We start from the raw sequence: 111,543 nt of genomic DNA, 5'->3' as shown, positions 1-111,543 counted from the left end.
GGCGGCTGGTCCGCGTCAACGGCGCGGCCCGCGCGGCGGCGGTGCTTGCCGAATGGGTGACCATCCTGTGGCTGACCCCGGCGATGGACCGGCTGTTCGTCGAGGGTCCGAGCGACCGCCGGCGCTTCCTCGACCGGCTGACCCTGGCGCTGAACCCCGGCCATGCCCACCACGCGACGCGCTACGAAGCCGCGATGCGCCAGCGCAACCGCCTGCTCGCCGGAGACGCGCCGCCCGAGCCCGAATGGCTTTCGGCGCTCGAGGCGCGGATGGCGGAGCATGGCGCGATGCTCGACGCCGCTCGCCGCGAGACCGTCGCCCTCCTCGGCGCCCGGCTCGCGGCGCAGCCCGAGGGTCCCTTCGCGCGTGCCGGGCTGGTCCTCGAGGGCTGGACGGGTGACGCTGCCGCGCTTGCCCAGGCGTTGCGGGACGGTCGGCGGCGCGATGTCGCCGCCGGGCGTACGCTTGCCGGCCCGCACCGTGTCGATCTGCTCGTCACGCATCTCGGCAAGGCGCAGCCTGCCCAGCTCTGCTCGACCGGCGAGCAGAAGGCGTTGCTGCTCGGCATCGTCCTCGCCCATGCCGAGCTCGTCGGCGAGCGCACCGGCCGCGCGCCGATCCTGCTGCTCGACGAGGTCGCCGCGCATCTCGACCCCAGCCGCCGCACCGCCTTGTTCGAACGGCTCGCCGGCAAGGGGCAGGTCTGGATGACAGGCACCGAGGCGGCATTGTTCGCAGCGGTGCCGGACGATGCGACACGATATCGGGTGACGCAGGGGCTGATCGAATCAGTCTAGGGACGGATTCGGCGAACGTGAATCTCTCACGCCGTCGAAGGCCGGATTGCGCTCCCGGATGCGTTCGGTCAGCAAGGTGGCGAAGCCCAGCCAGGCCACGAGCGGGACGGCGGTTGCAGCCGCGACACGATCGACCTTCCACGCAGTCACGACATAGGCACCCGTGCCCACCGCCATCGCACCCGCCGCCGCGGTGCTGGCGTTCAGATCGTGGCGGCGGAAGAATATCTCGGTCCAGCCGCCGATCATGCCGGCGTTGGCCAGCCAGAGCCCCGCGGCCACATTCCGCGCCGGGCTCGATGGCGCCCGCAACAAGCGATATCCGCCCACCGCGAAGCTGGTCGACAGGAGCGGCCAGGCACCGCCGAACACCGGGTCGGGCGGGGTATAAGACGGTTTCGCCAGTCGCTTGTACCAGCGCCGGATGCCGGGATGGAACGGCGCGGGCGCGTTGCGCATGCCGAGCAGCATGCTTGCGCCGAGGACGCCGGCCACGATGCCGGCGGCGGCGGTTTTGGAAAGGCCTGTCGAGGGATTGGACTTGGCTGCGGAAGTCATTCTTCGTCCATTTTGTAAGGGCTTCAGGCGTATAACGCCCCGACAAGCCTTGCGGGCCCTGGACCCCGCGGCCCGAGCAGCACCGCGCCCATTTCGCTTTCGTTTCGGTCCCCGCGACCCTATATGCTGGGCATGGCAACGAACGACGATCAGACTCCCGAAAACCTCCCCAACGCAAACGCCTACGGCGCCGACAGTATCAAGGTCCTGAAGGGCCTCGACGCGGTCCGCAAACGCCCGGGCATGTATATCGGCGATACCGACGACGGCTCGGGCCTCCACCACATGGTGTTCGAGGTGTCGGACAATGCGATCGACGAGGCGCTGGCCGGGCATTGCGACCGGATCATCATCCAGCTCAACGCCGACGGATCGGTGAGCGTCGAGGATAATGGCCGCGGCATCCCCACCGGCATCCACAGCGAGGAAGGCGTGTCGGCCGCCGAGGTCATCATGACCCAGCTCCACGCCGGCGGTAAGTTCGAGAATACCTCCGACGACAATGCCTACAAGGTCTCCGGCGGCCTCCACGGCGTCGGCGTTTCGGTGGTCAACGCGCTCAGCGAGTGGCTCGATCTCAACATCTGGCGCGACGGGGAAGAGCATTATATGCGCTTTGCCCATGGCGATGCCGTCGCACCGCTGAAGGTACTGGGGCCAGCGCCCGAGGGCAAGAAGGGCACGCGCGTTACCTTCCTCGCCAGCCCGCAGACCTTCAAGATCACCGAATATGATTTCGAGAAGCTCGAGCATCGCTATCGCGAGCTTGCCTTCCTGAACTCGGGCGTCCGACTGCTGATGCGCGACGCGCGGCACGAGGAGGTCAAGGAAGTCGAGCTCTATTATGAAGGCGGGATCGCCGCGTTCGTCAAATATCTCGATCGCAACAAGGTGCCGTTGATGCCCGAGCCGGTGGCGATTTCGGGCACCCGCGACGACGTGACGATCGACGTCGCGCTCGAGTGGAACGACAGCTATTACGAGAATGTCCTCGCCTTCACCAACAACATCCCCCAGCGCGACGGCGGCACCCATCTCGCCGCGTTCCGCGCCGCGCTGACCCGCACGCTCAACAATTATGCCGAGAAATCGGGCGCGATGAAGAAGGAGAAGGTCAGCCTCACCGGCGACGACATGCGCGAGGGACTTACCGCGATCGTCTCGGTCAAGCTGCCCGATCCCAAGTTCAGCTCGCAGACCAAGGACAAGCTGGTCTCGTCCGAGGTCCGCCAGCCGCTCGAAAGCCTGATGGCCGACAAGCTGGCGGAATGGCTCGAGGAAAATCCGCAGACCGCGCGCCAGATCATCCAGAAGGTGATCGACGCCGCCGCCGCGCGCGAGGCCGCCAAGAAGGCGCGCGAGCTCACCCGGCGCAAGGGGGTGATGGACATCGCCTCGCTCCCCGGCAAGCTCGCCGACTGCCAGGAGCGCGATCCCGCCAAGTCCGAACTGTTCCTGGTCGAGGGCGACTCCGCCGGCGGCTCCGCCAAGCAGGGCCGCGACCGCCATTTCCAGGCGATCCTGCCCTTGCGCGGCAAGATCCTCAACGTCGAGCGCGCGCGCTTCGATCGCATGCTCGGGTCTCGCGAGATCGGCACACTGATCCAGGCGATGGGCACCGGCATCGGCCGCGACGACTTCAACGTCGAGAAGCTGCGCTACCACAAGATCGTCATCATGACCGACGCCGACGTCGACGGCGCGCATATCCGCACGCTGCTGCTGACCTTCTTCTATCGCCAGATGCCCGAGATCATCACCAACGGCCATCTCTACATCGCCCAGCCGCCGCTCTACAAAGCCACCAAGGGCCGCTCGGAAGTCTATCTGAAGGACGATTCGGCGCTCGACCAATATCTGGTCGATGCCGGGGTCGGCGGGAATGTGCTGGAGACCGCCAATGGTGCGCGCAGCGGCGAGGATCTGCGCGAACTGGTCGAGCATGCCCGCCGCATGCGGACGCTGATGCGCTACGTCCCGCGGCGCTACGATCCGATGATCATCGAAGTGCTGGGCTTGGGCGGCGGGCTCGATCCCGCGGCATCGCGCGAAACGCGCGCGGAGAGCCTGACGACCGTGGTCACCCGCCTCGACGCGGCGGACCAGGACGCACGCTGGTCGGCGCGTGTGACCGAAGATGGCGGCTATCATTTCGAGCGGCGCTGGCGCGGCGTCACCGATCATCACATCGTCGAGGCGGCATTCCTGATCTCCGCCGAGGCTCGCAAGCTCCACGCGCTCGCGGTGGAGCAGGCGCCAAGCTATCTGATGCCGTCCAAACTGGTCCCGTCCAAGGCAGTCGCGGCCACCGAAGCGGAGGCAGCCGTGGCTTTGGCCGAAGCCGAAGAAGGCGAGGAGCCTGTCGCGATCGCCAAGGGCCAGACTCTGGTCTCGCGCCCGAGCCAGCTGCTCGACGCGATCCTGGCGGCCGGCCGCAAGGGCCTCGCGATCCAGCGCTACAAGGGCCTCGGCGAGATGAACGCCGAGCAGCTCTGGGAAACCACGCTCGATCCGCAGAACCGCTCGATGCTGGTCGTGCAGGTCGACCAGGCCGACGTCGCCGACGCGATCTTCACGCAGCTGATGGGCGATGTGGTGGAGCCGCGCCGCGACTTCATCCAGCAGAATGCGCTGAGCGTCGCGAATTTGGACGTGTAAATCTCCCGCTCCCGTTGGGAGAGGGAAGGGGCCCGCCGCCGTCAGGCGGTGGGAAGGGCGAGGGCAGCATCTCCGCCTCGACCCTCACCCTTCCGGCGCTACGCGCCTCCCTCCCTCTCCCAACGGGAGAGGGATTCTAGCGAAACGCCCAGCGCAAGGTATTCCGTACCCCCCGCGTGCCGATGCGCAGCGCCGGGGTCGCCAGCCCCGCACTCGGAAGTCCATGCATCCGCCGCGCCCAATCGGGCAGCAGGTCGACTGCCGCCTGGAAGGTGAGCGCCTGAAACGGCCGCACTGCCAGGCTGGGTGCGGGCTGATCGAGCACCAGCCGCGCCACTTCGCGTGTGCGGGCATCGGCGACCAGCTCGCCGCGCATCGACGCGATCAGCGCCTCCGCCTCGGCGCGGCTATGGGGCACCGGCGCGCCCCCAAGTCGTTCGCCGATCACCGCGAACTCATTGAAATAGCGGTCCTGATCGGCCAGGCTCATCCCCGGCTCGGCATAGCGGATCCAGGCATCGAGGAAGCTCACAGCCTCGGTCACATGCACCCAGGCGAGCAGATCCGGATCGCCCGCGGTGTAAGGCCGACCGTCGGGAAGCACGCCGTGGACATGGGTGTGCACCCGGCGCACCTTCTCGATGATCGCATCGGCATCGTCGCGCGATCCATACGTCGTGACGGCGATGAAGCGCGCGGTACGGCGCAGCCGGCCGATCATGTCGGTGCGGAAATTGCTATGGTCCCAGACCCCCGCCAGCACCGCCGGGTGGAGCATCTGCAGCAACAGCGCCGTCACCCCGCCGACCATCATCGTCGTCACGTCGCCATGCACGCGCCACACCACCGAGTGCGGGCCGAACAGGCCGTCGTCGCGGCGTACCACCGGGCGCTCGCCCTTCGCCTTGTCGTTGAACACGGCGCGGACCTGGCCGATTAGGGCGCTCTTGAGCGTATGCGCAGCGTGGGCGGCGGGGTTCATCTCCTACAAGCTAGGGGCTCGCAGCGCCGGGGCAAGTTCCCTCGGCCCCATGTCCCTGCTAACAGGGCATTAACTATCGCCTGGAGTCGCATATCTTGCCGATCCCGAAGCTTGGCCGCGCAGCCTTCGCCGCCGCCGGGTTGCTCGCCACCGCCGGACCCGCACGGATGCAGTCCCCGGGAGGCTCCAGCCAGTCCCCCGAGAGACCGATGCTGGTGGTGATCGATATCGCGACCCAGCGGCTGATCGCCTATCGCGGCGGGGTGCCGATCGCGACATCGGCCGTATCGACGGGCAAGCCGGGGCATCGCACGCCCACCGGGGTGTTCACCATCCTGCAAAAGGCGGCCAAGCACCGCTCGAATATCTACAGCAACGCGCCGATGCCCTTCATGCAGCGGCTGACCTGGCAGGGCATCGCCCTGCACGGCGGAGCGCTGCCCGGCTATCCGGCGTCGCACGGCTGCATCCGCCTGCCCCACGCCTTCGCCAGCCAGTTGTTCCAGCAAACTCGACTCGGCATGACCGTGGTGGTGATCGACCAGCGACAGGGGTCTCGCCCCGCGCGCGGCCCGCAGCGCGGCGAACGCGCTTACTGGCGCCCCGATCTCGCGACCAGCGGCCCGGTTTCGATCGTCGTCAGCGGCGCCGATCGACGGATGATCGTGCTGCGAAACGGAGTCCAGATCGGCTCGGCGCCGGTCGCCTTCGACGGGACGATCGAGCGCGCGCAAGCCTATGTCTTGGAGGACCGCAATCGCTGGTCGCGGATTCCCCTTCCAGGCGACGCGGCGGCAATGCCGGTGGCGGCGCATCCGGCCGGCGATGACTCCGCGGAGGCCGACCCGTTCCGCCAGGCGCTTGCCGAGGTGGTCGGGCCGGGCACGACGATGCTGGTCGTGCCCGACAGCCTGGCCGACGGGATCGGCGCGCTGCCGCCCCCGGTACGGGATTTCGAGGATGACCGGGTGCTCGCGGCGTGGCGCGCCGATGATGAGGTGACCGGAGGGCGTTGACCCCGCGGCTATTGCAGTGCAGCAACCGAGGTCATGGCAAGCCTGGCGATCGCAAACAACCCGGACATCCGCTTCCTGGGTCGGCTCCTCGGTGACGTGATCCGCGCTTATGGCGGCGAGGAGCTGTTCAAGCGCATCGAATATATCCGCGCCACCTCGGTCGATCGCCATCGCGGCGTCGCCGGCGCCGCCGCGATCGATCCGGGCCTCGATCGCCTCACGCTCGACGAGATGCTCGATTTCGTCCGCGGCTTCATGCTCTTCTCGATGCTCGCCAACCTCGCCGAGGATCGCCAGGGCGTCGCGACCGAGAAGGATGCCGACGTCGCGGCGGCGCTCAAGCGCCTCGAGGCCGAGGGGATCGGCCATGACACGGTGATGGCGCTGCTCGATCATGCGCTGATCGTGCCCGTGCTGACCGCGCACCCCACCGAAGTGCGCCGCAAATCGATGATCGACCATAAGAACCGGATCGCCGAGCTGATGGCGCTCAAGGATCTGGGGCGCGACGAGACCGAGGATGGCGACAAGGTCGAGGAAGCGATCCTCCGCCAGATCGCCTTGCTGTGGCAGACCCGCGTACTCCGCCGCGAGAAACTGGGCGTCGCCGACGAAGTCGAGACCGCGCTTTCCTATCTGCGCGACGTGTTCCTGCCCGTGCTCCCAGCGCTGTACGCCCGCTGGGATCGTGCGCTGGGCGAGCGCGCGCCGAGCTTCCTGCGCGCCGGCTCGTGGATCGGCGGCGACCGCGACGGCAATCCCTTCGTCACCGCCGAATCGATGCGACTGGCGCTGGCGCGCTCGGCCGAGACGGTGCTGGTTTACTATATGGACTCGGTCCACGCACTCGGCGCCGAGCTGTCGATCTCGACCGAGCATACACCGGTGAGCGACGCGGTTCTCAAGCTGGCCGAAGCCAGCCACGACAAGGGCAAGAGCCGCCAGGACGAGCCCTATCGCCAGGCGCTGTCGGGAATCTACGCCCGCCTCTCGGCGACCCATGAGAAGCTGACCGGTAAGCGCGCGCCCCGGCCCGCCCCGCTAACCGCCGAAGCCTATGCAGGACCCGGCGACTTTCGCGAAGAACTGGTCGCGATCGCCCGCGGCCTCGCCGCCGAGGAGGGCGGACCGCTGGCAAGCGGCGGCGCGCTCGGCCGATTGATCCGCGCGGTCGAGACCTTCGGCTTCCATCTCGCCACGCTCGACATGCGCCAGAACAGCGCGGTGCATGAGAAGGTAGTAGCCGAATTGCTCAAGGCCGCGGGCGTCTGCGACGACTATCTCGCGCTCGACGAGGATGCGCGCGTCGCGACGCTGCGCCATGAGCTGCAGAGCCCGCGCCTGCTGACCAGCCCCTATGCCGATTATTCGGAAGAGACCGCCTCCGAACTGGCGATCGTCAAGGCCGCCGCCGAGGCGCACGCCCGCTACGGGCGCCAGTGCATCACCCATTATATCGTCTCGATGGCGCAGTCGGTCTCGGACCTGCTCGAAGTCCATATCCTCCTCAAGGAAGCCGGCCTCTATCTACCGGGCGAAAATCCCCAGGCGCATATCATGGCGATCCCCTTGTTCGAGACGATCGCCGATCTCCAGGGCGCGCCGGCGATCATGGGAGCATGGCTCGGCCTCCCCGAAGTCTCGGCCATCGCCGCGGGCCGTGGGCATCAGGAAGTGATGATCGGCTATTCCGATTCGAACAAGGATGGGGGGTATCTCACCTCCACCTGGCAGCTCAGCCGCGGCTCGACCGCGCTGAAACCGGTGTTCGAGAAGGCCAATCTCGGCATGCAGCTGTTCCACGGCCGCGGCGGCGCGGTCGGGCGCGGCGGTGGATCGTCCTTTTCGGCGATCCTCGCCCAGCCGCGCGGCACCGTGCAGGGCCGCATCCGCATCACCGAGCAGGGCGAAGTGATCGCCGCCAAATATGGCACCCGCGCCAGCGCGATGACCAATTTGGAGGCGATGGCATCGGCGACGCTGCTCGCCAGCCTCGAGCCTGAGAAGCTCGCCCCGGCCGATGCCGCCCGCTTCGCCGCGGCGATGGACCAGCTCTCCGAGACGGCGTTCAAGGCCTATCGCGGGCTGGTCTACGAGACCGAGGGCTTCCGCACCTTCTTCCGCCAGGCCACCCCGATCGCCGAGATCGCCGGGCTCAAGATCGGTTCGCGCCCCGCCAGCCGCAAGAAATCCGACGCGATCGAGGATCTGCGCGCGATTCCCTGGGTGTTCAGCTGGTCGCAGGCGCGGATCATGCTGCCCGGTTGGTACGGCGTCGGCGCCGCGCTGGAGGCATTCGAGGACAAGGGGCTGCTGCGCGAAATGGCCGCGGGCTGGCCCTTCTTCGCCTCGGCGCTCGCCAATATGGAGATGGTGCTCGCCAAGTCCGATATGGACGTCGCGCGCCATTATGCCGCCTTGGTCGAGGATGAGGGTCTTCGCGACGGCATCTTCACCCGCATCCGCGACGGATGGCAGGCGACGCACGACGGGCTGCTTAGCGTCACCCGCCAGACCCGGCTGCTGGAAAAGCATCCCGGCCTGGAGACCTCGATCCGCCTGCGCCTGCCCTATATCGAGCCGCTCAACCTGCTCCAGATCGAACTGCTCAAGCGACACCGCGCCGGCGAGGACGATGCGCGGATCGGCGAGGGCATCCTCCTCTCGATCAACGCCATCGCCACGGCGCTCCGCAACTCGGGCTAGGCACGATGTTCGATTGGTTGAAAACATGGTTGGTGGGTGCATCCACGGACGATGGTTTCGGTCAGTCGCTGGCCGACGATCTGCGCTTTCGTCGGCGCTTCGCGCGGCTCGCTCGGCTGCCGTTGCAGTGGCAAGCACCCACTGCCGATGCGCGCGCTGAGATCGAGGCCCACCCGATCCTGGGGCGCTTCGGCGACGACACGATTGCCGTCGTCGAGTGGGAAGGGCGACGCCTGATCGTGCGCGAGCGCATGTGGTTCGGATGGCCGGACCCGCCTGAGTTCATATTCTTCGCTTTGCAGGGTGACGCGATCTGGGCCGGGGCGGATTTTGATTCCTGGCCCCGTGCCTGGTCGAGGCCGAGCGTCGATCCCCCGTCGCAAGGCTAAGCCAGAAACAGCGCCGCCAAATCCGCCGGCACCCGCACCAGCCGCCCGGTCGCCCGGTCCATCACCGCCCAGGTGGTCTTCGCCTCCACCCGCACCTTCCCGTCGGCCCCGGTGAAACGAACATGGCGGTCGAACCGCGCGCCCCGCGGCGGCTCACTCACCCAGGTCTCGGCGGTGACGGTCTCGCCCACCAGCAGGCTCCGCCGATAGTCGATCTCGTGCCGCGTCACGACCCACACATAGGCCGCGTCGTGCGCGGGCGTGGCGATCGCGTGCCAATGCGCCACCGCCACGTCCTGGATCCACTTGACCCACACAGCATTGTTGACGTGGCCGAGGATGTCGATGTCCTCGGGGCCGGCGGTAATCGAAGCGGTATAGGGCGTCATGCAGGCAGCCTAGCTTAACCAGCTTTCGAAGCGCAGCCTTCATTCGCGCGCGGTTATTGCGCGGCGATGCTGCCCGGCCGCCCCTCGCGCATCTTCCGCAGCCGCTGGGCCGCCTTGCTATGGGCGGCGGGCATTCTGTGGACCGCGATCACCGTCATCGGCTTCGGAAGTTCGACGCCGGATGTGCCGCCCGAGACGGCGCTGACCGACGATTCGGGCGCCGAGGTCAGCAACGCCGACCTCGCGGTGCTGCGCAACTTCCTCAGCGAATGACGGCGCAGGCGATTGGCGGCTCGCCGGGCGCGGTGAAGGTCATATCGTTGCCCTTGGCGCGAAGCTCGAAGCCATTTGCGTTGTAACGGCTGCCGGACACCGAGCGCTCGCCCCGCAGCGTCGCCAGCACCTTGCCGCCGCGCGCGACGGTGACGCGATCGTTATCGGGATCGAAATTGGCGACCAGCCGCGATCCGTCGATGCAGCGATAGCGCGCGGTCGAGCGATTATTCTCTGTCGGTTGCGGGGCAGGTGCCGCTACGCCGGGGGTCGGCTTGATCGCGCTGCTGCGGATGCGCCAGCGCCGCCGATCCGGGGTCGCGCCATCCACCTCGACGCGGTGGAGTGTGAGGCTGCCCAGCATGTTGAACGGCCGCGCACCTTCCTTCAGCCGGCCGTAGACCTGAACCGGCACGATCACGAAGCGCTGACCCGCTCCCGCCTCGATCCGACCGGGCGCGCCGATATTGGCACGATAATCGGAATAGCGATCGAAGCTCTCCGCGAACGCGCTTGCGGTCATGCCGGCGGCGCCCGGCTCCCACAGCCGAAAGGCCTGCGCATATTTGCCTTCGGCGATCAGCGCATAATAGGTCTGGACGATATTCGCCGCGCCTTGCGCGCTATCCTCGGTGAAAGGCGCCTCGCTGATCGGGGTGCGATCGTCGGGCAGGCCACCGGGTTCGCCGAGTGCAGGCGGGGTATAGGGCTCCGGCTCACCCGTCGGGCCCGCCGCCGGCAGCGGTGTCGATCCTCCCGCGGTCTCCGCAAGATTGCCCGTCTGAATGGCATCGTCCGCGGGACCGGCGTTGCAGCCGGCCAGGACCAGGACGAGCGGGAAGCACAGGCGCATCGGCAAACCCCAATTCAGCCAAACCGAACGAGCGCCGGCTCGATCCGCGCGTTCCCGCTCACCGTCGATCAGGGCTGCAGCGCCACTTCGTCGCCATCGTCGAGATCGTCTTCATCGACGTCATCGTCGTCGAGATCGTCTTGAATCTCGTCCTCGTCCAGATCGTCCTCGTCGAGTTCCGCGTCGTCATCCTCGCCCGCGATCTCGCCATCGACCATATTGAGCTCATCCTCTGCTTCGACGTCGTCGTCGCCCAGGTCGATCGGGATGTCGGTCAGGATCGTGCCGTTGCTGGGGGCGTCCTGGGTGACTTCGATGATCTCGGCGCGCTGGCTCTCGTCATAGCCTTCTTCGTCGAAGCCGTCGTCATTGGGGCCTTGTGAGGGGATCTGGTAACCGCCCATCGCCTGTCCTTCGTCCGTCCGCGGCGGGAATCGCCGGGTTCATCATCGCGAACGGCGCAAGGACTGCAAGCGTTCCCTCAAGTCGGCCGGAACATCCTGCCCCGTTCCGCAATCGCGACGACTGCAAAGGCGATCACGCCCATCAGCAGGAACCCCGCGTAGAGCGGCACGGTGGTGCCGTCGAACATTTGCCCGATCTGCGCGCCGATCAGGGCGCCGGCCAGCGTGGTCACGAATCCCTGCAGACTGGAAGCGGTGCCGGCGATCTCGCCCATCCGCTCCATCGCCATCGCCGAGAAGTTGGAGGTGGCGAGCCCGAAGCAGCCCATCATCAGCGCCTGCAGGATGGCGAAGCTCCACAGCGTCTCGAGACCCGAGAGTGCAACGAGCAGGTGCACCGCCGAGATCAGCACCAACAGGGCCAGTGCGGTGTGCGAGATCCGTCTCGTCCCGAGCTTCATCACGATCCGCGAATTCAGGAAGGAGCCGACCGCCATCGTGCTCGCCACCGCTGCAAAGATCAGCGTCAGCATTTCAGGACGATGGAAGACCTCTTCCATGATCTGCTGAATCGATCCGATGAAGCCGAACAGGCCGCCCGACAGCAGCGCCGTGGCGATCGTATAGCCGACTGCGCAGCGATCGCGCAGCACCAGGCCATAGTCGCTCAGGATGCGTGCGGGCTGGAGCGACTGGCGCGATCCGCGGCCGAGCGTCTCGGGCATCCGCCACCAGAACCAGACGGCAACCAGCGTCGAGACCGCAGCCACGCCCCAGAAGATCATCCGCCACGATCCGCCCGCCCACAGCACGCCTTGCCCGAAGGCGGGTGCGAAGATCGGCGCGGCCATGAACACCATGAAGGCCAGGCTCATCACCCGCGCCATCGCCCGCCCCGAGAAACAGTCGCGCACCAGCGCCACCGTCACGACGCGCGCGCCCGCCGCCGCTGCGCCCATCGCCGCGCGCGCGATCAGCAGCAGCACGAAGCTTCCCGAGATCGCCGCCACCGCGCTGGTGATCACGAACAGGATCAGCGCGGTGCCCAGCACCGGGCGCCGGCCATAGCGATCGGACAGTGGACCGTAGGCTAGCTGCGCGATCGCGAAGCCGAGCAGATAGGTGGTGATCACGAACTGGCGATGATTCGGCTCGGCCACGCCCAGGCTGTCACCGATCGCAGGCAGCGCCGGCAGCATCGAATCGATGCCGAGCGCAGTCAGCGCCATCATCGCCGCGATCAACGTGACGAACTCGCCGAACGCCAGCGGCGCGCGGTTGGCGGAATCGGTGGAGGGGTGCGGCTCGGCCATGCGCGGGCAATGGCGGATCGCCGCCGATACGTCACCCCTCCTTGACCGTCGAATTGCCCTGGGTTAGTGTGTTGCTCTAATAATACTCCTGTGGAGTCCCTGATGCTTCGCTACGCCCAGTCCCTGCTCGCTCTGTCCCTGCTTCCCCTAGCCGCCTGCGGTGGCCCCGGCACCAGCATCTCCATCAACGCGTCCTCGGACGAGGGCGACAATGCCGTCATCTCCACCGACGCCAACGGCCAGATGGCGATCAAGGCTGATGGGTTCGAGGGTTCGTTCAAGCTGCCCGCGATCAAGATCAACGCCGAGGATTTCGACGTCAACGGCGTCAAACTCTATCCCAAGTCGACGATCGGTGCGTTCAACCTCGATGCACAGGAGAAGGCCGGCGAGCCCGACGAGGGCAAGCTGCGCGTCACCTTCGCCAGCCCCGCTGCCGCCGCGACCGTCCAGGCCTGGTTCCGCGACAATATGACCCGGCGCGGCTTCAAGGTCGAAACCGCCGGCCAGGGCCTGAAAGGAACCACCGACGACGGCGAGCCCTTTGTCCTGACGCTCAGCGACGATGGCGACCAGAAGTCGAAAGGCACGCTGGCGGTCGGCAGCTAAGCATTGTCCCACGGGGGCGTGCGGGTCTAACGGGGAGGCACGACTCCCGGAGACTCGCATGCTCGACACGCTCTCAGAAATCACCCCGGTCTCGCTGGCCGACCAGCGCTCCGATCCCGAAGGCTTCGCGCAGGCGTTCGGCAGCTCGTTCCAGCGCTTCGGCTTCGCCGTGGTCCAGGATCATGGCATTCCCCAGCCGCTGATCGAGCGCGCCTGGGCGATGACGAAGGCCTTCTTCGACCTCCCCGAGGCGCAGAAGCGCGCGCTCGTGCTTGAAGGCGGCGGCGGCGCGCGCGGCTATACCCCGTTCAAGACCGAGATCGCCAAGGGCGCGAGCCATGTCGACCTCAAGGAATTCTGGCACGTCGGCCGCGAGCTGGCCAAGGGCCATCGCTTCGAGTCGAGCATGGCCCCCAATATCTGGCCCGATCGGCCCGAGGGGTTCCGCGAAACCTTCCTCGAACTGTTCCAGGCATTCGACGATGCAGGGGACAAATTGCTCTCGGCGATCGCGCGCTATCTGGGGCTCGCGCCCGACTGGTTCGATCCCGCGGTCAAGGACGGCAATTCGGTCCTGCGCCTGCTGCATTATCCCCCCGTACCCGCCGACGCCCCCGAAGTCCGCGCCGGCGCGCATGAGGATATCAACCTGATCACGCTGCTGCTCGGCGCCGAGGAAGCCGGGCTGGAACTGCTCGATCGCGACGGCAAATGGCTCGCGGTCAAGCCGCCCGCCGACGCGCTGGTGGTCAATGTCGGCGACATGCTCCAGCGGCTCACCAACCATGTCCTCCCCTCGACCACCCACCGCGTGGTCAACCCGCCGCCCGAGCGCCGCGGCCACGCCCGCTATTCGATGCCCTTCTTCCTCCACCCCGCGCCCGATTTCCTGATCCAGACGCTGCCGGGCACGATCAGCGCCGAGCGGCCCAACCGCTACCCGGAGCCGATCACCGCGCACGACTATCTCCACGAGCGGCTCGTCGAGATCGGGCTGATCAAGAAATAAGGCTGGCCCAAGAAAATCCTCCGTCACCCTGAACTTGTTTCAGGGTCCAAGGTGCAGCAAAGGCTTCGGGTGCGGCGCCTGCCGCGCGCTGGATGCTGAAACGAGTTCAGCATGACGGGGATGAGCCGAGAATGACCGAACCGCTTCGCATCGCACTCGCCGGGCTGGGCACCGTCGGCGGCGGCGTCATCCGCCTGCTCGACACCAATGGCGCGCTGATCGAACGGCGCGCCGGGCGTCCGATCGAGATCGTCGCGGTGTCGGCGCGCGACCGGAGCAAGGATCGCGGCGTCGACATCGCCCGCTTCGACTGGGTCGACGATCCCGCCGAGCTTGCGCGACACGCCCGCGCCGACGTCGTGGTCGAGTTGGTCGGCGGATCGGACGGACCCGCGCTCACCCTCGCGCGCAACGCATTGAGCGCAGGCAAGAGCTTCGTCACCGCCAACAAGGCGATGATCGCGCATCACGGCCTCGAACTCGCCCGCGCCGCCGAGCAGGCCGGGCTCGCGCTGAAATTCGAAGCCGCGGTCGCGGGCGGCGTGCCGGTGATCAAGGGGCTCCGAGAAGGCGCCGCCGCCAACGTGATCGGCAGCGTCTATGGCATCCTCAACGGCACCTGCAATTTCATCCTCTCGAAGATGGAGGCCGAAGGCCGCGACTTCGCCGATATCCTCGGCGAAGCCCAGCGGCTCGGCTATGCCGAGGCCGATCCCAGCTTCGACATCGACGGCGTCGACGCCGCGCACAAGCTCTCGATCCTCGCCAGCATCGCCTTCGGCACCCAGCCCGCCTTCGACGACGTCGCCGTCACCGGCGTCCGCCACGTCATCGCCGCCGACATCGCCGAGGCGGCCGCGCTCGGTTACCGGATCCGGCTGGTCGGCGTCGCCGATTCGGGGCCGCACGGACTGTTCCAGCGCGTCCATCCGCACCTCGTGCCGCTCGGCCATCCGCTCGCGCATGTCGTCGGCTCGACCAACGCCGTTGTGGTCGAGAGCAATTTCGCCGGTCGCCTGCTGTTCCAGGGCGCCGGCGCCGGCGACGGCCCCACCGCCAGCGCCGTAGTCGCCGACTTGATCGACATCGCGCGCGGCGAATTCGGCCCCCCATTTGCGATGCCCGCCGACTCGCTGGTCGCGCAGGACGCCGCCGACAGCGGCGAGCGCCGCGCCCGCGCCTATGTCCGCTTCACTGTCGCCGACAAGGTGGGCGTGCTCGCCGAGATTGCCGCGTCGATGCGCGACGCCGGCGTCTCGATCGAAAGCCTGATCCAGCGCGGCGCCCAGCCCGACGGCAGCGTCCTGGTGGCGATCGTCACGCATGAAGGCCCCGAGCGCAGCGTCGCCCAGGCGCTGGAGAAGCTGCGGGGCTCGACCAGCCTCGTCGGTGAGCCGATGTGGATGCACATCCTCGATGATTAAGGCGCCAGCGGCCGTTCCGAAACACGCGCTCCGCCCGTGCTGTCGATCGACACGCCGACGCCGACCGAACCACAGCGTACCAGGAAAGCCCCCTTGCCGCACGGCACGAAGCCCGCGGCGTCGGGGCTAAGAAGATAGCCCAGCCGCACGTCCGCGGCCTCGCGCCCGGCACTCGCGGTCACCAGCGGCACGCGGTAGCGATCGGCATCGCGTCCCGCACAGACGAGAATCTCCTCGTCCTCGGCGCGCGCCCGGCACGCCACATCGCCGCGCGTCTTCTCGCGATAGCGGGACAGGGCCTGTTCAAGCGTCGGCGCCTCCTGGCCCAACAACAGCAAGAGCGGCAGCAGCATCGGAACCTCCGGCGGGAAATCGCCACAAGGTTGCCCCAGGCTTGTGGCAGAATTGCGCCGCGGGCTGACAACGCAAGCAGCCTCGACACTGCAACATCCGCCCCCTATCGACGCGACAGTTTCTTCCAGAGGTGCCCAAAGCCATGCAGACCGCCAGCCATATTCTCGATCGTGTCCTCGTGCTCGAGATGGTGCGCGTGACCGAGGCGGCGGCGATCGCCGCCTCGCTGCTCACGGGACGCGGCGACGAGAAAGCGGCGGATCATGCCGCGGTTGAGGCGATGCGCGAGGCGCTCAATATGCTCGATCTCGACGGCACCGTCGTGATCGGCGAGGGCGAGCGCGACGAGGCGCCGATGCTCTTCATTGGCGAAAAGGTCGGCGCGGCGCAGGGCAAGGGCCCCAAGATCGACATCGCGCTCGATCCGCTGGAGGGCACCACGATCTGCGCCAAGGCCGGGCCCAACGCGCTTGCAGTGCTCGCGGTGTCCGAGGAAGGCGGACTGCTCAACGCCCCCGACGTCTATATGGACAAGATCGCGGTCGGCCCGGGCTATCCCGAAGGCGTGATCGATCTCGCCAAGTCCGCCACCGAGAACGTCCGCGCGGTCGCCGCCGCCAAGGGCGTCGAGCCCAACGAGATCATCGCCTGCGTGCTCGATCGCCCGCGCCACGAAGCCTTGATCGCCGAGCTGCGTGCGATCGGCTGCGGGGTGATGCTGATCGGCGATGGCGACGTTGCCGGCGTGATCGCCACCACCGATCCCAGCACGACGATCGACATCTATATGGGTTCGGGCGGCGCGCCCGAGGGCGTGCTGGCCTGCGCGGCGCTGCGCTGCGTCGGCGGCCAGTTCAAGGGCCGGCTGATCTTCCGAAACGACGACGAGCGCGCCCGCGCGCGCAAATGGGGCATCACCGATCTCGACAAGATCTACGACCTGACCGAGCTGGCCAAGGGCGACTGCATCTTCGCCGCCACCGGCGTGACCGACGGCTCGCTGCTCGCCGGCGTCAAGCGGCTCAAGGGCAAGATGACCACCGAGAGCGTCGTGATGCGCGCCAGCTCGGGCACGGTGCGCTGGGTCAAGGGCGAGCATCGCACCGACTGAGCCGTTCGGCTCCCCACCTCCTTCGTCATCCCGGCGAAAGCCGGGATCCAGGATCACGAGCGACATCCTGCTTGGCTCCGGATCCCGGCATTCGCCGGGATGACGGAATATAGGGAAGGGCATCCCCACTCTGCTTGCCCCGCCAAAATCCCCCGCCTACCCTCGCCGAAACCATCCGGAGGACGCAGTGCGGGCATCGATGAAATTTGTAGCGCTGGCAGCACTCGCCGCGCCCCTCTCCGCGCTCCCCGCCCAGCAAGCGCCGCAAGCCCAGCAAAAGCCTGCCGCGCCTTTCACCTACGAAGAAGTCATGGTCCCGATGCGCGACGGCGCAAAGCTCCAGACGGTGATCCTGCGCCCGACGGCCAAGACCGGCAAGCTGCCGATACTGCTCCAGCGCACGCCCTATGGCGTGCCCGCCGGCGCCCCGCCCGCAATCCCCGCGGCGATGCGCTTCCTGATGGCGGACGGCTATATCCTCGTCTTCCAGAACATGCGCGGCCAGTTCAAATCGGACGGCGATTTCACCATGTCGATGGCGATCGACGCAAAGGGGCCCAAAGGCACCGACGAAGCCACCGACGGCTATGACAGCGTCGACTGGCTGGTGAAGAATGTCGCCGGCAACAATGGCAGGGTCGGGATGATGGGAGTCTCCTATCCCGGTTATGCCGCGGCGATTTCGCTCGCCCGGCCGCATCCCGCGCTCAAGGCAGTCAGCCCGCAGGCGGCGTGGAACGACTGGTGGATCCACGACGATCTCCACCGCTACGGGGCGATGCGGCTGTCCTACGCGACCGATTGGCTGTTCAGCCTCCAGAACAATGATCGGGGCGAGGATTTCGACTATGGCGGCAAGGTGCCCGTCGACACCTATGACTGGTTCTTGAAGCTCGGACCCGTCGAGAATCTCGACAAGCTCTATTTCAAGGGCAGCGTGCCGCGGCTGACCGAGATGATCGAGCATCCCGACTATGACGATTTCTGGAAGCGCCAACGCTGGACCGACAAGCTCGGCCGAACGACAGTACCCACCCTCCACGTCGCCGGCTTCTGGGATCAGGAAGACCCGCTCGGCACCTGGAAAATCTATGAGAAGATGGAGGCGCAGGATCCGAACGGCCTGAACATGATCGTCGCCGGTCCCTGGGCGCACGGCACCTGGCGCGGCCCCGGCAGCGACGTCGGCTATATCAAGTTCGGCAAGGAGAGCGGGATCGATTTCCTGCGTGATATCGAGGCGCCCTTCTTCGCGCACTGGCTGCACGGCAAGGGCGCCAGGCCCGCCTTCGAGGCGCGCATCTTCCAGAGCGGCTCGTGGGAGTGGAAATCCTATCCCAAATGGCCTGCCCCCGCCGCGACCGCGACCAATCTCTACCTCCAGCCCGACGGTTCGCTGTCCTTCACCGCGCCCGCCGACGCTGCCTTGTGCCGCGAATATGTCTCGGACCCTGCCAACCCGGTGCCCTTCCGCGAGCGCCCGATCTCGCGCACCTATCCCTCGCAGGAATGGCGCTGGTGGGAGGCTGCCGACCAGCGTTTCGTCGATCACCGCCCCGACGTGCTCAGCTATGTCAGCGCCCCGCTCGAGGCCGACCTCACCGTCACCGGCGAAGTCACGGCGAAGCTGATGGCCTCGACCTCGGGCACCGACAGCGACATGGTGGTCAAGCTGATCGACGTGCTGCCCGACGATTATGAGCAGCCAAGATCAGGCGCACTCGGCGACTATCCGCGCACGCTCAACGGCTACCAATTCCCGATCGCGATGGACGTCCGCCGTGGCCGCTATCTGCAGAGCTTCGAGAAAGCGACGCCGCTCGTTGCCAACCAGGTCATCGCCTGGGACGTGCCGCTGCGGTCGCACGATCACGTCTTCAAGAAAGGGCATCGGATCATGGTCCAGGTCCAGTCGAGCTGGTTTCCGATGCTCGATCGTAACCCGCAGAAGTTCGTGCCGAACATCTACAAGGCCAAGCCAGAGGATTTCGTGAAGGCGACCCAGCGGGTGTGCGGGGGATCGATGGTGACGCTGCCGGTCATAAGATAAGTCGTCATCCCGGCGAAGGCCGGGATCCAGAGTCAAGCAAGGCAGTCCTCTGTAAGCCTGGATCCCGGCTTCCGCCGGGATGACGGTCAGTTTTTGAGCCGATACCCGGTCTTGAAGATCGCCACGATCAACCCGAGGCACAGCAGCAGGAATAGCCCGGTGAACCCCAGGCTCCACCAGATATCGACATCCCCCTTGCCGAAGAAGCTCCAGCGGAACCCGCTCACCAGATAGACGACCGGGTTGAACAGGCTGATCGTCTGCCACGGCTGGGGCAGCATCGTGATCGAATAGAAAGCCCCGCCCAGGAAGGTCAGCGGCGTCACCAGCAAAGCCGGCACGATGTTCAGCTGCTCGAACCCCTTCGCCCAGATGCCGATGATGAAGCCGAACATGCTGAAGGTGATCGAGGTCAGCACCAGGAAAGCCAGCATCGCCAGCGGATGATCGATCCGCAGCGGGACGAAGAAGGCCGAGGTGGCGAGGATGATCAGCCCGATGATGATCGACTTGGTCGCCGCCGCGCCGACATAGCCAACCACCATTTCGAGCGCGGAAATCGGCGCCGAGAGCAGCTCGAACACCGTGCCGGTGAATTTGGGGAAGTAGATGCCGATCGACGCGTTCGCGATGCTCTGCGTCAATAGCGAGAGCATGATCAGCCCGGGCACCAGGAAGCTGCCGTAATTCACCCCGTCGATCGAATCGATCCGACTGCCGATCGCCCCGCCGAAGACGATGAAATAGAGCGAGGTGGTGATCACCGGGGTGACGATGCTCTGCCACAGGGTGCGCAGCGTGCGCGCCATCTCGAAGCGATATATCGCCCAGATGCCGTAGAAATTGACGCCGGTCATGCCGCGACTTCCTTATGCCCGACCAGGTCGACGAAAATATCCTCGAGGCTCGATTTCGATGTATCGAGATCCTTGAACTGCACGCCCATGTCGGCAAGCTTGCGCAGCAGCGACGGGATTCCGGTGCGCTCCGCCTGCGCGTCGAAGACGTAGCGCAGCATATGCCCCTCATCTTCGAGGCTCAGGTGCCATTCGGCCAGATCCGGGGGGATCGCGGCCAGCGGCTCGACCAGCGAGATATCCATCTGCCGCTTGCCGAGCTTCTTCATCAGCGCGGCCTTCTCCTCGACCAGCAGCAGCTGGCCCCGGTTGATAACCCCCACCCGATCGGCCATTTCCTCGGCCTCCTCGATATAATGGGTGGTCAGGATGATCGTGACGCCGCGCTCGCGCAGCTTGCCGATCATCGTCCACATGTCGCGCCGCAGCGAGACGTCGACCCCCGCGGTGGGTTCGTCGAGGAACAGGATGTCGGGCTCGTGGCTGAGCGCCTTGGCGATCAGCACGCGGCGCTTCATGCCGCCGGACAATTCCATGATCTTCGCATCGCGCTTGTCCCACAAGGACAGGTCCTTGAGCACCTGATCGAGATGCGCCTGGTTGGGCGCCCTGCCGAAAAGCCCGCGGCTGAAGCGCAGCGTCGACATCACCGTCTCGAACATGTCGACCGACAATTCCTGCGGCACCAGCCCGATCCGCGACCGCGCCTCGCGCGCCGAATGGATTGCGTCATGCCCGTCGACCAGGATCGTGCCGGTGCTTGGCGTGACGATCCCGCAGATGATGCTGATCAGCGTCGTCTTGCCCGCGCCATTGGGGCCTAGCAGCGCGAAAATCTCGCCGCGGCGGATTTCGAGATCGACATGGTCGAGCGCCTTGTGTCCGGACGCATAGGTCTTGCTGACCTGGGAAATCGACAGGATGGATTGCATGTATTGGGAGCCCCGAACGGTACGCGCCCGTTACGTAAGAGGCCCCGCGGCACGGGACAAGCGGCCCGCGCTTATTTGCCCGCGCGCGCCTCGGTCACCGCCGCCGCGAGCCCGGCATAATCGCGCGCGCCGTAGAGCAATTTGTCGCCCACCACCCAGCTCGGCGTACCGCTCACCGCCAGCGCCTCGCCCAGCTTATGGTTGTTCGCCACCTCCTGCTCGACCGAAGCCGACTTCGCCGCCGCATCGGCGCGCGCCCGATCGAGCCCGGCCTTCCCCGCTGCGATCGCAATCGTCTCGCTGCTCGGCGAACCCTCGGCATAGAGCGCATCGTGGAACGCACCATATTTGCCCTGCTCGGCCGCTGCCAGCGCCCAGCGCGCCGCGACGCCGCTCTCGGGGCCAAGTACCGGAAACTCGCGATAGACCACGCGTACGTTCGGATCCTTGGCGATCAGCTCGGCGATGCCGGGCAGGCTCGCCCGGCAATAGCCGCAGGCATAGTCCATGAAGGCGACGACGGTGACGTCGCCCTGCGGATTGCCTGCCCAGGCACCGGCATAGGCCTTGCGCACCGCCGGCAGATGCTGCGGCAGCGCCGCCTGCGCAGATTGCTGCACCTTCTCCGCCTTCGCCGCCTCGCGCGCCTGCAATTGCTCCATCGCTTCGGGCAACACTTCGGGGTGCGCGAGCAGATAGCCGCGGATCGACGGTCCGTTGAGCGACGGAATCCGCGACTGGATCAGCGCGAACAGGGCAGCGCCCAGAAAGGCCGAGGCGATGAACGCGCCGAGCAGCATGAAGGGATTGCGCAACAGCCGTTCCATCAATTCGCGATGCGCCGGCCCTTGCGCCGCGCCTCCTCGACTGCGGTCTGCGAGACCATCATGATATCCTGCGCGCGGATCCAATCGGACGAGCCCTGCGGCAGCGCCGCCATCGCCCCGCGCGCACTCATCAGCGCGACTCGCGAATCGCCCATCAGATGCGCGCGCTCGGCGGTGGCGAGTGCAGTGCGCGCCTCGTCGCCCTTCCGCTCATAGACGGTGCCCAATTGCATCCAGGCGAAGGGATTCTCCTTGTCGCGCGCGACTGCCTGGCGAAGCACCGTCTCGGCTTCGACCAGATTGGCGCGGTCCTCGGTCGCGATCAGCGCATGGCCGAAGGTCGCGGCGATCAGCGGCTGGTTGTTCGATCGCAGCGTCGCCTGCCGCAAGGGCTCGATAGCCTCCTTCGGCTTGCCCGATTCGAGCAGGATCTGCCCTTCGAGCTCGAGGAAATAGGGGTCTTCGGGCGCAGCCTTGACCAGCGCCGCGGTCTCCGCCGCCGCCTGATCGGAATAACCCGATTTATGGTAGGCATAGGCCCGCGCATAATGCGCCGGCGCAGACTGATCGCTCTTCGGATAGAGCCGCATCGTCGCCTCCGGCTCGCGGGTATAGCCGCGCAGCTTCGCCTGGACGCGCTTGAAGCGCCGCTCGATATTCGCGTCGAGCGGCTTGTTCCAGTCCGGCGCCTTCTGCAAATCTCCCTTCAGCGTCTCGACACGGTCCGCCGACATCGGGTGGGTCTGCGAAAAGGGATCCATCTCCGGATTGGTCGAATAGAAGCCGTAGCGGTGCTGGAGCGCGGTTAGCTTGTTGAAGAAGGTCAGCATCCCCCTGCCGGTGATGTTGGCCGAGGTGAGGAAGCGCGCGCCGGCCGCGTCCGCCGACGATTCCTGGACGCGGCTGAACGCCAGATATTTGCCGATCGCCGCGCGCTGGCCCATCATCATCAGGCCGGTGCCGGCCTCGGGCGAGCCCGCGGCCATCGCCGCGGCGCCGAGCAACAGGCTCAGGATCGAGATGTTGGTGAAGCCGCCGTCATTCTGGAAGACGGCATGGCCGGCGACGATATGGCCGATCTCGTGCGCGATCACGCCTTGGACTTCGTTGGCGGTGTCCGCCGCGTCGATCAGCCCGGAGTGGATATAGACGATTTGTCCACCCGCGACGAAGGCGTTGATCGACTGGTCCTGCACCAGCACGACCTTGAAATTGGCGGGTGAAAGCCCGGCGGCGATCAGAATCGGCCGCGACATGTCGTTCAGCAGCGCTTCGGTCTCGGCGTCGCGGAGCAGCGATTGCGCAAGCGCCGGGCGCGCCACGAAACAGGTCAGGCACAAGAGGGCCAGCAAGGCGGCAAGGCGCTTCATGCGCGGCATCATCGTCCCAAACTCCACTGGCGGCAACGCTCTCCGGGATGCGCGATGAACATGCCGTGAAGCCGCGGAGGACGGGGAGTGCGCCGCATCGCCGGGCGCACTCCCCGCATCTTCAGGCCCCGAAGGTCCGCTGCCACCAACCGCGGCGCGGGGAAGATTCGTCGGTCCCGTCCGCGTCAGGCGTCAGGTCCTGCAGCGCGGGCTCGGCCTCGGTGGGGGTATCGGCGGAAGCGTCGGCCGTTGCTTCCGCCACCGCTTCGGCCGGCGTTTCCGTCACGTCGACGACGGCCTTGCGGCGGCTGCTCCGGCGCTTGGGCGCGGGCGCCGCCTCGGCAGCAGGCTCGGCTTCGGGCGCGGGCTCGGCGGCATCCGGCGCCACTTCGGCAACGACGTCCGCCTTCTTGCGACGGCTGCGCTTGGGTGCCGGGGTCGGCTCCACGGGAGCTTCCTCGGCAGCGGGCGCTTCTGCGACAGGAGGCTCATCGGCCGCAGCCTCTGCCTCCACGACGGCCTTCTTGCGACGGCTGCGCTTCGGCGCGGGGGCCGCTTCGGCTTCCGGCTCGGGCGCGGCAGGCGCTTCTGCCTCTCCCGCCGACTCGCCTTCGCCCAGAGCGTCTTCGCCCGCTTCGACGGCGGCGTCCTCGCTCGACGATCCGCCACGGCGGCCGCCACGGCGGCCCCGGCGACGACGCTTGCCGCGACCTTCGCCTTCCTCGCCTTCGGGTCGCTCGGACGATACCGCCTCTACCGCGTCGACTGCCTCTTCGCTCTCGATCGGCTCGCCGCGCTCTTCGTCGCGCTCGGCCTCGCCTTCGCCCTCGACACCGGTCTCGCCATCGCGGCGACGACCACGGCCCCGACGACGACGGCGGCGCTTGCCGCGACCCTCGCCGTCACCCTCTTCGCGGCCCTCACGGGCTTCGCGGGGTTCGCGGGCGCGGGGGGCCTCGGCCTCCTCTTCTTCCTCTTCCTCTTCCTCGTCGATCTCCTCGACATAATCGTCTTCGGGCTCTTCGATCAGCCGTTCGATCCGCGGCGCATGCGCCGGCGGCGGGCCCGAGGCCTCGACCGACATGCGCGCACCCTCGACTTCGCCGTCCGAAATCACCTCGACCAGCACGCCGTAGCGATCCTCGATCTCGGCCAGCTCGCCGCGCTTGCGATTGAGCAGGTAGAAGGCCGCTTCCTGGCTGGCGCGCAGCGTGATCTGCGAGCCGCGCCCGCGCGCGGCCTCGTCCTCGATCATGCGCAGCGCCGACAGGCCCGCCGACGATGCGGTACGGACGAGCCCGGTGCCCTCGCAATGCGGGCACTGACGAGTCGATGCTTCGAGCACGCCGGTGCGCAGCCGCTGGCGGCTCATCTCCATGAGGCCGAAGGCGCTGATGCGACCGACCTGGATGCGGGCGCGATCGTTCTTCAGCGCCTCCTTCATCGCCTTCTCGACCTTACGGACGTTCGACGAATGATCCATGTCGATGAAATCGATCACGACCAGCCCGGCCATGTCGCGCAGGCGCAGCTGGCGGGCGATTTCGGCGGCGGCCTCGAGGTTGGTCTGGGTCGCGGTCTGCTCGATCGAATGTTCGCGCGTCGAGCGGCCCGAGTTGATGTCGATCGAGACCAGCGCCTCGGTCGGGTTGATCACCAGATAGCCGCCGGACTTCAGCTGCACCACCGGATGGTACATCGCCGACAATTGCTCTTCGACCCCGGCGCGCTGGAACAGCGGCACCGCGTCGGCATATTGCTTCACCTTCTTGGCGTGGCTCGGCATCAGGAGCTTCATGAACTCCCTGGCCTGGCGATAGCCGTCCTCGCCTTCGACGATCACCTCGTCGATATCCTTGTTGTAGATGTCGCGGATCGCGCGCTTCATCAGGTCGCTGTCGCCATAAACGAGCGCCGGCGCGGTCGACTTCAGCGTCTCCTCGCGAATCCCGTCCCACAGTCGGGCCAGATAATCGAAGTCGCGCTTGATCTCGGTCTTGGTGCGCTGAAGCCCGGCGGTACGGACGATGCAGCCCATCGAGGGCGGCAATGCCATGTCGGACATGATCGACTTGAGACGCTTGCGATCGGCAGCCGAGCTGATCTTGCGCGAAATGCCGCCGCCGTGCGCGGTGTTGGGCATCAGCACGCAGTAACGGCCGGCCAGCGACAGATAGGTCGTCAGCGCCGCACCCTTGTTGCCGCGTTCTTCCTTGACGACCTGGACCAGCAGCACCTGGCGGCGGCGGATCACGTCCTGGATCTTGTAGCGACGGCGCAGGTTCATCCGGCGCTCGCGCAGTGCCTCCGCGGGGCTGTCCTCGCCACCGCGGCGCTTGCCGCCCCGGCCGCGTCCACGCCCGCGACCACCGCCGCGCTCGCCATCGCCCTCCGAAGCCTCTTCGGTCTCGAACGCCTCGTCGTCATGGTCGTGCTCGTCATGCTCGTCGTCGTGCGACCGCTCGAGCACTTCCACGCCGTCTTCAGACTCGAGGGCGTGATCGTCGTCATCTTCCTCGGCACGCAATGCAGCCTCTTCGGCGGCATGCTCGGCCTCTTCACGCAACAGCGCGTCGCGATCCTCCTTGGGGATCTGGTAATAATCGGGATGGATTTCGGAGAAGGCCAGGAAGCCGTGGCGATTGCCGCCATAGTCGATGAACGCCGCCTGCAGCGACGGCTCGACCCGGGTAACCTTGGCTAGATAGATATTTCCTTTGAGCTGCTTTCGCTCGGCGGACTCGAAATCAAATTCCTCGATCCGGTTCCCTTTGACGACAGCCACACGGGTTTCCTCCCGGTGGCGTGCGTCGATCAGCATACGCATGGTCATTTAATGTTCTCCGGGCGCGCCGGCCAGAGACCCCGAGGGGCTGGGGCGCGTGCGCGCGATATGTGAAGCGTTCGCGGCCGGGCATTCCGGCTGCGGTTCCGCAGGTTTCGAAAACTGCTGTTGCTGCACGGGCACGCACGAACCTGCGGTTCGATTGCTCCACCACCATCGCGCGCAAAGCCGGCATGGCCTTGGCGGTCAATCGGTGGGGAAATTGCCTCATGCGAACGTCAACCTGAACTGTCGCGGCGATGTGGCCGCGTGACACGTCCGGCACCAATAGGTCGGACCGTTGCGGTGCTAGCACCCCCCGCGCGACGCGGCAACCACCCGCGCCGCGGGAGCCGGATCGGGCACCGCCATGCCCGCGTTCCGCAAAATTCCTGAGGCTCCAAGCCAGCGAAGTTTTACCGGCCGAAGCCATGTTTTGCCGAGCCGGACGGCAATCGATTGCCGGCCTTGCCGGCAAAAATATGCCGAACGCGTGGTTAACCGTCTCGCTTCACCGCGTTGGAAGAAGCGGGCCGCTACCCACGAACCGTCAGGGCTTTCGAGCCGAGTGAGTGAGTTGAGAATGCTTTTGAACTGGACCCCCCACGGTTCATCACGGCATATCGCGCGGGTGCTTTTCCTGCTTGCCCTTCTCTCCGGTTGGTTGACCGGAGTGCCTAGCTGGGCAGGTGTTGTGCAGGAAGTGCGCGTCCAGGGCGATCGCGTCGTTGTGAAGTTCGACACGCCGGTGACTCAAGCGAGCGCGTTCATGCTCGCGGGGCCGCAACGTATTGCCTTGGACCTGCATGGCGCCGAACCCGGTAGCGATGCGCGGGCAGGCGGTGTCGTTTCTGGCATCCGCCAAGGGTCGCAGGGCCAGAGCGGCATGCGCATCGTCTTCGATCTCGCCCGCCCCGCCATCGTCACCGAAGGCACATTCGGCAAGGACGGCCGCACGCTCACGCTCCAGCTGCGCACCGTCGACGATGCCCGCTTCGCGCGCGCCGCGGCGGAGCGGCGGATGAGCTTCCTGCCCCCGCTCACCTATCTCCAGCCGTCGAGCCGGCACCCCTATAGCGTCGCGATGGCGCTACCGCGCCGTGCGCCCGCGGCGCCACTTCCCAAAGTCTATGGCGACGCGGATCGCCCGCTGGTCGTGATCGATGCCGGTCATGGCGGGCACGATCCCGGCGCGCTCTCGCCGACAGGCGACCTGCGCGAAAAGGATCTGACGCTCAAGGTCGCCTTCGCGATCCGCGATGCATTGCTGAAATCCGGCCGGGTTCGCGTCGCGCTGACACGCGAGGACGACCGCTTCCTGATCCTGCAGGAGCGCTACGGACTTGCACGCAGGCTCAAGGCCGATCTGTTCATCTCCGTCCATTGCGACAGCGCCGGCAACACCGAGGCCTCGGGCGCGACCGTCTACACGCTTTCCGAAGTCGCCTCGGACAAGGAGGCCGCGCGGCTGGCGGGACGCGAGAACAAGGCCGATATCCTCGCCGGAGTCGATCTGGGCGTCGCCAGCCCGGACATCTCGTCGATCCTGATCGACCTGACCCAGCGCGAGACGATGAATACGTCCGCCAGCTTCGCCCGTCTGCTCGGCCGCGAGGCGCAGCCGCTGATCCCGGTCAAGGCCAACTGGCACCGGATGGCGTCGCTGATGGTTCTCAAGGCGCCCGACATGCCTTCGATCCTGTTCGAGACCGGCTATATCTCGAACGCGCGCGATGCCGAATTCCTGGCGTCGCGCGACGGCCAGCAACGGGTTGCGCAGAGCGTCCGCAAGGCCGTCGAAATCCATTTCGCCACACGCCTCGCATCGCGCTGATCTGCTGTCCCGCTGCTTCCGGCGAGGGTCGGTATCGAGGCGAAACGGACGAGTTGGTTTCGAGGACGTTCTGATCGGGTTTCATCCCCCGAGAAAGTTGCTACACCGCGCGGCAAATGGCGGACGGCAGCATTTCCAGCTTCAAGATGCGGATCACGCGCGAGATCGGCGGGGTCCGCGGATTCTTCGCGCGCGTGCGACACCGCTGGTGGTTCCGCTCGCTGGCGCTGCTGGCGCTGCTCGGCGGGATCGGGCTGTTGCTCATCTGGATCTTCATCGCGCGCAATCTGCCCTCGGTGGACACGCTGCGCAGCTATGAGCCGCCATTGCCCACCAATGTCCGCTCGTACGACGGCACCCCGATCCACAGCTATGCGCGCGAGCGCCGCGTCCAGCTGAGCTATCCGGAATATCCCAAGCAGCTGGTCCACGCCTTCCTCTCCGCCGAGGACAAGACCTTCTTCAGCCATCACGGCGTAGACATTCCCGGCGTCATCTCGGCGTTGATCAACAATTTGACCAGCAGCGGCCGCCCGGTCGGCGCGTCGACGATCACGCAGCAGGTCGCCAAGAATCTGCTCGTCGGCAACGAAGCCAGCTATGTCCGCAAGGCCAAGGAGGGCATCCTCGCCTGGCGGATCGAGAATACGCTGTCGAAGGAGCAGATCCTCGAACTCTATCTCAATTCGATCGAACTCGGGCGCAACGCCGGCGGCGTGGCGGCGGCGAGCGAAGCCTATTTCGGCAAGGATCTGGACGCACTCACGCTGCCGCAAATGGCCTATCTCGCGATCCTGCCCAAGGGCCCGGCCAATTACGATCCCGATCGCCACGCCGAACGCGCGATCGAGCGGCGCAACTGGGTGCTCGGGCAGATGGCCGACAATGGCTTCATCAGCCCCGCCGAGCGCGACGCGGCGCGCGCCGCGCCGCTGGGCACCGTGCCGCGTCAGACTCCCAAGTTCGAGCGCGTCGGCGGCTATTTCGTCGAGGAAGTCCGTCGCCAGCTGATGGACAAGTTCGGCGAGACCAACGCGGCGGGACCTTACAGCGTCTATGGCGGCGGGCTGTGGGTGCGCACCTCACTCGATCCGCGGCTTCAGCAATATGCCCAGAAGGCGTTGCGCGACGGCCTGTTGCGGCTCGAGCGCGGCCGCGGCTGGAGCGGCCCGCTGAACGAGAAGCCGCTCGACCTCGCGCGCGGCTGGCTCCAGCCCTTCCTCAACACCAATATCGGCGTCGATTACGAGAATTGGCGCGCCGCCGTGGCGATCGCCCGCGAAGGCGATTCGTGGCAGCTTGGCTTTGATGACGGCACCACCGGCCGGCTTCCCCGCTGGGCGGCGACGATGCCGGTCCGCGGCAAGGGCGGCGAGGCGTTCAACGCGATCGAAGCGGGCGACATATTGGTCGTCGCCCCCGAAAGCGCCGGCACCTTCGCGCTGCGCAGCGTGCCGCGCATCTCGGGCGGGATGGTGGTCGAGGATCCCCGCACCGGCCAGGTGCTGGCGATGCAGGGCGGGTTCGACTCGCGCATCCAGTCGTTCAATCGCGCCACCCAGGCGCAGCGCCAGCCCGGCTCGACGATCAAGCCTCTGGTCTATGCCGCCGCGATGGAACAGGGGCTCAGCCCCTCCACGATCGTCGTCGATGGCCCCTTCTGCGTCTGGCAGGGCGCCAATCTCGGCCAGAAATGCTTCCGCAATTTCGGAAACATGCGCGGCGCGGGCCCCAAGACATTGCGCTGGGGCGTCGAGCAATCGCGCAACCTGATGACGGTCCAGGTCGCCAACCAGATCGGCATGGACAAGGTCGTCGACCTGATCCAGCGCGTCGGCATCTCGAAGCAGAAGTCCCCGCCCTATCTCAGCTACGCGCTGGGCGCGGGCGAGACGACGGTGATGCGGATGGTCAACGCTTATGCGATCCTGGTCAATCACGGTCGCGCGCTGACCCCCTCGCTGATCGATTTCGTCCAGGATCGCCGCGGCGAGGTGATCTGGCCCGAGAACTGGCGCGCCTGTGAGAAGTGCAACGCCCCCGATTGGGATCGCGGCCCGATGCCCCGCCCGGTCACCCGCGCTCGCCAGGTGATCGAGCCGATGAGCGCCTATCAGATCGTCCATATCACCGAAGGCGTGATCCAGCGCGGCACCGCCACCGTGCTGCGCGATCTCGGCCGCCCGATCATGGGCAAGACCGGCACCACGTCGGGCCCTACCGATGTCTGGTTCGTAGGCGGCGTGCCGCAGATGATCGCCGGCCTCTACCTCGGCTATGACACGCCGACCAACCTCGGCGGCTATGTCCAGGGTGGCACCGTTGCGGCACCGATCTTCAAGGATTTCGCCAAGCCCGCCTTCGAAGGCATGGAGAAATTGCCCTTCACTGCGCCCGCGGGAATCCGCATGGCGCGGGTCGATCGGGGGAGTGGCCGACGCGTGTTCGGCGGCTGGCCGACCAGCGATCCGCTCGCCTCGGTGATCTGGGAAGCCTTCAAGCCCGAAAGCGAACCGCGCCGCGGCCGCCGCGACCAGCAGGAAGAGGCCGAGAAAAAGGCCGTCGTCCGCAAGACCGCGCCCAAGGCCGCGAACCAGGGCGAGCGCGATTTCTTGCAACGCGAGGGCGGAATCTACTAGCGCGCGCAATGCACCCTATATCGTCATCCCGGCGAAAGCCGGGATCCAGAGTCCAAGGCGAACCGCTTGTTGCCCTGGATCCCGGCTTCCGCCGGGATGACGGAATGTTCTGAAAGGTTTTACAATGCGCGCCGAAGCGCAGGCCCATATCGACAAGATCAACGCCGCGCTGGCGCTGCTCCGCCGCTTCCTCGACTGGGATCGCGCGCTGCGCCGGCTCGACGAGCTCAACGCGCGCGTCGAGGATCCGACGCTGTGGAACGACGCCAAGGCCGCGCAGGACGTGATGCGCGAGCGTCGCCGCCTCGACGAGGCGATCGGCGCCACGCGCGCAATCGAGAGCGAGCTTTCGGACACCGCCGAGCTGATCGAAATGGCCGACGCCGAGGGCGACGCGCAGATGGCCGACGAAGGCACCGCCGCGCTCGCAGCTCTCGCCGAGCGCGCCGAGCGCGACAAGGTCATGGCGCTGCTCTCGGGCGAGGCCGACGCCAACGACACCTATATCGAGATCAATGCCGGCGCCGGCGGCACCGAGAGCAACGACTGGGCAGGCATGCTCCAGCGCATGTATACCCGCTGGGCCGAGCGCCGCGGCATGAAGGTCGAGCTGATCGACTTCCACGCCGGCGAGCAGGCCGGCATCAAGTCGGCGACGTTGCTGATCAAGGGCGAGAATGCCTATGGCTATGCCAAGACCGAAAGCGGCGTCCACCGCCTGGTCCGCATCTCGCCTTATGACAGCGCCGCGCGGCGCCACACCAGCTTCTCCAGCGTGTGGGTCTATCCGGTGATCGACGACGACATCAACGTCGAATATAATGAGAGCGACCTGCGCATCGACACCTATCGAGCGTCCGGCGCCGGCGGGCAGCATATCAATACCACCGATTCGGCGGTGCGCATCACCCACATCCCCACCGGCATCGTCGTCCAGTGCCAGAATCAGCGCAGCCAGCACAAGAACAAGGCCGAGGCCTATAACCAGTTGCGCGCGCGCCTCTACGAACGCGAGCTGCAGATCCGCGAGCAGGCCGCGAACGCCGAAAACGCCGCCAAGACCGACATCGGCTGGGGACACCAGATCCGCTCCTACGTTCTCCAGCCCTATCAGATGGTCAAGGACCTGCGCACCGGCGTGACCTCGACCGCGCCGGGCGACGTGCTAGACGGTGCACTCGATCCGTTCATGGCCGCGGCATTGTCGCAGCGCGTCACCGGCGAAACGGTCGAAGTGGAGGATGTCGATTGAGGCCACCCCTCGCCTTGCTGACGGCGTTGCTGATCGTCGCGTGCGACGGCAGCCCCGCCTCGACGGGCGAGAATCGCGTCCAGGCCAAGAATACCGGCTTTCCCGCGGCCGATCGTCCGGTCGCGACGATCGTCTCGGCGCGATGGTCGACGGAGGAGGCGCGCGATCGCCTGAACGAGGCTGGCCGGGTGATGAACCTGGCCGGAATCAGGCCCGGCATGACCGTCGCCGATATCGGCGCGGGCGAGGGCTATTATACGATCCGGCTCGGCCAGCGGGTAGGCGCCAAGGGGCGCGTCGTCGCCGAGGATATCGTTCCCGACACGATCGAGAAACTGGGCACCCGTGTCGTGCGCGAACGGCTCAACAATGTTAGCGTCCGCCTCGGTCTCCCCGCCGACCCGCGCCTGCCCGAGGGCAGCTTCCACCGCGTGCTGATGGTGCACATGTATCATGAGATCGAGAGCCCCTACGAATTTCTCTGGCGGCTCCGCCCCTCGCTGACCGCCGACGGACAGGTGATCGTCGTCGATGCCAACCGCCCGACCGAGCATCATGGCACTCCGCCCGAATTGCTCGAATGCGAGTTCGCCGCGGTCGGCTATCGCCTCGTATCACGGCGGCCGATGCCCTCGGCGGGCGGCTATCTCGCGATCTTCAGCCCGCAGGGCGAACGCCCCGAGCCCGGCACGATCAAGGCGTGCAAGAGCGGCGCGATCGCCACCCCCGCCGCGCTCCAGCCGGGCGAGGGCTCAGAGCAGCCCTAGGCTGCGAAAGCTGGTGATCCCGCGGGCCGCTATCACGAGATGATCGACCAGCCGCACCTCGATCGCCTCCAGCGCACGGGCGAGCAGCCGAGTCGCCTCGCGATCCGCCGCGCTCGGGGTCGGATCGCCGCTCGGATGGTTGTGCGCCATCACCACCGCGCGCGCGTCGAACGCCAGCGCATCGGCGGCAACCTCGCGAATCGGCAGGACCAGCCGGTCCACCGAGCAGGAGCGCGCATGGCGGATGCCCAGCACCTCCTGCTCCCCCCCAGATATACGAACGCGGCCACTTCGGTCGGCTCGTTCGCCAGCGGAGCGAATAAGGCGCCGGCCGCGGCGGGATCGGCGAGCCGCCGCGGTCTGGGCAAGAGCTCGGTTGGCAGCATGGCAGCAAGGCTGCCATCCCCGCCTCGCGCGCCGAAGCCCATCCCGATCCGATCCGGCGATAAGTCACTCCATTTCGGAGATAGCCCGCGCCCGGCTTGGCGATCGCCCCCGCCCCGGCTAGGCTACCGCGATGCGTCAATATCTCGATCTGATGGCCCGCGCGCTCCACCATGGCGCCGAGACGATGGACCGCACCGGCACCGGCACCCTATCGGTATTCGGCCACCAGATGCGCTTCGATCTGGCCGAGGGTTTCCCCCTGCTCACCACCAAGAAGCTGCACATCCGCTCGATCATCGTCGAATTGCTCTGGTTCCTGCGCGGCGACACCAATGTCCGCTGGCTGCAGGAGAACAATTGCAAGATCTGGGACGAATGGGCCGACGAGAATGGCGAGCTCGGCCCGGTCTACGGCAAGCAATGGCGCGATTGGGAGGCCGCCGACGGCCGCCACATCGATCAGATCGCCGAACTGCTCGAGACGATCCGCACCAACCCGGGATCGCGCCGCCAGATCGTCTCCGCCTGGAACCCCGGCGAACTCCACGCGATGGCGCTCGCACCCTGCCACTGCCTGTTCCAGACGCATGTCGCGAACGGCAAGCTCTCGCTCCAGCTCTACCAGCGCTCGGCCGACATCTTCCTGGGGGTGCCGTTCAACATCGCCAGCTACGCGCTGCTCACCCATCTGCTCGCGCAGCAAGCCGGGCTCGAAGTCGGCGAGTTCATCTGGACGGGCGGCGATTGCCACCTCTACGCGAACCATCTCGACCAGGCCCGCGAGCAATTGGCGCGCGAACCCGGCCCGCTGCCGCGGCTGGAAATCCTCCGCAGGGCGCCGTCGATCGACGCGTACGAGTATGAAGACTTCGCTATCGTGGGGTATGAGGCGCAAGCGCATATCAAGGCGCCGGTGGCGGTCTGAGTTTGGCGCCGATGCGGCTTGGCGTTGGCAAGGAGACCGGCCGCCGCGCGACTAAACAAAGAGGAGCGCATATGAACAACATCCCCCCCATTATCCTAATCCTGTGGGGCAGCGTCGTCGTCGGCATGCTCTTCTATATCGGCAGCAAGCTCCACGATATCGCGAAGTACCTCCGCGAGCGGCGCTGATTTTCCTATAAGCCGCCAGCCTCCACCACATCACTGGGCACCAGCGCCCGCACTTCCTCCATGAACCGCGCCAGCGAGATCGGCTTCGACACATAGGCGTTCGCCCCCGCGCTGCGGATCCGCTCCTCGTCCTCGCGCCCCGCATAGGCCGTCACCGCCATAACCGGAATCGCGCGCAGCCGGGCGTCGAGCTTCATCTCGCGGATCAGGTCGAGCCCGCTGACATGCGGCATCTGGATGTCCATCACGACCAGATCGGGCTGGAAGGCGCGCGCGCGCGAAACCGCGTCGCGGCCGTCGTTCACCGGCTCCACCAAAAAGGCGTGCGCGCGCAGCAAATCGCAGAACAGCTTCAGATTAAGTTCGTTGTCCTCGACAACGAGCACCCTTTTTGCCACGCGCACCACCCTATGACCTTGGACATATTCTAGGCGATGGCGTCGCGCGAGACAAACGCCGAGGCGTTGGCGCTGCAGGCGCTGGTATGGACGCTGGGCGATTCCGCCCGCGCCGCCCGCTTGCTCGACCTCACCGGGCTCGATCCCGCCGGGCTCCGCGACCGCGCCAGCGAGCCGCAATTGCTCGCCGCCACGCTCGGCTTCCTCGAATCCTACGAGCCCGATCTGCTCGCCTGCGCCGACGCGCTCGACGTCAAACCCGCCGCCCTGGTCGCGGCCCGCATTGCCCTGGAGCAAGCATGAAGCCCCTGCTGATCACCGATTGCGACGAAGTATTGCTCCACATGGTCCGCCATTTCGGCGCCTGGGTCGACGAGGCGCATGATATCGACTTCACCCCCAATGGCGGCGATTTCGCCACCTCGATGCGCCGTCGCGCCGACCAGAGCCTCGTCGAGCAGAAGGAGATGTGGGCGCTGCTCGACGGCTTCTTCCCGCACGAGATGGAGCGCCAGACCTTGGTGCCGCATGCCCGCGAGGCGCTCGCGGCACTGGCCGAGCGCGCCGACATCATCGTCCTCACCAATCTGGGCGATCATTGCCGCCCGCACCGCATCGCCCAGCTCGCCACCCACGGCATCGCTCACCGAGTCGAGTGCAACCAGGGCCCCAAGGGCGCGCCGGTCGCGCGGCTGGTCGCGGAAATGGGCGGGCCGGTGACGGTGTTCGTCGACGATCTCGCGGTCCACCACGCGTCGGTCGCCGAACATGCCCCTTCGGTCCACCGCCTCCACATGATCGCCGAGCCCAGCCTCGCGCCGGACGTTCCTCCCGCCCCGCATGCCCACGCCCGCATCGACGATTGGCGCGAGGCGCAGGCCTGGATCGAGGCGCGCTTCGCGCAGGGCTTGACCGCCGACGCGGCGAATGGTTGATCGCCGGCCATGACAGCCGCAATCGACGCGAAACTGGCCGAGCTCGGCCTCACCCTCCCCGAAGCCGCCGCCCCGGTCGCGGCCTATGTCCCGGCGGTCGAGGCCGGCGGGCTGCTCCATATCTCGGGGCAGCTGCCGTTCAAGGACGGCGCGGTCATGACCGGCCGGCTCGGCGAGGATCGCGATCTGGCTTACGGGGTCGAGGCGGCACAGCGCTGCGGGCTGATGCTCGTCGCGCAGATCAGGAAGGCGCTCGACGGCGACCTGTCCCGAGTCGAGCGGATCGTGAAGCTGGGCGTGTTCGTCAATTCGGCAGCCAGCTTCGCCGATCAGCCCAAGGTCGCCAACGGCGCGTCGGAGCTCATGCAGGCGCTGTTCGGCGAGCCCGGCCGCCATGCCCGCAGCGCGGTGGGCGTGCCCGTGCTTCCGCTCAATGCCGCGGTCGAAGTCGACGCGATCGTCGCGATCCGGACCCGGTAACCATGGAAACAATTCTGTTGCGTAACCGCAACACTCCCTGACCATCCCTGCATGGTGCAGCAAATAATGTTGTGCAGCGCAGCGCAATCCGGCAATGTTGTTAGGTCGACAGACAGCTGCGCATGGCCCGGGGGGCGATAGATGCGGTGCCGTCGGCAGCAGGTGGGAACCCTTCGTTTACATAGAAAGGGTATTTCCATGCGCAACGCACTCATCGCCGCCAGCGGGCTGCTGCTCGCCATAGCCACGCCTGCAATGGCACAGGACGAAACCGATCCGCCCTCGGACATCACGGTTTCCGGTAGCGCGACCATCGCCAGCGACTATCGCTTCCGTGGCGTCTCGCAGACCGACAAGGAACTCGCGGTCCAGGCCGGCGTCACCGTCTCGCACGCAAGCGGCCTCTATGCCGGCGTATGGGGCTCGAACCTGTCCGGGTGGGGCACCTTCCTGGGCTGCAATTGCGAGCTCGATCTTTTCGCCGGCTACAAGCTGCCGGTGGCAGAGGGCGTGACGCTCGATGTCGGCGCCACCTGGTACATGTATCCGGGCGGCCTCGACGAGACCGATTTCGTCGAGCCTTATGTCAAGCTGTCGGGCACGCTTGGGCCGGCTGCGCTGACCGCATCGGTCTTCTACGCGCCGTCGCAGGAAGCCCTGGGCCGCGTCTATTTTACCGGAGCAGCTTCTGCCGCAGGCATCCCCGATGCGCCGGGCGACAAGGAGGATAACCTCTATCTGTCGGGCGACGCGGTGGTGAGCGTTCCCAACTCGCCGATCAGCCTGCGCGCGCATCTCGGCTATTCGGACGGCAATAGCGGCCTTGGCCCGAACGGCACCAGCGTCGCGCCGACCGGCAGCTATCTGGATTGGACCCTCGGCGCCGACCTCACCTACAAGGGGCTCGTGCTCGGCGTTTCCTATATCGATACCGATATCAGCAACGCGGACAGCGCCTATCTGCTGCCCAACTTCCAGAAGACCACCGGCGGCTCGATCGCCGACGGTACGGTCGTGGTGTCGCTCACCGCCGCCTTCTGATCGCACATGCCGGCCCCTCGGGGCCGGCGCGACACAGCAGAAGGGGCGCAGCCGGCCGGCTGCGCCCCTTTTCGTGCTTGAGCCCGCAGGCTTATTGCGGGGTGCTGGTCCGCGCGGCCTGGCCGTCGCCCTCCGGCGCCGCGACGATGTCGCGCGTGGTCTGGCCCTTGTCGACGACGTTGGTGCCGGGGCTGCCCACGGTCGAGCGTGCGCCGGGCTCGGCATTGGTGCGGCCGGCCGCGTCGAGCGTCGCATTCTCCGAGGCACTGCGCGCCTGCGATCCGCCGAACAGCGCGTCGAGCGCCTGGCTCGATGCGGTCGTGTCCTGCGGACGCGGAGCGCCCGGCTGCGGCGGCACCAGCGAGAAATCGGGCGGGATCACCAGCGGCGCCTGGCGCGCGACGGCGAATTCGTCCGGACGGGCGCGGTCGTAGCCGCTCTTGCCGCAGGCGGAGAGCGTAGCGGCGAGCGCGACGCCCGCGGCCAAAGTGATCAGCTTACGCATTGACTTCATTCTCCACAGGAGCAGGCGGCACGGCCTGCGTATCGCGCACGAACAAGGCGCGGATCAACAGGATCACGACGCCGATGGTAATCGCTGCATCGGCCACATTGAAGACCAAAAAGGGGCGCCATGCCCCAAAGTGCAGATCGGCGAAATCGACGACATAGCCAAGGCGCGTGCGATCGAGGATATTGCCCAGCGCGCCGCCGAGCACGAGCCCCAGCGCGACGACATCGGGCGTCTTGCGCTCCTTGAGCATCCACCACAGCACGCCGCCGGCAATCGCGGCCGTCAGCGCGACCAGCGCCCAGCGCATCGCATCTCCCGTCGCGGGCAGCAGCCCCAGCGATACGCCGACATTCTTGACGAAGCGCAGGCCGAAGAAGGGCAGGACCGTCATCGACGCGTCCTGCACGTTCAGCCCCAGCGGGCCGGTCACATAATATTTGGTCCACTGGTCGAGCAGGAACACCAGCACCGCCACCAGCAGCCCGGTCCAACGCATCCTGTTCATCGTCGCGCTCATGCTCCAACCACCTCGGTGCAGCGGTCGCACAGCGCGCCGTCGATCACAACCTCGGGAAGATGCCGCCAGCATCGGCCGCATTTAAGGCGCTGGGTTGGCGTTACCGTGACCGCATCGGCCGGATCGACTTTGGAGACGATGAACAATTCGGCGAGCTCGTCGGCGGCAAGCGGGAGATCGGGCGCGGTGACTTCGGCTTCGAGGCTCGAGCGGACCAGCTTGTCGCGCCGATAGGGCTCGATCGCCTCAGTTACCTGGACGCGCAATGCCCGGATCGCCGACCAATCGGCGTGGCTGGCGGCGCCCTTGGGCAATTCGGGCCATTCGAGCAAGTGCACCGAGCCGTCCTCGCTCGGGAAGCGCGCCTGCCACGCTTCCTCGGCGGTGAAGGCAAGGATCGGCGCGGCATAGCGCACCAGCGCGTGAAACAGGATGTCGAGCACGGTGCGATAGGCGCGGCGCTTGGGGTCGCCGGGGGCGTCGCAATAGAGCGAGTCCTTGCGGATATCGAAGAAGAAGGCCGAGAGGTCTTCGTTGGCAAAATCGGTCAGCGCGCGGCTGTAGCGGTTGAATTCGAAATCACTCGCCGCCGCCATTAGCTCGGCGTCGAGCGTCGCCAGCTTGCTCAATATATAGCGTTCGAGCTCAGGCATCTCGGCGACCGGCAGCTTCTCGCTGTCCTCGAAACCTTCCAAGGCCCCCAGCAGATAACGGAAGGTATTCCGCAGCTTGCGATAGGTATCGCCCGTGCCCGCCAGCACTTCCTTGCCGATCCGGACATCCTCGAAATAATCGGTCTGGGCGACCCACAAACGCAGGATATCCGCGCCGCTCTCGCCGATGATCTTGAGCGGATCGACCACATTGCCGAGCGACTTGGACATCTTCTTGCCCTTGCCGTCGAGCGCGAAGCCGTGAGTCAACACCGCCTTGTAGGGCGCGTGCCCGCGCGTGCCGCACGATTCGAGCAGCGACGACTGGAACCAGCCGCGATGCTGGTCCGAGCCTTCGAGATAGAGATCGGCGCGCACGCCCTCGCCGTACCGCGCTTCCATCACGAAGGCGTGGGTCGAGCCGCTGTCGAACCACACGTCGAGAATGTCGTTGACGACCTCATGGTCTTCGAGGCGGTAGTCGGGGCCGAGCAGGGCCTGATGGTCCGCCTGGAACCAGGCATCCGCCCCGCCGGCGCGAAACGCTTCGAGGATGCGGGCATTCACCGCCGGATCACGCAGATAGTCGCCGGTCGCGCGGTTCACATAGAGCGCGATCGGCACGCCCCACGCCCGCTGGCGCGAGATCACCCAATCGGGGCGCCCCTCGACCATCGAGCGGATCCGGTTGGTGGACCGCTCCGGCACCCAGCGCGTCCGCTCGATCGCATCGAGCGCGAGTTCGCGGAGGGTAGGGGCGTTGCCGCCAGCCGTCATGCCAGCGGAAGCTGGCATCTCATGCGGCTCCTGCGCCGCGCCATCGCCTGAGACCCCAGCGTTCGCTGGGGTGACGGGTTTGGGCGCATCCATCGGAATGAACCACTGCGGCGTAGCCCGGAAAATGATCTTGGCCTTGCTCCGCCAGCTATGCGGATAACTGTGCGAAAAATCGTCCGACGCCGCGAGCAGCGCGCCGACTTCGCGCAAGTCGCTGCAGATCGGCCCGTCGCTGGCGACGAACTTCTTGTTGATGACGCTGCCCTGCCCGCCCAGCCAGGCCCAGTCGGCGCGATACATGCCCGCGCCGTCAACCGCGAACACCGGATCGATGCCGTTGGCCTTACACAGCAGGAAATCGTCCTCGCCATGATCGGGGGCCATATGGACGAGCCCGGTGCCGGCCTCGGTGGTGACGAAGCTCGATCCGTCCAGGAATGGGCGTGGCTTGGCGAAGAACCCGCCGAGCTTGTGCATCGGATGGCGCGCGACAGCGCCAGCGAGGTCAGAACCTTTAAAGCTGCTGAGTGGCGACGGCTGGCCATCATCGTTCGTCACGTGTTCAAGAACGAAGGCGGCACCCTCAATGCCAAGATCAGACAAGTCCACTTTGGCAAGTAGGTCGTTTAGACGCTTTGCCAACGAGGCGACTAGATTCATCGCCACGACAAAACGCGGCCCATTTCTAAACCACGGAAGCTGCTCGCACACGCGGGCCATCGCCTTGCCGGAGACGCCTTCGAAGTCCTGATCGTCGGTACCACCAGCAGTCAGCCAGCAATCGACAAATGCGTACTCGATCTCAGCCCCATAAGCCAAAGCCTGGTTCACCGGAATCGTCCAGGGCGTCGTCGTCCAGATCACCGCATGCGCGCCGACCAGCTCGGGCGCGTTCGGCGCCTCGACGATCTCGAACGCCACGTCGATCTGCGTCGACACGACGTCCTCATATTCGACCTCGGCTTCGGCCAGCGCGGTCTTCTCGACCGGCGACCACATCACCGGCTTGGCGCCACGATAGACCTGGCCGCTCTCGGCGAACTTCAAAAGCTCGCCGACGATCGTCGCCTCGCTCTCGAACTTCATCGTGAGGTACGGATCGTCCCAATCGCCCATGATGCCGAGCCGCTCGAACTGGCCGCGCTGCACCGCCACCCATTTCTCGGCATAGGCCCGGCATTCGGCACGGAAGGCGACGGGATCGACTTCGTCCTTGTTGAGCTTCTTGGCGCGATAGGCCTCCTCGACCTTCCACTCGATCGGCAGCCCGTGGCAGTCCCAGCCGGGGACATAGGGCGCATCCTTGCCGAGCAGGGTCTGCGAGCGCACGACGATGTCCTTGAGGATCTTGTTCATCGCGTGCCCCATGTGAATGTCGCCATTCGCATAAGGGGGGCCGTCATGGAGCAGGAAGCGCTCGCGGCCGGCGCGCTGCTCGCGCAGCTTGGCGTAGAGCCCGATGTTCTCCCAATGCGCGAGGATCGCGGGTTCCTTGGCGGCAAGGCCGGCCTTCATAGGAAAGTCGGTCTTCGGAAGGAAGACGGTGTCGCGCCAGTCGCGCGGGGTTTCTTGAGCGTCGGTCATGGGTGCGCGCCGATTAGCGGAGGGGGGGTGGAAAGTCATCCCTATGTGGGCGCTGGCTTCCGGAAGGAAGAATTAGTTGGCGCGGGCTCCGCGTCAGGCACCAAGCGGCCGCAACGCCGCTTCGACGATCGCCGGGCTGGCCTCTTCCCCCAATTGCGCCATCGTGCACTGGTCGGGCCTCTTGTCCGGCCGCCAGCGCAGGAAACCGGTGCCGTGCCGAAAGCGCCGCCCGGTGACATGGTCGTAGCGCACCTCAGCCACCAATTCGCTCCGCAGCGGCTGCCATTCGGTCGAACGCTCGGTCGCCCAGCGGCTCGGCCCGCCCGGTGCGTCGCCGGTGAACCCCGGCGCCGCCACCAGCGCCTCGAGCTGCGCGGTCAGCGCCGGCCGGTCCACCGCCGCCAGCCCCGAGGTGAAGCCGACATGGTGGAGCAGCCCGGCCTCGTCATACAGCCCCAGCAGCAGCGATCCGACTTCCCGCTTCTTCGCCGAATAGCGAAAGCCGCCGACCACGCAGTCCGCGCTGCGCAGCCGCTTGACCTTGCGCATCGCCCGCACGCCCGGCTGATAGGAATCGTCGAGCCGCTTCGCGATCACCCCGTCCAGCGCCCCGCCCGCCACATCGAGCCAGCGCTGCGCGGTCGCGCGGTCCGCGGTGACGGGGGACAGCCGCAGCGTCTCCGAGCGATACCGCTTGTAAAAGGCCTCTAGCGCCGCGCGCCGCTCGGCCAGCGGGCGATCGGCCAGGCTTTCCTCACCCCACAGGCAATCGAACAGCATCAGCCGCGCCGGCGTCTCGACCGACAATTTGCGGATGCGGCTCTCCGCCGGATGCAGCCGCGCCTGGAGCGAATCGAACGACAGGCTCGGCCCGACCGGAATGAGCAATTCGCCGTCGAGCACCAGCCGCTTCACCGGCAGCGCCGCGATCGCCGCTTCGACTTCGGGAAAATAGCGCGCCAGCGGCTTGCCCGATTTGGAGACGAGTTCGACGGTATCGCCCTGTTTGAAGACCAAGCAGCGAAAGCCGTCCCACTTCGGCTCGAACTGCCAGCCCGGGCCGTCGGGGAGCGAATCGACCGATTTTGCCTCCATCGGCTCCATTGCGCTGTCGCTCATCCCTGCTCAACGTTGACCTCTCCCCGCGGTTGCGAGATGCGGGGCCATGGAGGAGAGCAAGCTGCACCGGAGCTGGCACGCGCCGCTGCGCCAGGAATTCGAAGCGCCGTACATGGCTGCGCTCCGCGGCTTCCTCGCCTCCGAGCAAGCGGCGGGAAAGCGCATCTTCCCGGCCGAGGCGAACTGGCTCCGCGCGCTGGAGCTCACCCCGCTCGATCGGGTCCGCGTCGTGATCCTGGGCCAGGACCCCTATCATGGCGAGGGGCAGGCGCATGGCCTGTGCTTCTCGGTCCAGCCGGGCACGCGCACGCCGCCGAGCCTGGTCAACATCTACAAGGAACTGGAGCGCGATCTTGGCATTCCCCGGGCGCCGCATGGTTTCCTCGAAGCATGGGCGCGGCAGGGGGTGCTGTTGCTCAACTCGGTGCTGACCGTCGAGAGCGGCAAGCCGGCGTCGCACCAGGGCCGCGGCTGGGAGCGCTTCACCGATGCGGTGATCGCGCAGGTCAATGCCCGCCCCGAGCCGATGGTATTCCTGCTCTGGGGGAGCCATGCCCAGAAAAAGGCGGCGAACGTGGATTCGACTCAGCAAGGCGGGCGGCATCTGCTACTCAAAGCCCCCCATCCCTCGCCCCTTTCCGCTTACACCGGCTTCCACGGCTGCGGCCATTTCTCCCAGGCCAACGCCTTCCTCGACGCCCATGGTCGCGGCACGATCGACTGGGCGCTACCCTTGGGGGTCGACATCTGCTAAGCAATTGAAACTTCGAAAGAACCGCGATGCGCAAGCCCCTCTCCGCTCTCCTGGGTGCAAGCCTGATCCTGGCTTCGTGCGGCGGCGGGAGTAGCGGCGGCGGAACGGTCGTGGCGCCACCCACGGTTACGCCTACGCCGACACCGGCACCGACACCCCCGGCCACGACCGCCTGCACCCTGCGCGATCGGCAGGATTGGGTCGCGGCGCAGATGCGCGAATGGTATCTCTTCCCCGAAACGCTGCCCGCCGGCCTCGATCCAGCGCCTTATCCGAACCTCGAAAGCTATGTCGACGCGCTGACCGCCACCGCGCGCGGCCAGCGGCGCGACCGCTATTTCACTTATGTCACGTCGATCGCCGAGGAGAATGCCTATTACGCCTCGGGCGCGACCGCGGGTTTCGGCTTCCGGCTGAGCTATGACGGCGGGGCCCGCCGCGTCCTGGTCGCCGAGGCGTTCGAGGGGGCACCGGCGCTGGCGGCGGGGATCGATCGCGGCACCGAGATCGTCGCGATCGGCACGACCGCCGCGAACCTGCGCGAAGTCAGCACGATCCTCGGCAGCGAGGGCTCGGCCGGCGTCGCCAACGCGCTTGGCCCCGACACGCCCGGCACGACGCGCGTCCTGCGCATCAGCGACAACGCCGGCACGCGCGATGTGACGGTCGCCAAGGCGGACTATGCCCTGCTGCCCGTATCGCCGCGTTATGGCGCGAAGATCCTGACCGACGGCGCGCGGCAGGTGGGCTATGTGAACCTTCGCACCTTCATCTCGACGGCGAACCCGGCGCTGCGCACTGCCTTCGCCCAGTTCCGCGCGGAGGGGATCACCGAAGTGATCGTCGATTTCCGCTACAATGGCGGCGGGCTGGTCTCGGTCGCGCAGCTGATGGGCGATCTGCTCGGGCGCAATCGCGCCGCGAGCGACGTGTTCGGCTATATGGCGTTCCGCCCCGAAAAGGCGGCGGAGGGCGAGACGCTGTTGTTCCAGCCCGCCGCCGAATCGATCGCGCCGACGCGGATCGCCTTCATCGGTACAGGCGGGACCGCCTCGGCGAGCGAATTCGTGATCAACGCCTTCATCCCCTATCTCCACGCCAACGCTGCGCTGATCGGCACCAACACCTATGGCAAGCCGGTAGGGCAGATCGCGATCGATCGCTCCGCCTGCGACGATCGGCTGCGAGTGATCGCCTTCGCGACGCAGAATTCGCAGCGGCAGGGCGATTATTATGACGGCCTGGCGACCAAGGTCGAGGCGAGCTGCCGCGCCGGGGACGACATCGCCTATCCGCTCGGCGATCCACGCGAAGCCTCGACCAGGGCCGCGCTCGACTTCCTCGCCGGGCGCAGCTGCAGCCCGCTTGCATCGAGCGGGGCGGTGGCGCTCGCGGTGCGGAGGAGCACGGCGGCGACCGAACTGCTCGCACCCGAACGGCCGAGCACCGTCCAGCGCGAGGCGCCGGGGGTCTTCTAGCCTGCGGGATTGCTCCGCCCGCGCGGGTCGATCATGATCGCATCGTGATCATCTTCCACCTTGCACGCGCCGACAATGGCGTGATCGGCCGCGACGGCAAACTGCCCTGGCACCTGCCCGCCGACCTAAAACGCTTCAAGGCGCAGACCATGGGCAAGCCGATGCTGATGGGGCGCAAGACCTTCGAGAGCTTCCCCAGCCCGCTCCCCGGTCGCCGCCACATCGTCCTCACGCGCGACCGCGATTGGCGCGCCGAGGGCGCCGAGATCGCGTATAGCCCCGAAGAAGCGCTGGCGCTGGCAGGGGACGGCGACGTGGCGGTGATCGGCGGCGCGGAGGTCTTCGCGCTGTTCCTCGATCGGGCGGAACGAATCGAGCTCACCGAAGTCCATCTCGATGCCGAGGGCGACGCGACGGTGCCGGCCTTCGGGCCCGACTGGCGCGAGACTGCGCGCGAGGAACATGCCGGCGAAGCGGGGCGACCCGCCTACAGCTTCGTAACCTTGGAGCGGCTGTAATGCGGAAATTCCTGTGGGGGCTGGGCGCCCTGCTCCTGCTCGCCGTGATCGGCTTCTTCACCATCCTCCCGGCGATGGTCGAGAGCAGCATGAACAAGGTCGTCGTCGCGGCGCCCATGCCCACGGTCAGCGAAAAGACCCGCGCGCTCCACGCCTCGCTCCAGATCGCCGATATGCACGGCGATACGCTGATGTGGCGGCGCAGCCTGCTCGATCGCGCGGATCGCGGGCAAGTCGATCTGCCACGGCTGGTGGACGGCAATGTCGCGCTGCAGATCTTCTCCTCGGTCACCAAGACTCCCAAGGGCCAGAACTACGACTCCAACGGCGCGGAGAGTGACAACATCACGCTGCTCGCCGTCGCGCAGCTCCAGCCGATGCGCACCTGGACCTCGCTGCTCCAGCGCTCGCTATGGCATTCGGAGAAGCTCCATCGCGCCGCGGCCGAATCGAACGGACAGCTGCGCGTGATCCGCACCCCCGCCGAACTGCAGGCGCTGCTCGCCGATCGCGCTGCCGGACGGAAGGCGGTCGGCGGCATGCTCTCGGTCGAGGGGCTGCAGGATATCGAGGGCAAGCTGGAAAATCTCGACAAGCTCCACGCCGCCGGGTTCCGCATGGCCGGGCTCGCCCACTTCTTCGACAATGAAGTCGCCGGATCGATGCACGGGGTGAAGAAAGGCGGGCTGACGCCGCTGGGGATCCAGGTCGTCCGGCGGATGGAGCGGCTCGGCATGATCGTCGACATCGCCCATGCCAGCCACCAGTCGGTCGCGGAAATCCTCAAGATGGCGCGCCGCCCGGTCGTCTCCAGCCACGGCGGCGTCCAGGCGACATGCCAGGTCAACCGCAACCTGACCGACGACGAGATACGCGGAGTCGCGCGGACCGGCGGGGTGATCGGCATCGGCTATTGGGATGCGGCGATCTGCTCGACCGCGCCCGCCTCGATCGCCAACGCCATCGCGCATGTCCGCGATCTGGTCGGGGTCGATCATGTCGGGCTGGGGTCGGATTTCGACGGCGCGGTGACGACGGCGTTCGATACGGCGCAGCTGGCCGCGGTGACGCAGGCGCTGGTCGACAAGGGGTTCACGCCCGACGAGATCCGCAAGGTGATGGGCGGCAATGTGTTGCGCGTCGTCGCGGCGGGGATCGTGCCCAACTAAGTCCCTCTCCCCTTGTGGGCGCATCGGGTCGGCGCGGGGCGCTGTTTACCCGATGCGGGAGGGAGCCGACGTTAGTCGGCGGAAGGGTGAGGGGGAGTGTGTCTCAGTCCCCCTCATCCTTCCCACTCGCTGCGCGAGCGGGCCCCTTCCTTCTCCCACAAGGGGAGAAGGAGTTATGGCCTCGCCTCCCCCATCCAGCCTGCTATAGGCCGCGCCATGGAGCGGCTGGACGGCAGCTCGGCGGTTCCCGCGCGGCTTCGCGGCGGCATCGTCGCGCTGGGCAATTTCGATGGATTTCACGCGGGGCACCAGGCCGTGGTCGGCCGCGCCGTGGCGCGCGCGCGTGCCGAGGGGCGGCCGGCGATCGTCGCCACCTTCGATCCGCATCCCCAGCGCTATTTCCAGCCGCAGACCGAGCATTTCCGCCTCACCACGCTCGACCAGCGCCAGCGCCTGTTCGCCGAAGCCGGCGCCGATGCGATGCTGGTCTTCCACTTCGACGCGGCGCTGGCCGCACTGAGCGCGCGCGGCTTTGCCGAGGAGCGGCTGGTCGCGACGATCGGTGCGGGCGGGGTCGTGACCGGGGGCGATTTCACCTTCGGCAAGGCGCGGCAGGGCGATGTCGCGATGCTGGCGGCGCTGGGCGGGGAACTCGGTTTCTCGGTCGAAGTCGAGCCGCCGGTGATGCTCGATGGCCTCACCGTCTCGTCGAGCAGCATCCGCGCGCATCTGCGCGAAGGCCGCCCGCGCGACGCGGCGCGGCTGCTGACCCGGCCCTTCGCGGTGGAGGGCATGGTCGAGCATGGCGCCAAGCTGGGCCGCACCTTGGGCTATCCGACCGCGAATCAGCGGCTCGGCAACTATCTGCGCCCGGCCTATGGCATCTATGCAGTGCGCGGGCGGCTCGCCGACGGGCGCATGCTAGAGGGTGTGGCGAATCTCGGCATCCGCCCCAGCTTCGATCCGCCGGTGGAGCTGCTCGAAAGCTACTTCTTCGATTTCGCCGGCGATCTGTACGGCCAGGCGATTGAGGTCTCGCTGATCGACTATCTGCGGCCCGAGGCGAAGTTCGAGTCGCTAGAGGCGCTGACGGTCCAGATGGACGCGGACGCGGCGGCGGCACGCGCGGCACTGCACGCCTGATCCCGAACCGTCCGCGGCGCGGCCGGACTCAATCCTTCACATGCTCGGGCTTTCCCTTGCGCTTGGTCGACGCCATTTCGTCGAGTTCCTTCTCGGTCATCGACTCTTCCATATGCTTCGACGCCCCCTTGAGCGCGGACTTGGGGGCATCGCCGCGCTTGGCGGACAGAGCGGCGCCTGCGGCTTTTTGCTGGGCGGCGGATTTGGCGGGCATGGGCATCTCCTCGGTTGCGCAGTATCAACCGGGGGACCCGTCTGCCTGTTCCCGCGAGTGAGTGATGCATCTGATCCCCGATCCCGCCGCTGCCCCCGCCGATACGATCGGCTTCGACCAGTTCCTGGCGGTCGACATCCGCGTCGGCACGATCGTCGAGGCGCTGCCCTTTCCCGAGGCGCGCAAGCCCGCTTACAAATTGCTGATCGACTTCGGCCCGCTGCTCGGCCGCAAGCGCTCCTCGGCGCAGATCACCGAACATTACGCGCTGGAGCAATTGGTGGGGATGCAGGTCGCCGCGGTCGTCAACTTCCCGCCGCGGCAGATCGGGCCGGTGATGTCCGAAGTGCTGACGTTGGGTTTTCCGGATGCCGAGGGGAAGGTCGTCCTCGTTCAACCCGGCACGGCCGTGCCGGACGGCGGACGTCTGTTTTGACGATCCGGCCCCCTCAGGGCCGGGCTCGGGCCTGCCGATAGGTGCCCAGCACGCGCGTCCATTTGGTGTGGAACTGCAATTCCTCCAGCGCGCGGTCGACTGCGGGGTCGCCCGGCCGCCCGACGATGTCGGCATAGAATTCGGTCGCCGCGAAGCTGCCGCCGCGCTGATAGCTTTCCAGCTTGGTCATGTTGACGCCATTGGTCGCGAAGCCGCCCAGCGCCTTGTAGAGCGCGGCGGGGACATTCTTCACTTCGAAGATGAAGGTGGTCATGAACGGCCCGTCGCCGCTCGGCGCACCCGCGCCCCGCGCCAGCACCACGAAGCGAGTCATATTATGCGCGGCATCGGCCAGGTCGGTGGCGAACTGCTCGAGCCCGTAGAGCGCCGCGGCGCCTGGGGGCGCGAGCGCCGCGACGCCCGGATCGGCCAGTTCGGCGACCACCGCGGCGGCGCCCGCCGTATCGGGATAGGCGACCGGGGCGATACCATGCGCCTTGAGCCACTGCCGGCACTGGCCCAGCGCCTGCGGATGGCTCATGGCCTCGCGCACCTGCGCCAGCGTCCCCATGCCCATCAGCGCGTAGCGGATCGGCAGGAAATGCTCGCCGGTGATCGACAGCCCCGATTCGGGCAGCAGGAAATGCATGTCGGCGACCCGGCCGTGGAGCGAATTCTCGATCGGGATGATCGCGCAATCGGCACGGCCGTCGCGCACCGCGTCGATCGCATCCTCGAACGAGAAGCAGGGCAGCGGCAGTCCGTCGGGAAAGGCTTCGAGCGCGGCGATATGCGAATTTGCCCCCGGCGCGCCCTGGAAAGCAACCGCACGCGCCGGCTCGGCAGCGGCTGCCGCCATCATGTTCGCGACGATGGGCCGCGCAGGGCTTGCGAAATTCTCCATGGGGCCGCGGGCTAGCCGCCTATGCTTCTGCGGGCAAGCCGCGCTTGCGATAGGAAAAACCGCACTCTAAAGGGCGGACGACTTTTCCTCAGGGGCGCAAAATGGACGATCGCTTCAATACGATTGCAGGCTGGGCATTGGCAGGCGGCATTGCGGCGCTGAGCCTCTCGATCGTGAGCGGCATGGTGTTTCACTCCGAACGCCCCGAGAAGATGGGCTATGCCATCGAAGGCGTCGAGGAAACCGGTGGCGAGGGCGCTGCCGCGGTGCTGCCGATCGCGACTCGCCTCGCCAGTGCCGACGTCGCCAAGGGCGCGGACGTGTTCAAGCAGTGCACCGCCTGCCACACGATCAACCAGGGCGGCGCGTCGGGCATCGGCCCGAACCTCTATGCCAGCGTCGGCAAGGCGCATGGTCATGTCCCGGGCTTCGCTTATTCGGACGCGCTCAAGGCGGTTCCCGGCACTTGGACCTTCGACGCGCTCGATTCCTGGCTGGCAAGCCCGCGCAAATATGCGCCGGGCACCAAGATGACCTTCGCGGGCATCGCCAATCCGCAGGACCGCGCGAACGTCATCGCCTATCTCAACAGCCAGGGCTCGAACCTGCCGCTGCCGACCGCGCCGGCGGCAGAGCCCGCGGCCGATGCCGAAGCCCAGGCGAATGTCGCCGAGGGCGCGGATCCGGCCGAAATCTCGAACCAGGCGACGCCCGGCCAGGGCACGCCCGCGCAGAGCAAGCAGAATGCGATCCAGGCCGAGGAAAAGGGCGTCACGCCCAACGCCACGCACTGATATCGATCCGGCCTCACGCCGTCATTCGCAGGAATGGCGGCGTGAGATTGAGTGGCTTTAGCTCTTGGCTTCCTTGTCGCGCCAGAAGTCCTGGACGATCTCCCAGCCTTCCTCCGCCGTCTCGACGAAGTGGAACAGCTCCAGGTCGCGCGGGCCGATCACGCCTTCCTCGCACAGCGCCTCGAAATTGACGACGCGCTGCCAGAATTCCTTGCCGTAGAAGAGCACCGGGATCGGATCGATCTTGCCGGTCTGGATCAGCGTCAGCAGCTCGAAACTCTCGTCGAACGTCCCGAACCCGCCGGGGAACACCGCCACGGCGCGCGCATGCAGCAGGAAGTGCATTTTCCGCAGCGCGAAATAGTGGAACTGCAGGCTTAGCCCGGGGGTCACATAGGGGTTCGGCGCCTGCTCGTGCGGCAGGACGATGTTGAGCCCTACCGAATCGGCGCCGACGTCCTGCGCGCCGCGATTCGCCGCTTCCATGATCGACGGCCCGCCGCCCGAGCACACCACGAAGTGGCGCTTCCCCGCCTCATCCAGCGGAAAGTTGCTTACGATCTGCGCGAGCTCGCGCGCAACGTCATAATAATGCGATTTCGCGATCAGCCGCTCGGCGATCAGTTTCTGCTGCGGCGTGTCCGCCAGCTCGAGCAGCGCCTGCGCCTTTGATGGTTCGGGAATCCGCGCCGAGCCATAGACCACGAAGGTCGAAGCGATCTTCGCCGCGTCTAGGATCAGCTGGGGCTTGAGCAGTTCGAGCTGGAAGCGGACCGGGCGCAGATCCTCGCGCAGCAGGAAATCCATGTCCTGGAAGGCGAGCCGATAGGCGGGATGCTCGGTCTGGGGGGTGCCGCTATTGGTGTTGGCGCTTTCCGCTTCCTCCTGGGCAGGGCGGAAGACGCGGCTCGGTACGCGGGTGTCGTTGCTCATTTGGCCCGGCTTAGAAGCAATGCCGCGCGGCTGCAAATGCGCTCAGCGGCAGAAGGGGCCGCGTCCCATGTCGAGATGGAGATGGTTGTAGTGCGCGGCGTTGTAATCGGGGCCTAGGACGGTGCGGAAACGCTTGCACGCCGATTGCTGGATCACCCGCAGGAATTCGCGGACTTCGGGGTCATTCGAGCGCCAGTGCGTCTCGATCCGGATCCGCCGCCCGTCGGCGAGTACGAAGCCGCCCACATCGACAGCATTGCCCAGTCCATGTTCGGAGATGCGTGCGCTCGAGGCGGCGCCGTTGCCGATGATGCCGCGGCACGAATAGGTGCCGAAACTCTCGACGCGCACCAACTCGCTCCCCAATATCTGCTTGGCCGCCGGGGCGACGGCATAGCGCACCCAGGCGGTGAAGGTCCGCGCCAGGGGGCAGCGCATCGATTTGAGGCTGGTGACCGGCACGCCGATGTCGAGCAATTCGACCGCCCCGGTTACGATGCAGCCGCTGCCGAAATCGCGATCGGGCAGCGGCGAGAAGCGCACTTCCTCGCGCGACAGATCGGCGTAACATTGCTGCGTCTCGCGCCGGGTCGGACCGTTGAGGGTGATCGGCCCCGAGACACGTTCGCGGATCGGCGCCGGACGATCGTCCACACCGTCGCCGCCGGAGATGCAGCTGGCGAGCGCGAAGGGGAGCAGAGCCGCAAATATCCGCATCCCGGCTGGCCTACCAGCCGCGACCCGAGGCGTGCAAGGCGAGCGGTTTGACACGCATGCTGGTAGCGCTACCATTGCGACGAAACGGGGGAGGCATATGGTCAGACTGCTCGCAATGCTGTGCTCGGCGCTTGCCCTGATAGGGCCCGCCCTCGCCCAGCAGCCGCCGCCCGCGCCGCAACGCATCGCGCTCTGGGCCGATGGCGCGCCAGGTTTCGAGAGCCGCAAGTCGATCCCCGAGCAGTCGGAAGCCTATAGGACCAAGCCGATCAACGATCCCAGCATCACCTATTTCCCCGCGCGCGCCGGGCGCGAGACCGGCGCTGCGGTGGTGCTCATGCCGGGCGGCGCGCACGAATTCCTGGTGATCACCAGCGAGGGCAATGATGCCGCACGCTGGTTCAACGAGCGCGGGATCGCCGCCTTCGTCCTGCGCTACCGCCTCTTCCGCGGCACCGATTCGCCGTACAAGTTCGAACATGCCCGCCAGGATGCGGAGCGCGCGATGCGGCTGATCCGCAGCCGCGCCGACACATGGAAGCTCGACCCCAAACGGATCGGCGTGGTCGGCTTCTCCGCCGGCGGCGAACTGGCGCGGGTGACCCTGCTCAGCCCGCCGCTGCCGGCGCCCGGCAAGGGAGATGCCGTGGACCGCCTTTCGGCGCGTCCCGATTTCGGTGTGCTCGTCTTTCCCGGGCCGCTCCATGCCGAAGAGAAGATCGACAAGGATTCGCCGCCTTTGCTGATGACCGCAACCAACGACGATGCCTGCTGCTCGCAGCCGATCATCGACTTGCTCAACGCCTATCGCGCCGCGGGCGCCTCGTCGGAACTGCACATGTATGCGGCCGGCGGCCATGCCTTCAACATGGGCGAGACCACGCCGATGGTGTCCTTGCGCAACTGGCCCGCGCGCATCACCGACTGGATGACGGATCGGGGGCTGCTGGCGGCGTGGAAGCCCGTATCGAAACCCTAGCCAGGCTCCGCGCCGAAGCCGCGAACGGCTCGAACAATGCCGCGCGCACGCCATGCGGATCGGTCTCGCCATCCTCGACGCCGAAGCGCAGCGCCTCGCGCTTGGGCGCGGGCATGTGGAAGGTGCCGAACAGCCGGTCGAACAGGGCAAGGCTGCTGCCCAGATTGGTGTTGAAGTGCCGCGGGTCCGCCGAATGGTGGATCTGGTGATGCGCGGGGCCCAGCAGCACCCGGCCCCAGCGCGGGCCGAAGCCGACCCAGAGATGCGAATGCTGGAGATGCGTCACCAGGATCGCGGCGGTCATGATGAGCAGGTTCGTACCGCCCAGCGCAAGCGGAGTCGCCACGCCCAGCACCTGTTCGAGCAGCGCGCCGGTCAGCCCCAGAATCAGCGCCACCAGATTGTAGAAGCCGATCGATTCGAGCGGATGGACACGTCCGTTGGTGAAGATCGACAGGCTCTCGGCCTGGTGATGGACCTTGTGGAAGTGCCACAGGATCGGCACGCGGTGCATCAGCCAATGATCGAGCCAGTAGGCGAATTCATAAGCGAGGAAGAGGATCGGCGTCGCGATCAGGGCATTCGCCCAGCCCGGTAGCCGCGGCGCAGGCGGCGCCCCCAGCACGCCCGCCGCAAAGTGCCGCACCTGCTCGGCCGAAAAGACCGCCCAGCCGACCAGCGCACCTGCAAACAGCAAGCCGAACAGGAAATAGGCCAGATCGGTGCGCCCCGACGCGCTGCCGAACAGCCGCCGCGGAAGCAGCACGCGGCGCAAGACCGCGAGCCGCACCGGCCGCTTGCGCCCGCGCGGGACCGCCAGCACGACGAAGCAGGCGAGCGTCACCGCCAGCGCCGCGATCGAATGCGTCGATCCGGGCATGAGCAGGGTCCCGCCAAGCTGGGTCCATGCACCCGCCAGCAGCCCTTCCAATCCGGTCCGCAATCCCTCGATCATGGCGTCCGCAATAGACCGTCACCTTTGCCCAAGCGTTAAGCCTTGCGCCCTCCACGGTTGACTTCGCGCCCGCCGCCGCTAGGGCCGTCGACGGGCCACGCGGTCCCAACGCCGCGCGTGCTCTCTGTAAGGAGAGACTGACATGACTGATTCTGCCGTTACCGACGCCACAGCCGCGTCCGCCGCCAAGCCCGCAACGAAGCCGGCGCGCCCCTATTTCTCCTCCGGTCCCTGCGCCAAGCCTCCGGGCTGGGATGCGTCCAAGCTTGCCGTGGATTCGCTCGGCCGCTCGCATCGCTCGAAGATCGGCAAGACCCGCTTGCAATATGCGATCGACCTGATGCGCGAGATGCTCAAGCTCCCCGACACGCATCGTATCGGCATCGTTCCCGGCTCCGACACCGGCGCTTTCGAAATGGCGATGTGGACGATGCTGGGCGCAAAGCCGGTCACCGCGCTCGCCTGGGAAAGCTTCGGCGAAGGCTGGGTGACCGACGCAGTCAAGCAGCTCAAGATCGACCCCACGGTGCTGCGCGCCGATTATGGCCAGCTGCCCGATCTGGCCGCGGTCGATTGGTCGAACGACGTGCTGTTCACCTGGAACGGTACCACCTCGGGCGTGCGCGTCCCCAATGGCGATTGGATCCCCGACGATCGCGAAGGGCTGAGCTTCGCCGACGCGACCAGCGCGGTGTTCGCCTATGACCTTCCCTGGGACAAGATCGATGTCGCCACTTTCTCCTGGCAGAAGGTGCTGGGCGGCGAAGGCGGCCACGGCGTCCTGATCCTCGGCCCCCGCGCCGTCGAGCGGCTGGAGACCTATTCCCCCGCCTGGCCGCTGCCCAAGGTGTTCCGCCTGGTCTCCAAGGGCAAGCTGACCGAAGGCGTGTTCAAGGGCGAGACGATCAATACCCCCTCGATGCTCGCGGTCGAGGACGCGATCTTCGCGCTCGAATGGGCGAAGCGCCTGGGCGGGCTCGAAGGGCTGATCGCCCGCTCGGACGCCAATGCCGCCGCACTTGAGGAGATCGTCGCGACCCGCGACTGGCTGGGCAATCTTGCCGCCGATGCGTCGATCCGCTCGACCACCAGCGTCTGCCTGACCGTCGAAGGCGCCGACGAAGCGCTGATCAAGACGATGGCGTCGCTGCTCGAGAAGGAAGGCGCGGCGCTCGACGTCGCCGGCTATCGCGACGCTCCTCCCGGCTTGCGCATCTGGTGCGGCGCGACCGTCGAGACCGCCGATGTGGAGGCGCTCGGCCCCTGGCTCGACTGGGCCTACGCGACCGCCCGCGCCTCGTAATCGTCATCCCGGCGAAAGCCGGGATCCAGAGCCAAAAGCGACATCCTTTGTAACCCTGGATTCCGGCTTTCGCCGGAATGACGGGGCGGAGAAACAAAATGCCAAAAGTACTCATCAGCGACAAAATGGACCCCAAGGCCGCCGAGATCTTCCGCGCGCGCGGCGTCGAAGTGGACGAGATCACCGGCAAGACCCCCGAAGAACTGAAGGCGATCATCGGCCAGTATGACGGCCTCGCGATCCGCAGCTCGACCAAGGTCACCCCGGAAATCCTCGAAGCCGCGACCAACCTCAAGGTCGTCGGCCGAGCCGGCATCGGCGTCGACAATGTCGATATCCCCGCAGCCAGCGCCAAGGGCGTGGTCGTCATGAACACCCCCTTCGGCAACTCGATCACCACCGCCGAACATGCCATCGCTTTGATGTTCGCGCTCGCCCGCGATCTCCCCGAGGCCGACAAGTCGACCCAGGCCGGCAAGTGGGAGAAGAACCGCTTCATGGGCGTCGAAGTCACCGGCAAGACGCTGGGGCTGATCGGCGCGGGCAATATCGGCTCGATCGTCGCCGATCGCGCCTTGGGCCTCAAGATGAAGGTGATCGCCTACGATCCCTTCCTCACGCCCGAGCGCGCGATCGAGATGGGGGTCGAGAAGATGAGCCTCGACGATCTGCTGCTGCGCGCCGATTTCATCACGCTGCACACGCCGCTGACCGATCAGACGCGCAACATCCTATCGGCCGAAAACCTCGCCAAGACCAAGAAGGGCGTGCGCATCGTCAATTGCGCGCGCGGCGGGCTGATCGACGAGGCCGCGCTCAAGGCGGGGCTCGACAGCGGCCATATCGGCGGCGCCGCGCTCGACGTGTTCGTGACCGAGCCGGCCAAGGAATCGCCCCTGTTCGGCACGCCCAACTTCATTTCCACCCCACATCTCGGCGCCTCGACCAACGAGGCGCAGGTCAATGTCGCGATCCAGGTCGCCGAGCAGATGGCCGACTTCCTCGTCTCGGGCGGCGTCACCAACGCGCTCAACATGCCGTCGCTCTCCGCCGAGGAGGCCCCGCGGCTCAAGCCCTATATGGCGCTCGCCGAGCGGCTCGGCAGCCTCGTCGGTCAGCTCGCGCATGATTCGCTCAGCTCGATCTCGATCGAAGTCGAGGGTGCCGCCGCCGAGCTCAACCAGAAGCCGATCACCGGCGCGGTGCTCGCCGGGCTGATGCGCGTCCATTCGGACACGGTGAACATGGTCAACGCACCCTTCCTCGCGAAGGAGCGCGGGCTCGACGTGCGCGAAGTGCGCCACGAGCGCGAAGGCGATTACCACACGCTGGTGCGCGTCACCGTCGGCACCCAGGCGGGTGACCGCTCGGTGGCGGGCACCCTGTTCGGCAATCAGGCGCCGCGGCTGGTCGAGCTGTTCGGCATCAAGGTCGAGGCCGATCTCGCCGGCCACATGCTCTACATCGTCAACGAGGATGCCCCCGGCTTCATCGGCCGGCTCGGTACCACATTGGGCGAGGCCGGCGTCAACATCGGCACCTTCCACCTCGGCCGTCGCCAGGCCGGCGGCGAGGCGGTGCTCCTCCTCTCGGTCGACGACGAAGTGACCGCCGAGCTGATCGGCAAGGTCCGGAGCCTGCCGGGGGTCAAGACCGCGATGGCGCTGAAGTTCTGACGTGCGACGCGCGTCATCCTGACGAAAGTCAGGATCTCGTGCCGCAGGCGAACGCCAGGTGGCACGAGATCCTGGCTTTCGCCGGGATGACGGATTGTTCTAGGGGAGGCGCATGACAGGACTCCTGCCCGAGGGCTTCCACGATCGCCTGCCCCCCGCCGCCGATGCCGCGGCAGGGCTGGAAGCGCGCATTCTCGGCGTCGCGCGGCTCTATGGCTATGAACAGGTCGATCCGCCGCTCGCCGAATTCGCTGACGAACTGGCGAGCCGGCTCAAGGCGGGCGGGCTGCGTGACGCAGTGCGCTTCGTCGATCCCGTGTCGCAGCGCACGCTGGCGATCCGACCCGACCTCACCGCGCAGGTCGGCCGGATCGCAGCGACCCGCATGGCCCATCATCCGCGGCCGGTGCGGCTATCCTATGCGGGGCAAGGGCTGAAGCTCAGTGCCTCGGCGCTCAACCCCCAGCGCTCGAAGCGCCAGATCGGCTGCGAGCTGATCGGGCTCGATACCGTTGCCGCCGCCAGCGAGATCGTCCAGGTCGCGATCGAGGCGCTCCAGGCGGCGGGGGTGACCGGCCTCTCGCTCGATTTCACGCTTCCCGATCTGGTCGACACGCTCGCCGCCGATGCGCCGCAGCTCGAGGCCTTGCGCGAGCGGCTCGACGCCAAGGATGCTGGCGGAGTCGCGGCGATCGATCCTGCCTATCTGCCGCTGATCGAGGCGGCGGGGCCGTTCGATGCGGCGATGGCGCGGCTCCGCGCGATCGATACCGGGCAGCTCACCAGCCGGCTCGACGGGCTGGCGCAGATCGCCGCGGCGATCGACGGCCAGGCGACGCTCACGCTCGACCCGACCGAGCGACACGGCTTCGAATATCAGAGCTGGCTCGGCTTCTCGATCTTCGCCCGGGGCGTCCGCGGCGAGATCGGCCGTGGCGGCAGCTACACCGTGGTGCATGACGGCGGGCGCGAGGAACCTGCGGTGGGCTTCTCGCTGTTCGCGGACCCGATCCTCGATTCAGGCTTCGGCACCGGCGAGCGGCGGCGACTGTTCCTCCCCTTCGGCACCCCGAAGGCGACGGGCGCGGCGCTGCGCCACGAAGGCTGGGTCACGGTCGCGGCGCTGGAGACCGACGATACGCCCGAGGCGCAGCTCTGCAGCCACGCCCTCACGGCCGAGGGTCCCGCCCCGCTTTAGCGCGCCAGCAGCGCGGCGATGTCGCCCTTCGCGATATGCTCGAAGGCATCGGTCAGCGCTTTCCCGAAGCGTTCGTCCTGCGCGAGTCGCGCGCCGAATACCGGCTCGATCGCGAGCATCGCGCCGACCGGGCTGCCCGATGTCGCGGCCTCCGCCAGCGTATCGGCCAGCGGATCGGTGATCGTCTCGCCTGCCTCGGCCTTGCCGCGCACGAAGGCGATCCACGCCGCGATAGGCACCGCCAGCCGCTCCACGCCGCGCCCCGCATCCAGCGCCGCCCGCACCGTATCGAGCAGGCGATAGGGCAATTTCTGCGAACCATCCCAGGCGATCTGCGAGAGCAGATGCCGGATCGCCGGATTGCGGAAACGATCGAGCACCGCATCGGCATAGGCAGCGACGTCCAGCCCCTCCACCGGGCTCAGCGACGCGGCGATATCGTGATGGACCAGCCGCGTCACGAACGCTTCGAGTTCGGGATCGGCCATCGCCTCGAACACCGTTTCATGGCCCCGCGCCAAGCCGATATAGGCAAGCGAGGAATGCGCGCCGTTGAGGATGCGCAGCTTGGCCTGCTCATAGCCGCGGACATCGCTGGTCATCGTCACTCCGGCGGCTTCGAAGTCGGGGCCGTCGGCCATGTCGAAGCGCTGGAGCACCCATTGTGCGAAGGATTCGCGCTGGACCGCGGCCTGATCCTCGACCCCCAGCGCCGCGCCGACGCTGGCCAGGAATGCCGGATCGCTCGCCGGGGTGATCGAATCGACCATCGAATCGGGAAAGGCCACCGCCCCCTCGATCCAGTCGGCCAAAGCCGGGTCCTGCGCCTGTGCGAGCGCGATGCAGGCGGCGCGCAGCTTCGCGCCGTTGCCGGTCATGTTGTCGCAGCACAGCATTGCGAAGGGGTCCGCCCCCGCCGCGCGGCGATCGCTCAGGCCCGCGACGATCCAGCCGATCACGCTCGCCGGCTCGGCCGGGCGCTGCCGGTCATGGACGATATCGGGATGCGCGAAATCCAGCGTCCCGTCGCCGCCCAGGCAATAGCCCTTCTCGGTCACCGTGCTCGTCGCCAGCCGCACTGCGGGATCGGCGAGCAAGGTGCGCAGCCGCGCGCCCTCGCCCGGGCCGATCGCATCCGAATGCGCGGCGATGATCCGCATGCTCGGCTCCCGATCGAGCACCGCAAGCGTGTAGAGCCCGTCCTGCGCCTTGAGTGCCGCGACCGTGCCCGGGCTGCGCAGCGAGACCGCGGCGATTCCCCAGCGCGGATCCTGATCGAGCAGCCGGTCGACATAGGCCGCCTGGTGCGCGCGGTGGAAGGCGCCGGGGCCGAAATGGACGATGCCGGTGCGGATCGAATCGGGCGCGTGCCCGGGGCGGGCGATGGCGGCGGGAAGGGCGGCGAGCGCGGCGCGCGAAAGGATGGTCATGCCGCCCTGAGACAGGCGGCGAGCTATCGAGTCAATCTGGTCAGTAGCTTTTGACCGGCGAACTGCCCTTCACCCCCGGCATGATCGACGAGCTCGTCGTATTGAGCTCGATCCGAGTGCCCTTGGGCATCAGGAAGCGCACCTGCCGATTGGGAAAGTCGATATCGACTCGGCGGAAGCTGCGCAGTGCATCCATGCCCAGCAGCAGCGCCGGGCGCTTGGTCAGCCCGAAACGCTCGAACGGCGCGACATCGGCAAAGGCGACCGGCATTGCGCCGAAGAGTATCTCGCCCACCTTGATGTTCGGCACGAACGTATAGTCGGCCATGGCGGTGTCGCCCGTCACGCTCGTGAGCAGGATCGGTTTGGCCCGATTTCCGAGGCGCCCCACCCGCTTGCGCAGCGCGCTGTTGCCCATCGTCACCTGCGATCCGGTGTCGAGCACGACCTGTACCCGAGTCGCGCCGTAATAGGCATCGGTGACGATCAACTGGCCGAACACGCTCTTCGCGGTGACGACGATCGTGTTGGGGTCGCGGCGAGTGTATCTGGGCCGGCGCGTGCTCGGCTGCACTGCCATGGTGCCCTTCTCGAAATCGATCGAGACCTGATGATTGCGCAGCGTGTCGATGCCGAGCAACCCGGCGGCGCCCAGGTTGCGCGCGAACAGGGCCGGGGCCACCACGGTATGCAGATCGCCGACCGCCTTGATCGCCAGATCGGGGACGACCACCGTCGCAACGCGGCTGGTGCCCGTCATCGACGTGAGCTGCACCGGCGCGCCGGGCGCCAGCTGCAACAGCCCCGCCAGCTCACGCGAGACCACGGTACGCTCGGCGCCGGTATCGATGATGAAATTATAGGGTCCGTGCATCCCCACGGCGACCGGCACGGTCAGCCGCGCGTCGAGCTCGCCCAACGTGAGAAGCGTAGTCTCTACCGTTCCGCCGGTGGCTATAAGCTCGGGATCCTGGCCGGGCTGGCGCACATCCGCGACCGGGGCGAGCGGGGCCAGGAAGAGCATGAACGGGCGAAGGACTCCGAACATGGCATCCTTCTATACCTTCGCATGTTGCGCAGCAATCGCTGTTTCAGTCGGGCCGCATCGCCTCCGCCGCGATCCCCTCTGCTTCCACCAGCAACGCATCCTCGCCCGAACCCTGGACGATCTTCTCGCGCCCGATCATGATCAGCACCGGCACCGCCATCGGGCTCACCCGTTCCAGATCGACATGGAGCATCGTCTCGGCGGCGGTATCGAGCAGATGGGCGAGCCGCCCGACATCGGTCATCCGCGCGCGGGCATCGGCCCAGGCCGCGGTGAGCAACAGATGGTCGGGCTCGTACTTCCGGAGCACATCATAGATCAGATCCGTCGAAAAGGTGACCTGCCGCCCGGTCTTCTTCTTGCCCGGATGCTGCCGCTCGACCAGCCCGCCGATGATCGCGACTTCCCGGAAGGCGCGCTTGAGCAGCGCCGACTGCTGGACCCAGTCGACGAATTCATGCTCGAGAATGTCGGGCGAGAAGAGCGCGGCGGGATCGACGATCTTCTCGAGCCCATAGACCGCCAGCGCATAATCGTTGGCGACGAAGCCCAACGGCTTGAGCCCCATCGCCTCCATCCGCCGGGTGATCAGCATGCCGAGCGACTGGTGCGCGTTCCATCCCTCGAAGCTATAGGCGACCATATGGTGCTTGCCCTCGTGCGGGAAGGTTTCGACCAGCAACTGCGCGGGGGCGGGCAGCGCCGATCGCCGGTCCTGCATCTCCAGCCACTCGCGGACATCGTCGGGAAAGCGCGGCCATTGGCTGCGATCGTGGAGATAGCGGCGCACCCGGTTCGCCAGCGTCGAGGTGATCGCCAGTCGCGCGCCCATATAGGAAACGTAGCGCGCCTGCTTGGCGGTCGCGCGGACGATCATGTCGGTCCCCTCGATTCGCTCCACCTCGAGGCTCAGCCCGGCGAAGAAGAAGGTGTCGCCCGGCGACAGGGTCGAACCGAACCCCTCCTCGATCTTGCCCAGCCTGCGCCCGTTCTTGAAGCGCACGTCCAGCATCGGCGCCTCGACGATGATCCCCGCATTGAGCCGATGCTGCGCAACAAAGGTCGGCTTGGTCACCCGCCACATCCCGTCCGGCCCCTGCGTCAGCCGCTTGAACTTGTCATAGGCGCGCAGCGAATAGCCGCCGTCGGCGATGAACTGCAGCACCCGCTCGAACGTTTCCTGATCGAGCGCGGAATAAGGCAATGCTGCGCGCACTTCCTGCAGCATATCCGCGGCCTGAAACGGCGCGGCGCAGGCACAGGCCATGATATGCTGGGCCAGCACGTCGAGCGCTCCGGCGCGGAATATGTCGGGATCGAGCTCGCCTTCCTCGACCGCGTCGAGCGCCGCGCGCGCCTCCAGATATTCGAAGCGATTGCCGGGCACGAGGATCGCCTCGGACGATTCGTCGAGCCGGTGGTTGGCCCGCCCGATCCGCTGGAGCAGCCGCGACGAACCCTTGGGCGCGCCCATCTGGATCACGCAGTCGACATCGCCCCAATCGACTCCCAGATCGAGGCTGGCGGTCGCGACCAGCGCGCGCAGCTTGCCGTCGGCCATCGCCTGCTCGGCCTTGCGCCGCGCCTCCAGGCTCAAACTGCCATGGTGGACCGCGATCGGCAGCTTGAGCTCGTTATATTTCCACAATTGCTGGAAGATCAGTTCGGCAAGTCCGCGCGTGTTGCAGAAGACGATCGTCGTCTTGTGCGTCTCGATCTCGGCCATCACCTGCGGCATCGCATAGACGCCCGAATGCCCGGCCCAGGGCACCCGGCCTTCGGGCAGCAGGATCGCGATGTCGGGGTCGGCGCCCTTCTCGCCCTGCACCAGCGTCACCGCATCGATATCGCCATGCGGCGCCAGCCAGGCGCGATACCCATCGGGATCGGCGACGGTGGCGGAGAGCGCCACGCGGCGCAGGTTCGGCGCCAGCGCCTGCAGCCGCGCCATCGCCAGCGAGAGCAGGTCGCCGCGCTTGCCGGTGGCGAAGGCATGGACCTCGTCGATCACCACCGTCTTCAGGTCGGCAAACATCATCATGCTGTCTTCGTAGGACAGCAGCAGGCTCAGCGATTCGGGGGTGGTGAGCAGGATTTCGGGCGGTCGCGCGCGCTGGCGGACCTTCCGGTCCCAGGGCGTGTCACCGGTGCGCGTCTCCACCCGGATCGAGAGCCCCATCTCCTCGATCGGCGTCAGCAAATTGCGTTGGACGTCGACCGCGAGCGCCTTGAGCGGCGAGATGTAGAGCGTGTGGAGACGATCGGTGGGCGCCTCGATCAACTCGACCAGACTGGGCAGAAACCCCGCCAGCGTCTTGCCGGCACCCGTCGGCGCGACCAGCAAGGCATGTTCGCCCGCTTGCGCCGCCGCCAGCATCTCCAGCTGATGCCGCCTGGGCGTCCAGCCGCGCGCGGCGAACCAGTCGGTCAGGGGTCTGGGGAGGTCCGTGGGCGCCACCTCAGCCATCTAGGTCGGCGCCGGGCGCCCCGCTAGGCGTCGTCGCGATCCTTGTCTTCTTGGTCCTGCCGATCATAGTTCGCGCGCGTCGCCTCTTCGGTCCGCGCGACTTCGCTGCGCGTGCCGCGATTGTGGAACATCGCCCAGGCGATCGCGATCGCCAGCAGGATCGGCGCGACGACGACGATCACTCCCTGCATGCTCGATAGATCCATGTGGTTCCTCCTGTGCCGTTCGCCCGATCCAACGAAAGGCGGCGCGCTTTCGATCCGTTTGGAACCTCGGCGGCACATAACCATATGGAGGATATGGCATTAGGCAACTGGATCGAGCCGCATCCTACGGGCATCTACATCCCCTCCGCAGACGCCTGGGTCGATCCTAGCGTCCCCGTCCCGCGCGCGCTCGTCACCCACGGCCACGCCGATCACGCACGCGGCGGACATGGCCAGGTCTGGGCCACGCCCGAGACGCTGGCCATCATGGAATGCCGCTATGGCCCGCAAGCCGGCAATCCGGTCGCCTATGGCGAATCGATCCGGATGGGGGAGGTCGAGGTCGGCTTCGTCCCCGCGGGCCACGTGCTCGGATCGGCCCAGCTCGTGCTCGATCACAAAGGCGAGCGGATCGTCGTCTCGGGCGACTATAAGCGCCGCGACGACCCGACCTGCGCGCGCTTCGAGCCGGTGCCCTGCGACATTTTCATCACCGAGGCGACCTTCGGCTTACCCGTGTTCCGTCATCCCGAAACGCATGACGAGCTCGACAAATTGCTCGCCGCGCTCCGCGCAAACCCCACGCGCTGCGTCCTCGTCGGCGCCTATGCGCTCGGCAAGGCGCAGCGCGTGATCGGCGAGCTGCGGGTGATGGGGTTCGACGATCCGATCTACCTCCACGGCGCGCTCCAGCGGCTGTGCGATCTCTATGTCGAACTCGGTGTCGATCTCGGCGACCTGCGCCCCGCCACCGGCGTCGCCAAGGCCGAACTCGAGGGGCGGATCATCCTCGCCCCGCCAGGCGCGCTCAACGATCGCTGGTCGCGCCGCCTGCCCGATCCGATCACCGCGATGGCGAGCGGCTGGATGCGCGTCCGCCAGCGCGCCGTACAGCGCAATATCGAGCTGCCGCTGATACTGTCCGATCATGCGGATTGGGACGAACTCACCACCACGATCCGCGAAATAGCACCACGCGAAGTATGGGTTACGCATGGCCGCGAGGACGCCTTGGTCCATTGGTGCGGACTGCACCAGATCAAGGCCCGCGCGCTCGATCTCGTCGGCTTCGAGGACGAGGACGACTGAGCATTGCCCGCCACTCTTGTTAGCGATACCATGATCGCAAAAGAGGAGAGGCTGGATGCGTATGCTTGAACTTGCGGCGGTGGCTGTCGCTTTGACTCTGTCCGGCGAGGCTTTTGCCCAAACTGCGCCCCCGCCTTCAGTCCAGGCCCCCCAGCCGCCCTCACCGGAGATGCGCGGCCCCGACGATCGGGTGACCGATTTCCTGCGGATGCGCGACGAGGTCGCAGGGCGCCGCGCAGGCCCCACCAAGTCCAAGAATCCGGTCCCCGCAAGTCCAGAAGACATTATCCAGGGCAGCGAGGTGCGCGATTCGAAAGGCGTTCCGCTCGGGACGATCGAGTCGGTCGGCAAGGAATTTGCGGTGGTCGCCGGCGAGGCGGGCAAGGTCGAAGTGGAATTCGACTCTTTCGCGAAGAATTACAAAGGGCTGCTGATCAACCTGCCCAAGGCCAAGTTCGACTCGATCGTCTCCGGCAACAAGCCAGCGCGCTGACCGGTCAGGCGCTCTGCCGCAGCGGTGGGGCGCCTTTCTCGGCGAACAGCCAGGCTTCCGCATCCGCCACCGTGTCGAAGCAGTATGCGCCCCGTCCACACAAGGCGCGCAGCAGCTGGCTGCGTGCCAGCGTCCGCCCGATCACGAAGGCGAGGCGGCGCGAGCGATAGACCGGGTCGGCGAGCACCTCCTGGAAACGGGCGACGCTTTCCTGCGGCTGGATCTTCATCGCGCGCAGATCATTGAGCGTGAGATGCTGGTTGGGGGCGCAGCGCAGTTCGGCGTGCGCGCGGCGGCGCATCTCCAGAAAATCCTGAATGTCCTCGGGTGCGAACAGCCCGCCCATCTGCATCCGGACCAGATCCACCGAGGGATCGACGGTGATCGAGAATTCCGCGCTCATCCTGCTCGAATAAGCGGCAAGCGTTTCGAAATCCTAAAGTCGCCGCGATCGTATCGACTTACCCGACGCCTTCCAATGCCTTCTGGCGGCGACGCTGCACCGAACTGCCGATCCCCAATGCTTCGCGATATTTGGCCACTGTCCGGCGGGCGATGTCGAATCCCTTTTCCCGCAGCAGATCGACCAGCGTGTCGTCGGACAGGATCGCCTTGGCATCTTCCGCAGTGATGAGCGCGCGGATCGCGCTCTTCACTGCCTGCGCCGAGACCGCGTCGCCGCCATCGGCCGACTGGATCGCGCTGGTGAAGAAATATTTGAGCTCGAACAGCCCGCGCGCGCAGCTCAGATATTTGTTCGACGTCACCCGGCTTACGGTCGATTCGTGCATCTCGATCGCGTCGGCAACCTGACGCAACGTCATCGGCTTGAGGTGGGCGACGCCCTTCAGGAAGAATGCCTCCTGCTGCTTCACGATCTCGCTCGCCACCTTGATGATCGTACGCTGGCGCTGGTCGAGTGCCTTTACCAGCCAATTGGCGCTGGCGAGCATGTCGGAAAGCCAGGCCTTGCTGCTCTTGTCCTGATGCCCGGTCGCGATCTCCGTATAATAAGCCCGGTTGACCAGCACCCGCGGCAGCGTCGCCGCATTGATCTCGATCGCCCAGCCCGCGCCGCGCCGCGCGACGAAGATGTCCGGCACCACCGACAGCGTCGGCTCGCCGCCATAGCGGCAGCCGGGCTTGGGGTCGTAGTTGCGCAGCTCGCGGATCATGTCGGCCAGATCTTCCTCGTCGACGTCGCAGATCCGCCGCAGCCGCGCCATGTCGCCGCGCGCGACCAGATCGAGATTGTCGATCAGCCGCGCCATGCACGGATCGTAGCGATCGGCCTCCTTGGCCTGCAGCGCCAGGCATTCGGCCAGGTTGCGCGCGCCCACCCCGGTGGGATCGAAGCCGTGGATGATGCCGAGCACCGCCTCGACCCGCGCCAGCGGCACGTTCAAGCGATTGGCGACGTCGAGCAGCGACGCGGTCAGATAGCCCGCTTCGTCGATCTGGTCGATCAGATGCGCGGCAATGAACAGGTCCGCGCCGCTCACGCTGGCCCCCGCCTGCGCCATCAGATGGTCGGCCAGGCTCAGCTGGCTGCTACCGAAATTGTCGAAGTCGGGCCCATCCTCGGATCCGCTGCCGCCGCTCGCCCCGCTCAGCCCCAGGCTGCCGTCGAGGCTGCCGACCGAGTCCGAGGCGCTGTCATGGTGAAAGCTTTCGGCGGTGAAATCCACGTCGAGCGCAGCCTCGCCCGCCGCCTCGCCGCCTTGGATCAGCTCGCTTGCATCGGCCGGACCATCGCGTACCTCCTCGAAATCGGGCACCGGCTCGGGTGCCGCCACGTCGGGCGCATCCTCGCCGCCGCCCTGCGATTCGAGCAGGGGATTCTTTTCCAGCTCCTCGGCGATGAAAGTCTCGATCTCGAGGTTCGACAGCGCAAGCAGCTTTATCGCCTGCTGCAGCTGCGGCGTCATCACCAGCGATTGCGACTGCCGCAGGTCGAGGCGAGGCGCGAGACTCATCGCTGGCCCCGAGCGGCACCGGCCCGCTCCCCCACCCGGCCACCCATATGATACTGCCGTTGGGTGGCCGGGTGGGGGAGCGGGCCGGTGCCGTAAACCATTGTCAGAGCTCGAAGCTCTCGCCGAGATAGAGGCGACGGACATTCTCGTCCTTGACGAGATCGCCCGGCGATCCGGCGAACAGCACGCGGCCGTCATAGATGATATAGCCGCGATCGACGATCTCGAGCGTCTCGCGGACATTATGGTCGGTGATCAGCACACCGATCCCGCGCTGCTTCAGCTGGATCACCAGGTCGCGAATGTCGGAGATGGAGATCGGATCGATGCCGGCGAACGGTTCGTCGAGCAGGATGATCGTCGGGTCCGCTGCAAGCGCGCGGGCGATCTCGGCCCGCCGCCGCTCGCCACCAGACAGCGCCATCGCCGGCGCGGTGCGCAGCCGGGTGAGCCCGAACTCGTCGAGCAACGTATCCAGCCGCGCCTGCCGCGCGTCGCGCTGCGGCTCGCTCAGCTCGAGCACCGCGAGGATGTTCTTCTCCACCGTCAGCCCGCGGAAGATCGAGGTTTCCTGTGGAAGATAGCCGAGCCCCAGGATCGCCCGGCGATACATGGGCAGCTTGGTGATATCCTCGTTATCGAGCATGATACGGCCCGAATCCGGCTTCACCAGCCCCATCACCGAATAGAAGCAGGTCGTCTTGCCGGCACCGTTGGGCCCGAGCAGGCCGACCACTTCGCCGCGCGCGACCGAGACCGAGACGTCGGTCAGCACCACGCGCTTGTCGTATGATTTGGCGATCGAGACCACCGCCAGCCCCTTGTCGGGCAGCGGCACCGGATCCGCGACGGGCATTTCAAGCGTGGCGACGTCGTTCATGGCAGTTCCCGCATGGACTGGCTCGGTTACCGCAAGCTTAGCGCGGCGCTATTTGGCAGGATTCCTGCATGAGATTTGCATCGCTGGGAAGGGGTGCTGCGATGCACCGTGGAAAAAGGGCGACTATTGCCGGGGTGCGGGCGGGGCCGCCGGCGTGCTCGTCCCGCGGCTAGGCACCGAGAAGCGGCCTGTGACGCGCCCGCCTTGCTGCTGGACTCCGGGCTGGCCGGGAACCGAGCCGCCGCTCACGCCCGAGCCGTCGATCGTCGCGCGCCCGGTATCCAGGTCGATCGAAAGCCGTCCGCCCGAAACCGTGTTGCTGCCCTGGCGCAGCGTCACTGCGCCGATCATCGTGATCACCCGGCGATTGAGGTCGTAAACCGCATATTGCGAGCGCGCGGTCTGGTCGGGCCGTGCCACGGTAACCCCGCCCGAGGCATCGAGGCGCGAAACCTGGGGCGATCCGTTGGTGATCTGGCCGGTATAGAGGACCGTCATCCGCGCCGCGGTGAGCGTCATCGGACCCTGGGTGATTCGAACATTGCCGTTCAGCAGCACGCGATTCGCGCGGTCCTGCAGCTCGATTCGATCCGACGCGAAGTCGATCGGCGCAGACGAATCGTGCCGCGTCTGCGCGGCAGCGGGCGCCACCACGAGCAGTGCCAGAGGCAGAGCGAGCGAGCGCAGGGCGGATCGGCGGTTCATCATTGTCTATTTGCGCGGCTCGGCACGATCCGCAAGCGCGCATTGCCTTCCAGTGCGACCGTTCGTCCTTCCAGGTCGGCGGTCAGCTTGTTCGCGCTGAACACGCCGGTGGGGGTATTGCCGGTCACTGCGCCCCCGCTTTGCATCGTCCGCGTCTTCAGATCGACCGTCGCGTCATGCGTATTGAGCACATAGCCGTCGGAGGTCTGGAAGCGCAGCGGGCCGTCCACTGCGACGCGTTCGGTGGTCATGTCGTAATGGCCGCGATCGGCCTTGAGCGAGGCGGGTCCGTCATCGAGCCGAATCTCGGCGGCCAGATCGTTGAGCTGGACCACCGGTTCGGCCGAACTGCGCTGTACTGCCGATCCGGCATGGAGATGGAAGGGCCGGCCCTTGCCGTCTTCGCCGCGATACTCGGCCTTGTCTATCCGCAGCCGCTCCTCGGCGATATCGACCTTGTTCTTGTCGAGCACGAAGCTCGCATCGCCGCCCATCAGCAGCGGCGCCACCACCAGGAAGGCGCCGAGCACGCCGATCCCCATCGGCAGCACGATCAGCGCCAGTTGCACCATGCGATCGTGATGGCTGCCCGGATGCGCCCAGCCGCGCCTCTGCGAGCGAAGCCGCGCGGCCACGTCAGACATTGCGCGCCTCGCGGTGCAGTCGAGGATCAGATGTGCGCAAAGACATCCACCTCGGGCCAGCCCGCCAGATCGAGCTCGGCGCGCCAGGGCAGGAAATTGAAACAGGCTTCGGCAAGCGGCATCCGCCCTTCACGCTCGAGACGCTTGTCGAGTTCCGCCTTCATCGCATGCAAATAGCGCACGTCCGATGCGGCATAGTCTTTCTGCGCGTCCGAAAGCTCGGGGCCGCCCCAGTCCGACGACTGCTGCTGCTTGCTGATTTCCTGGCCGAGCAATTCGCGGACCAGCTCCTTCAGCCCATGCCGATCGGTATAGGTGCGCACGAGCCGGGAGGCGATCTTGGTGCAATAGACCGGGGCCGCGGTGACCCCCAGATAGAAGCGGATCGCCGCCAGGTCGAAGCGCGCGAAATGATAGAGTTTCAGCCGCTCGGGATCGCTCAGCAGGGCGCGCAGGTTCGGCGCGTCATAGGCCGATCGCGGGCCGAAGCGCACCAGATGCTCGTCGGGTCCGCCGTCGGAAAGCTGGACGACGCACAGCCGGTCGCGCGGGGTGATCAGCCCCATCGTCTCTGTGTCGACGGCAATCGAGGCGCCGGGGGCGAAAATGCCCTCGGGCAGGTCTTCTTCGTGGAAATATACGGTCATGGCTGCCGCCTAGACCGGTTCGCCTCTCACCTCAATGGCCCGGGGCATCGCCGCGCTTGGCCGCCGCCTTGCGATCCTTCGCCCGGCGCGACCAGATGTTGAGCCCCTCGACCCCGGCGGAGAAGCCCATCGCCGCGTAGATATAGCCCTTGGGCACATGCGCGCCGAAGCCCTCGGCGATCAGCACCATGCCGATCATCAGCAGGAAGCCGAGCGCCAGCATCACCACCGTCGGGTTGCCGTTGATGAAATTGGCGAGCGGATCGGCGGCGAGCAGCATCACCATCACCGCGAAGATCACCGCGACATACATGATCTCGACATGCTCGGTCATGCCGACCGCGGTCAGGATCGAATCGATCGAGAAGACGATGTCGAGCAGCAGGATCTGCACGATCGCCGCGGCGAAGGTCATCTGCACCACCTTGGTCTTGTCGAGCAGCGTGTCGGTATCGTGGCTGTCGGTATCGACGCTGTGGTGGATCTCGGTGGTCGCCTTCCACATCAGGAACAGCCCGCCCGCGATCAGGATCAGGTCGCGCCACGAAAATTCCGTCTCGAACGCCGGTTCGCCATGCGCGCCGAGCGGTCCGACGATCCCCAGGTCGAACACCGGCTGCACCAGTCCGACGATCCAGGCGATCATCGTCAGCAGCCCCAGCCGCATCACCAGCGCGAGCGAAATGCCGATCCGCCGCGCCTTCTGGCGCTGCTCGACAGGCAGCTTGTTCGACAGGATCGAGATGAAGATCAGATTGTCGATGCCCAGCACGACCTCCATCACGATCAGCGTGACGAGCGCGGCCCAGGCGGCCGGGCTGGCGAGCAATTCCATGATAGAGTCCATGCGGCTTTCCTGCCGCGCGATGCGCGCCGGCGCAAGCGGGGACGTACGATGACAGGAAGGTCCGAAATCGCTATATCGGCGCCATGGTCGAGATGCATGTTTCCCTGCCGGAGCGCTTGAAGATCTGGGCCGACGCCAGGGTGGCCGATGGCGGCTATGACAGTATGAGCGATTATGTGCGCGATCTGATGCAGCGCGATCTCGACGATTCGGAAGCGGGACAACGGCTCCAGGCCGCGACCGACCTTGGCCGCGCATCCGGCGTTGGCGATCGCACGATCGAAGATATCATCGCTGCGTCGCGCAGCGGCTGAACCTTTTTGCTTCGCGTCGAGATCAGCGCAGCGGCTGCTTCCGACCTCGCCGAAATCCTCGCATATGGCGTCCAGGCTTTCGGCAGAAACACCGCGGAATCGTACCTGCGATCCAGCGCGTGCAGCATAAGGCGATGGACGTCCGCCGCTGGATCGAGCGCTGGCGTCGCTTGATCAATTCGAGTTTCCGCACAGGGCAGAGCTGACTTGCCCTCTCCCGGGCAGCACCGCAGTTGCGTGCGAATCAAGCCATGCTAGAGCGAGTGACATGTCTATCCGCATCGCCCCCTCGATCCTGTCCGCCGATTTCGCACGTCTGGGCGAGGAAGTGCGCGCGATCGATGCGGCGGGGGCGGACTGGATCCATGTCGATGTGATGGACGGGCATTTCGTCCCCAACCTCACGATCGGGCCCGCGGTGATCAAGGCGCTGCGCCCGCACAGCGCCAAGCCGTTCGACGTCCATCTGATGATCGCGCCGGTCGATTCGATGCTCGCCGCCTTCGCCGATGCCGGGGCGGACACGATCTCGGTGCATCCCGAGGCGGGGCCGCATCTCCATCGCACGCTCCAGACGATCAAGGCGCTGGGCAAGCGCGCCGGAGTCGTCCTCAATCCGGCGACGCCGGTCGACGCGATCGATCATGTCATGGACATGATCGATCTGATCATGGTGATGAGCGTCAATCCCGGTTTCGGCGGACAGAAGTTCATCGAGGGGCAGCTTCCCAAGATCAGCGAATTGCGCCGCCGGATCGACGCGAGCGGCCGCGCGATCGATCTCGAGGTCGATGGCGGTATCGATCGCGAGACCGCGCCGCGGGTGATCGCCGCCGGCGCCGACGCCCTGGTCGCCGGCACCGCCACCTTCCAGGGCGGCCCGTCGCATTATGCGGCGAACATCGCCGCGCTGCGCGGCGGGTGAACGCCACGCCGCCGGATTCCGCCGCCGACGGAATCGAGGCAGGCAAAAGGCTCATCCGCAGCGGCGGCGATCGCGGGCTCAGCCTTGCCGAGCGCATCGCCGAACGGTTCCAGCGGCTGACCTGGGGCACGCCGCTCCACGCGATGCGGCTGAAGGGCCGCCACCCGCTCAAGCTCATCGCGGTCCCCGACGATCCCTTTTTCGGCGACGTCGATCGGGGCAATGCGCTGCTCGACGGCCGCATCGTCCTGCGCGGCGAGGAACGCGCGATCGACACGCTCGATTTCGCCCGGCCCGATTGGTCGCCCGCCTTCGCCGAATATCTCCAGAGCTTCGCCTGGCTGCGCGACCTCTCCAGCGTCACCACCCGCGCGGTCGGCGCGCCGATCGCCGAGGACATCATGCGCCGCTGGCTTGCGGTGCATTGCGAGAAGGTGACCGACACTGCCTGGCGCGCCGATCTGTGGGGCCGGCGCATCCTGTTCTGGACCGCGCATGCGCCGCTGATCCTCTCGGCCGAGAATCTGATCTATCGCTCCAGCGTGCTCCACGCGCTGGCCCGCGGCGCGCGGCATCTCGATCGCAGCGCCGATCGCGTCCAGCCGGGCACCCCGCGGCTGGCGTCGTGGTGCGGGGTGCTGGTCGCCGGTCTCGCTTTGCCCGGCGGCGATCCGCGCCGGGCGTTCGGCGAGAACGGCCTGCGCCGCGCAATCGAGCAATCGGTGTTCGACGATGGCGGCACGGTGGCCCGCTCGCCCGCCGGCCAGCTCGAGGCGATCCAGCTGCTCACCTTGCTGTCCGAAGCCTATATCGCCCGTCGGATCGAGCCGCCCGCCTTCGTCCAGGCGGCGCTCGGCCGGATGGTCACTGCCTTGCTCGGCGTCTGCCACGGCGATCGCGGGCTTTCGAGCTGGCAGGGATCGGGGCCGATCGCGGGCGAGGTCATCGCCCAGGCGATCGCGGCGACCGGCGTGCGTACCCGCCCGCTCAAGCAGGCGCGCGAATGGGGCTATCAGCGCCTCTCTGCCGGACAGACGGTCCTTATCCTCGACGCCGCCCCGCCGCCGCTCGCGCGGCTGGTGGAAGGCGGCTGCGCCTCGACGCTGGCGTTAGAATTGTCCGACGGGGCGCAGCGCCTCATAGTCAATTGCGGCGGTGCCCGCGCGGCCGTCGCGAGCCTCCCCAAGGCGCTGTGCGACGGGCTTCGCACCACCGCCGCGCATTCCACGCTGGTGGTGGCGGAGAGCAATTCGACCGCGATCCACGCCGATGGCACGCTCGGCCGCGGCGTGATCGAAGTCGAGCTCGCCCGGCACGAGACCGACAATGGCAGCCGGGTCGAGGCCAGCCATGACGGCTATGCCCGCCGCTTCGGCTATATCCACCGCCGCGTCGTCGCGCTGTCGCACGATGGGCGTGACCTGCGCGGCGAGGATATGCTGCTCCCCTCGGATCGTCGCCGGAGCAAGAAGGGCGCGACTCCCTTCGTCGTCCGCTTCCATCTCCATCCCGCGGTCGAACCCTCGCCCACCGCCGATGGCCTCGCGGCGATCCTGCGCACGCCGCAGGGAAATCTCTGGCAGTTCCGATGCAAGGGCGGGGTCGTCACGATCGAGGACAGCGTCTGGATCGACCCGAGGGGCCGTGCCCTGCCGAGCCAGCAACTCGTCATCGCCGCCGAATCCCCCGCCGGCGGCGCCAATGTGAGCTGGCTCTTCCACCGCGCGAAATAGCTTCCCCCGCTCGTACCCGATTATCCGCGAAGGGACTTGCCTCTTGCGTCCCGATCCATGACAGGGCTCGCGCATGGACCAGGTCAAGATCTCCCGCGCCCTCCTCTCGGTCTCCGACAAGAGCGGCATCGTCGAACTCGGACAAGCGCTCGCCGCCCAGGGCGTGGAACTGGTCTCCACCGGCGGCACCGCCAAGGCATTGCGCGACGCGGGACTAGAGGTCCGCGACATCTCCGATCTCACCGGTTTTCCGGAGATGATGGACGGCCGCGTCAAGACGCTCCACCCCAAGGTCCATGGCGGGCTGCTCGCGGTGCGCGGCAACGCCGAGCATGTCGCGGCGATGGACGCGCACGATATCGGCGCGATCGACCTGGTCGTGGTCAATCTCTACCCCTTCGCCCAGACCGTCGCGCGCGGCGCCGGGCGCGAAGAAGTGATCGAGAACATCGATATCGGCGGCCCGTCGATGGTGCGCTCGGCCGCCAAGAACCACGAATCGGTCGCGATCCTCACCGATCCGGCCGACTATCCTTTGGTTTTCGGCGGCGAGACCAGCCTCGACCAGCGCCGGAAGTTCGCCGCGAAGGCTTATGCCGCCACGGCCGCGTATGACGCCGCGATCGCCGGCTGGTTCGCGCATGTCGACCAGGGCGAGCGCTTCCCGGCCAGCGTCGTCGTGCCGATGATCAAGCAGTCCGAACTGCGTTACGGCGAAAATCCGCACCAGATCGCAGCGCTCTACACCCAGGCCGCCGGCGGGGTGAACGGCATTGCCCAGGCGCGCCAGGTCCAGGGCAAGGAACTCAGCTACAATAATTATAACGACGCCGATGCAGCGCTCGAACTGGTCAGCGAATTCCGCGACGGCCCGCCCACCGTGGTCATCGTCAAGCATGCCAATCCCTGCGGCGTAGCGACCGGCGCGACCCTGGTCGAGGCCTATGAAGCCGCCTTCGCCTGCGACACGGTCTCGGCATTCGGCGGGATCATCGCGGTCAACCGCCCGCTCGACGGGCCGACCGCCGAGGCGATCTCGGGCATCTTCACCGAAGTCGTCGCCGCCCCCGATGCCGACGATGCGGCGCGTGCCGTCTTCGCGCGCAAGAAGAATCTCCGTTTGCTGCTCACCGGCGACTTGCCCGATCCCGCGCGCCGCGGCCGGACGATGAAGTCGATCGCCGGCGGCTTCCTGATCCAGTCGCGCGACAATGGCGCGCTCGGCGATCTCAAGATCGTCACCAAACGCCAGCCGACCGAGCAGGAGCTGGCCGACTGCCGCTTCGCCTGGACCGTCGCCAAGCACGTAAAGTCCAACGCGATCGTCTATGCCAGGGACGGCGCGATCGCCGGAATCGGCGCGGGCCAGATGAACCGCCTCGAATCGGCGCGCATCGCCGCCTGGAAGGCGAAGGACGCCGCCGAAAAGGCCGGCTGGGACCAGCCCCGTACGATCGGCTCGGCAGTCGCCTCGGACGCCTTCTTTCCCTTTGCCGACGGGCTGCTTGCGGCCGTCGAAGCAGGCGCCACCGCGGTCATCCAGCCGGGCGGATCGATCCGCGACGACGAGGTCATCGCGGCCGCCGACGAAGCGGGCCTCGCGATGGTCTTCACCGGCATCCGCCACTTCCGGCACTGATCGGCTAAAGCTTCTCCTCGGTCGGCAGCGTCGCCTCCACCGCCGGCATCTTCCGGAACAAGGCCCGGTCCTCGGCGTCGAAGCCGAACTTGATGATCACGTAGAAGAAGGTGACCAGGATCGCGGGCATGCCGATGCTCAGTTCGGCCCATTCATATTGCGGCGGCAGCGACATGAACGCCGCGCCGACCAGCCCGGCAATCCCGATCGCCGCGAAGAAGCTGGGCCGCACGCGGAACACCGATGCGCCCAGGATCCGCCGCAGCAAGATGGCCTTGATCGCCGATCCGATCGTCAGCGAGATCGCCAGCGCCACCGCCGGCGCCGCGGCCTGCCATCCCTCGGACCAGCCCTGCGCCCGCGCGATATAGATGAACACGAAGCTCAGCACGATCTGGAGCAACAGGATGCACAGCGAAATCACCAGGTTCCGCATCCGCGCGGTGTAGACGAGCGCGGTCTCGCAGACGGCGCCGGTAGAGGCGAGCACCTCAGCCACCAGCAGGATGCACATCGCCCCCGCGCCGACGACGAATTCGGGGCCGAGCAGCCCCATCACGCCCTCGGCGGGGATGCCGAAGGTCACCAGGCACGCAGCCTGCGCGCCGGTGATCCAGAAGCCGACCTGGCGCACCTGCTTGGCGACTGACGCCTTGTCCCCCGCTGCGAGGCTCTGCGTCACGACCGGCGCCAGGATCGGATCGAAGCTAGATTTTAGCCGCTGCGGCACCGAAGCGACCTGCTGCGCCATGAAATAGATGCCCACCACCGCCGGCGAGAACATCAGCGCCAGGATGAAGCGATCGACGTTGCGCGTGCCCCATTCGATCGCGTCGGCGCCGGCAAGCGGGGCGTTGCGGCGGGCGAGCGCGATCATTTCCGAAGGCCGCGGCCGCCAGCCGCGCGGCAGGCCATATTCCCGCAGGAAGGGCACCACCGACGCGACCAGCGCCGCGACCATCGACAGCACATAGGCCATCATCAGCCCGTCGCGGGTCGAGACGTAGCTGAACCCCCAGGCGGCGATGCTGATGGTCCAGGGCTCGATGATCGCCCGCGCAGTCACCGCCGCGCCGATATTGTGGCGATAGGCGAGCGCGGAGAGTGTCACGTCCGATATCGCCACTGCGAAGACCACCATCGGCAGGAATCGCTCGAGCCCCATCACCGGGCTGTTTGGATACATCGCCTGTGGAAAGGCGATCAGCACCCCGCTGGCGAGCAGCGACGCGACCAGCGCCACCATCACCGCATCCCACACGACATGGGCATGCGGCCGATCGGTCGAGGCCAGCGCCTGCGCCAGCCCGCGCTTGAGTCCCAGCGTCGCCAGCAGGGCGGCAACTTCGATCACCAGCACCGCGATCGCATAGCGCCCGACGATGTCGGGGCCGTACGCGCGCCCGGCGATGAACAGGAAAGGCAGGCGCGCGGCGAGGCGCAGCAGGAAGCCCAATATATTGGTCCGTCCGCCCTTCGCCAGCGTGTTGATGTCCTGCGTGGACGCGGCGTCGCTCAATGCGCGGCGCCCCAGCTCTTGCCCGTTCCGATCTCGACCCCCAGCGGCACGCTCAGCTTGATCGCAGGCTCGGCCGCGTTTGCCATGACATGCTCGATCACGCCCCGCGCCGCTTCGACATCGCCCTCGGGCAGTTCGAACACCAGTTCGTCATGCACCTGCATCAGCATCCGGACCTCGGGCAGCCCGGCGTCGAGCAACGCCGGCCCCATCCGCGCCATCGCGCGCTTGATGATGTCGGCGCTGGTGCCCTGGATCGGCGCGTTGATCGCCGCGCGCTCGGCGCCCTGCCGCTCGTGCTGGACCTTCGATCGGATCCGCGGGAAATGCGTCTTCCGGCCGAAAAGCGTGGTCGTATAGCCCTTCTCGCGCACCTGCTCGATCGTCGCGCCGATATAATTGTTGATGCCGGGGAAGCGCTCGAAATAGCGGTCGATCATCGCCTGCGCCTCGTCGGCGGTCACGTCGAGCCGGCCCGCCAGCCCCCAGCGCGAGATGCCGTAGAGAATCGCGAAGTTGATCGTCTTGGCCCGCCCGCGGGTGTCGCGATTCACCTCGCCGAACAGCTCCATCGCGGTCATGCTGTGGATATCGTCGCCATTTTCGAACGCAGTGCGCAGCGCCGGCACGTCGGCGATATGCGCCGCCAGCCGCAGCTCGATCTGCGAATAATCGGCGGCGAGGATGACGTTGCCCGGTTCCGCCACGAAGGCGTCGCGAATCTGCCGGCCCACTTCGGTGCGGATCGGGATGTTCTGGAGGTTGGGATCGGTCGAGGAAAGCCGCCCGGTCTGCGCCCCGGTCAGCGAGTAAGACGTGTGGACGCGCCCCGTCTCCGGATTGATCTGCGCCTGCAGCGCATCGGTATAGGTCGATTTGAGCTTCGAAAGCTGGCGCCAGTCGAGCACCTTCGCCGCCATCACCCGCCCCGGCGAATCCTTGTCCGCAGCGATCCGCTCGAGCTCGTTGACGTCGGTCGAATAGACGCCCGATTTTCCCTTGCGCCCGCCCTTGATGCCCATCCCCTCGAACAGCACGTCGCCCAATTGCTTGGGGCTGCCGATCGTGAACTTGAAGCCGGCGATGCCGTGGATTTCCTCCTCCAGCCTGGCCATCTGCAGCGAGAATTCGTCCGACAGCCGCGCGAGCGTCGCCGCGTCGACCTTGACGCCCTGCTGCTCCATCCCGGCGATCACCGAGACCAGCGCGCGATCGACCATCTCATAGACGCGGGTCGCGCCCTCATAGGCCAGCCGCGGCTTGAAGCGCTGCCACAACCGCAACGTCACATCGGCATCCTCGGCGGCGTAGCGCGTCGCGGTCTTGAGGTCGATTTCGCGGAAGCTGAGCTGCTTCTTGCCCGTCCCCACCACGTCCTTATACGCGATGCAGCTGTGCGAGAGATGCGTCGCCGCCAGCTCGTCCATGCCGTGCCCGTGCAGCCCGGCGTCCAGATCGAAGCTCATCACGATCGTGTCGTCATAGGGTGCGACCTGGATGCCGCGCCGCGCGAAGACGATCATGTCATATTTCAGATTATGGCCGATCTTGAGCACGGCCGGATCCTCGAGCAGGCCCTTCAGCCGCGCAAGGGCGGCGTCATGGTCGAGCTGTTCGGGCCGCTCGGCAAACATGTCGCTGCCGCCATGGGCGAGCGGAATGTAGCAGGCCTTGTTGGGCGCCAGCGCCATCGATACGCCGCACAGCCCGGCGCGCATCGCGTCCAGCTCGCTGGTCTCGGTATCGATCGCCACCCAGCCCTGATGCTTCGCCTCGGCGATCCAGCGGTCGAGCGCCTCGTCGGTGACGACCGTCTCATAGGCGTCGTGATCGCAGGGCGGGTCCTCGGGGAGGCCGGGCGTCTCGTGCGTCTCGACCGGCGCATCCGCCACCGCCGACAGCCGCGCCAGCAGCGTCCGAAAGCCATGATGCTCCAGGAACGCCCGCAGCGGCGCATCCGGAATCCCCTGCAGCTCCAGCGAATCGAGCGGATCGGGCAACGGCACGTCGCACGCCAGCGCCACCAATTTGCGCGACAGCCGCGCCATCTCGGCATGTTCGATCAGATTGTCGCGCAGCTTGCTCGGCTTCATCGAAGGCGCCGCAGCGAGCACAGCTTCGATGTCGCCATGCTCCTGGATCAGCTTGGCGGCGGTCTTCGGGCCCACGCCCGGAACGCCCGGGACATTGTCGACGCTGTCGCCCATCAGCCCCAGCACTTCGCCCAACTGGCCGGGCGGCACGCCGAACTTCTCGATCACCGCCTCTGCGCCCAACCGCCGGTTGTTCATGGTGTCATACATGTCGAGCCCGGGCTCGATCAGCTGCATCAGATCCTTGTCCGAGCTCACGATCGTCACTTCCCAGCCCTGGCGCAGCGCCTCCTTGGCATAGCTCGCGATCAGGTCGTCCGCCTCCCAGCCCTGCTCCTCGATGCACGGCAGCGAAAAGGCGCGGGTGGCGTCGCGGATCATCGGGAATTGCGGCTTGAGATCCTCGGGCGCGGGCGGCCTTTGCGCCTTGTATTTATCGTACAGCTCGTTGCGGAAGGTATGCTCGCTCTTGTCGAGGATCACCGCCATGTGCGTCGGGCCATCGGCCTTGTGCAGCTCGTCGACGAGCTTCCACAGCATCGTCGTATAGCCATAGACCGCGCCCACCGGCTCGCCATGCTTGTTGGTGAGCGGCGGCAGCCGATGATAGGCGCGGAAGATATAGCCGGAGCCGTCGACGAGATAGAGATGGGGCATCGCGGGGGGATAGCAGTGCTTAAGCGGGCCGTCATCCGGGCATCGCGGAATGTGAACCCAGTACCGGCGAGTAAGCTCAATCTTTCCCCTCCCTGAAAGGGAGGGGCTAGCGGCGGGCGAGGCTCGATGCCTCGACCGACGCTGTTATGCCGCGACGTGAGTGAGTCTTAGAGGCGCGCAGACGCGCGCACCCACCCATCATGGCCTGAACAGCGCCCCGCGCTGTTCAGGCCATGCCGGGGGCATGGCCGACCCGATGATCCCTCCCTTTCAGGGAGGGGAGCAAATTTACCGGTGGTTGGCCACCACCGTCGCCGCAACCGCCTGCATCAGCGCCTGCCGCTCCCGCACCGGGCGCGCCGTATCGCCGATCATCACCGCCAGCGCATAAGAGCGGCCGTCGGGCGCGATCAGGATGCCGACATCGTTGAAGCCCGCGGTACGGCTGCGCAGATCCTGTCCCGTGCCGGTCTTGTGCGCGAATTCCCAGCCAACGGGCAGGCCGCCGCGTATGCGCGCCTTGCCGGTGCGCGATGCCGCCATCGTACGGACCAGCCAGTCGGTCGAGGATGCCGAGAGCAGCTCGCCGCGCTTCAGCCGCGCCAGTGCATCGGCGATCGCCTGCGGCGCCGCGCCATCGGGCGGATCCTTCACATAGGCCTCGAACGCCGCCAGGCGCACCTCGGGCGAGAGCCGCGCTCGCGCCTGCGCAAAGGCGTTGCCCAGCGAATATTCGGGTTTCCACTCGAGCCCCGCGGTCCCCGCCTGGAGCAGGCGTTCGCCGGGGCCGAACCAAATTGCGCCCAGCTGCCGCCGCGCGATGAAGTCCCTCACTGCCTGCGGCCCGCCGGCCAGTCGCAGCAATTTGTCGTTGCAGCTATTGTCGCTCATCTGCATCGAACGGCGCATCAGCTCGCTGACGGTGGCGGTGTAGCCGGTGTCGGGCTTGATCAGCGCCGCGATCGGCTGGTGGAAGAGCGTGAGATCGGAGCGCGTCATCGTCACCGACTGGTCGAGACGGAGCACGCCACGGTCGACTGCGTCGAGCACGGTCATAGCCACCCAAAGCTTGCTCACGCTCTGCTGCGGCATCCGGCGCTGGGCCTGGCCGCTGGCAACCACCCAGCCACTATCGATGCTGGTCACCGCGGCGCCCGCGACTCCGCTGAAATTGCGGAACAGCGTATCCATCGAGCTGACCAGCGCCTGCGGGGCGGCCACGCGCGGCTTCGGCGCCGCCGCCGGCGCCGGGAACGGCAAAGCGACACGATAGGTCGGCGCGGGCAGATGCGCGGCGATCTGCGTCTCATTGTGCACCGCACAGCCGACGAGCATCGCCGGACCCAGCCCTGCGATCGTCACCGCCCGCTCGATCCTCGAAAAACCCTTGAAATTCTTCACGAATGCAGCCCCTTGCCCGCCGCGAACCATGCTGCGGATGCGTTGTCCGTCAAAGCCCAATCGCACGGCGATGCGACGAATGCGGTAGCTATAGCGACGAAGCGTGAACGGGGCGGAAACGAAAGTCATGCAAATTCAACGAACCAGCTAAGGAAATGGGCTCAGGGCACCAGGATCGTGTCGACCGCGTCGTCGGCCGTCTCGGGATAATCGAGCGTATAGTGCAAGCCCCGGCTCTCCTTGCGGTGCAGCGCGGAGCGCACGATCAGGTCGGCCGATTCGAGCAGGTTGCGCAGCTCGATCAGATCGGGCGTCACTCGGAAATGGCCGTAATAGTCGCCGACTTCCTCGCGCAGCGCCGCGATCCGCCGCGCCGCGCGCTCGAGCCGCTTGGTCGTCCGCACGATGCCGACATAATTCCACATGAAGCGGCGGATCTCGGTCCAATTCTGCTTGATGACGACTTCCTCGTCCGAATCGGTCACCCGGCTTTCGTCCCACGGCCGGATCGCCGGCGGCGGCGCGAGATCGCCCCAATTGGCCGCGATATGGTCCGCCGCCGCCTCGCCGAACACGAAACATTCGAGCAGCGAGTTGCTCGCCAGCCGGTTGGCGCCGTGCAGCCCCGATTGGCTGACTTCGCCCGCGGCATAGAGATGCGGCAGGTCGGTACGCCCGTGCCGGTCGATCACCACCCCGCCGCAGGTATAATGTTGCGCGGGCACCACCGGAATCGGATCGCTGGTCATGTCGATGCCGAGCCCCAGCAGCCGGGCGTGGATCATCGGGAAGTGCTGCTTCACGAAATCCGCGCCCATATGGCTGATGTCGAGATGGACATAATCGAGCCCGAGCCGCTTGATCTCATGATCGATCGCGCGCGCCACCACGTCGCGCGGCGCCAGCTCCAGCCGCGGATCGAAATCGGGCATGAAGCGGTATCCGCTGCCTGGAATCTTCAGCTGCCCGCCCTCGCCGCGCACCGCCTCGGTGATCAGGAAATTCTTGACCTCCAGATTGTAGAGGCAGGTCGGGTGGAACTGCATGAACTCCATGTTCGAGATGCGGCATCCCGCCCGCCACGCCATCGCGATCCCGTCGCCGGTCGCCCCGCGTGGCGCGGTCGAGAAGAGATAGGTCCGCCCCGCCCCGCCGGTCGCCAGCACGGTCGCGCGCGCGGTGAACAATTCCACCCGGTTGGTCGCGCGGTTGAAGGCATAGACCCCCCAGACATTGCCCGCCCCCGAATAGCGTTCCTCGTGCCGGCTCGTGGCGAGATCGATCACCACCATGTCGGGCACCAGCGTGATGTTGGGATTGGCGTGCGCCGCCTTGAGCAACGCCTCCTGCACCGCCCAGCCGGTCGCGTCGTCGACATGGACGATCCGGCGATGGCTGTGCCCGCCCTCGCGGGTCAGGTGCAGCGCATTCCCCTCGGTGTTGAAGGGCACGCCCAGCTCGCCCAGCCGCGCGATCGCCTTGGGCGCATTCTCGACGACGAACTCCACCGTGGCGCGGTCGTTGAGCCCCGCCCCGGCGATCATCGTATCCTCGATATGGCTGTCGAACGTGTCGCCCGGCTCGAGTACCGCGGCGATTCCCCCCTGCGCCCAGGCGGTCGATCCCTCGTTGAACCCGCCCTTGGCGAGGACGGTCACCTTGAACCGCGAGGCGAGGTTCAGCGCCGCGGTAAGCCCGGCGGCGCCCGATCCGATGACGAGGATTTCGGAGACATGGTCCATCCTATTCCCCTCCCTGCAAGGGAGGGGTCAGGGGCGCGAATAGCAGCTTAAGCATCCGCCCTCGTCAGGTTCAGGAACACATCCTCCAGATCCGCCTCGCGGGTCGACACATCGACGATGCCGAAGCCATCGGCCTGCACCGCCCCCAGCACTTCCCCGGCATTGGCCAGATCCTTGCGGAAGGTAATCACCAGCGTCCGCTCGCCCTTCAATTCGATCTTCTGGAAGCAGGCGTTCGCCGGAGCCGAGGCAATGTCGCGGTCAACGGTCACCTCGACGACCTTTTCCTGCGCCATCCCCACCAGTTCGCGAGTCGGCTTGTTCGCGATCAGCTTGCCATGGTTGATGATCGCGATCCGGTCGCAAAGCTGCTCGGCTTCCTCCAGATAATGCGTCGTCAGCACCACGGTGACGCCGCGCGCATTCAGCTCGCGCACATAGGCCCAGAGCTGCTGGCGAAGCTCGACGTCCACCCCCGCCGTCGGCTCGTCGAGCACCAGCACCGGCGGCGAATGGACCATCGCCTTGGCGACCATCAGCCGTCGCTTCATGCCGCCCGAAAGCGTGCGGGCATAGGCATCGGCCTTGTCCTCGAGATGCACCGCGCGCAGCAGCTCCATCGTCCGCCGTTGCGCCTTGGGAACGCCATAGAGCCCGGCCTGAATATCGAGCGTCTCGGCAGGCGAAAAGAAGGGATCGAACATGATCTCCTGGTTGACGATCCCGATCGATGCTTTGGCATTGCGCGGATGCGCGTCGATATCGAAGCCCCAGATCGAGGCGCGCCCGTCCGTCTTGTTTACCAGCCCGGCCAGTATGTTGATCAGCGTCGATTTGCCCGCGCCGTTCGGCCCCAGCAGCCCGAAAATTGTCCCACGCGGCACATCGAGGCTCACCCCGTCCAGCGCACGCTTGCCGCCGGCGTAGGTCTTGCAGAGGTCCTGGATCTCGATCGCGGCCTGGGTCATCGCCTGCGCATAAGGCGCTCGGCAGGCGATTGCGAGCCCTCTCCGGCTTTGCTAGGCCAGCGGCATGATCGCACCCCCCGAGAGCATTCGCACCTCCCACGCCCGCGTAAGCTGCGACGGCAGCGGCCCCGGCGTGCCCGCAGCGCTCGGCCACCCGCGCGTGTTTCTCCAGATCGACGAGCATGGCTATGTCGACTGCGGCTATTGCGACCGCCGCTTCATCCTGATCGGCGGGCCCGCCGACGGCGCGGATCAGAGCGAATTGCCGGATCACCCCGCTGGCGCGAGCATCTGATCCATGGCAGCGCGCCGTACCGAATGGGCGGGCGTGCTGATCACTGCGGGGCTTGCAGCGGCCATCACGGCATTTGGTGGCTCATCGGCCAGCAGCTCAAGGAAAGCCAAGCGTCGGCAGTGAAGCGCTGCGAGATCGCGGCGGGCTTCTTGCAGGATGAGACGCCCTCGCCCTATATTAGCGAAGGCGCACGCGCGGCGCTGGTCGATGCCAGTACGCGCAGCTTCGTGCGTTGCATGAAGGAGTAGGGCTCGAATGTCCGGTTATTTCGCCTTGCTGGCCCTTGGCCTGGCCCTAATTGCCGCAGGGCTTTTTCTGCAGCTCCGCGATTTGCGCCGCGAGCGCCATTTGGAGAACTAAACGCGTCGGGAGCATCGCCGCCGGGTGACAGCGCCGGATCGCTGCCTATATCGGTGGGATGACCATTCCCTCCGATCCCCGCGCCTTCCTCTATCGCGACGCCCTCGATCCCGAAACCGCAACCCGCCTGACCGCCGAGGCATTGTCGAGCGCCGAGGATGGCGAACTCTATCTCCAATATCGCAAGTCCGAGGCATTCGGCTTCGACGACGGCCGGCTCAAGACCGCCTCCTACGACACCCAGTCGGGCTTCGGCCTTCGTGCAGTCTCCGGCGAGACCACCGCCTTCGCCCACGCCAACGAGATCAGCCCCGCCGCGATCCGCCGCGCCGCCGAGACGATGGCGCTGATCGAGCCTGGCAAATCGGCCAAGGCGGCCCCGCCCCAGGGCAATAACCGCCATCTCTACACCCACGCCGATCCGCTCGATCTCGTCCCCTTCGCCGACAAGGTGAATCTCTGCCAGACGATCGACGCCGCCGCGCGCGCGCGCGATCCCCGCGTCGTCCAGGTCTCGGTCGGGCTCATCGGATCATGGAGCGTGGTCGAGATCGTGCGACCCGACGGCTTCATCGCCACCGACGTCCGCCCACTCGTCCGCCTCAACGTCACCGTCGTCGTCGAGCAGGGCGGTCGCCGCGAGACCGGCACCTTCGGCACCGGCGGTCGCACCCTTTACGATCGGCTGTTCGAACCCGCGACCTGGAACCGCGCGATCGACGAGGCGCTGGCGCAGGCTCTGGTAAACCTTGATGCCGAGGATGCCCCGGCCGGCGACATGACCGTGCTGTGCGGCCCAGGCTGGCCCGGCGTCCTCCTCCACGAAGCGATCGGCCACGGGCTGGAGGGCGATTTCAACCGCAAGGGCACCAGCGCCTTCTCGGGACGCATCGGCGAGCGCGTTGCCGCCCCCGGGGTCACCGTGGTCGACGACGGCTCGCTCCACGATCGCCGCGGTTCGCTGTCGATCGACGACGAAGGCACGCCCACCCGCGAGACGATCCTGATCGAGGACGGCATCCTCAAAGGCTATATGCAGGATCGCCTCAACGCCCGGCTGATGGGGGTCGAGGCCACCGGCAACGGCCGTCGTGAATCGTTCCAGCACGCGCCGATGCCGCGCATGACAAACACGTTCATGAAGGGGGGACGCGACGATCCCGCCGAGCTGATGAGTCGCGTGAAGAAAGGCATCTACGCCAAGAGCTTCGGCGGCGGCCAGGTCGATATTGTCTCGGGCAAGTTCGTCTTCTCCTGCACCGAGGCCTACCGGATCGAGAATGGCAAGCTCGGCCGCCCGATCAAGGGCGCGACGCTGATCGGCGACGGCCCTTCGGTGCTCACCCGCGTCACCGGCATCGGCAACGATTTCGCGCTCGACGAAGGCGTCGGCATGTGCGGCAAGGGCGGGCAGAGCGTTCCGGCCGGCGTCGGCCAGCCAAGCCTGCTGGTCGAGGGGCTGACGGTGGGCGGGACCGCGGCCTGATCAGACCCCGGTGAGCAATAGATCGACTGCGCCGACGATCGTATAGCGATCTGCCGCCAGTGACTCGATCGGCCTCGACAATTCACGCGCCGGTATCGATGCGGTCATCTGCACGGCGAGCACGAACGGGCTTCCGTCTACCATCAATATGGGGTGCAGCCGGTCGGTAGCAGGCGGCACCTGTGCGACCGGGAGCAGGGGAACCACCAGGCGCGTATTCAGATGGGAAAGCGTGTCAGCCTGGCAGTCGACCAGCAGCGTGCCGTTTGCCGCACGGTGCACATCGAATTGTGCCATCAGAACTGGCGATATTCGGCAAGCGGAAGCCCATGTTCGTCGATCCAGGCGTTCCACGCGTCGATCCGCTCGCGGTTCTCTTCCTGCCAGCGCCGCGTCATTTCCTTTCGGGTTGCCTCGCGTATTGCGGCTTCGCACACTTGCGAAAGATTGAGCCCTGCCTCGCGCGCGAACGCCACGATGCCGGTATCGAGCGAGATATTGACTGCCTTACGCTTGCCAGAAGAGAGCGGGTCGTGCTTCATGCGCAGAGGATATGCGCATGAACCGAAGCGCGTCAACTAAGGAAGCGGCGCATGACCGACTGGCCCGTCCTCGCTTGGTCCGGATGGCGCGAAACCGCGCTGCATCTCCAGTTGATGACCCAGATCGTCGGCAAGGTCCGCCTCGCGCTGACGCCCTGGCTCAATCATGGCTGGCACGTCCCGCTCTACGTGACCCCACGCGGCCTCGGCACCTCGCCGATCCCGTCGGAAACCGGCCCGTTCGAGATCGACTTCGACTTCCGCGACCATCAGCTCCGCATCGCCTGCGTCTCGGGCGAAACCCGCGCGCTGCCGCTCCAGGCGGGCAGCATCGCCGATTTCCATACGGCGGTGATGGCCACGCTGGCCGAACTCGGTGTTACGGTCACGATCAATACGCTCCCCAACGAGATGCCCGATCCCATCCGCTTCCCCGACGACCGCGCGAAGCGCCCTTACGACCCCGCCGCGGTCGAGGCCTTTCACGTCGCGCTCATCCAGGTCGATCATGCCTTCAAACGCTTCCGCACCGGCTTCCTCGGCAAGGCGAGCCCGGTCCATTTCTTCTGGGGCAGCTTCGATCTCGCAGTCACCCGCTTCTCGGGCCGCCGCGCGCCGCCGCATCCCGGGGGCGTCCCCGGCCTGCCCGACGATGTGACTCGCGAAGCCTATAGTCACGAAGTGTCGAGCGCCGGCTTCTGGCCGGGCAGCGACGCCTACCCGCACGCGGCTTTCTATTCCTATGCCTACCCCGGGCCCGAGGGCTTCGCCGAAGCCAAGGTGCGACCCGAAGCCGCGCGCTTCGACGCCGCCCTGGGCGAATTCCTCCTCGATTATGAAGCGGTCCGCACCGCGCCTGATCCGCAGGCTGCGCTCGCCGACTTCCTACAATCGACTTATGACGCCGCCGCCGACCTCGCGCACTGGGACTGCTCCGCGTTCGACTGCCCAATCGGCGTCCCCCGCCGGCCCCGGCCGCTCTGATGGCACTCGTCGAACTCGGCCGCTTCGATCGGCAGGAGGCCCATATCGTCCAGGGCCGTCTCGAGTCCGAGGAGATCATGTCCTTCGTCTTCGACGCGGGAACGAGCATCGCAGACGGCAGTTATTTCCTGATCCCCGTCCGCGTGATGGTCGACGACGACGACTATGTCGCGGCGCTGAAAATACTGGAAGATCCTGCCTGATTTTTGAGCAGGCTTTCGCATCTGCACAAAAATTTACCTTTCGCTAATAGATGATTGCGCCGCCAAGCGCTGGAATCGCTGGATTCTTCCGTCTGGCATGGCCCTTGCTCCTACGTCCCCGGGTAACCAGCCAATAGGGGGCGAAATGAAGCTGATCATCGCCATCATCAAACCGTTCAAGCTCGATGAGGTCCGCGAGGCGCTCACGGGCGTGGGCGTGACGGGCATGACCGTGTCCGAGGTCAAGGGGTTCGGCCGCCAGAAGGGCCAGACCGAAATCTATCGGGGCGCGGAATACAGCACCAACATGGTGCCGAAGATAAAGATCGAGGTCGCCTGCGGCTCGGATGTCGCCGACCGGGTGGTCGAAGCGATCCAGGCGGCGGCCAGCACCGGCGCGATCGGCGACGGCAAGATTTTCGTCCTCGATGTCGGTCAGGCCGTGCGCATCCGCACCGGCGAGACCAACGAGACCGCGCTGTGATGAAGGGGGATCAGATGAAGCTAGCAACCAAATTCGCCGCCGGAGCGGGGTTCGCCCTCTTCGCGGCCTTGCCTGCCTGGGCGCAGGAGGCTGCCGCACCCGCGGCGCCGTTCACGCCGACCGCGGAGATGGTCAACAAGGGCGATGTCGCCTGGATGCTCGTCGCCTCCGCATTCGTGCTGATGATGTCGGTGCCCGCGCTCGCGCTCTTCTATGGCGGCCTGGTCCGCACCAAGAACATGCTCTCGGTGCTGATGCAGGTACTGACGATCGTCTGCGTCGCGGCCCTGGTCTGGTTCAGCTGGGGCTATTCGATGGCCTTCACCTCGACCGGCTCGCCCTTCCCGAGCCTGTTCGGCGGCCTCGACAAGATGTTCCTAAAGGGAGTCGATCCGACGACCCTGGCGGCGACCTTCTCGAATTCGGTCTATCTGCCCGAATATATCTTCGTGATCTTCCAGATGACCTTCGCCTGCATCACGCCGGCGCTGATCGTCGGGGCGTTCGCCGAGCGCGTGAAGTTCACCCCGCTGATCATCTTCACGGTGCTGTGGCTGACCTTCGCCTATTTCCCGCTCGCCCACATGGTCTGGTACTGGCCGGGTCCGGACTTCCTCCACACCGCGCCGACCGACACCGGTCTGCTGTGGGGCTGGGGCGCACTCGACTTCGCCGGTGGCACCGTGGTGCACATCAATGCGGGTGTCGCCGGCCTGGTCGGCTGCCTCGTGATCGGCAAGCGCATCGGCTATCAGACCGAGCCGATGCCGCCGCACAGCCTGGTGATGACCATGATCGGTGCCTCCTTGCTGTGGATCGGCTGGTTCGGCTTCAACGCCGGCTCGGGCCTCGAGGCGAACGCCTTCGGTGCGCTGGCCTTCATCAACACGCTGACCGCCACGGCGGCCGCCGGTGCCGCCTGGGCGATCATCGAGCAGATCGTGCACAAGAAGCCGTCGCTGCTCGGCGCGGCCTCGGGCGTCGTCGCCGGTCTGGTGGCGATCACGCCGGCGGCGGGCTTCGCCCACCCCGGCACCGCGATCCTGCTCGGCGCGGTCGCCAGCCTGGTCTGCTTCTTCTTCGTCAGCACGGTGAAGAACAAGCTGAAATATGACGATACGCTCGACGTGTTCGGCATCCATGCCGTCGGCGGCATCATCGGCGCGATCGGCACCGGCATCGTCGCCGATCCCGCGCTCGGCGGCCAGGGCTGGATCGATTACACCGCGCCCGTCGCCAAGGCCGGCGAATATGTCATGGGCACCCAGGTGATCACCCAGCTCTGGGCAGTCGGCGTCACCGTCCTGTGGACCGGCACCGTCTCGGCGATCCTGTTCCTCGGCCTCAAATACACGATCGGCCTTCGCCCGAGCGCTGAAGTCGAAGTCGAAGGGCTCGACATCAACGAACATGGCGAGCGCGCCTACAACTACTGACAAGTTCGGGCCGCCGCGCTTCCTCTCCGGCGCGGCGTCCCACCCGACGTTCCTCCTGCGGACACACTGGGCCGGTGGTTTTCGAACCGCCGGCCCTTTTTTATCTCCCCGTGCCGGGGAGGATCGCTACCCCAGATCCTCAGCCACGAACGCCGCGCAGCGCTCGCCGATCAATATGCTCGGCGCATTGGTATTTCCCCCCACCAGCCGCGGCATCACCGAGGCGTCAGCGACATAGAGCCCGTCCACCCCGCGCACCCGAAGCCGCGGATCGACCACCGCGCCCGCGTCCGATCCCATCCGCGCCGTCCCCACCGGGTGATAGACGGTGTCCGCCCGCGCCCGGATCAGCCGTTCGAGCGCGGCATCGTCGGCCAGGTCGATCGGATAGCGGTCGCGGCCCTTATAGTCGGCCATCGGCGGCGTCTGCAGGATGCGGTACATCGCCCGCACCCCCTGCTTGAGCACCTCGACGTCGCGCTGGTCCGCGAGGAAGTTGGGATCGATCCGCGGCGGCGCGCTGGCATCGAGCGACTGCAGCCGCACCGTCCCCCGGCTCTCGGGGCGGAGCACGCAGGCATGGCAGCTAAACCCATGCCCCTTGACCTTCGCGCGGCCATGATCCTCGACGATCGCGATCAGGAAATGAAGCTGGACGTCGGGACGCTCCCCGGCGAATTCGGTCCGCACGAACCCCCCCGCCTCGGCATAAGGCGACGTCATTCCCCCGCGCCGCGTGAACAGCCACTGCGCCATCGCCCCCAGCGACTTGATCGTCCCCGCCGGCGATCGCCCGAGGAACAGGCTGCCGTCGGTCTCGAACGCCGCGGTATAGTCGATATGGTCCTGCAGACCCTCGCCCACTTCGGGCCGATCGACCCGCACCGCCAGCCCCATCTCGCGCAGATGCGCGCCGGGTCCGATGCCGGAGAGCATCAGAACCTGCGGCGTCTGGAACGCCCCCGCCGCCAGCACCACCGCCCGCCGCGCCCGAATCTCGCGCGCCTGCCCGTCGCGCCGATAGGCCACGCCCCACACGCGACCATCCTCGAACAGGATCCGCTCGACCATCGCGTCGCAAAGGATCTCCAGAGTGTCGCGCTTCTGCGAGAGATAGGCGCGCGACGCGGTCCAGCGCTCGCCGCCCTTCTGCGTCACCTGGTAGAGGCCGACGCCATCCTGCCGCGGCCCGTTGAAATCGTCGTTCACCGGAATCTGCAGCCGCGACGCCGCCTCGATGAAGGCACGGCTGCCGGGGTGCGCAAACGCCTGGTCGCTCACCCATAGCGGGCCGTCATCGCCATGATACTCGTCGGCGCCGCGGACATTATGCTCGCACTTTCTGAACCAGGGGAGGACGTCGTCCCAGCCCCAGCCGGTGCAGCCCAGATCGCGCCACTCGTCATAATCGCCCGGATGCCCACGGACATAGAGCATCGCGTTGATCGCCGAGGATCCGCCCAGCCCCCGCCCGCGCGGCTGGTAGCCGCGGCGGCCGTTGAGCCCCGCCTGCGGCACCGTCTCGAAGCGCCAGTTGGTCTTGTCCGACTGGAAGGGCATCATGCCCGGCATGATCGTCTTCAGGCTGGTGTTGCGCCCGCCCGCCTCGATCACCGCGACGCTATATTTTCCGCCCTCGCTCAGGCGACCTGCGGCGGCGCTCCCGCCCGATCCTCCGCCGATGACGACGATGTCGGCTTCTTCCACGCTGCCCCCTCCTGTTGCCGCGCCTCCCAGCGCCTTTTTATCGTTTCGGATGTATCGCGGCTGCCGTCATGGCTCCAGCCCGGCGGGCGAACCATATAGCCGATCCGCGAACGCCAATCGGGCGCGTGCCACACGTCCTTGGCAATCCCCACCCACTCATGCGTCGCCGCCCAGATCAGGTTGAAGCTGCCCAGATCCTTGACGATGCCATAGCGGGGCCTGTCATCGTCGCGCTCGGGCTCGAACGTGCCGAACAGCCGGTCCCAGACGATGAACACCCCGGCATAGTTGCGGTCGAGATAGCGCGGGTTGGTCGCATGATGGACGCGGTGGTGCGAGGGCGTGTTCATCACCGCCTCGAACCAGCCCGGCATCCTCCGAATCGCTTCGGTATGGATCCAGAATTGATAGACCAAATTCAGCCCCGCCACGAAGAACACCATCGCCGGCGGAAAGCCGATCAGGAACAAGGGCAGGCGAAAAAGGAAGCCCAGGCTGAAGAAGCCCGTCCAGGTCTGCCTGAGCGCGGTCGACAGATTATAATGCTGGCTCGAATGGTGGATGACATGGCTCGCCCAGAACCAGCGCACCCGGTGCGCCGAGCGGTGGAAGACATAGTAAGCCAGATCGTCGATCACGAAGGCGATCACGAACCAATACCAGGCAAAACCGATGTCGAAGAGGCGGAACTGCCACACCCACAGTGCCAGCGCGAACACCAGCCCGCCCGAAAGCAGCCCCGCCACCGTGCTCCCCAGCCCGAGCGAAAGCGACGTCAGCGTATCGCGCGATTCGTAGCGGCTGCGATCGCGGAGCCGCGCGACGATCATCTCCGCCAGGACCAGCAGCACGAAGGCGGGCACCGCCAGCGTCACGGGATCGGGAAGCTCCATCCCGCGATACTTACATCACTGTCAGTTGCGATTCCAGCCTCGCGACATCCTCGGGCAGCACACCGAGCAGGGTGACCGGCCCGAACATCCGCTCGCCGGTCTCGATCGTCACCCCTTCGGCGGCGGGGCGCCGCCACAAGGGCGCGCTCATCCGCCGCGCCGCGACCTTCGCGCCGTGCCGCTTGAGCAGCGCAATCGCGCCATTGCCCAGAACCAGCGCCGCCGATCCGTCGCTGCTGACCAGCGCCTCGCGCGCGGTGAAGCCGGGCAATATCTCCTCGGCCATCTCAGCCGCGGTCTTTTCGTCGGAGATGCGGCTCTCGCCCAGCTTGAGCAGCCGAGCGATCCAGGCGAGGACGAGGATCGCGGCGAGCGAGCCGCCAAGCTCGGTCCAGTTCATGCCTGCCCCGAAAGCCCGTCGAGCAGCGGCCGAATCCCCGAAATATCATAGCCCGCGCCCGCCGCCTTCGCGGTCAGTTCCTCGGGATCGCCGCCGCGGCTCGCCTGCGCCAGCGCCCATAAATTGCACGAACGCGTCCCCGATCGGCAGAAAGCGAGCACCGGGCCGTCCGCCGCCGCGAGCGCCTCGGCCATCGCCTCCACCTGCCACGCCGCGAATCCGGCATGCGTCACCGGTATCGCCACGTAGGAAAGCCCCGCCGCCTCCGCCGCGGCGCGCACCGCATCGCCCGCGGGCTGGTCATATTCTTCTTCTTCCGGACGGTTGTTGACGATCGCCTTGAAGCCCGCCGCCGCCAGCGCGGGCACTTCCTCGGGGGCGATCTGCGGGGCGACGCTGATGGTCTCGTCGATTCGGCGCAACGTCATTCGGGCTTCTCCACTTCGCGTGTCTCGATCGTCTTGCCCGCCTGCGCCCAGCCGGCCACCAGCGCATTCGCCGCCTGCAAATCGTCGAGCACCCGCCGCGCCGTCGAATCGCGACAACCGCTGTCGAACGCCAGCGCCGCTACCGAACCGCTCTGCCGCAGCCAACGCACGCTGCCATAAGGCTGGTCCGTCATCCGATCGGCGCAGGGCAGGTCCGCCCCACCGCGTGCTTCGGCGCGTCCGAGCAGCACGCGCATCCGGCGGAACCCGCTCGTCCCCACCGCAAAGCCGCGCGTCACGAGCGCCTTGGCCTCGAACGCATTCGGCTCGGCGCGGGTCTCGCGGCCATTGCCCTGCGCGTCGATCGTCCAGCGCGTCACCGGCCGGCCCCAGGAAAGCGTCTCCATCTCGATCGAGTCGATCACGCGCGCCGGCGGCAGGGCCGGCACCTCCTGCGCCCCGCCCGGCGCCGCCAGCGCCACCAGCGCCATTGCGATCAAACTCTTCATGCCGCCTCGCGGATCACCTGGAGGAAGGCCGAACCATAAGCCTCCAGCTTGCGCACGCCAACGCCCGAGATGCGGCCCAGCGCATCGATGCTCGCGGGCCGCGCCGCCGCCATGTCGCGCAGCACCGAATCGTGGAAGATCACATAAGGCGGCACCTGCGCCTCCTGCGCCAGCTCGCGCCGCTTCGCCCGCAGTGCCTCGAACAGCGGATCGCCGATCGGATTGGCCCCGCCCGGTCTGCCGTCACCGCGCCGCCCGCGCCGCTCGCGCTTGGGCGGCAGCACCAGCTTGAGTTCCGCCTCGCCCTTCAGCAGCGCCTTGGCCTCGGGCCCGAATTCGAGCCCGCCATGCGCATTGGCGCGCAACGCGTCGCGCAGCAGCAGCGCCCGCGCCACGGGCTTCAGCAACGCGGCCTCGTCGCCCGATACGATCCCGAAGACCGACAATTTCTCATGCCCGTTCATCAGACTGCGTTCGGTCGACTGGCCGAGCAGCAGGCTCTCGATATAGCCGACCCCGAAGGTCATGTTGGTGCGGAACACCGCCGACAGGAATTTCTGCGCGGTCACGCTCGCGTCGATCGCGCTCGGCGGGCTCAGGCAATTGTCGCAATTGCCGCAATTCTCCGGCGCATCCCTCTCTCCGAAATGCCTGAGCAGGATCCGCCGCCGGCATCCGGCCGTCTCGACCAGCGCCCCCAGCGCCGAAAGCCGCGTCCGCTCGCCCGGCTGCCGCCGCGGCTCGACTTCGCCGATCCGCTGCCGCGCCCGCGCGAAATCGTCCGCGCCCCAAAACAAATGCGCCACCGCCGGATCGCCGTCGCGCCCGGCACGGCCGGTTTCCTGATAATAAGCCTCGATCGATTTGGGCAGCCCGGCGTGGGCCACGAAACGGACGTCGGGCTTGTCGATCCCCATTCCGAACGCGACCGTCGCGACGATCACCATCTCCTCGCTCGCCACGAACGCCGCCTGGTTGCGCCGCCGCACCGCGGGATCGAGCCCGGCATGATAAGGCAGCACCGTCCGCCCATTCTCGCCGAGCTTGTCCGCCAGCTTCTCCACCGAGGCGCGCGTCTGCGCATAGACGATCCCCGGCCCCGGCTGCTCGGCGAGCAAATCCTGCACCTGCCGGGTCGTGTTTTCGCGGGGGGAGATCAGGTAGCGGATATTGGGCCGGTCGAACCCGGCAATGATCAGCCCGTCGCTCGGAATGCCGAGCTGTTCGAGGATGTCGGCGCGGGTATGCGCATCGGCGGTCGCGGTCAGCGCGAGCCGCGGCACCTCGGGAAAGCGATCGAGCAACGGTCGCAACAGCCGGTAATCCGGCCGGAAATCATGCCCCCATTCGGACACGCAATGCGCCTCGTCGATCGCAAACAGGCTCAGCCGCGTCTGGCTCAGCAGGTTGCGGAACCCCTCCCCCGACGCCCGCTCGGGCGCGACATAGAGCAGGTCGAGCTGCCCGCCGCGAAACCGCGCGATCGTCTCCTCGCGATTGTCGTCGGCGCTGGTCAGCGTCGCCGCGCGGATCCCCACCGCCTCGGCCGCGCGCAGCTGGTCGTGCATCAGCGCGATCAGCGGCGAGACGACGACGCAGGTTCCCTCCAAGGCCAGGCTCGGCACCTGATAGCAAAGCGACTTGCCCGCGCCGGTCGGCATCACCGCCAGCGTATTCTGCGCCGCCATCACCCGCTCGATCACCTGCGGCTGCACTCCCCGGAAGCCGGGGAAGCCGAAGGTCGTGCGGAGGATTTCAAGCGGATCGTTCACGGGGGTGCGTTAAGGCGGCGCAGGGGGTGCTGTCGAGGGTTCGCGTTGGCGATCACCCTCACCCTTCCGGCGCTTCGCGCCTCCCTCCCTCTCCCATTGGGAGAGGGAGAGGGCCCGCCGCCGCAGGCGGTGGGAAGGGTGAGGGTGAGCGCGCACCCACTCCATCCACAGCCTTGCGCCAGTCCGCATCACACCCGGCTTGCGCCCGGCACCCCCGATCCGGCAAAGCGCCCGCGTGACGGTCAGCGTGGATATGGGCAAGGACAGCGGCGGGGCGCCGGTGGCGATGGACCTGGAGGAGCTCCTGGCCACGCGTCTGCTCGTCCAGGGCAATTCGGGTTCGGGCAAGTCGCATCTGCTGCGCCGCCTGCTCGAGCAATCGGCGGGCCACGTCCAGCAGATCGTGATCGATCCCGAAGGCGATTTCGTCACCTTGTCCGAACGCTACGGTCATGTCGCGATCGAGGCGGCGGACCATGACGAGCGCGACGTCGCGCGTTTCGCCGCCCGCATCCGCGAGCATCGCGCATCGGTGGTGCTCAGCCTCGAGGGGCTGGAGGCGGAGGGCCAGATGAAATGTGCCGCCGCCTTCCTCTCCGGCCTGTTCGATGCCCCGCGCGAGTTCTGGTATCCGGCGCTGGTCGTGGTCGACGAAGCCCAGCTCTTCGCCCCCGCCGGCGGCGGCGAAGTCGCCGAGGAGGTTCGCCGTGCGTCGCTCGGCGCGATGACCAACCTGATGTGCCGCGGGCGCAAGCGCGGGCTTGCCGGCGTCATCGCTACCCAGCGCCTCGCCAAGCTCGCCAAGAATGTCGCCGCCGAAGCCTCCAATTTTCTGATGGGCCGCACCTTCCTCGATATCGACATGGCGCGCGCCGCCGATCTGCTCGGCATGGAGCGCCGCCAGGCCGAACAAATCCGCGATCTCGAGCGCGGCACCTTCCTCGCGCTCGGCCCCGCGGTCGCGCGCCGCCCGGTGTCGATCCGGATCGGCGCGGTCGAGACGTCGGCGCGCAGCGCCAGCCCCAAGCTGATGCCGCTACCGCAGGCGACCGGCGAGGGAATGAAGGACATGCTGCTCGCCCCCGCCGAGCCGAGCTGGACTCCGCCCGCGCCTCCGGCTCCCGCGCCGGTGCCCTCCGAACGGCTGATCGAGGCGCTGGCCCGCTCGGCGCCGTCGCTGCCCGATGCCGGCCCTGAAGTGGATGCCGAAGAGGCCGCCGAACGCATCGCCGAGGTGCTGCGCAATATCGTCGAGGATCCCGATTCGGCGTTCCGCGCGCCGGCGGTGCTCTATCAGGATTTCCTGGTGCGCTGCCGGATGGTCGGGCTCGCCCGCCCGCCGCTCGATCTCTCGGGCTTCGTCCGCCGGCTTTCGGCTGCGCGCGCCGGGATCCACGGCGATCCCGATGCCGAATGGGGCCAGGCGCTGGAGGCGGCGCGCGCACTCCCCGACGACATGCTCGGCCCCTTCCTGCTCGTCGCCCGCGCCGCCCGCGAAGGCGCGCCCTGCCCGAGCGACGCCGAGATCGCCGCTACCTACGGCACCAGCTCATTGGGCCGCGCGCGGCGGCTGATCACCTATATCGAGAGCCGCGAATTGTTCGTCACCCGGGTCGATCTGTCGGGCAAGCGCTCGATCACGATACCCCGGCTCGGCTGGTCGACGATGCCCGCCGAAGCCGCCTAGCCCAGCCCGCGCAGCCAGGCCTCGGTGGCCTCCGCATGCGTCACCGGCAGCATATGCCCGCCTTCGATCAGCGCCAGCGTCGCGCCCGCTATCTCCGCCACGGTCTTCTCGCCGTTTAGCTCGGGATCGAGCACCGCATCCCCGCGCCCATAGAGGATCGCCACCGGCATCTTGAGCTCGCCATAGCGCGCGACGATCCCCGCCACCTCCCCCGGCGAGTTTCGGACTTCGAACGCGCCGGCCAGGTAGCTCGCCGGCCGGATCGCGAGCGCCCCTCCGCCGCGGGTCGCGAAGTCGGCCGGCACCGGATCGGGCGCGAACACGGCGCGCGCGGTCTTCGCGGCGGTGGCCATCCCCGCAGGCACCGCCATCGTCCAGGCGAGGAAGGGAGTCAGCGGCGGCGGCGCCATCAGCCCGGCGAAGGGGGCAGGGACCTTCGTCACCACCTGGCTCAGCGGCGCGATCAACGCCAGCCCGCGGATCCGCCCGGGATGGTCGAGCGCCAGCGCCAGGCTCACCGCGCCGCCCATCGAATGGCCGACCAGCAGCGGCTTCTCGAGCCCGATCTGCTCGATCAGCGCGGCGATCATCGCGGCCTGCTTGACGATTCCGGGGCGCCCACCCTCGACGGTGGAATAGCCCCAGCCGGGCCGGTCGACCAGGATCACCCGGTGGTCGCTCGCCAGCCGCTCGGCCAGCGAGTGCGAGAAATTGCGCAGCTGCCCCATCAGCCCGTGGACCATCACGATCGCCGGCGCATCCTTGCGGCCCAGCTCGACATAATGGAGCCGCGCCCCCGCCACGTCGGCGAACTGGCCGTCCGGCGGCACCATCTCCTCGGCCTTGCGCGCGACATAGGCCGACCAGCCCGCCAGCCCGGCCCCGAAAATCCCGGCGAAACCCAATGGGATCAGCATCGTCGCATATCCTTTTCCTGCCGCGATCGTAATAGGGTCCAACTGCGGCCAAATCGCGCCGTGCTAGCCAAGGGTGCCCCATGAGCGACGTTCGTGACAATGTCGAAGATCAGCGGTTCGAACTGGAGGAGCAGGGCCACACCGCCTTCGCGGCCTATACGATCGAAGGCGAGGTGATCGCTTTCACCCACACCGTGGTGCCCTCGTCGCTGCAGGGGATGGGCGTCGGCAGCCGGCTGATCGAAGGCGCGCTGGCCGCGGCACGCGAGCGTGGGCTCAAGGTGCGTCCCGAATGCAGCTTCGTCGCCGCTTATATCGCGAAGCATGCCGAATGGCGGGACTTGCTCGCTTAAGTATTGCAGGACGCCTTGCCCCAAGCTCGTCACCCCCGCCTTCGCGGGGGTGACGGTAGAACCAGCTAACCTGCCGCCACTTCTTCCTCGCGCTCCTGCGCCTGCCGCATCCACATCTCGGCATAAAGCCCGCCCCGGCGCAGCAATTCGCCATGCGTGCCCCGCTCGGCCACCCGCCCCGCCTCGAGCACCACGATCTGGTCGGCATGCACCACCGTCGAGAGCCGATGCGCGATGACGATCGTCGTCCGCCCGCGCTCGATCGCCTCCAGCGTCGCCTGGATATCGGCTTCGGTGCGGCTATCGAGCGCGCTGGTCGCCTCGTCGAGGATCAGGATCGGCGGGTTCTTCACCAGCGTCCGCGCGATCGCCACGCGCTGCTTCTCGCCGCCCGATAGCTTCAGCCCGCGCTCGCCGACGCGCGTGTCGAACCCGTCGGGCAGCGATTGGATGAACCCCGCAATCGCCGCCCCGCGCGCCGCATCGGCGACTTCGTCCGGACCGGCGCCTTCGCGGCCATAAGCGATATTATAGCCGACCGTGTCGTTGAACAGCACCGTATCCTGCGGCACGATCCCGATCGCCGCGCGCAGAGTCGATTGCGTCACGTCGCGGATGTCCTGCCCGTCGATCGTGATCCGCCCGCCGGTCACGTCGTAGAATCGGTACATCAGCCGCGCGAGCGTCGATTTGCCCGCGCCCGAGGGCCCCACCACCGCCACCGTGCTTCCGGCAGGAATGTCGAGGTCGATCCCCTTCAAGATCTCGCGCTCGGGGTCGTAGGCGAACAGCACATTCTCGAACCGGACATGCCCGTTCGCGACGACCAGCGGCACCGCATCGGCCGAATCGACGATCTCGGAAGGGGTATCGATCAGGTCGAACATGGACCCCATGTCGATCACGCCCTGACGGATCGTGCGATAGACCATGCCGAGCAGGTCGAGCGGGCGAAACAATTGCACCAGCAGCGTCGAGACCAGGACGACATCGCCCGGGCTGAACCGCCCGCTGCTCCAGCCGAACACGATCAGCGCCATGCCTGCGCCCAGCATCACATTGGTGATCACCGACTGGCCGACATTGAGCAAGGCCAGCGAATTTTCGGACTTCACCGCGGCCTGCATATAGGCCGCCATCGCATCCTCGTAGCGCTTCGATTCGCGCCGCTCGGCGTTGAAATATTTGACCGTCTCGAAATTGAGCAGCGAATCCACCGCATGCGCCACTGCGCCGGTGTCCATCTCGTTCATCCGCTCGCGCAGCTTGGCGCGCCAGTCGGTCACCCAGCGCGTATAGGCGATATAGACCACCACCATCGTCACCGTGCCCGCCACCAGCCCGAAGCCGAAGCGCGTCCAGAAGATGCCGAGCACGAGGCCAAGCTCCAGGATCGTCGGGGCGATGTTGAACAACAGGAAATAGAGCATCGTGTCGATGCTCTTGGTCCCGCGCTCGACCACCTTGGTCACCGCGCCCGTCCGCCGCTCGAGGTGGAAGCGCAGCGACAGGTTGTGGAGATGCCGGAACACGTCCGACGCCAGCCGCCGCGTCGCATCCTGCCCGACCTTCTCGAACACCGCGTTGCGCAGATTGTCGAAGATCACCCCGCTCAGCCGCGCCGCCGCATAGCCGGTGACGAGCGCCACCACGAGCCACAGCGCATCGCGCGAGCCGCTCGCCATCCGGTCGATCGCGCCCTGCAGCGCGAACGGCGCGCCATAGACCTGGACGAGCTTCGAGCAGACCACGAGCAGCATCGCGATCACGATCCGCGCGCGCAGGTTCGGCGCATCCCGCGGCCACAGATAGGGCAGGAAACGCTTCATCGTGCCGAGCAGCGGACGCTCGGGCGCGGAGTCGGATATATCGGGAGGCATTGCCTGTGATCTGGGGCCGAAGCCGCTGCGATGCAACGGTCTTGGGGAACGGCAGAGCGATTGCTTCGTTGTCAGCCCCGAAGGGAAGCGATGATGGAACCGATCCTCTACGTGCTGGCGATCATGGGCTGCGGCGACGATTCGTCGAGCTGTCAGCAGGCGCGGGTCGAGCCGGTTCGCTACACCTCGATCGCCCAGTGCCAGCAGGCAATGCCCGCCGCGCTCGAGCGCAACACCGACATCGCCTTCCCCGTGATCAGCGCCGCCTGCCAGCGCCAGGGCGAGCATCTGGTCGAATCGAAGCCGGTTTCGCAGCGCGGCGGAAGGTGAGCCGATGGCCGGCGTTCGAGGTTCGCATCCCGCCTAGCCAATCCCATTCCCCTCCCTCTCAGGGAGGGGTTAGGGGTGGGTTTAGCGGCGGACGAGGCTCGATGCCTCGACCGACGCTGTTCCGCCGCGACGCTTATGAGTCTTTTTAGCGCGCAGACGCGCGCACCCACCCCCAGCCCCTCCCTTTCAGGGAGGGAGGATCACTCGCGCGGTCGCGTCCACAAATTTGCGGGCCGGGGTTTACCCCGATACTGCGCACGCCCCCGCGCCTGGCCGTAAGCGCGCACGATCCAGCCTAGCTTCTCCGCCTTCGTCGTGCTGACCCGAGCATCCCAGGCGCCCGCGCCCCGCTCGGCCACCCGTCGCGCAATATCCCCGTAAATCCCCGCCGCCGCCAGCACCGCCCAGGCCGAGCGGAACGACAAGGCCGGCGTCCCGCCCCGCGCGCTCGCCTCATAGGCCTCGGCCCGCTCGGCCAGCCGCCGTGCCAGCACGACGCGATCCTGGGTCTCCGCCAGCCACGCGGCGGGCAGATAACAGCGCCCTGCCGCTTCATCCTCGGCCAGATCCCGCGCGATATTGGCGAGCTGGAACGCGAGGCCAAGGTCGCAGGCGCGGTCGAGCGTCGCTTGGTCGTCGGGGCTGACCCCCATCACCACCGCCATCATGCAGCCGACCGCCCCGGCGACATGGTAGCAATATTGCATCAGATCGGCCTCGCTCGCCGGCCGCCAGCCCGCCGCATCGAGCGCAAAGCCCTGGACCACGTCCCACACCAGTCGGTGCGGGATGCCGGTTTCCGCCACGACGATGCGCAGCGCGTCGAAGGCGGGATCACCGACCCACTGCCCGTCCAGCGCCGCTTGCGTCCGCGCGCGGATGGTCGCGAGCCGCACTTCCGGATCGGAAACCACCACCATTTCGTGGCCATGCTCCTGCCCGTCGGCTAGGTCGTCGCAGGCACGACACCAGGCGTAGAGCAGCCAGGCCCGCTCGCGCGTCGCCCGGTCGAACAGCCGGCTCGCCGCGGCGAAGCTCTTCGATCCAACCGCGATCGATTCCCCCGCAGTCGCGACGATCGCGTCGCGGCTGGGCGTCACAGATCCTCGCGCTTCATGTGGATGATCGGCACCGTTGGCACTTGCTCCGCCATCAGCGTCAGCAGCACGTCGAGATCGTCGGAGACGTGGAGCAGCCCCTGATGCTGCGGCCGCACGAAGCCCACCGTCCCCATATGCGCCCAGAATTCGACCAGCTTGTCATAATAGCCGGCGACGTTGAGCAGCCCGATCGGATCGCTGTGATAGCCCAATTGCGCCCAGCTCAGCGCCTCCCACAATTCGTCCATCGTGCCGGTCCCGCCGGGCAGGTTGACGAAGCCGTCGGCCAGCTCGGTGAAGCGCGCCTTGCGCTCGTGCATCGTGTCGACGACGTGAAGCTCGCTCAGATTGCGATGCGCGACCTCGGCATTGACCAATGCGGTCGGGATCACCCCGATCACCTCGCCCCCCGCGGCCAGCGCCGAATCGGCCACCGCCCCCATCAGCCCCAGCCTGCCGCCGCCATAGACGATTCCGATCCCTCGCTCGGCCAGCCCACGCCCGACGCTGCGCGCACTTTCGATGTAGACGGGGTCCGCAGGCGATGCGGAGCCGCAATAGACTGCGAGACGCTTCATGCCTGACTCCCCTCCCTGCAAGGGAGGGGTTGGGGGTGGGTGCGAGCGAAGCGAGCTCCGCCGACCACAAAAAGCGCCGGCCGGGGCATCGAGCCCCGCCCGACGCTGGACCCACCCCTTGATCCCCTCCCTTTCAGGGAGGGGAGGATCAGATATTTCACTTCGCATCCTCCAGCATCAGCGCCGCAGTCGCCTTGGCGCTCCCCACGACCCCCGGTATCCCCGCCCCCGGATGCGTCCCCGCGCCCACGAAATAGAGGTTCGAGATCGCATCGTCGCGATTGTGCACGCGGAAATAGGCGCTCTGCGTCAGCAGCGGCTCCAGGCTGAACGCCGAACCCAGATGCGAGCGCAAATCGGTCTGGAAATCGGGCGGCATGTAGGCGAATTTGGTGACGACCCGCTCCTTGATGTCGGGGATCATCAGCCGCCGGCCCATCTCGGCGAAGATGCGCTCCTCCAATATCGGCCCAACCTCGCTCCAGTCGGCCGGGAACTTGCCCAGATGCGGCACCGGCGCCAACACATAGAAGGTCGAATGCCCCTCGGGCGCCATCGACGGATCGGTCGCGGTCGGGTGGTGGAGATAGAGCGAGAAATCCTCGGGCAGCACGCCATGATCGTACAGATCCTCGAGCAGCCCCTTGTAGCGCGGTCCGAACAGGATCGAATGGTGCGGAATATGGGGGAAGGTCCCGCGCAACCCGAAATGGAGCACGAACAGGCTCGGCGAGAATTTCATCCGCTCCAGCCGCGCCGCCTTGCGCTGCGCGCTGCGCGAATCCTTGAGCAGATGGCGATAGCTGTGCACCACCTCGGCATTGCTCGCGACCGCGTCGACCTCCATCGCGAAGCCGCTCTCGGTGCGCACCCCGGTCACCCGATCGCCCAGCGTGTCGATCGCCGCGACCGGATCGTTCAGCCGCAGCACCCCGCCCAGCCGCTCGAAATGGCGCACCATCCCCGCAACCAGCTTGTTGGTCCCGCCTTGGGCGAACCAAACCCCGCCGTCGCGCTCCAGCTTGTGGATCAGCGCATAGATGCTGCTCGTCGCCATCGGATTGCCGCCGACCAGCAGCGTGTGGAAGCTCAACGCCTCGCGCAATTTCTCGTTCTTCACGAAGGAAGAGACCATCGAATAGACCGAGCGCCAGGCCTGGTGCTTCATCAGCGCCGGCGCCGCCTTTATCATCGACTTGAAGTCGAGGAAGGCGACATGGCCGAGCTTCACATAGCCTTCCTGATAGACGGCTTCGGAATATTTCAGGAACTTCTGATAGCCGGCGATATCGTCGGGATTGAGCTTGGCGATCTCGGCGTTGAGCACCGTATCGTCGTTGGTATAGTCGAATGCCGTGCCGTCGGGCCAGGAAAGCCGGTAGAAAGGCGAGATCGGCAGGAGCTTCACATCCTCCGAAATGTCGTGCCCCGAAAGCTTCCACAATTCGGCCAGCGCCTCGGGCGCGGTGATCACCGTCGGTCCCGCGTCGAAGACGAAGCCGTCGCGCTCCCAAAAATAAGCCCGGCCGCCCGGCTTGTCGCGCGCTTCCAGGATCGTCGTGTCGATCCCCGCCGATTGCAGTCGGATCGCCAGCGCCAGCCCGCCGAAGCCGGCGCCGATCACCGCGACGCGCTTCATGCCCGCCCCGCAATCGCGCGAATTGCGCGGCCCACCGGCACCGGCGGCTTGCCCGTCAATATGCGTGCCTTGTCGTACATGCTCGATTGTCCTGCATAAAATCGCCCGATCAGCCCTGCGTCGAGCCGGTAGAAGCGTTCCAACACTTTGTAGCGCTGCTCGGGCTCGGCGGCCTTGAACAGCATCTTCGTGAGCATCCGGTAATAGCGCCCGCGCCGCCAGCCGGCCCGGGCATGCCCGTGCAGCAAATCGTGCAACTGCGCGCCCTCCACCAGCCCCGATTTCGCAATCAGCGCGGCGGTGCGGACCGCGTCGGGCAGCGAGTAGCTGGTGAGCGAGTGGAACAGCCCGGCGCGCATCCCGGCCTTGGCCACGCCGACCCCGCCCGATCGCCAATAGGCCTCGAAATCGCCGCTCAGCACCACCGGCAGCACGCCGCCCTCCTGCCGCACGATTTGTTCGACCTGCCAGCCGCGCGCGGCGACATAGGCGTCGATCCGCGTGCCCAGCACTGCGCTATCCAGCTCGGGGCCGTCGCTATAATAAGTGTCCTCGACGAACATCCGCGTCGCCGCGAAGGGCAGGCAATAGACGAAGCGATAGCCGTCATGCTGGGCGACGGTCGCGTCCATCACCACCGGCCGGTCGGCCCCGTGTGGCTCGGCGAGCTCCAGCTCGCGGCCATAGAATTTCTGCCAGCCGAGCTCGAGCGCGTTCAGGTCCGCGGGGCCGCGGCAATCGATCACTCCCTTGGCCTCGATCCGCGCGCCATCGGCGAGGACGACCGTGGTCGGGCTCAGCTCGACCACCTGGCGGCCCAGCATCACGGAAGCTTCGGGCAAGGCGGCGCGGACCACCGCGTCGAACCGGCTCGATTCGATCGAATAATAAGCCGCCTTCAGCGTGCGGGCATGCGCGGGGAAGGCGATGTCGTAGCGCGTCCAGCCATGCGTGATCAGCGGCGCGACCAGCCAGCGATCGGCGGGCGCCACGTCGCTTGCGAAGAAGGACCATAGATGGTTGCCGCCGATGCTCGGGCCGCCGTCGATCAGCCGGATGTCGCAGCCGGGCCGCTGTCCGGCGAGCGCGAGCGCGATCAGTCCGCCGGCAAGCCCCCCGCCGACGATGGCGACGTCACAAGTGATCGGTGCCGACATGCCCATCGCCTAGCCGATGGACCGGGGGCTTCCAACAAAAACCCTCCCCTTGTGCGCGGCACCCACCCAAATCGTTCGCGCTGAACCTGTCGAAGCGCCGCTCTCAACCGCCCCAGACCTGTGCAGGGCGAGCGCCCTTCGACAAGCTCAGGGCGAACGGGGGAGGGGACTTAATTTCTTTGCAGCGATCCTGCGGTACAAGGAAGCGTGATAAGCCCACGCCCGCCGCTCCGCATCCCACCTCGCGCACTCCTCGCCGCGCTCGTACTGGCCATACTCGTCGCGCTCCTCCTGCTCGCGATGCAGCGCCCGCCGATCTGCCCCTGCGGCACGATCAAGCTCTGGCACGGCGCGGTCCAGTCGAGCGAGAACAGCCAGCATCTCGCCGACTGGTACAGTTTCAGCCACATCATCCACGGCTTCCTCTTCTACGCCGCCGCGCATTTCGCCCTGCGCGGCGGCGCGCGCAGCTGGGCGCTCCCCGCCGCGGTCGCGATCGAGGGGCTGTGGGAGCTGCTCGAAAACTCGCCGATCATCATCAACCGCTATCGCGACGCGACGATCGCGCTTGGCTATTCGGGCGACAGCATCGTCAATTCGCTCGCCGATATCGGCTGGATGGCGTTCGGCTTTGTGCTGGCAGGCCGGCTGCCCGCAAAGGTCACGATCGCGCTCGCCTTGGTCTTCGAATTCGGCACCTTGCTGCTGATCCGCGACAATCTCACCCTCAACGTGCTGATGCTCGTCTGGCCGATCGAGGCAATCAAGACATGGCAGGGTGCGGGCGGAATGTTGTAAGGGGCCGGCGATGCTGCTCGCCATCCTCCTCTCCGCGCTCGCGATGACCCTCATCGTCGGGCTTCGCTATCTGGCGGCGAGCGGCGGTTTCGCGCTTGCGACTCGGATCAAGCATCCCGGCCTCTACACCGGGCTCGACGCCCAGATGCGCCGCGAGATCGGCTGGAGCCTCGCTTCCGCCGCGATCTACGGCATCCCCGCCGGCGTGGTCGCCTGGGGCTGGCAGAATCGCGGCTGGACCCAGATCTACACCGACGCCGCCGCCTGGCCGCTCTGGTATCTGCCGCTGTCGGTGCTGCTCTATCTCTTCGCGCACGACACCTGGTTCTACTGGACGCACCGCTGGATGCACCGCCCCAGGCCGTTCCGCATCGCCCACGCCGTCCACCACGCCAGCCGTCCACCCACCGCCTGGGCGGCGATGAGCTTCCATCCCATCGAGGCGCTCACCGGCGCGGTCGTCATCCCCGCGCTGGTCTTCCTGATTCCGATCCATGTCGGTGCGTTGGGGGTGGTTCTCGCCGTGATGACCGTTATGGGAGTAACCAATCACATGGGCTGGGAGGTTTTCCCCCGGTTCATGCACGCGGGTCCATTGGGAGCATGGCTCATCACCGCGAGCCATCACCAGCGGCACCACCAACTCTACGGATGCAATTTTGGCCTTTATTTTCGCTTCTGGGATCGTCTTTGCGGCACCGACAAGGGGCTGGGCGATTTCACGCGCGAGCATCGCCGCCGCGTGCCTGCCGCTGCTGGCGGGGATGTCGCCCGTAGCGCTGTCGAGCCTTGAGGTCGACGTCGACGGACTCCGCTCGGCGAAGGGCATGCTCCAGATCTGCCTGACGTCGGACACCGGCGACTTCCCCGATTGCCGCAACGGCGACACCGCGATCAAGCGCACCGTCTCCGCATCCGCGCCGCGCGTCCGCTTCGAAGGCCTGCCGCAGGGCGACTATGCCGTCGCGGTGATCCACGACGCCAACGGCAATGCCAGGCTCGATACGATGATGGGCATTCCGCGCGAAGGCTTCGGCTTCTCGCGCAATCCCACCATCGGCTTCGGCCCGCCCCGCTTCACGGCGGCGCGCTTCACCGTCGGCGCGCAGGGCCAGGTCCAGAAGATCCGCATGCGATACCTGCTCTAGTACTTCCCCCCGCAATGCCCTACGACTCGGCAATCCCCGGGGGAGCGCCGTTCCGCGCTTGAGAGGAGGGCAGGAGCCCTCGACCCGCTGAACCTGATCCGGTTGACACCGGCGTAGGGAGGGAGCGGTCTTTACCCCGAAGGTCCGTTTTCTCCCCTTTGAGGAGAACACGCATGGCCGACCTTCCCGCCCGTACCGAAATCGGCGTCACCACCGGCCCGATCCGCGGCAGCCGCAAAGTCCATGTCGGCCCGCACCGCGTGGCGATGCGCGAGATCCACCTCGATCCCAGTTCCGGCGAAGCCCCCGTCCGTGTCTACGACCCCTCGGGCCCTTACACCGATTCGGACGCGCGCATCGATATCGGCGCCGGCCTGCCCCCGATCCGGCGCGACTGGATCCTCGGCCGCGGCGACGTCGAGCAGGTCGCCGCGCGCGAAGTCCGCCCCGAGGATAACGGCCAGCTAGGCCCGGACCGCAGCGGCGGCGTCGCCCCCTTCCCCAACGTCGTCAAGCAGCCGCTGCGGGCCAAGCCCGGCATGAACGTCAGCCAGATGCACTATGCCCGCCGCGGCATCATCACCCCCGAGATGGAATATGTCGCGGTCCGCGAAAATCTAGGCCGCGAGCGGCTCGCCGAGTATATCCGCGACGGCCAGGATTTCGGCGCGTCGATCCCCGATTACGTCACCCCCGAATTCGTCCGCGACGAAGTGGCCCGCGGCCGCGCGATCATCCCCAACAACATCAACCACCCCGAATCCGAACCGATGGCGATCGGCCGCAACTTCCTGGTCAAGATCAACGCCAATATCGGCAACAGCGCGGTCGCCTCCAACGTCGCCGCCGAAGTCGACAAGATGGTCTGGTCGATCCGCTGGGGCGCGGACACGGTGATGGACCTCTCCACCGGCCGCAACATCCACGACACCCGCGAATGGATCCTGCGCAATTCCCCCGTCCCGATCGGCACCGTCCCGATCTACCAGGCGCTCGAAAAGGTCGGCGGCGTCGCCGAGGAGCTGACCTGGGAAATCTATCGCGACACGCTGATCGAGCAGGCCGAGCAGGGCGTCGACTATTTCACCATCCACGCCGGCGTGCGGCTCGGCTACATCCCGATGGCGGCGAAGCGCGTCACCGGCATCGTCAGCCGCGGCGGCAGCATCATGGCCAAATGGTGCCTCGCCCACCACCGCGAGTCCTTCCTCTACGAGCGCTTCGACGAAATCACCGAGATCCTGAAGGCCTATGACATCGCCTACAGCCTCGGCGACGGCCTGCGCCCCGGCAGCATCGCCGACGCCAATGACGAAGCCCAGTTCAGCGAGCTCTACACGCTCGGCGAGCTCACCCACCGCGCCTGGCGCCAAGACGTCCAGGTGATGATCGAAGGCCCCGGCCATGTGCCGATGCACAAGATCAAGGAGAATATGGACAAGCAGCTCGAGGTCTGCGGCGAAGCGCCCTTCTACACGCTCGGGCCGCTCACCACCGATATCGCCCCCGGCTATGACCATATCACCAGCGGCATCGGCGCCGCGATGATCGGCTGGTACGGCACCGCGATGCTCTGCTACGTCACCCCCAAGGAGCATCTCGGCCTCCCCGACCGCGACGATGTCAAGGTCGGTGTCGTCACCTACAAGCTCGCCGCCCACGCCGCCGATCTCGCCAAGGGGCATCCGGCGGCGCAGGTCCGCGACAATGCCCTGTCCAAGGCGCGCTTCGAATTCCGCTGGCGCGACCAGTTCAACCTCTCGCTCGATCCCGACACGGCCGAGGAATATCACGACCAGACCCTTCCCGCGGAAGGCGCGAAGACCGCGCATTTCTGCTCGATGTGCGGGCCGAAATTCTGCTCGATGCAGATCAGCCAGGAAGTCCGCGACTTCGCGAGCAAGCAGAACCAGGGCGTCGAGGGCTTCATCGCCACCGGGCCTACGGGGGCGGAGACTGCCGCGGCGAGCAAGGCGGCGGCGCTCAAGGGGATGGAAGAGATGAGCCGGGTGTTCAAGGAGACTGGGAGCGAGTTGTATATGGGGGCTGGTGGCAGGGAGCATGACTAAGAAGGAAGAGCGGTAGCATGTTCCCCAGGCTTCTCGCCTTGATTGGCCTGCGCCGGGCTCATGCTTCCGTCGAACCCTTCCGGCTGCCGCCCCATCCGGCAAATGTGCCCGGCCCATTTTACGTCGAGGACGGCTGCTGCATCAGCTGCGGCGTCTGGGAGGATGTCGCGCCGGACCTGCTGGCCTGGCAGGAGGACGGTCAAAGCTCGCATTGCTACGTCGCGCGCCAGCCCGAAACCGATGCAGAGTTTGGTCGCATGATGGCGGCGATGCAGGTCGGCGAGGTTGACTGCATCCGAGTCCACAACTGTCAGCCAGACTGGGCCCGCCGTCTGCGCGAGGCGAAACTCTCGCACCACATAGACCCGGAAGACGGTCCGGCAAAGCGCTGAGAATTGCCGGGTGTTTAAGGAGACCGGGAGCGAGTTGTATATGGGCCAGGGCGGTCGGGAGCACGACTGACCCGCCCCCCGGCTTGACAAGGTCGAAACATATGCGGAACATAGCAGCCTAACCCCTGGGGTCCGACCATGTCTTCCGATCATTGCACCGATTTCGATTTCGAGTTCGGCCGCTGGCGCGTCATCCACCGCCGCCTCAAGCAACGCCTCGCCGATTGCCGGGATTGGGAGACGTTCGAAGGCACCAGCGAGACGCGCCCCGTCCTCGGCGGCAATGGCAATGTCGAGGACCAGCTTCTCCACATCTCGACCGGCAGCTATCGCGCAATCGCGGTCCGTTCGTTTGACCCTGCCACGCGCGCCTGGGCGATCTGGTGGCTCGATTCGCGCGCACCCCATGGGCTCGACGTGCCCGTTATCGGCGGCTTCGCAGACGGCGTCGGTACCTTCCTCGCCGACGACACGCACGAGGGCCGCCCGATCAAGCTGCGCTTCCTTTGGCTGAACACCCACACCGATAGCCCCCGCTGGGAACAGGCGATGTCGGCCGATGGCGGGCAAAGCTGGGAAACCAACTGGACGATGGACTTCGCCCGCGCCGATTGAGGCGAAACCTGGCGCCGACACCGCTGCGAGCGGGCGCAGCGGGCCCGACTGAATCCGGCGCGGAATATCTTCCAGAACGGATAGATTTCGCTCCAATTGCGACGCAGATGCCGATAGTCTCGGCGGCGGCATCTGCATCGGGGGGAGCGGGCCTTGGAACATCGCAGCGAATCCATGCGGCGGGCCGCCCGGCCAGCGTGCCTGGCGACCGGCGCGATCGCGCTGGCGCTGCTGGCGCCGCCCCCGCTGGTGAGCGCCGCGCGGACGCCGGCCGCCCAGCAGGTCCCTGCGCCACCCCTCGCGCCCGATTATGCTACGATCACCACCCGCGTCGCCGCCGCCAAGCTGGTCCGCAAGCGGCTATTGGTGCGGATTCACTTCTTCCCCGTCGAACTGGGCGGCCCAAAGGGGCGCACCAATATCGGCTACGTCACCCCCGAAGCGGCTCTCTCGCACGCGCAGCTGATCGAGATGCTGGCCATCTATATCGAGCGCGATCTGATCGACCATCTCGAAGTCGTCCCCGAATATAAGGGCGAGAGCATCATTCCCACCCGCATCCGCATGATCGCCCATCACAGCCGGAGCGCCGAACGTCATGAGCGGATGATCGACGTCTGGGACTGCGACTTCTGCGCCCCCTTCGAGCCGCTGCCCGAGCCCGATGGGCGCGAGGCGGTGAGGGCGTGAGGGTGGGGCGGAGGCGACAAGCGGGCCGAACTGCTGTGCGATGCAGATTTCGGAGGAGGCATGCGAATTCGAAAATAGGTAAACCAGAGCATCGAAGGCTCCCTCACCGCTGGCCTACAGCGCGGAACCCGCCACCGCGGCTCACCTGAAGAAAGGGATATTGGCCGAAAGATTCGGCTTTCCCAAAAATAACGGAATCCCCACCTCAATAATGATACCGGCACTGCGCCACTTCCACGGTCTGTGCCTCGCCGCTCCCCGTCACGCGATACACCAGCCGGTGCTCGCGATCGATCCGGCGGGACCACCAGCAGGACATGTTTTTGCCCAGGGGCTCCGGCTTGCCCAGCCCACGAAAAGGATCGCGCCGGCACTCCTTGAGTAGCGCGTTCACGCGCTCCAGCAACCGCGTGTCTTCGGCCTGCCAATGGAGATAATCCTCCAAGGCGGTTGGCCAGAAGACGATCTTCACGGATCGATCAGTTCGTGCTCTTCGCCTCCGCCAGCCTGCAGCCCCCGGATCGCTTCCAGCAAGCGCTCAGCATTCTTGGGCGACGCCAGCAGATACATCGTCTCCTCGATCGAATCCCACTCGCTCTGCGAGACCATCACCACCCCCTCGCCCTTTGGACGCGAGATGCCGATCGGCGCGCGGTTGGCAACGACGCGGTCCATCACCGCCTTGATGTTCGCCCGGGCTTCGGAAGTGCTGAGAATTTCGATATATTCTATGTACAATGATCTGTACAAAACTCAAGCACGTGCTAGCCGGGACGCATGCCCCATCTCTCCCACCTCACGCTGATCGTCCGCGACTATGACGAAGCCCTGGCCTTCTACGTGGGCAAGCTCCGCTTCACCCTCGTCGAAGACACGCTCGTACCCGAGCAGGCCAAGCGCTGGGTAACGATCCGCCCGCCCGGCGCGCCCGGGCAAGCCACCACGCTGCTCCTCGCCCGCGCCGCCGGCCCCGAGCAAACGGCTGCGATCGGCAGGCAGGGCGCCGGCCGCGTGTTCCTCTTCCTCGCCACCGACGATTTCGCGCGCGATCATGCCGCCTTCACGGCCGCCGGGGTGCGCTTCGTCCGTCCGCCGGCCGTGCAACCCTATGGCATCGTCGCAGTGTTCGAGGATCTCTATGGCAATCGCTGGGATCTGATACAGTATCGTGCGACCACCGCCTCCCGGAGCCGCGCCATGCCCGATACCATCCACCCGCTCGCCACGCCGCAGACCGCCCGCGCCTCGATCCGCGCCGGCGATCGCGTCGTTCTGGAAAGCGAAGTCAGCGTCACGCCGCTGGGGCTGCTCGCGATCGGCGGGCTCGTCGCGGCGATCCTGCTCTCGGTGCCCCCGATCGTCCGCGCCAGCAGCCGCGCCGCCACCAAATTGCCGCCGCCCCCCGCTTGATCGCCGCGCGTCCGGGCGGTGCATATCTGCAACAGTACGCAGGTAGAATTTCCTACAGCCGCGCATGGGCACTCGACTAGTAGGATTTGGCTTGCTGCATCCTTGCCGATGAAACCGGAGAGCCACCGCGACACCATCGCGCGCGTTGCCGACGCGCCCGATTTCCTCCACCCCATGCCCGGGCCGGCGCCCGAATCCGGCGGTGCGCTCGCCGCGCTCCCGCCCGATGGCGCGGTCCGCGGCGCCGCGACCGAGGACGCGTCGCCCACCCCCTATATCGATACGAACGGCTTCGATCCCGACGACTATAGGTGGGTCCCCGTCCGCCGCAGCCCGCGCAAGGACGGCTTCTCCGAGGCCAAGCAGCGCGCCTTCATCGAGCTGCTCGCCGATAGCGGCTGCGTCGAGACCGCGGCGCAGGAAGTGGGGATGAGCGCCCGGAGCTGCTATCGCCTGCGTCGCGCCCCGGGGGCGGAGAATTTCGCGCGCGCTTGGGATGCCGCGATCCAGCAGGCTGCGCTCAAACTGGTCGATATCGCCTTCGATCGCGCGATCAACGGTTCGGACGAGCCCGTCTTCAATCGCGAAGGACGGCGCGTCGGCCGCCGCCAGAAGCCCAGCGATCGCTTGCTGATGTTCCTGTTGCGCGCGCATCTGCCCGATTGCTATCGCTTCGCGCACCACAGCAACCGCCAGCCCGGTGAGCCGCTGCCGGCGCCGCGGCCGCCGCTGGCCGATGCCATCGCCAGGCTCGAGCCCATGGCCCCTGCCGCGCCGCACCGGCTGCTGCCGCCCGATCGTCTCGATGCCGAGGTCGAGGTCGCCGATCTGTGCGACGGCGAACTGCCGCCCTGGTATCGCCACACGCGCGAAGAGGCGCCCGTCGAAAGCCCGCTGGGCGAGGCATTCGAGCGCCAGCTCGACGCGGCACGCGGCATCGTCCCGCGCGCGGAGGAGGATGAGGAGTTATGG

Annotated in this window: 111 protein-coding genes and 1 riboswitch (2 of these 112 only partly in view); of the genes, 56 read left to right on the top strand and 55 right to left on the bottom strand. The window is 66.8% G+C overall.

Translation table 11 applies throughout. From position 1 onward, the window contains the following. Positions 1–797, top strand: the 3' portion of a protein-coding gene (gene recF / locus OKW87_RS14010; protein WP_265540413.1) for a DNA replication/repair protein RecF. Its footprint begins 271 nt before the window's first position; only the last 797 of its 1,068 coding nucleotides appear in the window; its start codon lies beyond the left edge, outside the window; it ends in the stop codon at positions 795–797. On the opposite strand, the gene OKW87_RS14005 is transcribed toward recF, so the two are convergent. Further along, on the bottom strand, positions 789–1,355 hold the full coding sequence (locus tag OKW87_RS14005) for a TspO/MBR family protein (protein WP_265540411.1): 567 nt from the start codon (positions 1,353–1,355) through the stop codon (positions 789–791). The two genes, recF and OKW87_RS14005, sit on opposite strands and share 9 nt — an antisense overlap. Before the next feature lie 123 nt (positions 1,356–1,478). Here OKW87_RS14005 and gyrB point away from each other — a divergent pair, with 123 nt between their 5' ends. Further along, the gene (gene gyrB, locus OKW87_RS14000; RefSeq protein WP_265540409.1) at positions 1,479–4,013 is read left to right on the top strand and encodes a DNA topoisomerase (ATP-hydrolyzing) subunit B; all 2,535 of its coding nucleotides are present in this window, start codon (positions 1,479–1,481) and stop codon (positions 4,011–4,013) included. A gap of 136 nt (positions 4,014–4,149) precedes the next feature. Here gyrB and OKW87_RS13995 read toward each other — a convergent pair whose 3' ends face one another. Beyond that, the gene (locus OKW87_RS13995) at positions 4,150–4,995 is read right to left on the bottom strand and encodes an oxygenase MpaB family protein (RefSeq protein WP_265540407.1); all 846 of its coding nucleotides are present in this window, start codon (positions 4,993–4,995) and stop codon (positions 4,150–4,152) included. Positions 4,996–5,090: 95 nt separating this feature from the next. On the opposite strand from OKW87_RS13995, the gene OKW87_RS13990 reads away from it, so the two are divergent. The 3 genes from OKW87_RS13990 to OKW87_RS13980 are packed head-to-tail and all read left to right on the top strand — an operon-like array spanning position 5,091 to position 9,106. Beyond that, positions 5,091–6,011, top strand: coding sequence for a L,D-transpeptidase family protein (locus OKW87_RS13990; RefSeq protein WP_265540405.1), 921 nt, complete (start codon positions 5,091–5,093; stop codon positions 6,009–6,011). Between the two features lie 33 nt (positions 6,012–6,044). After that, the gene (gene ppc / locus OKW87_RS13985; protein ID WP_265540403.1) at positions 6,045–8,717 is read left to right on the top strand and encodes a phosphoenolpyruvate carboxylase; all 2,673 of its coding nucleotides are present in this window, start codon (positions 6,045–6,047) and stop codon (positions 8,715–8,717) included. Positions 8,718–8,722: 5 nt separating this feature from the next. Beyond that, on the top strand, positions 8,723–9,106 hold the full coding sequence (locus tag OKW87_RS13980) for a hypothetical protein (protein ID WP_265540402.1): 384 nt from the start codon (positions 8,723–8,725) through the stop codon (positions 9,104–9,106). Here OKW87_RS13980 and OKW87_RS13975 read toward each other — a convergent pair. Next, positions 9,103–9,495: an acyl-CoA thioesterase gene (locus OKW87_RS13975; RefSeq protein ID WP_265540400.1), complete on the bottom strand. Its 393-nt coding sequence runs from the start codon at positions 9,493–9,495 to the stop codon at positions 9,103–9,105. The genes OKW87_RS13980 and OKW87_RS13975 overlap by 4 nt on opposite strands. Before the next feature lie 66 nt (positions 9,496–9,561). Here OKW87_RS13975 and OKW87_RS13970 point away from each other — a divergent pair, with 66 nt between their 5' ends. Further along, positions 9,562–9,768: a hypothetical protein gene (locus tag OKW87_RS13970; protein WP_265540398.1), complete on the top strand. Its 207-nt coding sequence runs from the start codon at positions 9,562–9,564 to the stop codon at positions 9,766–9,768. Here OKW87_RS13970 and OKW87_RS13965 read toward each other — a convergent pair. The 3 genes from OKW87_RS13965 to OKW87_RS13955 form a co-directional block, all read right to left on the bottom strand. Further along, the gene (locus OKW87_RS13965) at positions 9,758–10,621 is read right to left on the bottom strand and encodes an MliC family protein (RefSeq protein WP_265540396.1); all 864 of its coding nucleotides are present in this window, start codon (positions 10,619–10,621) and stop codon (positions 9,758–9,760) included. The genes OKW87_RS13970 and OKW87_RS13965 overlap by 11 nt on opposite strands. 68 nt (positions 10,622–10,689) lie before the next feature. After that, complete coding sequence (locus OKW87_RS13960) at positions 10,690–11,025, bottom strand: DNA primase (protein ID WP_265540394.1); 336 nt, start codon at positions 11,023–11,025, stop codon at positions 10,690–10,692. 77 nt (positions 11,026–11,102) lie between these two features. Continuing rightward, complete coding sequence (locus OKW87_RS13955) at positions 11,103–12,338, bottom strand: multidrug effflux MFS transporter (protein ID WP_265540392.1); 1,236 nt, start codon at positions 12,336–12,338, stop codon at positions 11,103–11,105. A 102-nt stretch (positions 12,339–12,440) separates the two neighbouring features. Here OKW87_RS13955 and OKW87_RS13950 point away from each other — a divergent pair, with 102 nt between their 5' ends. The 3 genes from OKW87_RS13950 (at position 12,441) to OKW87_RS13940 (ending at position 15,380) form a co-directional block, all read left to right on the top strand. Beyond that, the gene (locus OKW87_RS13950) at positions 12,441–12,947 is read left to right on the top strand and encodes a hypothetical protein (protein ID WP_265540390.1); all 507 of its coding nucleotides are present in this window, start codon (positions 12,441–12,443) and stop codon (positions 12,945–12,947) included. Between the two features lie 58 nt (positions 12,948–13,005). Further along, positions 13,006–13,956: an isopenicillin N synthase family dioxygenase gene (locus OKW87_RS13945; RefSeq protein WP_265540388.1), complete on the top strand. Its 951-nt coding sequence runs from the start codon at positions 13,006–13,008 to the stop codon at positions 13,954–13,956. 131 nt (positions 13,957–14,087) lie between these two features. Further along, entirely contained in the window at positions 14,088–15,380 is a 1,293-nt protein-coding gene (locus OKW87_RS13940; RefSeq protein ID WP_265540386.1) for a homoserine dehydrogenase, read from the top strand. Here OKW87_RS13940 and OKW87_RS13935 read toward each other — a convergent pair. After that, the gene (locus OKW87_RS13935; RefSeq protein WP_265540384.1) at positions 15,377–15,733 is read right to left on the bottom strand and encodes a hypothetical protein; all 357 of its coding nucleotides are present in this window, start codon (positions 15,731–15,733) and stop codon (positions 15,377–15,379) included. The genes OKW87_RS13940 and OKW87_RS13935 overlap by 4 nt on opposite strands. 143 nt (positions 15,734–15,876) lie before the next feature. Here OKW87_RS13935 and glpX point away from each other — a divergent pair, with 143 nt between their 5' ends. Together glpX and OKW87_RS13925 are read left to right on the top strand one after the other, a co-directional pair. Then, entirely contained in the window at positions 15,877–16,845 is a 969-nt protein-coding gene (gene glpX / locus OKW87_RS13930; RefSeq protein WP_265540383.1) for a class II fructose-bisphosphatase, read from the top strand. Between the two features lie 199 nt (positions 16,846–17,044). Further along, positions 17,045–18,895 (top strand): CocE/NonD family hydrolase, encoded by a 1,851-nt coding sequence (locus OKW87_RS13925; RefSeq protein ID WP_265540380.1) that lies wholly within the window; start codon positions 17,045–17,047, stop codon positions 18,893–18,895. A gap of 86 nt (positions 18,896–18,981) precedes the next feature. Here OKW87_RS13925 and OKW87_RS13920 read toward each other — a convergent pair whose 3' ends face one another. The 5 genes from OKW87_RS13920 to OKW87_RS13900 all read right to left on the bottom strand — a co-directional run bounded on the left by OKW87_RS13920 (position 18,982) and on the right by OKW87_RS13900 (position 25,714). Next, positions 18,982–19,752, bottom strand: a complete 771-nt coding sequence (locus OKW87_RS13920; protein ID WP_265540378.1) for an ABC transporter permease — start codon at positions 19,750–19,752, stop codon at positions 18,982–18,984. Further along, complete coding sequence (locus OKW87_RS13915) at positions 19,749–20,684, bottom strand: ABC transporter ATP-binding protein (RefSeq protein WP_265540376.1); 936 nt, start codon at positions 20,682–20,684, stop codon at positions 19,749–19,751. Before OKW87_RS13915 ends, OKW87_RS13920 begins: the two co-directional genes overlap by 4 nt. A 71-nt stretch (positions 20,685–20,755) precedes the next feature. Continuing rightward, on the bottom strand, positions 20,756–21,511 hold the full coding sequence (locus OKW87_RS13910; RefSeq protein ID WP_265540375.1) for a DsbA family protein: 756 nt from the start codon (positions 21,509–21,511) through the stop codon (positions 20,756–20,758). After that, entirely contained in the window at positions 21,511–22,881 is a 1,371-nt protein-coding gene (locus OKW87_RS13905) for a M48 family metalloprotease (protein WP_265540374.1), read from the bottom strand. The genes OKW87_RS13910 and OKW87_RS13905 overlap by 1 nt, the downstream gene beginning before the upstream one ends. A gap of 121 nt (positions 22,882–23,002) precedes the next feature. Next, the gene (locus tag OKW87_RS13900; RefSeq protein WP_265540372.1) at positions 23,003–25,714 is read right to left on the bottom strand and encodes an Rne/Rng family ribonuclease; all 2,712 of its coding nucleotides are present in this window, start codon (positions 25,712–25,714) and stop codon (positions 23,003–23,005) included. Positions 25,715–26,288: 574 nt separating this feature from the next. On the opposite strand from OKW87_RS13900, the gene OKW87_RS13895 reads away from it, so the two are divergent. The 4 genes from OKW87_RS13895 (at position 26,289) to OKW87_RS13880 (ending at position 32,197) form a co-directional block, all read left to right on the top strand. After that, on the top strand, positions 26,289–27,539 hold the full coding sequence (locus tag OKW87_RS13895) for an N-acetylmuramoyl-L-alanine amidase (RefSeq protein WP_265540371.1): 1,251 nt from the start codon (positions 26,289–26,291) through the stop codon (positions 27,537–27,539). Between the two features lie 116 nt (positions 27,540–27,655). Then, entirely contained in the window at positions 27,656–30,178 is a 2,523-nt protein-coding gene (locus OKW87_RS13890) for a penicillin-binding protein 1A (protein WP_265540369.1), read from the top strand. Between the two features lie 124 nt (positions 30,179–30,302). After that, positions 30,303–31,430, top strand: coding sequence for a peptide chain release factor 2 (prfB, locus tag OKW87_RS13885; protein WP_265540367.1), 1,128 nt, complete (start codon positions 30,303–30,305; stop codon positions 31,428–31,430). Beyond that, positions 31,427–32,197, top strand: coding sequence for a class I SAM-dependent methyltransferase (locus OKW87_RS13880; protein WP_265540366.1), 771 nt, complete (start codon positions 31,427–31,429; stop codon positions 32,195–32,197). Before prfB ends, OKW87_RS13880 begins: the two co-directional genes overlap by 4 nt. Here OKW87_RS13880 and OKW87_RS13875 read toward each other — a convergent pair. After that, positions 32,183–32,452, bottom strand: a complete 270-nt coding sequence (locus OKW87_RS13875; protein WP_265540365.1) for a JAB domain-containing protein — start codon at positions 32,450–32,452, stop codon at positions 32,183–32,185. The genes OKW87_RS13880 and OKW87_RS13875 overlap by 15 nt on opposite strands. 262 nt (positions 32,453–32,714) lie before the next feature. Here OKW87_RS13875 and OKW87_RS13870 point away from each other — a divergent pair, with 262 nt between their 5' ends. Continuing rightward, complete coding sequence (locus OKW87_RS13870; RefSeq protein WP_265540363.1) at positions 32,715–33,509, top strand: thymidylate synthase; 795 nt, start codon at positions 32,715–32,717, stop codon at positions 33,507–33,509. A gap of 193 nt (positions 33,510–33,702) precedes the next feature. Here the strand turns inward: OKW87_RS13870 and OKW87_RS13865 are convergent, their stop codons facing one another. Then, positions 33,703–34,095 (bottom strand): response regulator, encoded by a 393-nt coding sequence (locus tag OKW87_RS13865; protein ID WP_265544130.1) that lies wholly within the window; start codon positions 34,093–34,095, stop codon positions 33,703–33,705. A 36-nt stretch (positions 34,096–34,131) separates the two neighbouring features. Between OKW87_RS13865 and OKW87_RS13860 the strand changes: the two genes are divergently transcribed. The 4 genes from OKW87_RS13860 (at position 34,132) to OKW87_RS13845 (ending at position 36,551) form a co-directional block, all read left to right on the top strand. Beyond that, positions 34,132–34,398 (top strand): DUF3572 family protein, encoded by a 267-nt coding sequence (locus OKW87_RS13860; RefSeq protein WP_265540362.1) that lies wholly within the window; start codon positions 34,132–34,134, stop codon positions 34,396–34,398. Beyond that, positions 34,395–35,030, top strand: a complete 636-nt coding sequence (locus tag OKW87_RS13855) for an HAD family hydrolase (RefSeq protein ID WP_265540360.1) — start codon at positions 34,395–34,397, stop codon at positions 35,028–35,030. Before OKW87_RS13860 ends, OKW87_RS13855 begins: the two co-directional genes overlap by 4 nt. A gap of 9 nt (positions 35,031–35,039) precedes the next feature. Next, on the top strand, positions 35,040–35,510 hold the full coding sequence (locus tag OKW87_RS13850) for a RidA family protein (protein ID WP_265540358.1): 471 nt from the start codon (positions 35,040–35,042) through the stop codon (positions 35,508–35,510). 198 nt (positions 35,511–35,708) lie between these two features. Continuing rightward, entirely contained in the window at positions 35,709–36,551 is an 843-nt protein-coding gene (locus tag OKW87_RS13845) for a TorF family putative porin (protein ID WP_265540357.1), read from the top strand. Positions 36,552–36,642: 91 nt separating this feature from the next. Here OKW87_RS13845 and OKW87_RS13840 read toward each other — a convergent pair whose 3' ends face one another. The 4 genes from OKW87_RS13840 to OKW87_RS13825 all read right to left on the bottom strand — a co-directional run bounded on the left by OKW87_RS13840 (position 36,643) and on the right by OKW87_RS13825 (position 41,715). Next, the gene (locus OKW87_RS13840) at positions 36,643–37,056 is read right to left on the bottom strand and encodes a DUF3035 domain-containing protein (protein WP_265540356.1); all 414 of its coding nucleotides are present in this window, start codon (positions 37,054–37,056) and stop codon (positions 36,643–36,645) included. After that, positions 37,049–37,570 (bottom strand): signal peptidase II, encoded by a 522-nt coding sequence (gene lspA / locus OKW87_RS13835; protein WP_265540355.1) that lies wholly within the window; start codon positions 37,568–37,570, stop codon positions 37,049–37,051. The genes OKW87_RS13840 and lspA overlap by 8 nt, the downstream gene beginning before the upstream one ends. An 8-nt stretch (positions 37,571–37,578) precedes the next feature. After that, positions 37,579–40,596: an isoleucine--tRNA ligase gene (locus OKW87_RS13830; protein ID WP_265540353.1), complete on the bottom strand. Its 3,018-nt coding sequence runs from the start codon at positions 40,594–40,596 to the stop codon at positions 37,579–37,581. Between the two features lie 93 nt (positions 40,597–40,689). Then, positions 40,690–41,715 (bottom strand): ATP-dependent DNA ligase, encoded by a 1,026-nt coding sequence (locus tag OKW87_RS13825; RefSeq protein ID WP_265540351.1) that lies wholly within the window; start codon positions 41,713–41,715, stop codon positions 40,690–40,692. 46 nt (positions 41,716–41,761) lie between these two features. Between OKW87_RS13825 and ung the strand changes: the two genes are divergently transcribed. From ung to OKW87_RS13800, 5 genes are all read left to right on the top strand, one after another. Next, on the top strand, positions 41,762–42,469 hold the full coding sequence (gene ung, locus OKW87_RS13820; protein ID WP_265540348.1) for a uracil-DNA glycosylase: 708 nt from the start codon (positions 41,762–41,764) through the stop codon (positions 42,467–42,469). A 26-nt stretch (positions 42,470–42,495) separates the two neighbouring features. Further along, the gene (locus OKW87_RS13815) at positions 42,496–43,947 is read left to right on the top strand and encodes a S41 family peptidase (RefSeq protein ID WP_265540346.1); all 1,452 of its coding nucleotides are present in this window, start codon (positions 42,496–42,498) and stop codon (positions 43,945–43,947) included. Positions 43,948–43,991: 44 nt separating this feature from the next. Beyond that, complete coding sequence (locus OKW87_RS13810; RefSeq protein WP_265540344.1) at positions 43,992–44,465, top strand: dihydrofolate reductase; 474 nt, start codon at positions 43,992–43,994, stop codon at positions 44,463–44,465. Beyond that, a complete protein-coding gene (locus OKW87_RS13805) occupies positions 44,465–45,634 on the top strand; it encodes a dipeptidase (protein WP_265540343.1) in 1,170 nt (389 codons plus the stop codon). The genes OKW87_RS13810 and OKW87_RS13805 overlap by 1 nt, the downstream gene beginning before the upstream one ends. A 216-nt stretch (positions 45,635–45,850) precedes the next feature. Then, positions 45,851–46,777 carry a bifunctional riboflavin kinase/FAD synthetase gene (locus OKW87_RS13800; RefSeq protein WP_265540342.1) on the top strand — a complete coding sequence of 309 codons (927 nt, stop codon included), beginning with the start codon at positions 45,851–45,853 and terminating at the stop codon, positions 46,775–46,777. 28 nt (positions 46,778–46,805) lie between these two features. Here the strand turns inward: OKW87_RS13800 and OKW87_RS13795 are convergent, their stop codons facing one another. Further along, positions 46,806–46,991 (bottom strand): DUF3008 family protein, encoded by a 186-nt coding sequence (locus OKW87_RS13795; RefSeq protein WP_265540340.1) that lies wholly within the window; start codon positions 46,989–46,991, stop codon positions 46,806–46,808. A gap of 64 nt (positions 46,992–47,055) precedes the next feature. Between OKW87_RS13795 and OKW87_RS13790 the strand changes: the two genes are divergently transcribed. After that, positions 47,056–47,427: a tRNA-binding protein gene (locus OKW87_RS13790; RefSeq protein WP_265540338.1), complete on the top strand. Its 372-nt coding sequence runs from the start codon at positions 47,056–47,058 to the stop codon at positions 47,425–47,427. 13 nt (positions 47,428–47,440) lie between these two features. Here OKW87_RS13790 and OKW87_RS13785 read toward each other — a convergent pair whose 3' ends face one another. Next, positions 47,441–48,331 carry a prephenate dehydratase gene (locus OKW87_RS13785; protein WP_265540336.1) on the bottom strand — a complete coding sequence of 297 codons (891 nt, stop codon included), beginning with the start codon at positions 48,329–48,331 and terminating at the stop codon, positions 47,441–47,443. 101 nt (positions 48,332–48,432) lie between these two features. Here OKW87_RS13785 and OKW87_RS13780 point away from each other — a divergent pair, with 101 nt between their 5' ends. Then, positions 48,433–49,125 (top strand): c-type cytochrome, encoded by a 693-nt coding sequence (locus OKW87_RS13780; RefSeq protein ID WP_265540335.1) that lies wholly within the window; start codon positions 48,433–48,435, stop codon positions 49,123–49,125. A 57-nt stretch (positions 49,126–49,182) separates the two neighbouring features. On the opposite strand, the gene OKW87_RS13775 is transcribed toward OKW87_RS13780, so the two are convergent. Both OKW87_RS13775 and OKW87_RS13770 read right to left on the bottom strand, forming a co-directional pair. Continuing rightward, positions 49,183–50,058 (bottom strand): LOG family protein, encoded by an 876-nt coding sequence (locus OKW87_RS13775; RefSeq protein WP_265540333.1) that lies wholly within the window; start codon positions 50,056–50,058, stop codon positions 49,183–49,185. Between the two features lie 42 nt (positions 50,059–50,100). Then, positions 50,101–50,775 carry an extensin family protein gene (locus tag OKW87_RS13770; RefSeq protein WP_265540332.1) on the bottom strand — a complete coding sequence of 225 codons (675 nt, stop codon included), beginning with the start codon at positions 50,773–50,775 and terminating at the stop codon, positions 50,101–50,103. 97 nt (positions 50,776–50,872) lie between these two features. On the opposite strand from OKW87_RS13770, the gene OKW87_RS13765 reads away from it, so the two are divergent. Then, positions 50,873–51,754, top strand: a complete 882-nt coding sequence (locus tag OKW87_RS13765) for an alpha/beta hydrolase (RefSeq protein WP_265540330.1) — start codon at positions 50,873–50,875, stop codon at positions 51,752–51,754. On the opposite strand, the gene OKW87_RS13760 is transcribed toward OKW87_RS13765, so the two are convergent. Then, positions 51,693–52,709 carry a sterol desaturase family protein gene (locus OKW87_RS13760; protein WP_265540328.1) on the bottom strand — a complete coding sequence of 339 codons (1,017 nt, stop codon included), beginning with the start codon at positions 52,707–52,709 and terminating at the stop codon, positions 51,693–51,695. The genes OKW87_RS13765 and OKW87_RS13760 overlap by 62 nt on opposite strands. Before the next feature lie 142 nt (positions 52,710–52,851). Here OKW87_RS13760 and OKW87_RS13755 point away from each other — a divergent pair, with 142 nt between their 5' ends. The 3 genes from OKW87_RS13755 to OKW87_RS13745 all read left to right on the top strand — a co-directional run bounded on the left by OKW87_RS13755 (position 52,852) and on the right by OKW87_RS13745 (position 56,886). Beyond that, complete coding sequence (locus OKW87_RS13755; protein ID WP_265540327.1) at positions 52,852–54,012, top strand: phosphoserine transaminase; 1,161 nt, start codon at positions 52,852–52,854, stop codon at positions 54,010–54,012. 98 nt (positions 54,013–54,110) lie between these two features. Next, on the top strand, positions 54,111–55,688 hold the full coding sequence (serA, locus tag OKW87_RS13750) for a phosphoglycerate dehydrogenase (RefSeq protein ID WP_265540324.1): 1,578 nt from the start codon (positions 54,111–54,113) through the stop codon (positions 55,686–55,688). 112 nt (positions 55,689–55,800) lie between these two features. Continuing rightward, complete coding sequence (locus OKW87_RS13745; RefSeq protein ID WP_265540322.1) at positions 55,801–56,886, top strand: ATP phosphoribosyltransferase regulatory subunit; 1,086 nt, start codon at positions 55,801–55,803, stop codon at positions 56,884–56,886. On the opposite strand, the gene OKW87_RS13740 is transcribed toward OKW87_RS13745, so the two are convergent. The 4 genes from OKW87_RS13740 to OKW87_RS13725 are packed head-to-tail and all read right to left on the bottom strand — an operon-like array spanning position 56,883 to position 62,037. Next, positions 56,883–58,316, bottom strand: coding sequence for a mannitol dehydrogenase family protein (locus OKW87_RS13740; RefSeq protein ID WP_265540320.1), 1,434 nt, complete (start codon positions 58,314–58,316; stop codon positions 56,883–56,885). The genes OKW87_RS13745 and OKW87_RS13740 overlap by 4 nt on opposite strands. A 40-nt stretch (positions 58,317–58,356) precedes the next feature. Further along, positions 58,357–59,364: an aspartyl protease family protein gene (locus tag OKW87_RS13735; protein WP_265540318.1), complete on the bottom strand. Its 1,008-nt coding sequence runs from the start codon at positions 59,362–59,364 to the stop codon at positions 58,357–58,359. A gap of 43 nt (positions 59,365–59,407) precedes the next feature. Further along, a complete protein-coding gene (locus tag OKW87_RS13730) occupies positions 59,408–61,822 on the bottom strand; it encodes a ligase-associated DNA damage response DEXH box helicase (protein ID WP_443025054.1) in 2,415 nt (804 codons plus the stop codon). Between the two features lie 32 nt (positions 61,823–61,854). Continuing rightward, positions 61,855–62,037 (bottom strand): hypothetical protein, encoded by a 183-nt coding sequence (locus OKW87_RS13725; protein WP_265540316.1) that lies wholly within the window; start codon positions 62,035–62,037, stop codon positions 61,855–61,857. 93 nt (positions 62,038–62,130) lie between these two features. Between OKW87_RS13725 and OKW87_RS13720 the strand changes: the two genes are divergently transcribed. Both OKW87_RS13720 and OKW87_RS13715 read left to right on the top strand, forming a co-directional pair. After that, entirely contained in the window at positions 62,131–63,126 is a 996-nt protein-coding gene (locus OKW87_RS13720; protein ID WP_265540315.1) for a ligase-associated DNA damage response exonuclease, read from the top strand. Between the two features lie 55 nt (positions 63,127–63,181). Continuing rightward, the gene (locus OKW87_RS13715; protein ID WP_265540314.1) at positions 63,182–63,619 is read left to right on the top strand and encodes a hypothetical protein; all 438 of its coding nucleotides are present in this window, start codon (positions 63,182–63,184) and stop codon (positions 63,617–63,619) included. A gap of 4 nt (positions 63,620–63,623) precedes the next feature. On the opposite strand, the gene OKW87_RS13710 is transcribed toward OKW87_RS13715, so the two are convergent. From OKW87_RS13710 to OKW87_RS13680, 7 genes are all read right to left on the bottom strand, one after another. After that, complete coding sequence (locus tag OKW87_RS13710; protein ID WP_265540313.1) at positions 63,624–64,022, bottom strand: hypothetical protein; 399 nt, start codon at positions 64,020–64,022, stop codon at positions 63,624–63,626. A 58-nt stretch (positions 64,023–64,080) separates the two neighbouring features. Next, a complete protein-coding gene (rpoN, locus tag OKW87_RS13705; RefSeq protein ID WP_265540312.1) occupies positions 64,081–65,595 on the bottom strand; it encodes an RNA polymerase factor sigma-54 in 1,515 nt (504 codons plus the stop codon). A 103-nt stretch (positions 65,596–65,698) separates the two neighbouring features. Then, entirely contained in the window at positions 65,699–66,475 is a 777-nt protein-coding gene (gene lptB, locus OKW87_RS13700) for an LPS export ABC transporter ATP-binding protein (protein WP_265540311.1), read from the bottom strand. 123 nt (positions 66,476–66,598) lie between these two features. Further along, positions 66,599–67,180 (bottom strand): LptA/OstA family protein, encoded by a 582-nt coding sequence (locus OKW87_RS13695; RefSeq protein WP_265540310.1) that lies wholly within the window; start codon positions 67,178–67,180, stop codon positions 66,599–66,601. Next, on the bottom strand, positions 67,180–67,824 hold the full coding sequence (gene lptC / locus OKW87_RS13690) for an LPS export ABC transporter periplasmic protein LptC (protein WP_265540309.1): 645 nt from the start codon (positions 67,822–67,824) through the stop codon (positions 67,180–67,182). The genes OKW87_RS13695 and lptC overlap by 1 nt, the downstream gene beginning before the upstream one ends. Positions 67,825–67,850: 26 nt before the next feature. Further along, on the bottom strand, positions 67,851–68,471 hold the full coding sequence (locus OKW87_RS13685; protein ID WP_265540308.1) for a ribonuclease D: 621 nt from the start codon (positions 68,469–68,471) through the stop codon (positions 67,851–67,853). A gap of 31 nt (positions 68,472–68,502) precedes the next feature. Beyond that, positions 68,503–69,318: a TerC family protein gene (locus OKW87_RS13680; RefSeq protein ID WP_265540307.1), complete on the bottom strand. Its 816-nt coding sequence runs from the start codon at positions 69,316–69,318 to the stop codon at positions 68,503–68,505. A gap of 116 nt (positions 69,319–69,434) precedes the next feature. Here OKW87_RS13680 and OKW87_RS13675 point away from each other — a divergent pair, with 116 nt between their 5' ends. The 4 genes from OKW87_RS13675 to purH all read left to right on the top strand — a co-directional run bounded on the left by OKW87_RS13675 (position 69,435) and on the right by purH (position 73,929). Then, complete coding sequence (locus OKW87_RS13675; protein ID WP_265540306.1) at positions 69,435–69,632, top strand: ribbon-helix-helix domain-containing protein; 198 nt, start codon at positions 69,435–69,437, stop codon at positions 69,630–69,632. Positions 69,633–69,900: 268 nt separating this feature from the next. Continuing rightward, a complete protein-coding gene (gene rpe / locus OKW87_RS13670) occupies positions 69,901–70,557 on the top strand; it encodes a ribulose-phosphate 3-epimerase (RefSeq protein ID WP_265540305.1) in 657 nt (218 codons plus the stop codon). Beyond that, a complete protein-coding gene (locus tag OKW87_RS13665; RefSeq protein WP_265540304.1) occupies positions 70,554–72,290 on the top strand; it encodes a heparinase II/III family protein in 1,737 nt (578 codons plus the stop codon). The genes rpe and OKW87_RS13665 overlap by 4 nt, the downstream gene beginning before the upstream one ends. A gap of 73 nt (positions 72,291–72,363) precedes the next feature. Further along, positions 72,364–73,929, top strand: coding sequence for a bifunctional phosphoribosylaminoimidazolecarboxamide formyltransferase/IMP cyclohydrolase (gene purH, locus OKW87_RS13660; protein WP_265540303.1), 1,566 nt, complete (start codon positions 72,364–72,366; stop codon positions 73,927–73,929). 4 nt (positions 73,930–73,933) lie between these two features. Here purH and OKW87_RS13655 read toward each other — a convergent pair whose 3' ends face one another. The 5 genes from OKW87_RS13655 to OKW87_RS13635 all read right to left on the bottom strand — a co-directional run bounded on the left by OKW87_RS13655 (position 73,934) and on the right by OKW87_RS13635 (position 82,309). Continuing rightward, a complete protein-coding gene (locus OKW87_RS13655) occupies positions 73,934–75,448 on the bottom strand; it encodes a lipopolysaccharide biosynthesis protein (protein WP_265540302.1) in 1,515 nt (504 codons plus the stop codon). Further along, positions 75,445–78,198, bottom strand: a complete 2,754-nt coding sequence (polA, locus tag OKW87_RS13650; protein WP_265540301.1) for a DNA polymerase I — start codon at positions 78,196–78,198, stop codon at positions 75,445–75,447. Before polA ends, OKW87_RS13655 begins: the two co-directional genes overlap by 4 nt. 288 nt (positions 78,199–78,486) lie before the next feature. Then, positions 78,487–79,533: a serine hydrolase gene (locus OKW87_RS13645; RefSeq protein WP_443025107.1), complete on the bottom strand. Its 1,047-nt coding sequence runs from the start codon at positions 79,531–79,533 to the stop codon at positions 78,487–78,489. 227 nt (positions 79,534–79,760) lie between these two features. Beyond that, complete coding sequence (gene nadB, locus OKW87_RS13640) at positions 79,761–81,341, bottom strand: L-aspartate oxidase (RefSeq protein ID WP_265540299.1); 1,581 nt, start codon at positions 81,339–81,341, stop codon at positions 79,761–79,763. Between the two features lie 47 nt (positions 81,342–81,388). Further along, complete coding sequence (locus OKW87_RS13635) at positions 81,389–82,309, bottom strand: ABC transporter ATP-binding protein (RefSeq protein ID WP_265540298.1); 921 nt, start codon at positions 82,307–82,309, stop codon at positions 81,389–81,391. A gap of 64 nt (positions 82,310–82,373) precedes the next feature. Here OKW87_RS13635 and OKW87_RS13630 point away from each other — a divergent pair, with 64 nt between their 5' ends. The 3 genes from OKW87_RS13630 to tldD all read left to right on the top strand — a co-directional run bounded on the left by OKW87_RS13630 (position 82,374) and on the right by tldD (position 84,450). Continuing rightward, positions 82,374–82,604, top strand: a complete 231-nt coding sequence (locus tag OKW87_RS13630; RefSeq protein ID WP_265540297.1) for a zinc-finger domain-containing protein — start codon at positions 82,374–82,376, stop codon at positions 82,602–82,604. Between the two features lie 119 nt (positions 82,605–82,723). Continuing rightward, on the top strand, positions 82,724–82,852 hold the full coding sequence (locus OKW87_RS13625) for a hypothetical protein (protein WP_265540296.1): 129 nt from the start codon (positions 82,724–82,726) through the stop codon (positions 82,850–82,852). A 170-nt stretch (positions 82,853–83,022) separates the two neighbouring features. After that, positions 83,023–84,450, top strand: coding sequence for a metalloprotease TldD (gene tldD, locus OKW87_RS13620; RefSeq protein WP_265540295.1), 1,428 nt, complete (start codon positions 83,023–83,025; stop codon positions 84,448–84,450). Here the strand turns inward: tldD and OKW87_RS13615 are convergent, their stop codons facing one another. Both OKW87_RS13615 and OKW87_RS13610 read right to left on the bottom strand, forming a co-directional pair. After that, positions 84,451–84,747: a CcdB family protein gene (locus OKW87_RS13615; protein WP_265540294.1), complete on the bottom strand. Its 297-nt coding sequence runs from the start codon at positions 84,745–84,747 to the stop codon at positions 84,451–84,453. Then, entirely contained in the window at positions 84,747–84,992 is a 246-nt protein-coding gene (locus tag OKW87_RS13610) for a type II toxin-antitoxin system CcdA family antitoxin (RefSeq protein WP_265540293.1), read from the bottom strand. The genes OKW87_RS13615 and OKW87_RS13610 overlap by 1 nt, the downstream gene beginning before the upstream one ends. A 51-nt stretch (positions 84,993–85,043) precedes the next feature. On the opposite strand from OKW87_RS13610, the gene OKW87_RS13605 reads away from it, so the two are divergent. The 4 genes from OKW87_RS13605 to OKW87_RS13590 all read left to right on the top strand — a co-directional run bounded on the left by OKW87_RS13605 (position 85,044) and on the right by OKW87_RS13590 (position 88,099). Beyond that, positions 85,044–85,976 carry a DUF5996 family protein gene (locus OKW87_RS13605; protein WP_265540292.1) on the top strand — a complete coding sequence of 311 codons (933 nt, stop codon included), beginning with the start codon at positions 85,044–85,046 and terminating at the stop codon, positions 85,974–85,976. After that, positions 85,976–86,179: a putative signal transducing protein gene (locus tag OKW87_RS13600; protein WP_265540291.1), complete on the top strand. Its 204-nt coding sequence runs from the start codon at positions 85,976–85,978 to the stop codon at positions 86,177–86,179. Before OKW87_RS13605 ends, OKW87_RS13600 begins: the two co-directional genes overlap by 1 nt. 145 nt (positions 86,180–86,324) lie before the next feature. Next, the gene (locus OKW87_RS13595) at positions 86,325–86,663 is read left to right on the top strand and encodes a P-II family nitrogen regulator (protein WP_265540290.1); all 339 of its coding nucleotides are present in this window, start codon (positions 86,325–86,327) and stop codon (positions 86,661–86,663) included. 14 nt (positions 86,664–86,677) lie between these two features. Next, entirely contained in the window at positions 86,678–88,099 is a 1,422-nt protein-coding gene (locus OKW87_RS13590) for an ammonium transporter (protein WP_265540289.1), read from the top strand. Between the two features lie 126 nt (positions 88,100–88,225). Here OKW87_RS13590 and OKW87_RS13585 read toward each other — a convergent pair whose 3' ends face one another. From OKW87_RS13585 to recQ, 6 genes are read right to left on the bottom strand one after another with little or no spacing between them, the layout of a single operon-like run. Beyond that, positions 88,226–89,806, bottom strand: coding sequence for a GMC family oxidoreductase (locus OKW87_RS13585; RefSeq protein WP_265540288.1), 1,581 nt, complete (start codon positions 89,804–89,806; stop codon positions 88,226–88,228). Continuing rightward, complete coding sequence (locus tag OKW87_RS13580) at positions 89,740–90,699, bottom strand: sterol desaturase family protein (protein ID WP_265540287.1); 960 nt, start codon at positions 90,697–90,699, stop codon at positions 89,740–89,742. The genes OKW87_RS13585 and OKW87_RS13580 overlap by 67 nt, the downstream gene beginning before the upstream one ends. A gap of 10 nt (positions 90,700–90,709) precedes the next feature. After that, on the bottom strand, positions 90,710–91,099 hold the full coding sequence (locus OKW87_RS13575) for a hypothetical protein (protein ID WP_265540286.1): 390 nt from the start codon (positions 91,097–91,099) through the stop codon (positions 90,710–90,712). Next, a complete protein-coding gene (locus tag OKW87_RS13570; protein ID WP_265540285.1) occupies positions 91,096–91,527 on the bottom strand; it encodes a TIGR01244 family sulfur transferase in 432 nt (143 codons plus the stop codon). Before OKW87_RS13570 ends, OKW87_RS13575 begins: the two co-directional genes overlap by 4 nt. After that, entirely contained in the window at positions 91,524–92,036 is a 513-nt protein-coding gene (locus OKW87_RS13565; RefSeq protein ID WP_265540284.1) for a hypothetical protein, read from the bottom strand. Before OKW87_RS13565 ends, OKW87_RS13570 begins: the two co-directional genes overlap by 4 nt. Then, positions 92,033–93,808, bottom strand: coding sequence for a DNA helicase RecQ (gene recQ / locus OKW87_RS13560; RefSeq protein WP_265540283.1), 1,776 nt, complete (start codon positions 93,806–93,808; stop codon positions 92,033–92,035). Before recQ ends, OKW87_RS13565 begins: the two co-directional genes overlap by 4 nt. Positions 93,809–94,043: 235 nt before the next feature. On the opposite strand from recQ, the gene OKW87_RS13555 reads away from it, so the two are divergent. Then, positions 94,044–95,495 (top strand): ATP-binding protein, encoded by a 1,452-nt coding sequence (locus OKW87_RS13555; RefSeq protein ID WP_265540282.1) that lies wholly within the window; start codon positions 94,044–94,046, stop codon positions 95,493–95,495. Here the strand turns inward: OKW87_RS13555 and OKW87_RS13550 are convergent. Then, positions 95,492–96,412 carry an alpha/beta fold hydrolase gene (locus tag OKW87_RS13550; protein WP_265540281.1) on the bottom strand — a complete coding sequence of 307 codons (921 nt, stop codon included), beginning with the start codon at positions 96,410–96,412 and terminating at the stop codon, positions 95,492–95,494. The genes OKW87_RS13555 and OKW87_RS13550 overlap by 4 nt on opposite strands. Positions 96,413–96,492: 80 nt before the next feature. Between OKW87_RS13550 and OKW87_RS13545 the strand changes: the two genes are divergently transcribed. After that, positions 96,493–96,765 (top strand): GNAT family N-acetyltransferase, encoded by a 273-nt coding sequence (locus OKW87_RS13545; RefSeq protein ID WP_265540280.1) that lies wholly within the window; start codon positions 96,493–96,495, stop codon positions 96,763–96,765. Positions 96,766–96,830: 65 nt separating this feature from the next. On the opposite strand, the gene OKW87_RS13540 is transcribed toward OKW87_RS13545, so the two are convergent. Then, on the bottom strand, positions 96,831–98,645 hold the full coding sequence (locus tag OKW87_RS13540; RefSeq protein WP_265540279.1) for an ABCB family ABC transporter ATP-binding protein/permease: 1,815 nt from the start codon (positions 98,643–98,645) through the stop codon (positions 96,831–96,833). A gap of 93 nt (positions 98,646–98,738) precedes the next feature. On the opposite strand from OKW87_RS13540, the gene OKW87_RS13535 reads away from it, so the two are divergent. Next, entirely contained in the window at positions 98,739–98,975 is a 237-nt protein-coding gene (locus tag OKW87_RS13535; RefSeq protein WP_265540278.1) for a hypothetical protein, read from the top strand. A gap of 200 nt (positions 98,976–99,175) precedes the next feature. On the opposite strand, the gene OKW87_RS13530 is transcribed toward OKW87_RS13535, so the two are convergent. The 4 genes from OKW87_RS13530 to crtY all read right to left on the bottom strand — a co-directional run bounded on the left by OKW87_RS13530 (position 99,176) and on the right by crtY (position 103,449). Further along, positions 99,176–100,075 carry a phytoene/squalene synthase family protein gene (locus OKW87_RS13530; protein WP_265540277.1) on the bottom strand — a complete coding sequence of 300 codons (900 nt, stop codon included), beginning with the start codon at positions 100,073–100,075 and terminating at the stop codon, positions 99,176–99,178. Then, positions 100,072–100,653, bottom strand: coding sequence for a TIGR00730 family Rossman fold protein (locus tag OKW87_RS13525; protein WP_265540276.1), 582 nt, complete (start codon positions 100,651–100,653; stop codon positions 100,072–100,074). Before OKW87_RS13525 ends, OKW87_RS13530 begins: the two co-directional genes overlap by 4 nt. A 157-nt stretch (positions 100,654–100,810) precedes the next feature. Continuing rightward, positions 100,811–102,292 carry a phytoene desaturase gene (locus OKW87_RS13520; RefSeq protein WP_265540275.1) on the bottom strand — a complete coding sequence of 494 codons (1,482 nt, stop codon included), beginning with the start codon at positions 102,290–102,292 and terminating at the stop codon, positions 100,811–100,813. Further along, positions 102,289–103,449 carry a lycopene beta-cyclase CrtY gene (gene crtY, locus OKW87_RS13515; protein WP_265540274.1) on the bottom strand — a complete coding sequence of 387 codons (1,161 nt, stop codon included), beginning with the start codon at positions 103,447–103,449 and terminating at the stop codon, positions 102,289–102,291. The genes OKW87_RS13520 and crtY overlap by 4 nt, the downstream gene beginning before the upstream one ends. Before the next feature lie 207 nt (positions 103,450–103,656). On the opposite strand from crtY, the gene OKW87_RS13510 reads away from it, so the two are divergent. The 7 genes from OKW87_RS13510 to OKW87_RS13480 all read left to right on the top strand — a co-directional run bounded on the left by OKW87_RS13510 (position 103,657) and on the right by OKW87_RS13480 (position 109,161). Next, on the top strand, positions 103,657–104,247 hold the full coding sequence (locus OKW87_RS13510; RefSeq protein WP_265540273.1) for a DUF2585 domain-containing protein: 591 nt from the start codon (positions 103,657–103,659) through the stop codon (positions 104,245–104,247). A gap of 10 nt (positions 104,248–104,257) precedes the next feature. Continuing rightward, a complete protein-coding gene (locus OKW87_RS13505) occupies positions 104,258–105,040 on the top strand; it encodes a sterol desaturase family protein (protein ID WP_265540272.1) in 783 nt (260 codons plus the stop codon). Then, the gene (locus tag OKW87_RS13500; RefSeq protein ID WP_265540271.1) at positions 105,012–105,395 is read left to right on the top strand and encodes a DUF2141 domain-containing protein; all 384 of its coding nucleotides are present in this window, start codon (positions 105,012–105,014) and stop codon (positions 105,393–105,395) included. Before OKW87_RS13505 ends, OKW87_RS13500 begins: the two co-directional genes overlap by 29 nt. Positions 105,396–105,423: 28 nt before the next feature. Next, positions 105,424–105,532: riboswitch (TPP riboswitch) on the top strand. A 36-nt stretch (positions 105,533–105,568) separates the two neighbouring features. Further along, on the top strand, positions 105,569–107,464 hold the full coding sequence (gene thiC / locus OKW87_RS13495; RefSeq protein WP_265540270.1) for a phosphomethylpyrimidine synthase ThiC: 1,896 nt from the start codon (positions 105,569–105,571) through the stop codon (positions 107,462–107,464). Positions 107,465–107,481: 17 nt separating this feature from the next. Further along, positions 107,482–107,856, top strand: coding sequence for a ferredoxin (locus OKW87_RS13490; RefSeq protein WP_265540269.1), 375 nt, complete (start codon positions 107,482–107,484; stop codon positions 107,854–107,856). A 138-nt stretch (positions 107,857–107,994) separates the two neighbouring features. Next, positions 107,995–108,471: a DUF1579 domain-containing protein gene (locus OKW87_RS13485; RefSeq protein ID WP_265540268.1), complete on the top strand. Its 477-nt coding sequence runs from the start codon at positions 107,995–107,997 to the stop codon at positions 108,469–108,471. Positions 108,472–108,645: 174 nt separating this feature from the next. Further along, entirely contained in the window at positions 108,646–109,161 is a 516-nt protein-coding gene (locus tag OKW87_RS13480) for a hypothetical protein (protein WP_265540267.1), read from the top strand. A 205-nt stretch (positions 109,162–109,366) separates the two neighbouring features. Here OKW87_RS13480 and OKW87_RS13475 read toward each other — a convergent pair whose 3' ends face one another. Together OKW87_RS13475 and OKW87_RS13470 are read right to left on the bottom strand one after the other, a co-directional pair. Beyond that, positions 109,367–109,633 (bottom strand): Txe/YoeB family addiction module toxin, encoded by a 267-nt coding sequence (locus tag OKW87_RS13475; RefSeq protein WP_265540266.1) that lies wholly within the window; start codon positions 109,631–109,633, stop codon positions 109,367–109,369. Beyond that, positions 109,630–109,899 (bottom strand): type II toxin-antitoxin system Phd/YefM family antitoxin, encoded by a 270-nt coding sequence (locus OKW87_RS13470; RefSeq protein WP_265540265.1) that lies wholly within the window; start codon positions 109,897–109,899, stop codon positions 109,630–109,632. Before OKW87_RS13470 ends, OKW87_RS13475 begins: the two co-directional genes overlap by 4 nt. 39 nt (positions 109,900–109,938) lie before the next feature. Here OKW87_RS13470 and OKW87_RS13465 point away from each other — a divergent pair, with 39 nt between their 5' ends. Further along, positions 109,939–110,571: a VOC family protein gene (locus tag OKW87_RS13465; RefSeq protein ID WP_265540264.1), complete on the top strand. Its 633-nt coding sequence runs from the start codon at positions 109,939–109,941 to the stop codon at positions 110,569–110,571. Positions 110,572–110,679: 108 nt separating this feature from the next. Continuing rightward, a protein-coding gene (locus OKW87_RS13460; protein WP_265540263.1) for a hypothetical protein crosses the window boundary here: on the top strand, positions 110,680–111,543 show its 5' portion. Its footprint extends 30 nt past the window's final position; the window shows 864 of its 894 coding nt (coding positions 1–864); it begins with the start codon at positions 110,680–110,682; its stop codon lies off the right edge, out of view.

Origin of the sequence: Sphingomonas sp. M1-B02 (assembly GCF_026167525.1) — a bacterium.
In the GTDB taxonomy this organism is placed as follows: domain Bacteria; phylum Pseudomonadota; class Alphaproteobacteria; order Sphingomonadales; family Sphingomonadaceae; genus Sphingomonas.
This window is presented reverse-complemented; position numbering and strand designations above follow the sequence as displayed.

Excerpts from the sequence above, each read along its gene's own strand:
- OKW87_RS13980 (WP_265540402.1), top strand. The coding sequence starts at position 8,723 with ATGTTCGATTGGTTGAAAACATGGTTGGTGGGTGCATCCACGGACGAT.
- OKW87_RS13595 (WP_265540290.1), top strand. The coding sequence starts at position 86,325 with ATGAAGCTGATCATCGCCATCATCAAACCGTTCAAGCTCGATGAGGTC.
- OKW87_RS13710 (WP_265540313.1), bottom strand. The coding sequence starts at position 64,022 with ATGAGCGCGGAATTCTCGATCACCGTCGATCCCTCGGTGGATCTGGTC.
- ung (WP_265540348.1), top strand. The coding sequence starts at position 41,762 with ATGGAGGAGAGCAAGCTGCACCGGAGCTGGCACGCGCCGCTGCGCCAG.
- OKW87_RS13760 (WP_265540328.1), bottom strand. The coding sequence starts at position 52,709 with ATGATCGAGGGATTGCGGACCGGATTGGAAGGGCTGCTGGCGGGTGCA.
- OKW87_RS13765 (WP_265540330.1), top strand. The coding sequence starts at position 50,873 with ATGGTCAGACTGCTCGCAATGCTGTGCTCGGCGCTTGCCCTGATAGGG.
- OKW87_RS13505 (WP_265540272.1), top strand. The coding sequence starts at position 104,258 with ATGCTGCTCGCCATCCTCCTCTCCGCGCTCGCGATGACCCTCATCGTC.
- lptB (WP_265540311.1), bottom strand. The coding sequence starts at position 66,475 with ATGAACGACGTCGCCACGCTTGAAATGCCCGTCGCGGATCCGGTGCCG.
- OKW87_RS13815 (WP_265540346.1), top strand. The coding sequence starts at position 42,496 with ATGCGCAAGCCCCTCTCCGCTCTCCTGGGTGCAAGCCTGATCCTGGCT.
- OKW87_RS13970 (WP_265540398.1), top strand. The coding sequence starts at position 9,562 with ATGCTGCCCGGCCGCCCCTCGCGCATCTTCCGCAGCCGCTGGGCCGCC.
- OKW87_RS13540 (WP_265540279.1), bottom strand. The coding sequence starts at position 98,645 with ATGCCTCCCGATATATCCGACTCCGCGCCCGAGCGTCCGCTGCTCGGC.
- purH (WP_265540303.1), top strand. The coding sequence starts at position 72,364 with ATGGACCAGGTCAAGATCTCCCGCGCCCTCCTCTCGGTCTCCGACAAG.
- OKW87_RS13715 (WP_265540314.1), top strand. The coding sequence starts at position 63,182 with ATGCGTATGCTTGAACTTGCGGCGGTGGCTGTCGCTTTGACTCTGTCC.
- glpX (WP_265540383.1), top strand. The coding sequence starts at position 15,877 with ATGCAGACCGCCAGCCATATTCTCGATCGTGTCCTCGTGCTCGAGATG.
- OKW87_RS13950 (WP_265540390.1), top strand. The coding sequence starts at position 12,441 with ATGCTTCGCTACGCCCAGTCCCTGCTCGCTCTGTCCCTGCTTCCCCTA.
- OKW87_RS13755 (WP_265540327.1), top strand. The coding sequence starts at position 52,852 with ATGACTGATTCTGCCGTTACCGACGCCACAGCCGCGTCCGCCGCCAAG.
- OKW87_RS13965 (WP_265540396.1), bottom strand. The coding sequence starts at position 10,621 with ATGCGCCTGTGCTTCCCGCTCGTCCTGGTCCTGGCCGGCTGCAACGCC.
- rpe (WP_265540305.1), top strand. The coding sequence starts at position 69,901 with ATGTCTATCCGCATCGCCCCCTCGATCCTGTCCGCCGATTTCGCACGT.
- OKW87_RS13975 (WP_265540400.1), bottom strand. The coding sequence starts at position 9,495 with ATGACGCCCTATACCGCTTCGATTACCGCCGGCCCCGAGGACATCGAC.
- OKW87_RS13905 (WP_265540374.1), bottom strand. The coding sequence starts at position 22,881 with ATGAAGCGCCTTGCCGCCTTGCTGGCCCTCTTGTGCCTGACCTGTTTC.
- OKW87_RS13845 (WP_265540357.1), top strand. The coding sequence starts at position 35,709 with ATGCGCAACGCACTCATCGCCGCCAGCGGGCTGCTGCTCGCCATAGCC.
- OKW87_RS13680 (WP_265540307.1), bottom strand. The coding sequence starts at position 69,318 with ATGGACTCTATCATGGAATTGCTCGCCAGCCCGGCCGCCTGGGCCGCG.
- OKW87_RS13945 (WP_265540388.1), top strand. The coding sequence starts at position 13,006 with ATGCTCGACACGCTCTCAGAAATCACCCCGGTCTCGCTGGCCGACCAG.
- OKW87_RS14005 (WP_265540411.1), bottom strand. The coding sequence starts at position 1,355 with ATGACTTCCGCAGCCAAGTCCAATCCCTCGACAGGCCTTTCCAAAACC.
- OKW87_RS13545 (WP_265540280.1), top strand. The coding sequence starts at position 96,493 with ATGAGCGACGTTCGTGACAATGTCGAAGATCAGCGGTTCGAACTGGAG.
- OKW87_RS13900 (WP_265540372.1), bottom strand. The coding sequence starts at position 25,714 with ATGACCATGCGTATGCTGATCGACGCACGCCACCGGGAGGAAACCCGT.
- OKW87_RS13780 (WP_265540335.1), top strand. The coding sequence starts at position 48,433 with ATGGACGATCGCTTCAATACGATTGCAGGCTGGGCATTGGCAGGCGGC.
- OKW87_RS13740 (WP_265540320.1), bottom strand. The coding sequence starts at position 58,316 with ATGACCATCCTTTCGCGCGCCGCGCTCGCCGCCCTTCCCGCCGCCATC.
- OKW87_RS13500 (WP_265540271.1), top strand. The coding sequence starts at position 105,012 with ATGTCGCCCGTAGCGCTGTCGAGCCTTGAGGTCGACGTCGACGGACTC.
- OKW87_RS13605 (WP_265540292.1), top strand. The coding sequence starts at position 85,044 with ATGACCGACTGGCCCGTCCTCGCTTGGTCCGGATGGCGCGAAACCGCG.
- OKW87_RS13695 (WP_265540310.1), bottom strand. The coding sequence starts at position 67,180 with ATGAACCGCCGATCCGCCCTGCGCTCGCTCGCTCTGCCTCTGGCACTG.
- OKW87_RS13910 (WP_265540375.1), bottom strand. The coding sequence starts at position 21,511 with ATGGAACGGCTGTTGCGCAATCCCTTCATGCTGCTCGGCGCGTTCATC.
- OKW87_RS13915 (WP_265540376.1), bottom strand. The coding sequence starts at position 20,684 with ATGCAATCCATCCTGTCGATTTCCCAGGTCAGCAAGACCTATGCGTCC.
- crtY (WP_265540274.1), bottom strand. The coding sequence starts at position 103,449 with ATGTCGGCACCGATCACTTGTGACGTCGCCATCGTCGGCGGGGGGCTT.
- OKW87_RS13940 (WP_265540386.1), top strand. The coding sequence starts at position 14,088 with ATGACCGAACCGCTTCGCATCGCACTCGCCGGGCTGGGCACCGTCGGC.
- OKW87_RS13535 (WP_265540278.1), top strand. The coding sequence starts at position 98,739 with ATGGAACCGATCCTCTACGTGCTGGCGATCATGGGCTGCGGCGACGAT.
- OKW87_RS13920 (WP_265540378.1), bottom strand. The coding sequence starts at position 19,752 with ATGACCGGCGTCAATTTCTACGGCATCTGGGCGATATATCGCTTCGAG.
- OKW87_RS13960 (WP_265540394.1), bottom strand. The coding sequence starts at position 11,025 with ATGGGCGGTTACCAGATCCCCTCACAAGGCCCCAATGACGACGGCTTC.
- OKW87_RS13890 (WP_265540369.1), top strand. The coding sequence starts at position 27,656 with ATGGCGGACGGCAGCATTTCCAGCTTCAAGATGCGGATCACGCGCGAG.
- OKW87_RS13955 (WP_265540392.1), bottom strand. The coding sequence starts at position 12,338 with ATGGCCGAGCCGCACCCCTCCACCGATTCCGCCAACCGCGCGCCGCTG.
- OKW87_RS13590 (WP_265540289.1), top strand. The coding sequence starts at position 86,678 with ATGAAGCTAGCAACCAAATTCGCCGCCGGAGCGGGGTTCGCCCTCTTC.
- OKW87_RS13615 (WP_265540294.1), bottom strand. The coding sequence starts at position 84,747 with ATGGCACAATTCGATGTGCACCGTGCGGCAAACGGCACGCTGCTGGTC.
- OKW87_RS13895 (WP_265540371.1), top strand. The coding sequence starts at position 26,289 with ATGCTTTTGAACTGGACCCCCCACGGTTCATCACGGCATATCGCGCGG.
- polA (WP_265540301.1), bottom strand. The coding sequence starts at position 78,198 with ATGCCCCATCTCTATCTCGTCGACGGCTCCGGCTATATCTTCCGCGCC.
- OKW87_RS13735 (WP_265540318.1), bottom strand. The coding sequence starts at position 59,364 with ATGTTCGGAGTCCTTCGCCCGTTCATGCTCTTCCTGGCCCCGCTCGCC.
- OKW87_RS13870 (WP_265540363.1), top strand. The coding sequence starts at position 32,715 with ATGCGTCAATATCTCGATCTGATGGCCCGCGCGCTCCACCATGGCGCC.
- OKW87_RS13645 (WP_443025107.1), bottom strand. The coding sequence starts at position 79,533 with ATGCTCGTCGGCTGTGCGGTGCACAATGAGACGCAGATCGCCGCGCAT.
- OKW87_RS13805 (WP_265540343.1), top strand. The coding sequence starts at position 44,465 with ATGCGGAAATTCCTGTGGGGGCTGGGCGCCCTGCTCCTGCTCGCCGTG.
- OKW87_RS13485 (WP_265540268.1), top strand. The coding sequence starts at position 107,995 with ATGTCTTCCGATCATTGCACCGATTTCGATTTCGAGTTCGGCCGCTGG.
- serA (WP_265540324.1), top strand. The coding sequence starts at position 54,111 with ATGCCAAAAGTACTCATCAGCGACAAAATGGACCCCAAGGCCGCCGAG.
- OKW87_RS13825 (WP_265540351.1), bottom strand. The coding sequence starts at position 41,715 with ATGAGCGACAGCGCAATGGAGCCGATGGAGGCAAAATCGGTCGATTCG.
- OKW87_RS13580 (WP_265540287.1), bottom strand. The coding sequence starts at position 90,699 with ATGGAGCTTCCCGATCCCGTGACGCTGGCGGTGCCCGCCTTCGTGCTG.
- OKW87_RS13855 (WP_265540360.1), top strand. The coding sequence starts at position 34,395 with ATGAAGCCCCTGCTGATCACCGATTGCGACGAAGTATTGCTCCACATG.
- OKW87_RS13635 (WP_265540298.1), bottom strand. The coding sequence starts at position 82,309 with ATGACCCAGGCCGCGATCGAGATCCAGGACCTCTGCAAGACCTACGCC.
- OKW87_RS13935 (WP_265540384.1), bottom strand. The coding sequence starts at position 15,733 with ATGCTGCTGCCGCTCTTGCTGTTGTTGGGCCAGGAGGCGCCGACGCTT.
- tldD (WP_265540295.1), top strand. The coding sequence starts at position 83,023 with ATGACCATTCCCTCCGATCCCCGCGCCTTCCTCTATCGCGACGCCCTC.
- OKW87_RS13770 (WP_265540332.1), bottom strand. The coding sequence starts at position 50,775 with ATGCGGATATTTGCGGCTCTGCTCCCCTTCGCGCTCGCCAGCTGCATC.
- OKW87_RS13720 (WP_265540315.1), top strand. The coding sequence starts at position 62,131 with ATGGCATTAGGCAACTGGATCGAGCCGCATCCTACGGGCATCTACATC.
- OKW87_RS13610 (WP_265540293.1), bottom strand. The coding sequence starts at position 84,992 with ATGAAGCACGACCCGCTCTCTTCTGGCAAGCGTAAGGCAGTCAATATC.
- OKW87_RS13630 (WP_265540297.1), top strand. The coding sequence starts at position 82,374 with ATGATCGCACCCCCCGAGAGCATTCGCACCTCCCACGCCCGCGTAAGC.
- OKW87_RS13480 (WP_265540267.1), top strand. The coding sequence starts at position 108,646 with ATGCGGCGGGCCGCCCGGCCAGCGTGCCTGGCGACCGGCGCGATCGCG.
- OKW87_RS13840 (WP_265540356.1), bottom strand. The coding sequence starts at position 37,056 with ATGCGTAAGCTGATCACTTTGGCCGCGGGCGTCGCGCTCGCCGCTACG.
- gyrB (WP_265540409.1), top strand. The coding sequence starts at position 1,479 with ATGCTGGGCATGGCAACGAACGACGATCAGACTCCCGAAAACCTCCCC.
- OKW87_RS13860 (WP_265540362.1), top strand. The coding sequence starts at position 34,132 with ATGGCGTCGCGCGAGACAAACGCCGAGGCGTTGGCGCTGCAGGCGCTG.
- OKW87_RS13575 (WP_265540286.1), bottom strand. The coding sequence starts at position 91,099 with ATGAACTGGACCGAGCTTGGCGGCTCGCTCGCCGCGATCCTCGTCCTC.
- OKW87_RS13850 (WP_265540358.1), top strand. The coding sequence starts at position 35,040 with ATGACAGCCGCAATCGACGCGAAACTGGCCGAGCTCGGCCTCACCCTC.
- OKW87_RS13685 (WP_265540308.1), bottom strand. The coding sequence starts at position 68,471 with ATGACCGTATATTTCCACGAAGAAGACCTGCCCGAGGGCATTTTCGCC.
- OKW87_RS13600 (WP_265540291.1), top strand. The coding sequence starts at position 85,976 with ATGGCACTCGTCGAACTCGGCCGCTTCGATCGGCAGGAGGCCCATATC.
- OKW87_RS13925 (WP_265540380.1), top strand. The coding sequence starts at position 17,045 with ATGAAATTTGTAGCGCTGGCAGCACTCGCCGCGCCCCTCTCCGCGCTC.
- OKW87_RS13465 (WP_265540264.1), top strand. The coding sequence starts at position 109,939 with ATGCCCCATCTCTCCCACCTCACGCTGATCGTCCGCGACTATGACGAA.
- OKW87_RS13745 (WP_265540322.1), top strand. The coding sequence starts at position 55,801 with ATGACAGGACTCCTGCCCGAGGGCTTCCACGATCGCCTGCCCCCCGCC.
- OKW87_RS13570 (WP_265540285.1), bottom strand. The coding sequence starts at position 91,527 with ATGACGTTGCGCCGAATCGACGAGACCATCAGCGTCGCCCCGCAGATC.
- OKW87_RS13790 (WP_265540338.1), top strand. The coding sequence starts at position 47,056 with ATGCATCTGATCCCCGATCCCGCCGCTGCCCCCGCCGATACGATCGGC.
- OKW87_RS13995 (WP_265540407.1), bottom strand. The coding sequence starts at position 4,995 with ATGAACCCCGCCGCCCACGCTGCGCATACGCTCAAGAGCGCCCTAATC.
- OKW87_RS13525 (WP_265540276.1), bottom strand. The coding sequence starts at position 100,653 with ATGAAGCGTCTCGCAGTCTATTGCGGCTCCGCATCGCCTGCGGACCCC.
- OKW87_RS13795 (WP_265540340.1), bottom strand. The coding sequence starts at position 46,991 with ATGCCCGCCAAATCCGCCGCCCAGCAAAAAGCCGCAGGCGCCGCTCTG.
- OKW87_RS13565 (WP_265540284.1), bottom strand. The coding sequence starts at position 92,036 with ATGAAGAGTTTGATCGCAATGGCGCTGGTGGCGCTGGCGGCGCCGGGC.
- OKW87_RS13830 (WP_265540353.1), bottom strand. The coding sequence starts at position 40,596 with ATGACCGACGCTCAAGAAACCCCGCGCGACTGGCGCGACACCGTCTTC.
- OKW87_RS13490 (WP_265540269.1), top strand. The coding sequence starts at position 107,482 with ATGTTCCCCAGGCTTCTCGCCTTGATTGGCCTGCGCCGGGCTCATGCT.
- prfB (WP_265540367.1), top strand. The coding sequence starts at position 30,303 with ATGCGCGCCGAAGCGCAGGCCCATATCGACAAGATCAACGCCGCGCTG.
- thiC (WP_265540270.1), top strand. The coding sequence starts at position 105,569 with ATGGCCGACCTTCCCGCCCGTACCGAAATCGGCGTCACCACCGGCCCG.
- lptC (WP_265540309.1), bottom strand. The coding sequence starts at position 67,824 with ATGTCTGACGTGGCCGCGCGGCTTCGCTCGCAGAGGCGCGGCTGGGCG.
- OKW87_RS13800 (WP_265540342.1), top strand. The coding sequence starts at position 45,851 with ATGGAGCGGCTGGACGGCAGCTCGGCGGTTCCCGCGCGGCTTCGCGGC.
- OKW87_RS13520 (WP_265540275.1), bottom strand. The coding sequence starts at position 102,292 with ATGAAGCGCGTCGCGGTGATCGGCGCCGGCTTCGGCGGGCTGGCGCTG.
- OKW87_RS13725 (WP_265540316.1), bottom strand. The coding sequence starts at position 62,037 with ATGGATCTATCGAGCATGCAGGGAGTGATCGTCGTCGTCGCGCCGATC.
- nadB (WP_265540299.1), bottom strand. The coding sequence starts at position 81,341 with ATGGACCATGTCTCCGAAATCCTCGTCATCGGATCGGGCGCCGCCGGG.
- lspA (WP_265540355.1), bottom strand. The coding sequence starts at position 37,570 with ATGAACAGGATGCGTTGGACCGGGCTGCTGGTGGCGGTGCTGGTGTTC.
- OKW87_RS13550 (WP_265540281.1), bottom strand. The coding sequence starts at position 96,412 with ATGCTGATCCCATTGGGTTTCGCCGGGATTTTCGGGGCCGGGCTGGCG.
- OKW87_RS13785 (WP_265540336.1), bottom strand. The coding sequence starts at position 48,331 with ATGGAGAATTTCGCAAGCCCTGCGCGGCCCATCGTCGCGAACATGATG.
- ppc (WP_265540403.1), top strand. The coding sequence starts at position 6,045 with ATGGCAAGCCTGGCGATCGCAAACAACCCGGACATCCGCTTCCTGGGT.
- rpoN (WP_265540312.1), bottom strand. The coding sequence starts at position 65,595 with ATGAGTCTCGCGCCTCGCCTCGACCTGCGGCAGTCGCAATCGCTGGTG.
- OKW87_RS13775 (WP_265540333.1), bottom strand. The coding sequence starts at position 50,058 with ATGAGCAACGACACCCGCGTACCGAGCCGCGTCTTCCGCCCTGCCCAG.